This is a genomic window from Nocardia sp. NPDC052254 (assembly GCF_040679495.1).
In the GTDB taxonomy this organism is placed as follows: Bacteria; Actinomycetota; Actinomycetes; order Mycobacteriales; family Mycobacteriaceae; genus Nocardia.
Window position 1 is genome coordinate 708,096 of sequence record NZ_JBFAUW010000002.1, and the last position, 115,343, is coordinate 823,438.

Annotated in this window: 96 protein-coding genes, 1 tRNA gene and 1 pseudogene (1 of these 98 only partly in view); 53 read left to right on the forward strand and 45 right to left on the reverse strand. The window is 67.2% G+C overall.

The window, feature by feature from the left end; all coding sequences use genetic code 11:
- Positions 1 to 234 precede the first annotated feature (234 nt).
- Both AB0L57_RS08175 and AB0L57_RS08180 read left to right on the forward strand, forming a co-directional pair.
- On the forward strand, positions 235 to 1,596 hold the full coding sequence (locus AB0L57_RS08175; RefSeq protein ID WP_364958855.1) for a 3-oxoacyl-ACP reductase: 1,362 nt from the start codon (positions 235 to 237) through the stop codon (positions 1,594 to 1,596).
- A gap of 1 nt (position 1,597) precedes the next feature.
- The gene (locus AB0L57_RS08180; RefSeq protein ID WP_364958857.1) at positions 1,598 to 2,470 is read left to right on the forward strand and encodes a MaoC/PaaZ C-terminal domain-containing protein; all 873 of its coding nucleotides are present in this window, start codon (positions 1,598 to 1,600) and stop codon (positions 2,468 to 2,470) included.
- Between the two features lie 151 nt (positions 2,471 to 2,621).
- On the opposite strand, the gene AB0L57_RS08185 is transcribed toward AB0L57_RS08180, so the two are convergent.
- The 3 genes from AB0L57_RS08185 to AB0L57_RS08195 all read right to left on the reverse strand — a co-directional run bounded on the left by AB0L57_RS08185 (position 2,622) and on the right by AB0L57_RS08195 (position 6,493).
- Positions 2,622 to 4,439 carry a DUF5685 family protein gene (locus AB0L57_RS08185; RefSeq protein WP_364958859.1) on the reverse strand — a complete coding sequence of 606 codons (1,818 nt, stop codon included), beginning with the start codon at positions 4,437 to 4,439 and terminating at the stop codon, positions 2,622 to 2,624.
- A gap of 191 nt (positions 4,440 to 4,630) precedes the next feature.
- Positions 4,631 to 5,230, reverse strand: a complete 600-nt coding sequence (locus tag AB0L57_RS08190) for a TetR/AcrR family transcriptional regulator (RefSeq protein ID WP_364958861.1) — start codon at positions 5,228 to 5,230, stop codon at positions 4,631 to 4,633.
- Positions 5,231 to 5,320: 90 nt separating this feature from the next.
- Complete coding sequence (locus AB0L57_RS08195; protein ID WP_364958863.1) at positions 5,321 to 6,493, reverse strand: glycoside hydrolase family 3 N-terminal domain-containing protein; 1,173 nt, start codon at positions 6,491 to 6,493, stop codon at positions 5,321 to 5,323.
- Between the two features lie 459 nt (positions 6,494 to 6,952).
- On the opposite strand from AB0L57_RS08195, the gene AB0L57_RS08200 reads away from it, so the two are divergent.
- Both AB0L57_RS08200 and AB0L57_RS08205 read left to right on the forward strand, forming a co-directional pair.
- Positions 6,953 to 8,218, forward strand: coding sequence for a hypothetical protein (locus AB0L57_RS08200; RefSeq protein WP_364958865.1), 1,266 nt, complete (start codon positions 6,953 to 6,955; stop codon positions 8,216 to 8,218).
- A 76-nt stretch (positions 8,219 to 8,294) separates the two neighbouring features.
- Complete coding sequence (locus AB0L57_RS08205; RefSeq protein WP_364958867.1) at positions 8,295 to 9,629, forward strand: lipase family protein; 1,335 nt, start codon at positions 8,295 to 8,297, stop codon at positions 9,627 to 9,629.
- A gap of 196 nt (positions 9,630 to 9,825) precedes the next feature.
- Here AB0L57_RS08205 and gnd read toward each other — a convergent pair whose 3' ends face one another.
- From gnd to AB0L57_RS08225, 4 genes are all read right to left on the reverse strand, one after another.
- A complete protein-coding gene (gnd, locus tag AB0L57_RS08210; protein ID WP_364958869.1) occupies positions 9,826 to 10,854 on the reverse strand; it encodes a phosphogluconate dehydrogenase (NAD(+)-dependent, decarboxylating) in 1,029 nt (342 codons plus the stop codon).
- A 266-nt stretch (positions 10,855 to 11,120) separates the two neighbouring features.
- Positions 11,121 to 12,203 carry a DUF4185 domain-containing protein gene (locus AB0L57_RS08215; protein WP_364958871.1) on the reverse strand — a complete coding sequence of 361 codons (1,083 nt, stop codon included), beginning with the start codon at positions 12,201 to 12,203 and terminating at the stop codon, positions 11,121 to 11,123.
- A gap of 294 nt (positions 12,204 to 12,497) precedes the next feature.
- Complete coding sequence (locus AB0L57_RS08220) at positions 12,498 to 13,724, reverse strand: SGNH/GDSL hydrolase family protein (RefSeq protein ID WP_364958873.1); 1,227 nt, start codon at positions 13,722 to 13,724, stop codon at positions 12,498 to 12,500.
- A gap of 65 nt (positions 13,725 to 13,789) precedes the next feature.
- Positions 13,790 to 14,983, reverse strand: a complete 1,194-nt coding sequence (locus AB0L57_RS08225) for an MFS transporter (protein ID WP_364958875.1) — start codon at positions 14,981 to 14,983, stop codon at positions 13,790 to 13,792.
- Between the two features lie 182 nt (positions 14,984 to 15,165).
- Here AB0L57_RS08225 and AB0L57_RS08230 point away from each other — a divergent pair, with 182 nt between their 5' ends.
- A complete protein-coding gene (locus AB0L57_RS08230; protein ID WP_364958877.1) occupies positions 15,166 to 16,101 on the forward strand; it encodes a LysR family transcriptional regulator in 936 nt (311 codons plus the stop codon).
- A 151-nt stretch (positions 16,102 to 16,252) separates the two neighbouring features.
- On the opposite strand, the gene AB0L57_RS08235 is transcribed toward AB0L57_RS08230, so the two are convergent.
- Entirely contained in the window at positions 16,253 to 18,088 is a 1,836-nt protein-coding gene (locus AB0L57_RS08235) for an acyl-CoA dehydrogenase (protein WP_364958879.1), read from the reverse strand.
- A gap of 429 nt (positions 18,089 to 18,517) precedes the next feature.
- Here AB0L57_RS08235 and AB0L57_RS08240 point away from each other — a divergent pair, with 429 nt between their 5' ends.
- The 5 genes from AB0L57_RS08240 to AB0L57_RS08260 all read left to right on the forward strand — a co-directional run bounded on the left by AB0L57_RS08240 (position 18,518) and on the right by AB0L57_RS08260 (position 23,388).
- On the forward strand, positions 18,518 to 20,056 hold the full coding sequence (locus AB0L57_RS08240; protein WP_364958881.1) for an arylsulfatase: 1,539 nt from the start codon (positions 18,518 to 18,520) through the stop codon (positions 20,054 to 20,056).
- 3 nt (positions 20,057 to 20,059) lie between these two features.
- Positions 20,060 to 20,998 (forward strand): HAD family hydrolase, encoded by a 939-nt coding sequence (locus AB0L57_RS08245; RefSeq protein ID WP_364958883.1) that lies wholly within the window; start codon positions 20,060 to 20,062, stop codon positions 20,996 to 20,998.
- Between the two features lie 34 nt (positions 20,999 to 21,032).
- On the forward strand, positions 21,033 to 21,962 hold the full coding sequence (locus AB0L57_RS08250) for a formylglycine-generating enzyme family protein (protein WP_364958885.1): 930 nt from the start codon (positions 21,033 to 21,035) through the stop codon (positions 21,960 to 21,962).
- Between the two features lie 67 nt (positions 21,963 to 22,029).
- Positions 22,030 to 22,635, forward strand: coding sequence for an alpha/beta family hydrolase (locus AB0L57_RS08255; RefSeq protein WP_364958887.1), 606 nt, complete (start codon positions 22,030 to 22,032; stop codon positions 22,633 to 22,635).
- Between the two features lie 144 nt (positions 22,636 to 22,779).
- Positions 22,780 to 23,388, forward strand: a complete 609-nt coding sequence (locus AB0L57_RS08260; protein WP_364958888.1) for a hypothetical protein — start codon at positions 22,780 to 22,782, stop codon at positions 23,386 to 23,388.
- A 9-nt stretch (positions 23,389 to 23,397) separates the two neighbouring features.
- On the opposite strand, the gene AB0L57_RS08265 is transcribed toward AB0L57_RS08260, so the two are convergent.
- The 4 genes from AB0L57_RS08265 to AB0L57_RS08280 all read right to left on the reverse strand — a co-directional run bounded on the left by AB0L57_RS08265 (position 23,398) and on the right by AB0L57_RS08280 (position 27,028).
- Positions 23,398 to 24,093 carry a methyltransferase domain-containing protein gene (locus AB0L57_RS08265; protein ID WP_364958890.1) on the reverse strand — a complete coding sequence of 232 codons (696 nt, stop codon included), beginning with the start codon at positions 24,091 to 24,093 and terminating at the stop codon, positions 23,398 to 23,400.
- A gap of 108 nt (positions 24,094 to 24,201) precedes the next feature.
- Complete coding sequence (locus tag AB0L57_RS08270) at positions 24,202 to 25,308, reverse strand: DUF4185 domain-containing protein (protein ID WP_364958892.1); 1,107 nt, start codon at positions 25,306 to 25,308, stop codon at positions 24,202 to 24,204.
- A gap of 155 nt (positions 25,309 to 25,463) precedes the next feature.
- Entirely contained in the window at positions 25,464 to 26,207 is a 744-nt protein-coding gene (locus AB0L57_RS08275) for a crotonase/enoyl-CoA hydratase family protein (RefSeq protein WP_364958894.1), read from the reverse strand.
- 35 nt (positions 26,208 to 26,242) lie between these two features.
- Positions 26,243 to 27,028: an alpha/beta hydrolase gene (locus tag AB0L57_RS08280; RefSeq protein ID WP_364958896.1), complete on the reverse strand. Its 786-nt coding sequence runs from the start codon at positions 27,026 to 27,028 to the stop codon at positions 26,243 to 26,245.
- Between the two features lie 237 nt (positions 27,029 to 27,265).
- On the opposite strand from AB0L57_RS08280, the gene AB0L57_RS08285 reads away from it, so the two are divergent.
- The 6 genes from AB0L57_RS08285 to AB0L57_RS08310 all read left to right on the forward strand — a co-directional run bounded on the left by AB0L57_RS08285 (position 27,266) and on the right by AB0L57_RS08310 (position 30,956).
- Positions 27,266 to 27,601, forward strand: a complete 336-nt coding sequence (locus AB0L57_RS08285) for a hypothetical protein (protein WP_364958898.1) — start codon at positions 27,266 to 27,268, stop codon at positions 27,599 to 27,601.
- A 39-nt stretch (positions 27,602 to 27,640) separates the two neighbouring features.
- On the forward strand, positions 27,641 to 28,420 hold the full coding sequence (locus AB0L57_RS08290) for an enoyl-CoA hydratase-related protein (protein WP_364958900.1): 780 nt from the start codon (positions 27,641 to 27,643) through the stop codon (positions 28,418 to 28,420).
- Positions 28,421 to 28,542: 122 nt separating this feature from the next.
- A complete protein-coding gene (locus AB0L57_RS08295; protein ID WP_364958902.1) occupies positions 28,543 to 29,493 on the forward strand; it encodes an AraC family transcriptional regulator in 951 nt (316 codons plus the stop codon).
- Between the two features lie 162 nt (positions 29,494 to 29,655).
- A complete protein-coding gene (locus tag AB0L57_RS08300; RefSeq protein ID WP_364958904.1) occupies positions 29,656 to 29,889 on the forward strand; it encodes a hypothetical protein in 234 nt (77 codons plus the stop codon).
- Between the two features lie 74 nt (positions 29,890 to 29,963).
- A complete protein-coding gene (locus AB0L57_RS08305) occupies positions 29,964 to 30,404 on the forward strand; it encodes a YdeI/OmpD-associated family protein (RefSeq protein ID WP_364958906.1) in 441 nt (146 codons plus the stop codon).
- A 66-nt stretch (positions 30,405 to 30,470) separates the two neighbouring features.
- On the forward strand, positions 30,471 to 30,956 hold the full coding sequence (locus tag AB0L57_RS08310; RefSeq protein ID WP_364958907.1) for an MmpS family transport accessory protein: 486 nt from the start codon (positions 30,471 to 30,473) through the stop codon (positions 30,954 to 30,956).
- A 10-nt stretch (positions 30,957 to 30,966) separates the two neighbouring features.
- Here the strand turns inward: AB0L57_RS08310 and AB0L57_RS08315 are convergent, their stop codons facing one another.
- Entirely contained in the window at positions 30,967 to 32,244 is a 1,278-nt protein-coding gene (locus AB0L57_RS08315; protein ID WP_364958909.1) for a cytochrome P450, read from the reverse strand.
- Positions 32,245 to 32,343: 99 nt separating this feature from the next.
- A complete protein-coding gene (locus tag AB0L57_RS08320) occupies positions 32,344 to 33,516 on the reverse strand; it encodes an aminoglycoside phosphotransferase family protein (protein ID WP_364958910.1) in 1,173 nt (390 codons plus the stop codon).
- Positions 33,517 to 33,961: 445 nt separating this feature from the next.
- Between AB0L57_RS08320 and AB0L57_RS08325 the strand changes: the two genes are divergently transcribed.
- Entirely contained in the window at positions 33,962 to 34,510 is a 549-nt protein-coding gene (locus AB0L57_RS08325) for a hypothetical protein (RefSeq protein WP_364958912.1), read from the forward strand.
- Between the two features lie 335 nt (positions 34,511 to 34,845).
- Here the strand turns inward: AB0L57_RS08325 and AB0L57_RS08330 are convergent.
- Both AB0L57_RS08330 and AB0L57_RS08335 read right to left on the reverse strand, forming a co-directional pair.
- Positions 34,846 to 34,916 (reverse strand) — tRNA-Gly (locus AB0L57_RS08330).
- Positions 34,917 to 35,077: 161 nt separating this feature from the next.
- Entirely contained in the window at positions 35,078 to 35,971 is an 894-nt protein-coding gene (locus AB0L57_RS08335; RefSeq protein WP_364958914.1) for a 2-dehydropantoate 2-reductase N-terminal domain-containing protein, read from the reverse strand.
- A 122-nt stretch (positions 35,972 to 36,093) separates the two neighbouring features.
- On the opposite strand from AB0L57_RS08335, the gene AB0L57_RS08340 reads away from it, so the two are divergent.
- The gene (locus AB0L57_RS08340; RefSeq protein ID WP_364958916.1) at positions 36,094 to 36,672 is read left to right on the forward strand and encodes a TetR family transcriptional regulator; all 579 of its coding nucleotides are present in this window, start codon (positions 36,094 to 36,096) and stop codon (positions 36,670 to 36,672) included.
- 539 nt (positions 36,673 to 37,211) lie between these two features.
- Positions 37,212 to 37,904: a phosphoribosylanthranilate isomerase gene (locus AB0L57_RS08345; protein ID WP_364958918.1), complete on the forward strand. Its 693-nt coding sequence runs from the start codon at positions 37,212 to 37,214 to the stop codon at positions 37,902 to 37,904.
- On the opposite strand, the gene AB0L57_RS08350 is transcribed toward AB0L57_RS08345, so the two are convergent.
- The 5 genes from AB0L57_RS08350 to AB0L57_RS08370 all read right to left on the reverse strand — a co-directional run bounded on the left by AB0L57_RS08350 (position 37,849) and on the right by AB0L57_RS08370 (position 43,078).
- Positions 37,849 to 38,703 (reverse strand): DMT family transporter, encoded by an 855-nt coding sequence (locus tag AB0L57_RS08350; RefSeq protein WP_364958920.1) that lies wholly within the window; start codon positions 38,701 to 38,703, stop codon positions 37,849 to 37,851. The genes AB0L57_RS08345 and AB0L57_RS08350 overlap by 56 nt on opposite strands.
- A 4-nt stretch (positions 38,704 to 38,707) precedes the next feature.
- Positions 38,708 to 40,021 (reverse strand): prenyltransferase/squalene oxidase repeat-containing protein, encoded by a 1,314-nt coding sequence (locus AB0L57_RS08355; protein ID WP_364958921.1) that lies wholly within the window; start codon positions 40,019 to 40,021, stop codon positions 38,708 to 38,710.
- 523 nt (positions 40,022 to 40,544) lie between these two features.
- Complete coding sequence (locus tag AB0L57_RS08360; RefSeq protein ID WP_364958923.1) at positions 40,545 to 41,279, reverse strand: anti-sigma factor; 735 nt, start codon at positions 41,277 to 41,279, stop codon at positions 40,545 to 40,547.
- Positions 41,272 to 41,919, reverse strand: coding sequence for an ECF RNA polymerase sigma factor SigK (gene sigK, locus AB0L57_RS08365; protein WP_364958925.1), 648 nt, complete (start codon positions 41,917 to 41,919; stop codon positions 41,272 to 41,274). The genes AB0L57_RS08360 and sigK overlap by 8 nt, the downstream gene beginning before the upstream one ends.
- 94 nt (positions 41,920 to 42,013) lie before the next feature.
- Complete coding sequence (locus AB0L57_RS08370; RefSeq protein WP_364958927.1) at positions 42,014 to 43,078, reverse strand: alpha/beta hydrolase family protein; 1,065 nt, start codon at positions 43,076 to 43,078, stop codon at positions 42,014 to 42,016.
- A 140-nt stretch (positions 43,079 to 43,218) separates the two neighbouring features.
- Here AB0L57_RS08370 and dcd point away from each other — a divergent pair, with 140 nt between their 5' ends.
- Entirely contained in the window at positions 43,219 to 43,815 is a 597-nt protein-coding gene (gene dcd / locus AB0L57_RS08375; protein ID WP_364958929.1) for a dCTP deaminase, read from the forward strand.
- A gap of 52 nt (positions 43,816 to 43,867) precedes the next feature.
- Here dcd and AB0L57_RS08380 read toward each other — a convergent pair whose 3' ends face one another.
- Positions 43,868 to 45,511: a hypothetical protein gene (locus AB0L57_RS08380; protein ID WP_364958931.1), complete on the reverse strand. Its 1,644-nt coding sequence runs from the start codon at positions 45,509 to 45,511 to the stop codon at positions 43,868 to 43,870.
- A gap of 162 nt (positions 45,512 to 45,673) precedes the next feature.
- Here AB0L57_RS08380 and AB0L57_RS08385 point away from each other — a divergent pair, with 162 nt between their 5' ends.
- Entirely contained in the window at positions 45,674 to 46,648 is a 975-nt protein-coding gene (locus AB0L57_RS08385) for a hypothetical protein (protein WP_364958933.1), read from the forward strand.
- Positions 46,649 to 46,652: 4 nt separating this feature from the next.
- On the opposite strand, the gene AB0L57_RS08390 is transcribed toward AB0L57_RS08385, so the two are convergent.
- Entirely contained in the window at positions 46,653 to 47,186 is a 534-nt protein-coding gene (locus AB0L57_RS08390; RefSeq protein ID WP_364958935.1) for a YdcF family protein, read from the reverse strand.
- Positions 47,187 to 47,310: 124 nt separating this feature from the next.
- Here AB0L57_RS08390 and AB0L57_RS08395 point away from each other — a divergent pair, with 124 nt between their 5' ends.
- Positions 47,311 to 48,633 (forward strand): UDP-glucose/GDP-mannose dehydrogenase family protein, encoded by a 1,323-nt coding sequence (locus tag AB0L57_RS08395; protein WP_364958937.1) that lies wholly within the window; start codon positions 47,311 to 47,313, stop codon positions 48,631 to 48,633.
- 117 nt (positions 48,634 to 48,750) lie between these two features.
- Positions 48,751 to 50,115: an Hsp70 family protein gene (locus AB0L57_RS08400; protein WP_364958939.1), complete on the forward strand. Its 1,365-nt coding sequence runs from the start codon at positions 48,751 to 48,753 to the stop codon at positions 50,113 to 50,115.
- A gap of 96 nt (positions 50,116 to 50,211) precedes the next feature.
- Here the strand turns inward: AB0L57_RS08400 and AB0L57_RS08405 are convergent, their stop codons facing one another.
- The 5 genes and pseudogenes from AB0L57_RS08405 to AB0L57_RS08425 all read right to left on the reverse strand — a co-directional run bounded on the left by AB0L57_RS08405 (position 50,212) and on the right by AB0L57_RS08425 (position 56,730).
- Positions 50,212 to 50,640 (reverse strand): hypothetical protein, encoded by a 429-nt coding sequence (locus tag AB0L57_RS08405; RefSeq protein ID WP_364958941.1) that lies wholly within the window; start codon positions 50,638 to 50,640, stop codon positions 50,212 to 50,214.
- A 101-nt stretch (positions 50,641 to 50,741) separates the two neighbouring features.
- A complete protein-coding gene (locus tag AB0L57_RS08410) occupies positions 50,742 to 51,770 on the reverse strand; it encodes a fused (3R)-hydroxyacyl-ACP dehydratase subunits HadA/HadB (RefSeq protein ID WP_364958943.1) in 1,029 nt (342 codons plus the stop codon).
- Between the two features lie 603 nt (positions 51,771 to 52,373).
- Positions 52,374 to 53,591: pseudogene (locus tag AB0L57_RS08415) on the reverse strand (YibE/F family protein); the annotation flags it as partial.
- A gap of 459 nt (positions 53,592 to 54,050) precedes the next feature.
- Positions 54,051 to 55,301: a pyridoxal phosphate-dependent aminotransferase gene (locus AB0L57_RS08420; RefSeq protein WP_364958945.1), complete on the reverse strand. Its 1,251-nt coding sequence runs from the start codon at positions 55,299 to 55,301 to the stop codon at positions 54,051 to 54,053.
- Positions 55,302 to 55,395: 94 nt separating this feature from the next.
- Positions 55,396 to 56,730 (reverse strand): XRE family transcriptional regulator, encoded by a 1,335-nt coding sequence (locus AB0L57_RS08425; RefSeq protein WP_364958947.1) that lies wholly within the window; start codon positions 56,728 to 56,730, stop codon positions 55,396 to 55,398.
- A 346-nt stretch (positions 56,731 to 57,076) separates the two neighbouring features.
- Between AB0L57_RS08425 and AB0L57_RS08430 the strand changes: the two genes are divergently transcribed.
- Positions 57,077 to 57,487 carry a hypothetical protein gene (locus AB0L57_RS08430; protein ID WP_364958949.1) on the forward strand — a complete coding sequence of 137 codons (411 nt, stop codon included), beginning with the start codon at positions 57,077 to 57,079 and terminating at the stop codon, positions 57,485 to 57,487.
- A gap of 131 nt (positions 57,488 to 57,618) precedes the next feature.
- A complete protein-coding gene (locus AB0L57_RS08435) occupies positions 57,619 to 58,290 on the forward strand; it encodes a hypothetical protein (protein WP_364958951.1) in 672 nt (223 codons plus the stop codon).
- 468 nt (positions 58,291 to 58,758) lie between these two features.
- Here AB0L57_RS08435 and AB0L57_RS08440 read toward each other — a convergent pair whose 3' ends face one another.
- Positions 58,759 to 61,965 (reverse strand): (Fe-S)-binding protein, encoded by a 3,207-nt coding sequence (locus tag AB0L57_RS08440; protein ID WP_364958952.1) that lies wholly within the window; start codon positions 61,963 to 61,965, stop codon positions 58,759 to 58,761.
- A 500-nt stretch (positions 61,966 to 62,465) separates the two neighbouring features.
- Here AB0L57_RS08440 and AB0L57_RS08445 point away from each other — a divergent pair, with 500 nt between their 5' ends.
- Positions 62,466 to 63,302, forward strand: coding sequence for a hypothetical protein (locus AB0L57_RS08445; RefSeq protein ID WP_364958954.1), 837 nt, complete (start codon positions 62,466 to 62,468; stop codon positions 63,300 to 63,302).
- A gap of 57 nt (positions 63,303 to 63,359) precedes the next feature.
- Here AB0L57_RS08445 and AB0L57_RS08450 read toward each other — a convergent pair whose 3' ends face one another.
- The 6 genes from AB0L57_RS08450 to AB0L57_RS08475 form a co-directional block, all read right to left on the reverse strand.
- Positions 63,360 to 64,196 (reverse strand): NRDE family protein, encoded by an 837-nt coding sequence (locus tag AB0L57_RS08450; protein WP_364958956.1) that lies wholly within the window; start codon positions 64,194 to 64,196, stop codon positions 63,360 to 63,362.
- Positions 64,197 to 64,357: 161 nt separating this feature from the next.
- A complete protein-coding gene (locus AB0L57_RS08455; protein ID WP_364958958.1) occupies positions 64,358 to 65,704 on the reverse strand; it encodes a S1 family peptidase in 1,347 nt (448 codons plus the stop codon).
- A gap of 135 nt (positions 65,705 to 65,839) precedes the next feature.
- Positions 65,840 to 67,231 (reverse strand): S1 family peptidase, encoded by a 1,392-nt coding sequence (locus AB0L57_RS08460; RefSeq protein WP_364958960.1) that lies wholly within the window; start codon positions 67,229 to 67,231, stop codon positions 65,840 to 65,842.
- A gap of 169 nt (positions 67,232 to 67,400) precedes the next feature.
- The gene (locus tag AB0L57_RS08465; protein ID WP_364958962.1) at positions 67,401 to 68,573 is read right to left on the reverse strand and encodes a hypothetical protein; all 1,173 of its coding nucleotides are present in this window, start codon (positions 68,571 to 68,573) and stop codon (positions 67,401 to 67,403) included.
- A 34-nt stretch (positions 68,574 to 68,607) separates the two neighbouring features.
- The gene (locus tag AB0L57_RS08470) at positions 68,608 to 71,100 is read right to left on the reverse strand and encodes a LuxR C-terminal-related transcriptional regulator (protein ID WP_364958963.1); all 2,493 of its coding nucleotides are present in this window, start codon (positions 71,098 to 71,100) and stop codon (positions 68,608 to 68,610) included.
- Positions 71,101 to 71,106: 6 nt separating this feature from the next.
- Complete coding sequence (locus tag AB0L57_RS08475) at positions 71,107 to 72,825, reverse strand: Hsp70 family protein (protein ID WP_364958965.1); 1,719 nt, start codon at positions 72,823 to 72,825, stop codon at positions 71,107 to 71,109.
- Between the two features lie 263 nt (positions 72,826 to 73,088).
- Between AB0L57_RS08475 and AB0L57_RS08480 the strand changes: the two genes are divergently transcribed.
- The 5 genes from AB0L57_RS08480 (at position 73,089) to AB0L57_RS08500 (ending at position 80,281) form a co-directional block, all read left to right on the forward strand.
- On the forward strand, positions 73,089 to 74,903 hold the full coding sequence (locus AB0L57_RS08480; protein WP_364958967.1) for an IniB N-terminal domain-containing protein: 1,815 nt from the start codon (positions 73,089 to 73,091) through the stop codon (positions 74,901 to 74,903).
- A 33-nt stretch (positions 74,904 to 74,936) separates the two neighbouring features.
- Complete coding sequence (locus tag AB0L57_RS08485; RefSeq protein ID WP_364958969.1) at positions 74,937 to 76,763, forward strand: dynamin family protein; 1,827 nt, start codon at positions 74,937 to 74,939, stop codon at positions 76,761 to 76,763.
- Positions 76,764 to 76,819: 56 nt separating this feature from the next.
- On the forward strand, positions 76,820 to 78,385 hold the full coding sequence (locus AB0L57_RS08490) for a dynamin family protein (RefSeq protein ID WP_364958971.1): 1,566 nt from the start codon (positions 76,820 to 76,822) through the stop codon (positions 78,383 to 78,385).
- Positions 78,386 to 78,488: 103 nt separating this feature from the next.
- A complete protein-coding gene (locus tag AB0L57_RS08495) occupies positions 78,489 to 79,379 on the forward strand; it encodes a haloalkane dehalogenase (protein ID WP_364958973.1) in 891 nt (296 codons plus the stop codon).
- 44 nt (positions 79,380 to 79,423) lie between these two features.
- Positions 79,424 to 80,281, forward strand: coding sequence for an RNA polymerase sigma factor (locus AB0L57_RS08500; RefSeq protein WP_364958975.1), 858 nt, complete (start codon positions 79,424 to 79,426; stop codon positions 80,279 to 80,281).
- A 4-nt stretch (positions 80,282 to 80,285) separates the two neighbouring features.
- Here AB0L57_RS08500 and AB0L57_RS08505 read toward each other — a convergent pair whose 3' ends face one another.
- The gene (locus AB0L57_RS08505) at positions 80,286 to 81,446 is read right to left on the reverse strand and encodes a zinc-binding dehydrogenase (RefSeq protein ID WP_364958977.1); all 1,161 of its coding nucleotides are present in this window, start codon (positions 81,444 to 81,446) and stop codon (positions 80,286 to 80,288) included.
- A gap of 250 nt (positions 81,447 to 81,696) precedes the next feature.
- Between AB0L57_RS08505 and AB0L57_RS08510 the strand changes: the two genes are divergently transcribed.
- The 8 genes from AB0L57_RS08510 (at position 81,697) to AB0L57_RS08545 (ending at position 89,692) form a co-directional block, all read left to right on the forward strand.
- Positions 81,697 to 82,776 (forward strand): DUF1707 domain-containing protein, encoded by a 1,080-nt coding sequence (locus AB0L57_RS08510; RefSeq protein WP_364958979.1) that lies wholly within the window; start codon positions 81,697 to 81,699, stop codon positions 82,774 to 82,776.
- A gap of 9 nt (positions 82,777 to 82,785) precedes the next feature.
- Positions 82,786 to 83,610 (forward strand): DUF1707 domain-containing protein, encoded by an 825-nt coding sequence (locus tag AB0L57_RS08515; protein WP_364958981.1) that lies wholly within the window; start codon positions 82,786 to 82,788, stop codon positions 83,608 to 83,610.
- A 98-nt stretch (positions 83,611 to 83,708) separates the two neighbouring features.
- Entirely contained in the window at positions 83,709 to 84,359 is a 651-nt protein-coding gene (locus AB0L57_RS08520) for an endonuclease (protein ID WP_364958982.1), read from the forward strand.
- A gap of 311 nt (positions 84,360 to 84,670) precedes the next feature.
- Positions 84,671 to 86,518: a molecular chaperone DnaK gene (gene dnaK / locus AB0L57_RS08525; protein ID WP_364958984.1), complete on the forward strand. Its 1,848-nt coding sequence runs from the start codon at positions 84,671 to 84,673 to the stop codon at positions 86,516 to 86,518.
- Positions 86,515 to 87,129 carry a nucleotide exchange factor GrpE gene (gene grpE / locus AB0L57_RS08530; RefSeq protein WP_364958986.1) on the forward strand — a complete coding sequence of 205 codons (615 nt, stop codon included), beginning with the start codon at positions 86,515 to 86,517 and terminating at the stop codon, positions 87,127 to 87,129. Before dnaK ends, grpE begins: the two co-directional genes overlap by 4 nt.
- Positions 87,130 to 87,180: 51 nt before the next feature.
- Entirely contained in the window at positions 87,181 to 88,353 is a 1,173-nt protein-coding gene (gene dnaJ, locus AB0L57_RS08535; RefSeq protein ID WP_364958988.1) for a molecular chaperone DnaJ, read from the forward strand.
- Positions 88,353 to 88,742, forward strand: coding sequence for a helix-turn-helix transcriptional regulator (locus AB0L57_RS08540; RefSeq protein WP_364958990.1), 390 nt, complete (start codon positions 88,353 to 88,355; stop codon positions 88,740 to 88,742). Before dnaJ ends, AB0L57_RS08540 begins: the two co-directional genes overlap by 1 nt.
- Positions 88,743 to 88,912: 170 nt before the next feature.
- Positions 88,913 to 89,692 carry an MspA family porin gene (locus AB0L57_RS08545; RefSeq protein ID WP_364958992.1) on the forward strand — a complete coding sequence of 260 codons (780 nt, stop codon included), beginning with the start codon at positions 88,913 to 88,915 and terminating at the stop codon, positions 89,690 to 89,692.
- Between the two features lie 354 nt (positions 89,693 to 90,046).
- On the opposite strand, the gene AB0L57_RS08550 is transcribed toward AB0L57_RS08545, so the two are convergent.
- Both AB0L57_RS08550 and AB0L57_RS08555 read right to left on the reverse strand, forming a co-directional pair.
- On the reverse strand, positions 90,047 to 90,832 hold the full coding sequence (locus tag AB0L57_RS08550) for an FAD-binding oxidoreductase (RefSeq protein ID WP_364958993.1): 786 nt from the start codon (positions 90,830 to 90,832) through the stop codon (positions 90,047 to 90,049).
- 136 nt (positions 90,833 to 90,968) lie between these two features.
- Positions 90,969 to 92,126, reverse strand: coding sequence for an FAD-binding oxidoreductase (locus AB0L57_RS08555; protein WP_364958995.1), 1,158 nt, complete (start codon positions 92,124 to 92,126; stop codon positions 90,969 to 90,971).
- Between the two features lie 374 nt (positions 92,127 to 92,500).
- Here AB0L57_RS08555 and clpB point away from each other — a divergent pair, with 374 nt between their 5' ends.
- From clpB to AB0L57_RS08590, 7 genes are all read left to right on the forward strand, one after another.
- Positions 92,501 to 95,065, forward strand: a complete 2,565-nt coding sequence (gene clpB / locus AB0L57_RS08560) for an ATP-dependent chaperone ClpB (RefSeq protein ID WP_364958997.1) — start codon at positions 92,501 to 92,503, stop codon at positions 95,063 to 95,065.
- A 106-nt stretch (positions 95,066 to 95,171) separates the two neighbouring features.
- Positions 95,172 to 96,071 carry a DUF5666 domain-containing protein gene (locus AB0L57_RS08565; protein WP_364958999.1) on the forward strand — a complete coding sequence of 300 codons (900 nt, stop codon included), beginning with the start codon at positions 95,172 to 95,174 and terminating at the stop codon, positions 96,069 to 96,071.
- An 81-nt stretch (positions 96,072 to 96,152) separates the two neighbouring features.
- Positions 96,153 to 97,544 (forward strand): hypothetical protein, encoded by a 1,392-nt coding sequence (locus tag AB0L57_RS08570; RefSeq protein WP_364959001.1) that lies wholly within the window; start codon positions 96,153 to 96,155, stop codon positions 97,542 to 97,544.
- 67 nt (positions 97,545 to 97,611) lie between these two features.
- Entirely contained in the window at positions 97,612 to 98,418 is an 807-nt protein-coding gene (locus AB0L57_RS08575; RefSeq protein WP_364959003.1) for an SDR family NAD(P)-dependent oxidoreductase, read from the forward strand.
- 6 nt (positions 98,419 to 98,424) lie between these two features.
- On the forward strand, positions 98,425 to 98,970 hold the full coding sequence (gene pyrE, locus AB0L57_RS08580) for an orotate phosphoribosyltransferase (protein ID WP_364959005.1): 546 nt from the start codon (positions 98,425 to 98,427) through the stop codon (positions 98,968 to 98,970).
- Positions 98,971 to 99,037: 67 nt separating this feature from the next.
- On the forward strand, positions 99,038 to 100,096 hold the full coding sequence (locus tag AB0L57_RS08585) for a beta-ketoacyl-ACP synthase III (RefSeq protein WP_364959007.1): 1,059 nt from the start codon (positions 99,038 to 99,040) through the stop codon (positions 100,094 to 100,096).
- 24 nt (positions 100,097 to 100,120) lie between these two features.
- Positions 100,121 to 100,807: a lysoplasmalogenase gene (locus tag AB0L57_RS08590; protein ID WP_364959009.1), complete on the forward strand. Its 687-nt coding sequence runs from the start codon at positions 100,121 to 100,123 to the stop codon at positions 100,805 to 100,807.
- 28 nt (positions 100,808 to 100,835) lie between these two features.
- Here the strand turns inward: AB0L57_RS08590 and AB0L57_RS08595 are convergent, their stop codons facing one another.
- The 3 genes from AB0L57_RS08595 to AB0L57_RS08605 form a co-directional block, all read right to left on the reverse strand.
- Entirely contained in the window at positions 100,836 to 101,282 is a 447-nt protein-coding gene (locus AB0L57_RS08595; RefSeq protein WP_364959010.1) for a hypothetical protein, read from the reverse strand.
- 99 nt (positions 101,283 to 101,381) lie between these two features.
- Positions 101,382 to 102,044 carry a response regulator transcription factor gene (locus AB0L57_RS08600; protein WP_364959012.1) on the reverse strand — a complete coding sequence of 221 codons (663 nt, stop codon included), beginning with the start codon at positions 102,042 to 102,044 and terminating at the stop codon, positions 101,382 to 101,384.
- Positions 102,041 to 103,447: a sensor domain-containing protein gene (locus AB0L57_RS08605; RefSeq protein ID WP_364959014.1), complete on the reverse strand. Its 1,407-nt coding sequence runs from the start codon at positions 103,445 to 103,447 to the stop codon at positions 102,041 to 102,043. The genes AB0L57_RS08600 and AB0L57_RS08605 overlap by 4 nt, the downstream gene beginning before the upstream one ends.
- Positions 103,448 to 103,584: 137 nt before the next feature.
- Here AB0L57_RS08605 and AB0L57_RS08610 point away from each other — a divergent pair, with 137 nt between their 5' ends.
- The 3 genes from AB0L57_RS08610 (at position 103,585) to AB0L57_RS08620 (ending at position 105,907) form a co-directional block, all read left to right on the forward strand.
- Positions 103,585 to 103,899: a DUF4190 domain-containing protein gene (locus AB0L57_RS08610; protein ID WP_364959016.1), complete on the forward strand. Its 315-nt coding sequence runs from the start codon at positions 103,585 to 103,587 to the stop codon at positions 103,897 to 103,899.
- A 47-nt stretch (positions 103,900 to 103,946) separates the two neighbouring features.
- Positions 103,947 to 104,609, forward strand: coding sequence for a TrmH family RNA methyltransferase (locus AB0L57_RS08615; protein ID WP_364959341.1), 663 nt, complete (start codon positions 103,947 to 103,949; stop codon positions 104,607 to 104,609).
- 101 nt (positions 104,610 to 104,710) lie between these two features.
- A complete protein-coding gene (locus AB0L57_RS08620; RefSeq protein WP_364959017.1) occupies positions 104,711 to 105,907 on the forward strand; it encodes a glycoside hydrolase family 76 protein in 1,197 nt (398 codons plus the stop codon).
- Between the two features lie 13 nt (positions 105,908 to 105,920).
- On the opposite strand, the gene AB0L57_RS08625 is transcribed toward AB0L57_RS08620, so the two are convergent.
- Both AB0L57_RS08625 and AB0L57_RS08630 read right to left on the reverse strand, forming a co-directional pair.
- Entirely contained in the window at positions 105,921 to 106,673 is a 753-nt protein-coding gene (locus tag AB0L57_RS08625; protein ID WP_364959019.1) for a DedA family protein, read from the reverse strand.
- 41 nt (positions 106,674 to 106,714) lie between these two features.
- Complete coding sequence (locus AB0L57_RS08630) at positions 106,715 to 107,428, reverse strand: VTT domain-containing protein (protein WP_364959343.1); 714 nt, start codon at positions 107,426 to 107,428, stop codon at positions 106,715 to 106,717.
- 247 nt (positions 107,429 to 107,675) lie between these two features.
- Here AB0L57_RS08630 and fbaA point away from each other — a divergent pair, with 247 nt between their 5' ends.
- From fbaA to AB0L57_RS08645, 3 genes are all read left to right on the forward strand, one after another.
- On the forward strand, positions 107,676 to 108,707 hold the full coding sequence (gene fbaA / locus AB0L57_RS08635) for a class II fructose-bisphosphate aldolase (RefSeq protein ID WP_364959021.1): 1,032 nt from the start codon (positions 107,676 to 107,678) through the stop codon (positions 108,705 to 108,707).
- Between the two features lie 356 nt (positions 108,708 to 109,063).
- Positions 109,064 to 110,224, forward strand: a complete 1,161-nt coding sequence (locus AB0L57_RS08640; protein ID WP_364959023.1) for a BTAD domain-containing putative transcriptional regulator — start codon at positions 109,064 to 109,066, stop codon at positions 110,222 to 110,224.
- Between the two features lie 125 nt (positions 110,225 to 110,349).
- The gene (locus tag AB0L57_RS08645) at positions 110,350 to 111,840 is read left to right on the forward strand and encodes a DUF4185 domain-containing protein (RefSeq protein WP_364959025.1); all 1,491 of its coding nucleotides are present in this window, start codon (positions 110,350 to 110,352) and stop codon (positions 111,838 to 111,840) included.
- A 15-nt stretch (positions 111,841 to 111,855) separates the two neighbouring features.
- On the opposite strand, the gene AB0L57_RS08650 is transcribed toward AB0L57_RS08645, so the two are convergent.
- Positions 111,856 to 112,887, reverse strand: a complete 1,032-nt coding sequence (locus tag AB0L57_RS08650; protein ID WP_364959027.1) for a fused (3R)-hydroxyacyl-ACP dehydratase subunits HadA/HadB — start codon at positions 112,885 to 112,887, stop codon at positions 111,856 to 111,858.
- A gap of 187 nt (positions 112,888 to 113,074) precedes the next feature.
- Entirely contained in the window at positions 113,075 to 115,012 is a 1,938-nt protein-coding gene (locus AB0L57_RS08655; RefSeq protein ID WP_364959029.1) for a hypothetical protein, read from the reverse strand.
- Between the two features lie 238 nt (positions 115,013 to 115,250).
- Between AB0L57_RS08655 and AB0L57_RS08660 the strand changes: the two genes are divergently transcribed.
- A protein-coding gene (locus tag AB0L57_RS08660) for a DUF3151 domain-containing protein (RefSeq protein WP_364959031.1) crosses the window boundary here: on the forward strand, positions 115,251 to 115,343 show its beginning. It continues 366 nt past the right edge of the window; 93 of the gene's 459 nt are visible here — the first part of the coding sequence; the start codon lies at positions 115,251 to 115,253; its stop codon lies beyond the right edge, outside the window.

A 115,343-nucleotide genomic window follows, 5' to 3' on the forward strand; every position in this document is an offset into this window, starting at 1 on the left:
TACGGAGCCGGCGTGGTGGGTGGGCGCGGTTTCGTCGGACGCCGGGGTGGGCCGTTATCGGTACCCCCGGCCGACTGCACTGCTGGTTCCGTCGGTTTACATTAAACTTACTCTGGAGTAAGTTAATTGTCGACACCGTACCCCGAGATGTGCGCTACACCGCGCGGGGTCGCAGGAAAATCGGCACCGATCCGCACGAGACGATCCATACGACACAAGGAGAAGGTAGGAACAGTGGCAGCCAGCAAGAGCAAGGGCGCTCCCAACCTTTACGGTTCGTTCGTCAATTCCGCCCCCGGCGCCTTCCTGGCCGGCAAGTTGGGTCTGCCGCAGCCGGAGAAGCTGCGGCGCTACACGCCCGGTGAGCCGGCGCTGTCCGGCCCGGTTCTGCTGGGCGGCAAGGGGCGCGTCGCCGACGCCGCGCGTACCCAGCTGTCGGATTACACCTTCGTCGACGCACCCGCCCAGGGCGTGAAGCTCGGCGCGCTGGTCTTCGACGCCACCGGAATCGGCTCGGTCGAGGAACTGTCGCAGCTGTTCGAGTTCTTCCAGCCGGCCATGCGCTCGATCGCCGCATCGGGCCGCGTCCTGGTCGTCGGCACCACGCCGGAACTGGCCGGCAGTGTCGACGGGCAGATCGCCCAGCGCGCGCTCGAGGGCTTCACCCGCAGCGTCGGCAAAGAGCTGCTGCGCGGCGCCACCAGCAATCTGGTCTACCTGCACCCCGAGGCCGCCGCGACCGCCACCGGCCTGGAGTCGACACTGCGCTTCATCCTGTCGGCCAAGTCGGCCTTCGTCGACGGCCAGGTCTTCCGGGTCGGCAAGCAGGACAACGCCGCCACCGGCATCGACTGGGCCAAGCCGCTGGCCGGCAAGGTCGCCGTGGTCACCGGTGCCGCGCGCGGTATCGGCGCCACCATCGCCGAGGTCTTCGCCCGCGACGGCGCCACCGTGATCGTCGCCGATATCCCGGCCGCCGGTGAGGCGCTGTCGCAGACCGCCAACAAGGTCGGCGGCACCGCGCTCGCGGTCGACGTCACCGCCGCCGACGCCGCGGACAAGATCGCCGAATTCGCCACCGAGCGTTTCGGCGGCATCGACATCATCGTCCACAACGCCGGTATCACCCGCGACAAGTTGCTCGCGAACATGGACGCCGGTCGCTGGGACTCCGTGCTGAACGTGAATCTCGCCGCGCCGCACCGCATCACCGAGGGCCTGGTGGCCAAGGGTGCGCTGAAGGAGGGCGGCCGCGTGGTCGACGTGTCCTCGATCGCCGGTATCGCCGGCAACCGCGGTCAGACCAACTACGGCGCGTCCAAGGCCGGTGTCATCGGCATGGTGGACGCCGAGGCGCCGAAGCTGGCCGAGAAGGGCATCACCATCAACGCCGTCGCGCCCGGTTTCATCGAAACCGCGATGACCGCCGCGATTCCGGTCGGCACCCGGGAGGCGGGCCGGCTGCTGAGCTCGCTGCTGCAGGGCGGCCAGACCGTCGATGTCGCCGAGACCATCGCCTACTTCGCCAGCCCGGCCTCGAATGCGGTGAGCGGCAATGTCGTTCGCGTCTGCGGCCAGGCCATGATCGGAGCCTGACATGGCCGACACCCAGACCATCTCGCTGAACGAGCCACCCAAGACCGGCAGTCTCTATCTGAAGGCCGCCCTGGGAGCCGTTCCACTGCCGCTGGTTTCGGCGCGCAGATCCGAGATCCCGGATCGCGCCGTGGAATGGAACGATGTCCGTGTCGATCCCGACCACCTGGCCGCCTACTGTCACGCCACCGGCCTGCGGTTCGGTGACTCGTTGCCGCTGACCTATCCGTTCGTGCTCACCTTTCCCGTGGTGATGCAGCTGGTCGTGGCACGCGACTTCCCGTTCGTCGCGGTCGGCGCGGTGCATGCGGAGAACCTGATCGAGCGCACCCGCGAGATCTCGGTCAGCGAACCGCTCGACATCCACGCCCATGTGGAGAATCTGCGCGAACATCCGAAGGGGCTGCTGGTCGACGCGATCAGCGAGATCCGGGTGGGCCGGGAACTGGTGTGGCGGCAGGTCACCACCTTCCTGCATCAGCAGCGCACCTCGCTGTCGGGTGGGCCCAAGCCGGAACCGAAGCCGGACGAGGTGCCCCCGCCGCCGCTGCGCACGCTGAAGGTGGATCAGGCCATGATCCACCGCTACGCCGCCGCCTCGGGCGACCGCAATCCGATCCACATGTCCGCGTTGAGCGCCAAGGCCTTCGGCTTCCCGCGTGCCATCGCGCACGGGATGTGGTCGGCCGCGGCGATTCTCGGAGTCATCGAGGGCAGGGTGCCCGCGCAGGCGGCCTACGCGGTGAAATTCGGCAAGCCGATACTGCTGCCGTCCACGGTCAACGTCTACGCCGATCAGACCGCGGAAGGCTGGGACCTCTCGTTGAAGAACCCGAAGAAGGGCTACCCTCATCTGACCGCGACGCTGCGCTGAGCAGCCGCGGCCGACGGACGGCCGCACATCTTTTCGGTGGCCGCATATCGGATCGCATGGGGGATTCGATACGCGGCGAAACCGAAAGGGTGTGCGGCCGTTCGGATTACGAACGGACCCGCAGCACAGGTGTGATGCGGGCGATCAGCAACTAGCAGTCGCAACCACAGCAATCGCAGTCGCACCCGTCGCAGCAATCACCGCAGCAGTTGCAGCAGCTGCAGCAATCCCCGCAGTCGCCACAATCGCAGCAGTCACCGCAATCGCAGTCGCTGCGCTGTGCCCACGAGTCGCGAGGCTCACCGCTGCACGGGCGGCGGTGCGCGGCGCAACAGGCGTAACCCGTGCAGTAGACACCGCAGATGATCCCCATGCCCTTCCAGAACCCCGGTGGTTCCGGCGGTGGCTCGTGCGGTGGGCCGGGGGTGGGCGGATGTGGATCGGTGACCGGCCGATCACCGAACGGCGGTGGAATATCGTAGGGCTGGCGCCCAGGGGCGCCGTACGGATCCTGCTGCGGACCATAGGGATTCGGCTGCCCCGGGCCCGGTGGATACTGCCCCGGCGGCGGTCCGGACGGATACGGTCCCGGCTGTCCGGGGCCCGGTGGATACTGGCCGGGTGGCGGTCCGGACGGGTACGGCCCGGGCTGATGGGGCTGTCCCGGAGCGGGATAGGGACTACCTCGGTACGGATCGGGCTGATGAGGATACTGTGAGTGCGGCGGTGTAGCTGTGGTCCGAGGTGCGGCGGAGTGCTGCCGCGCGATACCGAGTGCGGTATCCGGTCCGGTCGGGTGCACCTGTGGTATTCGGGTGACTTCGGTGAAATCTGCGGCCGGGGAGCGTGATTCGAGCCGAACACGCCGGTCCGCCGAGCCGGACGAGGTGCCGGTCGCATCCGCCGAGATGCCTGCCGTGTGGTCCGAGCCGCCGGTTGGGTGGGAGTTGCTCGTCGGTTCGGTGGAGCCGCCTCCCGCGTGGGCCGTACTCGTCGAGTGGATCGAGTCGGCCGAGCCGCTTGCCGGGTTCAGCGTGATGTGACCGGGCGCGCTCGGGAAGCCCAGCAGCTGCGCGGCGAGAGCGCCGTCGGTGCTGACGGAAAGTGTTCGGTTGCCGGCTTTTCCGCAGCCACAGCGGTGCGAGGTATCGGCACACAGCGCACCCGTCGTCCGTCCGAGGGTGCGCACGACGCCGTGCAGGGGGTCGAGCAGCAGCCATCGAATCGTGGGGACGCGGGCCAGGCCGATGCGTTGCAGGTTCCGGCGAATGATGGTGTGCGACTCGCGAAGTAGCGCGTGTGCGGCCCGGGCGCTCACCCCGGTGGCCGGCAGTGGATTGAACCGGCCACGGCGGCGGTCGTCGTCGATGTCCTCGATCGCGTCCGCGAGATGGGCGATCCGGCCGAAGTGCCGTCCGGCCTCCCGCAATGCGGATTCGTTCTCCGGCCGGCCGGCCAGCACGGCGCTGTGCGCGAACAACTCTCCCGCGCACAGCTGGGTGGGTTCGGTCAGCTCGGCGAGTGCGGCTCGTCCGGCGGGCGTATCAGCGCCGGTCAGTCCTCGACGTTCCACCGCCCGTTCGATTTCCGCCTGCCGGCCGACCGCGGCGATGAGCGGCTCGATGTCCAGCTCGATCCGCGCGGCGCTCGCCCGTGCCGAGGCGAACCAACGATCCGAGGTCGCGCGCATCGGCCGCCGGGTCAACGGCCCGGCATCGCCGTCCTCGACTCGATCACGAATCTTGGCCGCCCCCAGCAGCAGTGACGCGGTACTCGCCAGCCGCACCCCCGGAGAATCCGTCGCCGCCACCGTCGCGCGCTGCATCCCGCGCAGCGGGCACGGCCCCGCTCCGGATCGCTCGGGGACCGCGATGCTCTGTGCCTCGGTGAGCACATTCAGCACGATCGCATCGGTATTGGTGGCCGCGCGCGCCACCTGGCCGTGACCGTCGCGCAATCCCAGGCACAACCCACACATGTGAGTTCGCCAATCTGCCGCATTCAGCCCGTATTTCGCCGCGCTGTGACCGCACGGCGTGAGAAGTCCGAACAATTCCGCCCCGTAGAACCCCGGCCGCATCGGCTATCCGGCCGTCTGTGCAATCCGCACTCTGGCAGGTGGCGACAGCGCCCGCAAATCGGACACCCCTGGTCGTGGGGTTATTCGGGCTTCTTCTTACCGGCCAGGCCGCGCCAGGCCAGATCGTCGAGCAGGTTCACCGCATCGGCGACGTCGACCTCACCGCTGGCGATCCGGTCGGCGATGGCTTCGCCCGCGCCGATCACCGCGACCGCGACGATATCGAAATTCGTTCCGGGCTCGGCATATTTGGCGCTGGACTCGAGCAGTTTCGCGGTCAGCTCGATGATGCGTTCCCGGCTGTTGGCGATCTCGGAGGCGAACGGCTGCTGCCCGAGAGCCTGCCGATACAGCACCGACCACGACAGCCGGTTGTTGTCGACATAGGACAGGAAGGCCTCGAGCCCCGCGCGCATCTGTTCGTGCGGGGTCAGTTTGGGGTTGCCTGCCACCGCGACGGCCTCGATGAAGCGCACACTCTCGCGCTGGATGCAGGCTCGGAACAGTTCGTCCTTGGAGCCGTAGTACAGATACAGCATCGGCTTGGAGATCTTCGCCTCGGCCGCGATGGCGTCCATCGACGTGTCGTGATATCCCTTTCGGGAGAAGACCTCGACGGCGGCGTCCAGCATCTGCTGCTCACGAACCGCCCGAGGAAGCCGCTTCGTTCCGCCTGCCATGTACTCTCCTCGCCGATATCGAAACCCCTATCTTACTCCAAGGTAAGTTTCGAGGAACGGCGAATTGCCGCCGATTTGCTCCAACCGCGGTCAGCAGGGCAGCTGGATGCCCTTGAACTTGGCCACCCGCAGGACGGAGTCGTCGACCTGCTGCATGGTGAGCTTGCCGTCGCGTACCTCCTGCTCGAGCCGGTCCAGGACCGAACTCAGCGCGTCGGTGCTGATCCACAGCGCGTCGTCGGCGCCGGCCTCGAGAGCGGTCGCGACCGCTTCCTCGATCCCCATCCGGGCCGTGATGGCCGCCATCCCGCTCAGATCGTCGGTGAAGATGGGGCCGTTGTAGGGGGCCGCGCCATAGCCGGTGCCCTGCCGCAACAGTGTCATGGCCTGCGGGCTGATACTCGCCGGGACGTTGGGATCGGTCAGCCCCGGTACATCGAGATGGCCGACCATCACGGCCGCGCCCGAGTCGATCAGGTTTCGGAACGGTACGAGATCCACCTGCTGCATCTGATCCAGCGGCGGGGTACGCACGGCCCCGGTGTGCGAATCGCCCGAACCGTGGCCGTGGCCGGGGAAGTGCTTCATCACCGCGCCGAGCCCCGCATCGTGCATCGCCCGGATGTAGGCATCGGCGAACTCCGTGACGACCTGCGGATCCTCGGAGTATGACCGGTCACCGATGACGGCGTCGTCGGGTTCGTCGCTGACATCCACATCGGGCGCGAAATCGACGGTGATGCCGAGGTTCTTCATCGCCTGGCCACGGGTGAGGCTCTGCTGGTAGTACTCGTCGGCGGACATGGTCTGCGCGGCCTCGCGGGCCGACGGGGCGGGGCCGAGTTGGTTCTTCAGCCGCGAGACCCGGCCGCCCTCCTCGTCGATGGTCACCATCAGCGGGGTGTGGGCGGACGCCTTGATCTGATCCACCTGTCCACCGGCGAGCATGGACTGATCGGTCCAGCTGCCGATGAAGATGCCGCCGACCTGCTCGTCGCGCACGGCCTGCGTCGCATCGGCGGTGTTCTTCACGCCCACCGTGAGCAGCTGGGCCAGCTTCTGCCGGGTGCTGAATTGCGCGAGATAGCCTGCGGCGCAGTTCTGCTGGTTGCCCGCGGTGGTCGTCGCAGCGGTCCGCGGAGTGGGGCTCGCGGTGCCGGGAGCGGCGGCGGTTGTGGTGTCGGAGGTGGAGCCGCCACCGCCGGAGCACCCAGCGAGGGTGACTGCGGCTACTGCGAGAACGATCCCGGCAACGTTGCGCATGGACCGACCGTAGCCGGTTGTGGCGTCGGAACCTATCCGCGGCCGGTGACCTCAATCCTGGCTCCGGCACGCCGCGCGGTTCCCCGCGGTGTGAAAGCGGCGCGATGCCGCGGGGACGAGTTCTCGGGCCCCGGCCGGACTCATAGTCGCGTTATCGGATTGTGATATCTGTCATCGCGAATGCCTGGGTTTCGATCGCCATCCGGATATGAATCGAAGCTGCAAATAGGCAATAACCAGATAATTCCGTACGGCAGGAGAAACTTGGAATCCTGCCGTTGCTCGGAGTGGCGTGGATTACCTGCTGTAACAGCCATTGGTAATCTCTCGGTAATCTAACGATCGGTAGCTTTTGCACGTCGCCTCGTGCGGCCACCACGCATGGCTGTTGATTCAGCACCGATCGCGGAGAATATCTGCCGATCCAACATCGAACCATTGGCGAAAGGCTGAAACAGCATGCGTATCAGCGCAATCGCGCGCGGCGCGGGACTGGTTCTCGCGGCGGTCCTCGGATTGGGCGCACTCACTGCCACTCCGGCGGTCGCGGCCCCCGAACTCGACCGATATCTCGACCTGCCTCTGGTCAATCGCAATGCGGCGCAGTCGCCCGGTGGCGTGAACCCCGCACTGCCCTACGACCACGCCGAACTGGGCCGGCTACTCGACCAGGCACGGACCGAGGGCGTCGCGCCCACTCGTTATGCCGCGCTGCTGTATCAATATTGGCTGGTCGACGCTACCGAGAAGGCGGGAATCGAGCTGCGAACCTGGGATCCGCGGACCGGAGTCCAGGCCAATCGCGAGAATCTGATCAAGTCGTACCGGTATTACGAAAACCTGCAGCTCGACCACCGGGAATTGCAGTGGGCCGGGATGGGTGGCCAGGTCGGAGCCGACTTCGGTGGCGGCCTGATCGACGCCGAACTGATGGGAACCCTCTACGACCTGCCCGGCATCGCCGATGCCGCGCACGCGGTGCTCGGCGCGGTCCAGCAGGCGGCCGGTCCGCAGGCCGTCGCCATGCTTCCGGAGGGGCTGCGGGCGCTCGCGGAGGCCGCGCCGAGCATCACGCCCGAAGATCTGCACTGGATTCTGGGGATGATCCTGGTGATGCAGAAGAACATCTTCTCCGACCTGATGCCGATGCACGATGCCTACGTCACCGGAGGGCTGGCGGCGCTCTCGGAATTCGAGCGCGCGGGACTGTTCGGCACGGACATCATGGGTGCGTGGCGGAATGTGGCGTCCGGGGATCAGGATCGCATCGCCGCCGGCAATGCGGTACTGCTGCGGCGTGAACAGCAGTGGGCGATCGGCGCGCAATGGGACGAGGTGCGCAACTACAAGGGGCCGGTCGGTGAGGCGATCACCTACCTCAGTGGTGCGGCGGGTTCGCCGTCGGTGGCCGGTGTGGTGCCGCCGCGCGAATTCCGGCCCGTGCGAGTGCCTTTCACCGGCGCCGATGGTCGCGCGATGATATTGACCCTGCCGCTGCCCAGCTGGAACTGGTCGGCGCTCGACCCCCGCTGGGACTACATCACCTCGCAGCTGCTGCCCAAATACAAGTGGCAGGTCGAAAATAATTGGCCCGCACTGGAAGCCACGCTGCGCACTCCGTACGAAGTGCAGCTGGAATCGCATCGGCCACTGCTGAACATTCCCCAGCTGCTGGGCTCGGCCGTACAGGAACTCACGATCACCCCGGCCGGTCAGGAGGGCTGATGAGTACGAATGCGAACCCACTCGTCGGGCCGATCGAGCGCGGATGTCCCGCAATGACACAGGAGGGCTGATCTTCATGCGGAAGTGGCGAACTCTCACGGCGGTCACGGCCGCACTGGCCCTGTGTTGTGCGGCGGTGGGAACCGCTGCGGCGGAACCGGTTCCGCCGCAGACCCCGCCCCTGGGACAGGTCTTCAACGGTTTCGTGGTCGGCTCGCTGCAGGGCGCGTCGCCGGCGAGCCCGCAGGAGGCGTTCGAGGCGTTGCGAGCCGACGATCCGTTCTATCGGGAACCACCGCTGACCGGTTCGGAGAAGCCGGGAACGGTGCTGAAGGCGAAGAAGGTGGACGTCATGTTCACCGGAGTGAAGCCGGCGAATCTCGACGCCTGGAAACTCATGTACGTCACCACGGAACGGGACGGCACGACCCCCGCGATCAGCACCGGAATCCTGATGATTCCGCGAGATGGCAAGCCCGCGAACGAGAAACACGTCATCTCCTACCAAGAGGCCAACGACAGTGTCGGCTGGAGTTGCCATCCCAGCACCCAGTGGACCGGTGGTGATCCGCTCGACGGCGCATCCTGGTCGGCACTCGGGCCGCTGGCGTTGATGTTCGGCAAGGGCTACGCGGTGATGATCTCCGATGTGGGCAATGACGCCGATCGCGCACCGCACGGTGTCTTCGCCGGCAAGTATGCGGCCCACACCCAGCTGGACGGTACCCGCGCGGCGCTGAACTTCCCGGCCGCCGGACTGGATCCCGAGGCGCAGGTCGCGCTGTTCGGAATCGCGGGTGGCGGTGTGGGTGCCGGATTCTCGGCCGAACTGCAACCCACCTACGCGCCCGAGCTGAATGTGAAATCGACTGTGCTGGAAGGCATGGTGGTGGATCCGCGCAACTTCATGCGGGTCGCCGACGGTTCGGTGGGCTCGGGCTTCGCCTTCGCCACTCTGCTCGGCCTGGAGCCGAAATATCCTGAGATGCAGTTGGATTCGAAGTTGAATCCGGCCGGGCAGGCGGTGGCGAAGGTGTTCCGGGGCCAGTGCCAGGACGCCTATTTCAGCATGCCGTTCGTACCGCTGCGGGCGATGTTCAACTCGGGGATCAGCCCCGCCGACGAACCCGCGTTCCAGCATGTGTTCGACGACAACCAGCTCGGCAGGTCCGGCGCCCCGGCGTCGAAGGTGCTCATCACCTCGTGCGCCAAGGACGATTCGCCGATGTCGCTGGTCCCGGCGGCGGATTCCCGGCGGCTCGCCGACACGTACCGGGCGCAGGGCACCGATGTCACCTATCAGCCCACGGACTGCTCGCTGGTCAAGATGCTCACCGACATGTACGGCTGGGGCACCGATCTGTTCGGTATGCAGACCATCGACTGGATGGACAGTCGGTTCGATCGCTAGCGATCGAACCGGAAACGAATCGGGAGGAGGCGCAATGGCTTTCCTGTGGGGCGTGGGTTATCTGCTCACCTTCGGACCTACCGCGATACTGGACATGGTCGGCCGGGCCGTGCAGAGCCTGAGCTGACCGGCGCGGAGCCGAGTGGAAGGGCCCCACCGCGAATCGCGGTGGGGCCCTTCCACTCGGAGCGGCCGGCTACTTGCCCGGTAGTTCGTTGTGCCCGCCGAACGCCTTGCGCATCGCCGAGAGGACCTTGTCCGCGTAGAGTGCTTCGCCGCGCGAGGAGAACCGTTCGTACAGCGCGGTCGACAACACCGGCGCGGGCACGCCCTCGTCGATCGCGGCATGGATGGTCCAGCGGCCCTCGCCCGAATCCGACACCCGTCCACCGAAAGTGGTCAGATCGGGGTCGGCGTGCAGCGCGGAAGCGGTCAGATCGAGCAGCCAGGACGCGACCACCGAGCCGCGGCGCCAGACCTCGGTCACCTCGGGCACATCGATGTCGTACCGATAGTGCTCCGGATTGTCCAGCGGTGACACCTCGGCCGAGTGCGCGTCGTCGGACTCCTTGCCGACATTGGCGTTGTGCAGGATGTTCAGGCCTTCCGCGTAGGCGGCCATCGCACCGTATTCGATGCCGTTGTGCACCATCTTCACGAAGTGCCCGGCGCCCGCGGGACCGCAGTGCAGGTAGCCCTGCTCGGCGGGGGAGGGCTCGCCGGTACGGCCCGGGGTGCGCTCGGCGGCGTCCACCCCCGGCGCGATCGACTTCAGCAACGGCTCGATGTGGGCAACCGTCTCGGCCTCGCCGCCGATCATCAGGCAGTAGCCGCGCTCCAGCCCCCATACGCCGCCGGAGGTACCGATGTCGAGGTAGTGCAGCCCCTTGGGCGCCAGCTCCTTCGCCCGCCGAATGTCCTCGTGGTAGCGGCTGTTACCACCGTCGATGATGATGTCACCAGGTTCGAGCAGCTCGGCGACCCGGTCGATGACCGCGCCGGTGGCGCCGGCCGGAATCATCACCCAGACCACGCGCGGCTTCTCCAGCAGCGCCACGAACGCGGGGTAGTCGGTCGCACCCTGGAACCCGTCACCGAGCTCCTGGGTGAACTCCTCGATCTGGTCCTCGTGCCGCGAGTATCCGACCGCGGTGTGCCCGTCCGCGACGATGCGACGGACGATGTTGGCACCCATTCGGCCGAGCCCGATCATTCCCAGCTGCATGCTCTCTCCTCGAGTCATCCGGGCGTCGGCAGGGCCGAGCTCCGGGTTGCTGTCGCTGCGAGCGCGGCGGTGTAGCTCCGGCGGACCGGTTCACACCGCGACCGTCTTCGATTGTCCCCGGTGGCCCGGGCCAGAATTTCTCAGGTCCAGAAAGAATGGGTGTAACACCCGGAGTCCGATGCCGATAATCAGATCGGCTCCGTGCAGTTGCCAGACCCCCGACCCGGCAACCGCACGGAGCCTTTCGTCGCTCCGGCGCGGCCGTGCTACAGCGGCGTACGCATGAGCACAACGTTGTACTGGTTGTGCATGGTGAGCAGGAAGTACAGATCGCTACCGGTCTGGTACGGATAGATCATCGGCGCGTACATGGTCGGCAGATCCCGCACGTCGATCAGCACCCGCGGTGCGCTCCACGGGCCCTCGGGGCTCGGCGAGGTACGCATGACCACGGAGTCGAACGGATCGGTGGTCAGCATGACGTACTGGCCCAGATGGTCGTTCCACTGCACCGACAGCTCACCCACGCCACCGACGATGGGCTTGGCGGCGTTGGCGTCCTTGGGCTTCCACGCCCCGCCGTCCCAGTACTCGTAGGCGTCGATGTTGGCGATATCGCCTTCTTTGACCCGCGAGACGAATCCGGGATTGTTGCGTCCGGCCGGGGTGCCGTACTTGTAGACGTAGCCGCCGGACTTCAGGAAGGCGTTCTGCTGGAAGTTCTGGAAGCCGCCTTCGGCCCCGCGGCGGGTGGTGGGCAGCTGGGCCCAGGTCTGGCCGTCGTCACCGGAGACCGCCATGGTCGAGAAGTTGGTGTCCCAGTGGCCGTCCGGCCCCCAGTCCCGCACCGACATCATCGACATGTACTGCACGCCGTTGACCGAGATGCCCGCGGTCGGGATGAAGCTGATCTCGATCCCCGGGATCTTCGGGCTGGGCAGCGGATTGTCCACGAAGCTCGTGTAATTGACGCCGGCGGCCGGATTCGCGTCGGCGGGACTGCGGAAAAGGACGTTCGAACGCCAGGCCCAGACGCTGCCCGCCAGCACGTTCGGTACGCCCAGACCGGCCGTATCGCCATAGGCGGTGATCATCTGACCGTGGCCGTCGTCCCACATGATGCCGAGGTCGGTGCCGAGCACATTGTTGTTCTGGGTGCGGTTGGGCGAGGCCATACCGGTGGCCTGGAAGACCGCCTGGGTCGGCCCGGGCAGCTGCGGCAATCCGTTGATGCCGTTGAGGCCGGGGATCGGATTGATGTTGTTCGGGTCGGCTCCGGCGGGGGATGCTGTCAACCCCAGCAGCGCGACCGCCGCGCAAGCTCCAGCCACTGCGGACAGTCGTCTCATATCGGGATCCCTTTCCTCCAGGTGCGCCGTGGGTATTCTGCCTGCCCGCGGGCTGTGATGTGCGATCTGCCGACGACACACGTCGCGTCGGCCGGCACCTCACTGTCTCGGTCGTTCGGTTGTGTATGGCGCACCGACCCCCGGGTACTCCAGCCCGGCCATTATTACCCGGAGTGGTCACCGATGCTCGGCGCCGGTCGCTCTACGCGGGTAACGGACGTGGGCCCTGCCGCACGGCGACAGGGCCCACGATGTCCGGCTGCCCGGCCGGCTCAGCGGGTTTTCAGAGGGGTTTCAGAGGGTTCGCAGGTCGACGGCCGCCGCCATGGCCCGGTATCCGGCGGCATTGGGGTGTTTGTGATCCCCGGAGTCGAAGGCCGGGTTCAGGCGTTCGGAGTCGGCCGGGTCGGCCACGGCACCGTGGAAATCGACTACGGCGTCGTATTCGCCACCGTCACGGATCCAGTCGTTCAGGGCACGGATCTTGGCCGCGGACTTGTCGTTGTAGTACTCGGCTCCCTTCATCGGCAGCAAGGTCGCCCCGATGACCGTCAGCCCGGCTCGGTGGGCGTGGGCGATGAGCTCGCGGTGGCCGTCGATCAGCTGTTGCACCGTCACGTCCGGATTGGGCTTGTAGGTCGGCAGGTCGATTTCGGAGAAGCCGATGTCGTTGAGCCCGCCGAGGACGACGACCGTACGCACACCGCCTATGGCCAGAACGTCCCGGTCGAAGCGATGCAGCGCGCTCTCACCGAACCAGCGGGAGTCGCTGAGAATCATGTTGCCGCCGATACCGGCGTTCAACACCGTGCGTGGGGTGCCGGCGGCGGCGAGTCGTTCGGCCAGTACGTCGGGGTAGCGGTTGTCGGCGTCGTTGTCCGAGCCGAAGCCGTCGGTGATGGAATCGCCGAAGGCAACGATCGACCCGGCGGCGCCGGTGCCGCCGGTCATCTCCACATCGGACAGGAAGTACCACGAGTGGGTCGCGTCGGTGAAGGCGGTGTCCTCGGTGTCGCGGGCATGGTTACCGGCGGCGCGATAGGTGCTGGCGTATCCCTGCGCGTGAAAAGTCGCGGGCCCGGACTTCTCGGCCAGGTACAGGGTCACCGTCGCGTGGTCGGCCGGGGCCAGCCGTAATTCGGCCGGATCGCTGGTGATATCGGCGCCCGGCGCGATGGTCACCGAGTCGTTGCCACCGAAGTGCAAGGGGCGCAGGCTGTTCTGCTGGACCCCGGCCCCGTCCGCGGTGCGGCCGATGGTGGCCGCGGCGATGCGGAGCCCGTCCTTGCCGTAACGATTGGACAGGGTTATCCGTGCGGAGGTTCCGCCACCGCGGACCCGGACCACCTGGCGCACAGTCTGATCGGCGAAGCCGTCGAGTGACCAGTTCGGCTCGAAGCCGGTGCTGGGCTGTTGCATCGGGACCGCCCAGGAGGTCTTCCAGCCCCCCGTCTCGTCGGGAGCCGCCGCGGTGTTCGTGCAGGCGGCCGCTCCGGCGGCGGCGGTGATCGCTACGGTCATGATGGCTATCTTCTTCCAGGTGAACATCGTTCTCTTCGATTCTCGACAGTTGTTGCGGGACAGCTTTATACGCGTCGCTCGAGGGCGCGGGACAGCAGTGCGACGGCCAATGCCGCGACCGCTAGGAGGGCGCCGATCCAGGCCGGCGCGGTGAGACCCAGTCCGTGGTCGATGGCAGTACCGCCGAGCCAGGAAGCAAAGGCGATGCCGATATTGAATGCGGAGATATTCGCCGCCGACCCCATTGTCGATTCGCCGCCTGTGGTTTCGAGCACTCGCATCTGCACTGCCGGAACGATGGCGAAGCCGGTGGCGCCGAGCGCGAGGATCGTGATCGCCGCACCGACCGCATGCGGCGCGGTGAAGACGAATATCGACAGGACCGCGGCGAGTGCCGCCAGCGCGCCGATCACAGTGGGCATCAGTGCGCGGTCGGCGAGCCGGCCCCCGGTGATGTTGCCGCCGAACAACCCGAGTCCGAACACGACGAGCAGCCACGGCACCGCTGCTTCCGGGAGATCGGTGACTTCGGTGAGGATCGGCTCCAGGAAGGTGAACACCGCGAATACCGCGCCGAATCCGAGGGCGGTGGTCAGCAGCGCCAGCCATACCTGCAGTCGCGCGAAGACCGCCAATTGCCCGGCCAGTCCGGTGGATTCGGTGCGCGGCTGATGCGGTACCAGGGTGGTGAGGGCGATCAGGGCGGCCACACCCACCGCGGTGACGGCCCAGAAGGTGGATCGCCAGCCGAACGCTTGGCCGAGGGCCGTTCCGAGCGGCACCCCCGCCACGTTCGCCAGCGTCAGGCCGGTGAACATCATAGCGATCGCGCTGCCCTTGCGCTCCGGCGCGACGAGCCCCGCCGCCACGATCGAGCCGATACCGAAGAATGCGCCGTGGGTGAGAGCGGCGATGATCCGGCCGGTGAGCAACATGCCGTAGCTCGGTGCCAGTGCCGACAGCAGATTGCCCGCGATGAAGATGCCCATCAGCAGCGCCAGCATGGACTTGCGGGGAATGCGGTTGCCCATCGCGGTCATCAGCGGCGCGCCGATCGCTACGCCCGCGGCATAACCCGAGATCAGCAGGCCCGCCGTTGGGACCGAGATGTTCAGATCCGCGCCGATCACTCCCAGCAGGCCCACGATGACGAATTCGGTCAGGCCGATGCCGAACGCGCCGAGTGCCAGGGCGGCGAGCGCGAAGCCCGGGCGATGTGCGGACTGTGCCGGGGCGTCCGCCGTCAGTGTTGTTGTCATATGCGGTCGAACCTTCTTAATGGGAAATTTGTTCCGTTAACGACTGGCGGGATGGTGACCGAGTGCGAGATTCCATGGGTGGGGGGTGTATCCCGGCCGACTTAGACTGGTCGCGTTTCAGATTGCTGGTGAAATGCCGCTGCATCAATGGCCGCCTGCGACACGGTCGATAAGCGAGAGTTATGGAACGGCAGGAGATCGACATCTTCCTCGCCCTGTGCGAGGAGTTGCACTTCGGTAGGACCGCCGAACGTCTCTATCTGTCGCAGGCCCGGGTGAGCCAGACGATCAAACGGTTGGAGAGCCGGTTCGGCGCACCGCTTTTCGAGCGGACCAGTCGGCAGGTTCGGCTCGCGCCGGTGGGCCGGTCGTTGCGCGACGATCTGGTTCCGGTTCGCGCGCAACTGGACAGCGCGATCGAGCGTGCTTACGCCGCTGCCAGGAGCGTCGAAGGAGTCCTGCGCGTCGGATATCTGGGCGGTCTGGCGGCGAGTGTCCTGGTCGATTCCGTCGTCGTGTTCCGCGCCCGCCATCCCGAGTGCGAGGTGCATGCCCGCGAGGTCCACCTCGGCGATGTATTCGGGCCATTGCGGCGCGACGAACTCGATGTGATCATCAGCCACTCGCCGGTCGGTGAGCGAGACCTGATAGCCGGGCCGGTGCTGGTCACCGAGCCCACCGGCCTGCTGGTACCGCGCGGCAACCGCATCGCGCGCAGCAGTTCGATCGACATCGATGTGCCGGATACCGAGGCGATATCGATCGGCGGTCCGTCCAGCGGGTATTGGCGGCGCTACCTGGATGAGACCTGGCGGATCACCTCGTCCACCGTGGACACGGCACAGACCTGGGAGGACGTGCTGACGACGGTGAGCTTCGGAGCGGGCGTCCACCCGGCCGGTGCGCACGCCGAGCTGCATTATCCGCGGCGCGGGACGGTGTATGTGCCCTTCGAAAACGGACACGGTCATGTCTGGCGGCCGGTGTGGGCGCCCGGCGCGGACAACGAGCGTTTGCGAGCCTTCGTGCAGACCATGCTCGATGTGGTCGCCGATCGAGGTCGGCGGTACTACTACGCCGATCGGCCGGACGAACGGGTCGCTCAGCGGCGACCATGAGCGGCTGATCCCGGGAACCGGCGGCCCCCGTGTGTCGTCCGGGCGCTGAACTCGACGGCGGACACCAACGCGAAGGCCCGCCTACCGAATCGCCGGTAGGCGGGCCTTCGCGTTGGTGCTCAGTTTCTCTCGGTGCTCAGCGGATCTCGAATCAGAAAGCCGCTTCGTCGAGCTCCATGATGTCGTTGTCCAGGTTGGACAGCACCGTGCGGACCGAGGTCAGCTCAGGCAGCACGTTGCGGGCGAAGAACTGCGCGACACCGATCTTGCCCTGGTAGAAGGACTCGTCGGCGCCGGTCGCGCCATTGTCGAGCGCCTTGATGGCGATCTCGGCCTGACGCAGCAGCGACCAGCCGATCAGCAGATCGCCGACGGCCAGCAGGAACCGCACCGAACCCAGGCCGACCTTGTACAGCTCCTTGGTGTCCTCCTGCGCGCCCATCAGGTGGCCGGTCAGGGTGGCGGCCATGGCCTGCACATCCTCGAGGGCGGTGGCCAGCAGCTTGCGCTCGGCCTTCAGGCGGCCGTTACCGGCCTCCGAGTCGATGAACTTCTGCACCTGGCCGGCGACGTGCGCCAGTGCCACACCGCGGTCGCGGGCGATCTTGCGGAAGAAGAAGTCCTGCGCCTGGATGGCGGTGGTGCCCTCGTAGAGCGAGTCGATCTTCGCGTCGCGGATGTACTGCTCGATCGGGTAGTCCTGCAGGAAGCCGGAGCCACCGAAGGTCTGCAGCGAATCGGTCAGGTACTGGTAGGCCCGCTCCGAACCCACACCCTTGACGATCGGCAGCAGCAGATCGTTGACCCGGAACGCCAGGTCCTTGTCCGCACCCGAGACGAGCTGTGCGATGTCCTCGTTCTGGTGGGCGGCGGTGTAGAGGTAGATGGCGCGCAGGCCCTCGGCGTACGCCTTCTGGGTCATCAGCGAACGGCGCACATCGGGGTGGTGGGTGATGGTGACGCGCGGTGCGGTCTTGTCGGTCATCTGGGTCAGATCCGCACCCTGGACCCGCTGCTTGGCGTAGTCCAGCGCGTTCAGGTAACCGGTCGACAGGGTCGCGATGGCCTTGGTGCCCACCATCATGCGGGCGTTCTCGATCACGTCGAACATCTGCGCGATGCCGTTGTGCACCTCGCCGACCAGCCAGCCCTTGGCCGGAACGCCGTGGCCGCCGAAGGTGACCTCACAGGTGGCCGAGACCTTCAGGCCCATCTTGTGCTCGACGTTGGTGACGAAGACGCCATTACGGTCGCCCAGGGTCTGGGTCTCGAAGTCGAAGTGGAACTTCGGCACGAAGAACAGCGACAGGCCCTTGGTGCCCGGGCCGGCGCCCTCGGGACGAGCCAGCACCAGGTGGAAGATGTTCTCGAACATGTCGTCCGAGTCACCGGAAGTGATGAAACGCTTGACGCCCTCGATGTGCCAGGTGCCGTCCTCCTGCTGCACGGCCTTCGTGCGGCCGGCGCCGACATCGGAACCGGCATCCGGCTCGGTCAGCACCATGGTGGCGCCCCAGTTGCGCTCGACGGCGATCTCGGCCCACTTCTTCTGCTCGTCGGTGGCGTTGTTCCAGAAGATCTGGCCGAACGGACCACCGGCGGCGTACATCGCGACGGCCGGGTTGGCGCCCAGGATCATCTCGTTGAGGGCCCAGACCACCGAACGCGGCGCGGGCAGACCGCCCAGCTCCTCGTTCAGGCCGACCTTGTTCCAGCCGGCCTCTTCGTAGGCCTTGAAGGACTTCTTGAACGACTCCGGGATCGAGACACTGTGAGTGTTGGGATCGAAGACCGGCGGGTTGCGGTCCGCATCGGCGAAGGACTCGGCAACCGGTCCCTCGGCCAGGCGGCGTACCTCGTCGATGATGTTCTTCACGGTGTCGGTGTCCAGGTCACCGTAGGCGCCGGAATCCAGTACCGAACCGAGGCCGAGCACCTCGAAGAGGTTGAACTCGAGGTCGCGGACGTTGCTCTTGTAATGGCCCATCTCTGTTACTCACTCTCCGTTGAGTCGGTGCGGTCGGTGTAGGTGCCGTTCCCGCCCATGTGTCTCCACACCGGGTAGTCGATCGGAATATCCGCCCTCTACTCGCGGGTAACTTACAGCGTATATTACCCATGGGTAATGCGCATGGAAAGCGCTGACCGGGCGATGTGATGAGCGGAACAGAATTTTCTGCCTCCGCTTCGCTCCGGCGGGTGCTCGGCCCCCTGTACCTCGGTTTTTCACTTCCCCGGTCGCCGCGCTCCCTCCCTCCGGTGCTGCAGACACGAGGCGGGCCGAGAACCGCTCGGGTGAACTGTTCACAGGCAGCGCTTCTCGCAGCTCGAGTCACCCGTTGTGGGTGATGTTCACCGGTCGTCTCGACGGCAGGGTCTCCGGCAGGTTGTGCACCTGCTGCCGAAGGAGGCCACTGTGCCGGATTCGAAGCCGAACATCCTCGTGATCTGGGGCGATGACATCGGGATCACCAATCTCAGCTGCTACAGCGACGGCCTGATGGGCTATCGCACCCCGAATATCGATCGGCTCGCGGAGGAGGGCATGCGGTTCACCGACTCCTACGGTGAGCAGAGTTGCACGGCCGGGCGCGCGTCGTTCATCACCGGGCAGAGTGTGTATCGGACCGGGATGAGCAAGGTGGGTGTGCCGGGCGCGGGCATCGGCGTCGATCCGCAGGACCCGACCATCGCCGAACTACTGAAACCGCTCGGTTACGCGACCGGGCAGTTCGGCAAGAACCACCTGGGCGACCTCAACAAGTTCCTGCCGACCGTGCGCGGATTCGACGAATTCTTCGGCAACCTCTACCACTTGAACGCGGAGGAGGAGCCCGAACTCCCGGACTACCCGCACAAGGACACCTACCCACGCCTGTACGACCTGCAACGCCCGCGCGGGGTGATCCATTCGTGGGCGACCGACGAGGACGACCCCACCGAGGACCCGCGGTTCGGGCGCATCGGTAAACAGCGCGTCGAGGACACCGGGCCGCTCACCAAGAAGCGGATGGAAACGATCGACGAAGAAGTGGCCGAGGCCTGCGTCGACTATCTGTCCCGGCAGCAGAAGGCCGGTACGCCGTTCTTCGTCTGGCTGAACTTCACCCACATGCATCTGCGTACCCATACGAAGCCGGAAAGTGTTGGGCAGGCGGGAGTGTGGCAGTCGCCCTACCACGACACGATGATCGATCACGATCGCAATGTGGGCCGGGTGCTGGACGCTCTCGACGAACTCGGCCTGGCCGAGAACACGATCGTCATCTACAGCACCGACAACGGCCCGCACGCCAACACCTGGCCCGACGGTGCGACCACGCCGTTCCGCAGTGAGAAGGACACCAACTGGGAAGGCGCGTTCCGCGTGCCCGAGGTGATCCGCTGGCCGGGCCGAATCCCGGCGGGGTCGGTCTCCAACGACATTGTGCAGCACCATGATTGGCTCCCCACCTTCCTCGCCGCGGCGGGGGAGCCCGATATCGTCGACAAGCTGAAGAAGGGTTATCCGGCCGGAGACAAGACTTTCCGCGTCCACATCGACGGCTACAATCTGCTGCCCTATCTGACCGGCGAGGCCGAGCACAGCCCCCGGCGCGGAATGGTGTACTTCTCCGACGATTGCGATGTGCTCGGGATCCGGTTCGAGAACTGGAAGATCGTCTTCATGGAGCAGCGCAAGACGGGAACGCTCGGAATCTGGGCGGAACCGTTCACCGCACTGCGGGTGCCGAAGCTGTTCAATCTGCGCACCGATCCGTTCGAGCGAGCCGATGTCACGTCGAACACCTACTGGGACTGGTTCCTGGACCACGACTACATCGCCTTCTACGGCACCGCGATCTGTACCGCGTTCCTGGAGACGTTCAAGGAATTCCCGCCGCGACAGGAACCGGCCAGCTTCACCATCGATCACGCGGTCACCAAACTGCACGAATTCCTGGCCCGGGACTGACCTGTGCCCGCGCTGGAGACCTGGAACGACGGTGAAACCACGGCGGCGATAGTCGATTTCGTCGACCGTGTCACCGATCGGAACGGTCCGGATTTCGTGGAACCGGCGGCTCGCGTCGCGGTATTCGACAACGACGGCACCCTGTGGTGTGAGAAGCCGATGCCGATCCAGCTGGATTTCACGATCCGCCGGATGGGCGAATTGGCCGGACAGGAACCGGAATTGCGCAGCGAGCAGCCGTGGAAGGCGGCCTACGAGCAGGATCTGCAATGGCTCGGTGCGGCGATGGTCAAGCACTATCACGGCGATGACGGCGATCTGAAGTTGTTGATGGGTGCGGTGACTCGCGCTTTCGGTGAGATCACCGTGGACGACTACGACGCCCGGGTGGCGGAGTTCTTCGGCACGGCCGGTCATCCGACGCTGTCGCGCCCGTACCGCCGGTGTGGATTCGTGCCGATGGTGGATCTGCTGCGGTATCTGGAGGCGAATGAATTCACCACCTACATCGCCTCCGGGGGCGACCGGGATTTCATGCGCCCGGTCGCCGGTGAGCTCTACGGGGTGCCGCCGGAGCGGGTGATCGGCAGTGCGCTGGGCATCACCTACCGGGAACGGGAGGGCCGCACCGATCTGCTGTACAAGTCCGCGATGGACTTCTTCGACGACGGTCCCGAGAAGCCGATCCGGATCTGGAGCCGGATCGGCCGCCGCCCGATCCTCTCGGTCGGCAATTCCAACGGTGATCTGCCGATGATGTCCTATTCCGAACTCGACGGCGCGCCTGCGTTGCGGCTGTTGATCCTGCACGACGACGCCGACCGCGAATTCGACTATGTCGCCGGTGCCGAGGACGCCCTCGATTACGCGCGTCGCGCCGGATGGACGGTGGTCAGCATGAAGAATGACTGGCGCGAGATCTTCACCCCCGAACCGAGCTGATTTCCGGAACTCGGAGCCAGGAGACGCACGCGCAATGGATATTTCGCTCGCCACCGCATTGCGGCAGATTCCCGCGCAGACCTTCACCATGGGATCCGATCGGCACTATCCGGAGGAGCGACCCGCCCACGAGGTGACCGTCGATGCGTTCGCCATCGAGTCCCGGCAGGTCACCAATGCCGAATACGAGCGGTTCGTCGCCGATACCGGATATGTCACCGTCGCCGAGCGACCGCTGGATCCCGCGGACTTTCCCGGCGCACCCGCACAGAATCTGCAACCCGGTTCGATGGTGTTCGCCCGGACGTCGGGGCCGGTGGATCTGCGGCACCTGAATCTGTGGTGGCGGTGGACGCCGGGGGCATCGTGGCGGCATCCGGAAGGCCCGGGTTCCGCGGTCGCCGAACGTGCCGACCACCCCGTCGTGCACATCGCCCACGAGGATGCCGCCGCCTACGCCCACTGGAGGGGCCGTCGCCTGCCGACCGAGGCGCAGTGGGAAGCCGCCGCGCGCGGTGGACTCGACGGGGCCGAGTACACCTGGGGCGAGGACAACGATGCCGGCCCACGAGCCAACTATTGGCACGGGGATTTCCCCTGGCGCCCGGATACCGGATACGGGCACACCACCGCGGTCGGTTCCCATCCGCCCAATGCCTACGGGCTTTTCGATATGGCGGGCAATGTCTGGGAGTGGACCGACGACTGGTACACCGCGCGGCATTCCGGCGCCGGCGGGTGCTGTGCACCGCGCAATCCACGCGGTGGCCGGGTGGAGCAGAGCTACGACCCACGTCAACCACAGTTCCGGGTTCCGCGCAAGGTGATCAAGGGCGGCTCGTTCCTGTGCGCCGACAGCTACTGCCGCCGCTATCGCCCCGCCGCCCGGCGTCCGCAGATGATCGACACCGGTATGAGCCATATCGGATTCCGCTGTGTGGGCGACAGTGTGACCGGCGACTGACCTGGGCCACGGGCGATCGGCGTCGCCTCGCGGCAGTGCGGGCCGGGCCGGGGATTACCGTGGGGGTGTGCGCATCGAGACGAATGCGGGGGCCGCCGAGGTCGAGGTCGATTCCGGCGCGGGTGAACGATTCCTGCTGGTACTGACCCACGGGTCCGGTGGTGGGGTGGAGACGAAGGATCTACTCGCGGTACGCGACCGCGCCGTCGAGCTGGGTGGGGTGGTCGCCCGCGTGGTGCAGCCGTACCGCGTGGCGGGGCGGCGGGCGCCCGGATCCGTGCCGGTTCAGGACGCGGCCTGGGCGGTGATCGTGACGGCCTTGCGCAAGCAGGTGCCGGGAGTGCCGGTGATTCAGGGCGGCCGCAGCAACGGGGCCCGTGTCGCCTGCCGCACCGCCGTCGTTCTCGGCGTGAAAGGCGTGCTGGCGCTGTCATTTCCGTTGCATCCGCCGGGGAAGCCGGAGAAGACGCGCCGGGAAGAACTGCTGGCGGCCTCGGAGCATCTCGATGTGGTGGTGATCAACGGCGAGCGCGATCCGTTCGGCATTCCCGACCCGGCAGCTGCCGCCGAGGTGAAAGTGATTCCCGGCCAGCCGCATTCGTTCCGCTCCGGAATGGATCTCATCGCCGACACCGCCGAGCCGTGGTTGCGGCGCTGGGCCGGACTCGGCTGAGCCGTCCCCCGCGGCGATCCGGGTGGCGAAATCCTGCCGGTGACAACAAATCTGGGAAGTCCCCTCCGGGAAAACCCTGATGTGCCGGTGTGAAACTGCCGATAACATGGGCGGAGGTCGGGATTTCGAGAGGAGAACATCCCCATGATCCGAGGTCTTCGACCGCATTCCGCCCCCGGTCGCGTGCTGGCGGGTGTCGCGGTCACCCTCGCCACCGTCGGCGGATTCGGGTTCGCGGCGGCGGGCACCGCGAACGCGTCCTGCGATGCGCCGTCCTGCGCCGCAAATGGATTCGCTGCCCTGGAAACCGACGTGACCGGCCCCGCAGACCACAGTGCCGGTGATCCCAGCAGCGGTGATCGATCCGGTGCCGATCACAGCACACCCGGTGCCGATCACAGCACACCCGGTCCCGATCACAGCACGCCCGCGCCCGGTCGCAGCGACAACGTGATCGACGACAGCCGTGACGCTTTCGGCTACGACCGGTTCGGGCGGGATCGTTCGGGTTACGACCGCCAGGGTTTCGACACCTTCGGTCGTGACCGGTTCGGCCGCGATCGGTTCGGGCGGGACAGTTCGGGTTACGACAGCGACGGTTACGACTCCTTCGGTCGTGACGCATCCGGCCGCGACCGCCAGGGCTACGACCGGTTCGGCCGGGATCGGTTCGGCCGTGATCGGTTCGGTGACGGCGGGGATGGGCATCGCCCCGCACCGGCGCCGTTCCCCACCGGCAGCGCCGGGCTGTAACCGCCCGCGCTACTGCTCGGCGGCCGCCTGCTCGTCGAGGTCGGGAATGGTGCGGGTGGCGACGACGAGAGCGTCGATGGCATCGCCGCTCTCGGTCGGTCGCAGCACCCGATGGGCCGTATCGACCCGGATGTGTTCCGTCGCAGCCAGATCGGCGATCACGTCGTCCGGAGTGAAGAGGATGTCCGGGTCCTGCGGGCCGCCCTGGCCTTCGGTGATGTTGGTGGTGTCGTGCCCCAGGACGAGCAGGATGCCACCCGGGCTCAGCCGCTCGGCCGCCGACAGCAGCAGGGTGCGCCGCTGTGCGGGGGGCAGATGGATGTAGACGGCCAGAATCAATTCGAACGGGCCGTCGATATCCGCGCCCGGCAGATCGGTGACATCGGCGCACTGCCAGGTGATCCTCGCACGCACCGAGCGGGACAGCCGCGAGGCGACGGTGCGGCCCTTGTCGATACCGACCTGTGAGAAGTCGACCGCCCGTACATCCCAGCCGTGCGTCGCCAGCCAGAGGGCATGGCGCCCCTCACCGGCGGCCAGATCGAGGGCGCGCGGCAGCGCGGGAGGTTCTTCGCCGGGTGCGTCCGGCACCAGCCTGATGCGCCGTTCCAGACCGAAAACATGTTCCACGACGGTCGCATTCGGCGGTGCGCCCCACACCAGCTCGCTCTGCGCGTAGCGCGTGTCCCATTCGGCGGCGTCCATGCGTCGAGTCTATGGGGTCGCAGTGGGCGGCCGAGCCGATCCCGGCACGCGCTCCCGTCGAACGAATGCCCGGCCGAGAACCTCGGCCGGGCATCGTGCGCGCGCGGACTACAGCGTCGTGTGCATGAGGATCACGTTGTACTGACTGTGCACGGTGGTGAGGAAATACAGTTCGCGCCCGGTCTGATACGGGAAGATCGACGGCGCGTAGGCGGTCGGCAATTCCCGGGTGTCGATCAGTACCTCCGGCGGACTCCACGGTCCCTCCGGTGCCGAGGACCGGCGCATCACCACCGAATTCCACGGATCGGTGGTCAGCATGACGTACTGCCCGAGATAGTCGTTCCACATCACCGACATCTCGGCCACTCCGCCGGTGATCGGCCGGGCGGCGTTCACGTCACCTCGTCGCCATCCGCCGCCGTCCCAGTACTCGTACTCACCGAGATTCTGGATCGCGTTCTCCCGCACCCGCGCGACGTAGGCGTCATGGTTGCGGCCCGACGGTGTGCCGTATTCGTAGACCCAGCCGCCACTCTTCACGAACGAGTTCATCTGGAAGTTCGCATCGCCACCGACATTGGGACGTCGGGTGAAATCGAGATCGGCCCAGGTCTCACCGTTGTCGGCGGAGGCGGCCAGACCGGAATAGTTGGTGGTCCACTGGCCGACGTCGTCCCAGCTCTTGACCGACATCAGACTCATGTATTGCACACCGTCCGCGGAGATGCCGGCGGTCGGGATGCGGCTGATCTCGATGAACGGAATCTTCGGGCTGGGAACGAGATCCCGGGCCTGGCCGAACACGTCACGGACGGCACTGTCGAAGAAGATCCCGCCGGACGGATCGTGGGTGTGACTGCGCACCAGAATATTGCTGCGCCAGGCCCAGAAACTGCCGGCGAGCAGATTCGGCAGACCGACTCCGGCGGTATCGCCGAAGGCGGTGAGCATTTCGCCCCGACCGTTGTCCCACATGATTCCCAGGTCCGTCCCGAGCACGTTGTAGTTCTCGGTGGCATTCGGGCTCGCCATCCCGGTCACCTGGAAGATCGCCCGGGACCGGCCGACCAGATTCGGCAGGCCGTTCGTGCCGTTGAGTACCGGAATCGGATTGATGGCGTTGGGGTTGGCCGCCGCCGGTGTGTTCACGGTGAGTAGCAAAGCCGAAACACCCGCTATCGCAGACAGCAGGACGGATGCGGTCTTGGACAAATTTGTGCCCTTCCCGTTCGCGCCGATACCGCCCCCGGGATTCATCGGCTTCGCTGGCAAAGTGTGGAAATGTTAACAGCGAATCGGCTGCACAGGGGGTTTCCCGGAGACTGTTTCGGGGAATTACTTCGCTGGTCGTGTGTTTTTTGGTGGATCTACCGACGACCGAGCGCCTGGCGGACCAGCAGCGGGAGTTGGGTGGCGCGTTCGATTCCGAGAGTGCGGCGGGTTCCGGCCGTCCAACTGCGGTCGAACAATCGTTTCGCGGCCGCGACTGCCGATGCGGGGCGGGCTGCGATGCGGTCGGCCACCTTCTCGGCCTCGGCGCGCGGATCCTCGCTCACCTGCGTGATCAGCCCGATGCGCTCGGCATGGGCGGCGTCGACCGGATCGGCGGTCATGGTGAGCAGCAATGCCTTGTCCACACCGACCAGGCGCGACAATGTGACCGCACCCGACATATCCGGAACGAGGCCGTGTGCCACCTCCATGACGGCGAAATCGGAATCCGGTGCGGCGAAACGGAAATCGGCGGCCAGGGCCAATTGCAATCCGCCGCCGAAACAATGTCCGTGCACGGCGGCGATCACCGGCTGCGGCAGTCGTCGCCACGCCCAGCACGCCTCCTGGAAGGTATTGGTACCCAGCCACGGAATCGGCAGGAAATTGCGGACGATACTCAGCGGATCGCCGGTCGCCTTCGCGATATCCAGACCGCTGGAGAAACTCGGGCCGTTGCCGGCGAGGATCACCGCGCGAATGTCGTCGCGCCGGCCGACGACCCGGGCCACCCGGACCAGATCGTTCAGCATCTCGATGGTGAGCCCGTTGTGTTTATCGGGCCGATCCAGTTCGACGTAGGCGCGATCACCGTCGAAGGTCAGGGAAACGTTGCTCATCGCTCACTCCGTCCTGATCGGATCGCCGCCGCGGGTTACCGGTCGGTAGCGACTTGTTCGAGCAATATCTTCGCGCAACCGGCCGGATCGTCGTAGAAGGGGGTGTGACCGCTGCCGGGCAGCGTGATGTGGCGGGCATCGGGCAGCCATTGCCGGGCCCGTCGGCTCTGGGTGCGGTAGGTCAGTAGCACGTCGTGGTCGCCCCAGGCGATCGTGACCGGGATGCGCGCGAGCCGGCCGCCGTCGCGCAACCGGGCCGAATCGAAGGAGGCCAGCGCGGGGCGGAACCCCGCCGAGTTCAGCACGCCGTCGGCCGTCGCCAGCGCGGTAGCGGTGTCCAGGGCCCACGGGCGGCCGAAGACGATGCTCAGAAAGGCCGTGCGGCCGGCGCGACTGCCGAGGATTCGCGGCAGCAGCGATTCGAGGCCGCGCCCGATCGTGGCCGACCGGCCCAGTGCCTGCTGGCACCAGATGCGCCCGGCGTCCGACCAGAATCCGATGGGCGAATAGGCGGTGACCGATCGAGCGATGCCGCGCGCCGCCAGATTCAGCGCGATCAGCCCGCCCATCGAATTACCCGCCAGATGCGGGTGCTCGATGCCCTGGTCGATGAGGAAGGCGTGCACGGCGTCGGTGAGAGTGTCGACGGTGGTGTCCGGCAGGGGTGCGGTCTCGCCGAAACCCGGCAGGTCCACCGCGATGACGTCGAAGCCGGTGGCCAGGCTCTCGATGACCGGCTCCCATACCTGCCAGCGGCTGCCGACGCCGTGGATCAGGACCAGCGGTTCACCGGTGCCGGCCCGGTGGTGATTCAACATCATTTCGCAACTCCCGCACCGAGACTCGGAGGCCGACCAGGACGACGCCGGACCGGAACACCCTAACAATCATTGGCGTCCAGCCAACAGCTTCGGTATCGGGCGTCCCGGCGAATTGTGACGGGTCCGGTTTTGCCGACTCGGACTGTTGTCCGGCGGCTCGATGGGGCAGTATCACCCTGCGCGGTCCGCACGTGTTGCGCGCCGTGATTGCTGATACGCCTGAGAATTGAGGAACAGTTGAGGATTTCGCTGATCGCCGCCGCCTGCATCGCGCTGCCACTGTTGGGTGCGTGCGGCTCCCAGGATTCGCAGCCGACCGTCACCGAGGCCGACCTGGCGAAGTCTCTACAGGCCAGCGGGCTCCCGGACAATCCGCAACTCGCCAACTGCGCCGCGAAAGTCTATATGGACGAGGGGATTTCGCAGGACGGCCTGCGGAAGATGACCAAGCCGGGCAGCGCCGCGCCGTCCGCCGACGGCACCATGGGTGGGCTGAGCAAGGAAGACACCGACAAGGTGCGCTCGGCCAGCGAGAAGATCGCCACCCAGTGCATGCCGAAGCCCGCACAGTAATTCGCTGAACGCGGGCGTCGCCGGATCTACGGTGGTCATATGGCTACCACGGAGTACCGGCACCTGCTCGTGAACCGCACCGGTGACACCCTGCGTATCACCATGAACCGGCCGGACCGGCGCAATGCCCTCTCGGCCGACCATCTCGCGGAGTTGCTGGCCGCCTTTCGCGCGGCCGGTGACACCGACGCCACCGGAATCGTGCTCGCCGCCAACGGGCCGGTGTTCTCCGCCGGTCACGATTTCGCCGATGTCGCCGCCCGCGATCTGCCGGGCGTGCGTGACCTGCTGCGGTTGTGCACCCAGGTCATGCAGGCCGTCGAGGAGGCCCCGCAGGTCGTCGTCGCGCGCGTGCACGGCCTGGCGACGGCGGCCGGCTGTCAGCTGGTGGCCTCATGTGATCTCGCGGTGGCCGCCGCCTCCGCCGGCTTCGCCCTGCCCGGCGGCAAAGGCGGCTGGTTCTGTCACACCCCCGCGGTCCCGGTGGCCCGCTCGATCGGCCGCAAACGCCTGATGGAGATGGCTCTCACCGGCGATCCCATCGACGCGGCCACCGCAGCCGACTGGGGATTGATCAACCGGGCCGTGCCCGATGCCGACCTCGATGCGGCGGTCACCGATCTCCTCGCCCGCGCCACCCGCGGCAGCCGGGCCGGTAAGGCGCTCGGCAAGCGCACGCTCTACGCCCAGCTCGACCGTCCCGAGGCCGACGCGTACACCATCGCGATCGAGGTCATGGCCGCGGCATCTCAGTTCGCCGGAGCCCGCGAGGGGATGGATGCCTTCCTGAACAAGCGCAGCCCGGTCTGGCCGGATTAGCCACGGTCGCGAAAACCGTTGCCGCCGTGGTCTCGTGGCCGGTGACAGCTCGCCGTGCGTCGGCACCTCGGGATTGGTAGCTTCGAAACCATTTCTCGGGCTGTGCGTGAAGGGGATCCTCGGTGGACCAGGTGTATCTGTGGGAGGAGGATTCGCCGGCCCCCGCCGAGACCAATACGGATCGGATGGAGCACTGGCACGAGTACATCCACACCAGGCAGGGGACGGTCGGGCTGGCCTTCGACGACACCGCCGGCGATTTCTGGTGGTCGACGACCGCACAGCAGGTCGGCCGGATGCAGATCGTGCGGTTCGGGTCCGATCCGGTGCACTACCACCGAACCAGGCGCGATGTGCGCGGCGACGACGACGACAGCTTCCGGCTGCTGCTTCCGTTGAGCGGGGAATTCAAGTTCAGACAGGGTGATACCGCGGAAATCGTCGGTCCGGGAAAGCTGGCGTTCTTCCATTGGGGTTCGCCGATGGTCATGCGACAGGACGAACCGTTGGACGCGCTGATCCTGACGGTGCCGGAGCAGTCGGTACACGTGAGCCGTGCCCGTGACGCGCCGCTGGCCCTGGACGGGAGCCGGCCCCTGATGCGCTCTCTGGTGAGTCAGCTCGATCTGCTGCACGCCGGCTGCGGGGAATGGACCGCGGTGGATTTCAGCGTCGCGTTCTCCAGTGCGCTCCTGCTGCTCGACGGGGTGCTCAATCGGACGCGCGCGGTAGCGTCCGGCAGACACGCGGTGCTGGCCGCGCGCGCTCGCGAACTCATGGAGATCCACGCGGGCGACAGCAAGCTGACTCCGGATGCCGTCGCCAGGATGTGCGGGTGCTCGTTGCGGACCCTGCACACCGCGCTGACCGATTCCGCCGGGATGGCGCCGGCGGCATTGCTGCGCTCGATCCGCCTCGACCGTGCCCGCCGGCGGCTGTCCTCGCCGCTGTCGGTCGACCTGGACGCGATTGCCCGGGAGACCGGCTTCGGCACCACGCGCCGGTTCCGCGAGGCATTCCGGCGCCGATACGAACAGACCCCGGAGCAGATGCGCGCGGAGCTGTACGGGTAGCCCGAAGGAACTGCGAAGATCGCGCCGGAGCCGAAGTGGCAGCGGTGCAACACTGTTCGGATTCCATCATGCCCCGCACGGGCGTGCCGAAATGCGCCCGAAAATTGCCAGAAATCGGTTGTTGTGGCGGCTAACGTTTTTCGGGTGCCACCTGGAGGGGAGGTGGCAACTGCCACCCAGGGCGATTCGCCGCAGCCGAACGAGCCGGATGTGCTGCTCCGAATCCACCTGGACCTGCTGCACGAACGGGAGTTGACGTTCGTGGCGTGTGCATCCGCGGCACATCGGTTCGCCGATTATTGGACCGCCTACCACGGACCCGGCACCGTCACATTCGCGGCGCCGGGTCGCCGATACCCGAGATTGCCCTGTGAACGACTGTGGACACTTCCGTAGTCCCCGTCCTGCCTCGATCCGGACCGCCGCTGCGCGATCATGAGCTGAGCATTCGTCGGGAAGGGAGCCGTGAGATGAAGTTCCGCACCGAAGTCGAGCCACCCGAACCGATGCGCGGGCTCGCGGTGCCACCCGAGGTGGTCGAGGCCCTCGGCGGTGGCAAGCGGCCCCGCATCCGGGTCACGCTCAACGGCCACACCTGGAGTACTCGCATCGCAATCATGCGCGGCCGCAATCTGATCGGACTGAGCAACGCCAACCGCACCGCCGCGGGCGTTTCCGTGGGCGAGCGGGTCGAGGTGCGGATGGAACTCGACACCGAGCCGCTGACGGTCACCGAACCCGAGGACTTCACCGCCGCCCTGGCCGCCGATCCCGTGGCCCGCGCGGCCTACGAGCGGTCGACGGTCAGTCAGCGACGGCAGTTCGTCCGGATGATCGAGGCAGCCAAGCAGGAACGGACTCGGATGCGTCGGATCGAGAAGGTACTGACCGAACTTCGAGAGAAGGGATGAGCACCGCACATCGTCGCCGGGGCGCATCGATGTGTCCCGGCGCCTGATCTGGGGCAGGATCGAATCATGGGGTATCCGCAGCAATATCCACCGGAATACGGCGTCCATCCGGGCTATCCGCAGCCGTATATGTATCCGCCGCCACGAAAGCCGGTGTGGCCGTGGGTGGTCGGCAGTATCGCGATCGTGGTGGGGATCGCCGCGGCCATCGGCATCGTTGTCGTCGTCGCGCACAAGGACGACAAGCCCGCGGTCGCCGCCCCCATCACGCTCGTCTACGAGGTCACCGGTGATGTGCCGACACCACCGGACATCAACTATGTCCCGGCACAGGGGGACGGGGTGCATATGACGCCGGAATCCCTGCCCTGGCGGATGGAGGTCACGATGACGAAGTCGAAGACGGCCGACAGAGGTTTCGTCAGCGCCTACACCGGCCCCAGAGAGATCACCGGCGGAGTCACCTGCCGCATCTTCCGCGACGGCAAGGTGGTGGTGCAGGACACGGTCACCGGTTCCGGCACCGCGAGCTGCGTGACCTTCTTCAGGTAGTGCGGCGCGCTCAGGACAGCAGCGCGGCCGTATCGCCGATGTTCAGCGGCGCGGTGGGGGGAAAGGTCACCGGCAGTCCCGTCAGGGCTCGATGGAACGGCCCGGGACGCCAGCTCGGCCCGCCGGTCGGTGTCACGAGGCGGAGTTCGGGCAGTGCGTCCAGGAGCTGGTCGATCGATTCCTGAGCGATCAGATATGCCAGCGACTGGGCCGGGCAGGCGTGCGGGCCGATGCCCCACGCCAGATGCGATCGATTTCCGGTCATGTCCTCGCTGCGAATGGCGGGGTCGTTGTTGCAGGCGGCCATACTGATGACCACCGGCTGATTGGCGGGCAGCCAGACATCCTCGATCAGGATCGGCTGACGCGGGTAGGTGATCAGCAGGTTGGCCAGCGGGGGATCGTTGAACAGCACCTCGTCCACCGCGTCGCGCGAGGACAGATTGCCGCCGAGCACACTGCCGCCGAAGCGCTTGTCGCTCAGCACGAGCAGCAGCGTGTTGGCGATCAGGTTCAGCTCGAATTCGATTCCCGTGCCGTAGATCTGGGAAATGTGGTGCGAGACCTCGGTATCGTCGAGGGCCGCTCCGTGTCGCTGCAGAACCGAGGTGATGTCATTGCCGGGCTCGGCGCGTTTGAGCGCCACCAGATTCATCAGTGCCTCGCCGAGAATCCGGCTGCCCTTCTCGGCGTCGACGCCCTCCAGCAGCGCGGCCGTGCCGGCCGCGACCTGCTGTCCGATCTCCGGCGGGCACCCGAGCATGAAGTTCACCAGATCGAACACCAGCGGGTAGATGTACTGAGTGATCAGTTCCGCGTGGCCGTCCCGGCAGAAACTGTTGATCAGGGGGAGCGCGGTCCGTTCCACGGCCTCGCGCAGCGAGTAGAGATCCACGGCGTCCACACCCGAGGTGATGGCCTGCCGGTATCGGGCGAAATCGGTCCCGGAACTTCGGCTGGCCATCGGCCGCCATTCCAGCAGGGGAAGGATCGGGCAGTCGGCCGGCACCGTCTGCTGCCAGGCGCGCGGGTCCGCGGGAAAGTGTTCGGGATCGTTGAGGATCCGGACGGCGGTGCGATAGCCGATCACCAGCGTGGCGGGTACCGCCGGCGCCAGCTCCACCGGCGCCAGCGAGCCGTACCTGCTGCGCATGTCGCGGTAGACCCGATGCGGGTCATCGGAGAATTCCGGGGAATACAGAGCTACTCGCGGACCGTCGTAGCTGGTCGGCGAGCCGTGGGAAACGGGGCACATCGAAGGATGGGTCGAGAACTGCGACGTACTCATCGACTACTCCAGTTGTCGTATGGCGCGCTGGATGTTCTGTTGTTGAAAAAGAGGCAGCCGAACGGATTTCGATCGGCCGTGATTCTGCGGCGGGTTCGCTCACACCCCGAGGGCGGTCAGCGAATCGAGGTCGTCGATCGCCGTGGTGATGCGTCGCATCAGTGTCAGACAGGTCTCGTTCGACTGCATCTTCGGCTGATAACTCGCGCGCCCGATCGTGAAAGCCCAAGCGGCATAGGCGAATAGCGACTGTTGCCGATACAGCAGCCACGCGTCGTCGAACGCCGGCGGCTTACCGCCGGCCCGGCCCAGCTCGTCCAGATATGCCGCGAGCAGGTCCTTGTCCCAGAGCCGGCGATCCTCCGGCTCGCAGCCGGAATTGACGGTGTAGGCGAAATCGTGCGCCCATCCGCCTCGCATGACGACCTGCCAATCGACGAAACCCATTCGGCCGCTGTCGGTTCGGTATGTCTGCCCGATGTGCGGGTCGCCGTGCAGCAGCGTCGGCGGAACGTCCTCGGTCGCGATGGTGACCGCGCGCTCCACTCCCGCCCACAGCCGTTCGCTGCGGCCGTGCAATGCGCCCGGCACGACCTCTGCGGCCCGGTCCAGGCCCACTTCACAACGCTTCTTCATATCGATGGCCGAGAGGTACACGTCCAGCATGTAGGCCGGGGTGTTGAGTGTCCCGATCGAGTCGGATTCCCAGAATGTGCCGTGCAGCCGGGCGAGATTGCGGACCAGATCCTCGGCCTGCGCACGCGTGATCGAAGCGCTCGGCTCGCTGAAGACGGCGCCGCGCGTCGTGGCGATATCCTCCATCAGTGCGATCGACCGCCACGACGCCGGATCCGATGCGCCCCAATATCCGATCGGCGCTTCGATATCGAGGGTGGGACGGAAGTCGCGAAAGAATCGGGTCTCCCCGTCGATCATCTTTCCGCCGCCCAGCAGAATTCGCTGGCTGAAAGTCGTCGTGGTCTTCGCGAACAGGGCCGTCGGCAAACCGGCTTCGGTACCCGCATCGTTGTATTCGACCCGGATCGCGACCCTGGTCGAGGTGCCACTGCTACCGTTCGATGTCTCGAAACCCGACACCTCGGCGCCGGGAACCTCGGCACACAGCACCGCGGTCAGCCACTCGGGAGTCAGGTGATCGCCGGAGACCGGCACATCGCCGAGCGATCGCGATTTGGGTCCCAGAATCTTCTCGCCGAGCATCCGAGTGCCGACGGTGGCGGATCGGCCCAGCAGCCAGAGCTTGTGATTCACGCACGTATCTCGATTCCGGTGTTCGACGATCGTCGGAGCAAACGGTCCGCACGCCGCGGCACCGGATGCACAGTACCGCACCGGATTCGAATGTGTTGCGCTCCAACAAAATACCCGGATCTTTCATTTCCTGAGCTAAATAGATACAGACAAGTCGGCTTGAACGGCAATATCTTTGATTCTGGCCGGTCCGGCGCTTCGGGCCGTTCGGATCACCGGTGTCATCGAATTCTGCTGTGCGGGAACATATTCGGATGTCACCATTTCTTTCGGATGCCATCTGCTGGGCAGGTCGGCGTTCCCGTGCGCTGAGATAAGGTGGGCCGGAAATCTCAAAAATGCAACGCTATGCAATGTGCCGTTATATAGTGGCACGATAGCTAGGGGGGCTGCGTGGTGCTGTCAGGCAGACCCCTGTACACAAGCGCACTCGAGTAGGAAACGAATGAACTCAGCGATATCCGGCCGCTCTTTCCGTCGTACGCTCGTCTCGGCGGTCGCCGCGTCAGCGCTCATCCTGGTGCCGGTCGGCGCCATGGCCGGGCCGGCGTTCGCCGATCCGGTGGCGCTCGAACCCGCTGATGGCGTCGCTGCCACCGGTCTGTTCGACAAGCCCGATTCGAGCGGGGCCGGCAAGTCCGATTCGCACAAACCCGAAAAATCCGATTCGCACAAATCCGATAAGCCCGAGTCGCGGCGGCCGGGTAAGCCCGATTCGCATCGGCCGGACAAGCCGAACCCGCCCAAGGCCAAGCCTCGGCCGGATCGCCCGCGTCCGCCGCGGCCCGACCACGATCATCACCGGCACGACGAATACAACCAGTACAACCAGTACAACGAGTACAACCGGTACAACGACTACGACGACGACTACGACGACTATCCGAACTATCCCGGGCCGGGCCCGGTGGCCCCGCCGCTCCCGGGCACCGGCAGCGCGATGCCGCAACTGCCACAGTTGCCGCAACTGCCCGGACTGCCCCCCATCGGCTGATCGACGGCCCGGGCGGTGCGTCGGCAGGGCGGCATCTGCGTGGGCTGTCGCTCCCGGTGACACAACTGTCACCGATCACCGAAACCGAAGCCTCGCTGGCGATTACAGCCAGCGGGGCTTCTTCGTGCCCGATCGACGTGATGCGCGGGACCCGTCGATTCGACGGACCTGCTCGCCATGTTCGACGTGGCTGCCCGAAGGGGTGCGAGATGGAGATGTCCAGCGTGCCGAAAAGCGGGTCGTGGGGCGAAGCAAGCCGCACCCCCTGCCTCGGCGAGGTGCTCGGCAGAACCAGCCGAGTTTGCGAAAACCCCTGACAGGGGAAATTTTTGGAGAGCCGGTGACGGGAATCGAACCCGCACTCTCAGCTTGGGAAGCTGATGTTCTACCACTAAACTACACCGGCATAACGTCCTATCGGACCCGCTGAGAAGATATCAGACCGCTCGGCCGATGCTCAACTTACCAGGTGGCGGGGTGGATATCGGCCGCTGCTCGGTGCTGCGGACGCAATTCCCCGATTGCTTGCGTGCGGCGGGCGCGGTGGGGGCTCCCGGTTTCGGTCGGCTACCGCGCGGTGCGCTCCGGGCGGATGGCTGTCAAGGCTGGAAGTGGTTGTTGTGCAACGGCATTCATCTCGTCGATCAACGCGTTCGGTTCGTCTTTCGGTGCGACCGCGCAGGTGGCCACGAATGCTTCGACCCGGCTCGCCGACCACAGCAGGGCGGCCACGAACGGGATGGGGAGATGGGCGAAAAGGGCGATCGGACGAGGGGTGATGGCATCGCCGAGGTCGCGGACGAGGCGAAGGCCCTCGCGCATGGCCCGCGCCAGCCTTCGTGCGTCGGCGTAATCGACTCCTCGGCCTCGTTGCGCGGCCATGGCACCGGTCAGCAGCACCGGGAGAATGAACGCCGCGTGGGTTCGCAGCCAGCTCTGCATGTCGGGATGTGCGGCGGACGGGATCGCGGCGGCGGAGAAGACCTTCGCCCAGCCGGGGTCGGAGACCGTCGTGGTGCCACGGCTCAGAATGTTCGACGCCAGCCGTCCGTCCTCGATCCCGGCCACGATCGATGGGAAGCCGAAGCGGGCCCGTTCGGCGCCGACTGCCGAACGGAGGTGGTCGAGCGGCTCGAATGTGTTGAACATGAACATGATTCGACGGGCAGCGCAGGCGGACAGGCTCGGCAGGAGTTGTTCCACGTCGGAGGTGAGTACCGTGACGAGCACGAGGTCCCATTCCGTGCTGATGTCCAGCTGATCCGCGACCTGTACCCCGGCCCGTTCTCCGGTCGTTCTCACGATCGCCCGGTCCCGATGGAGCTGCTGTCGCCGCGTGCCGCGGGCGACCACGGTGACGTCGTGGCCGGCCTGTGCGAGTTGGAAGGCGAAGGTGCTGCCGATGCCGCCTGGGCCGATCACGGCGATCCGCAGCGGGGAGATGTCGACGGGGTCGGACACGATTGCTCCTGACTGGTGGAAGGGCGAGGTTGGCGACCGTTCGGTGCCCGGAAATCAGTCAACGCTCGTAGACTGAAAATAGCCGCGCGACGTGATTCAGTCAACTGTCGTAGACTGAAATGATGGGCAGTCTTCCAACCGGCCGTGCCGATCAGCGCCGCCGTACACAGGAACGCATCCTCGCGGCGGCCCAGAAGCTCTTCACGGAGCTCGGTTACGACAGGGCCACGATTCGTGGCATCGCGGTCGAGGCCGAGACGGATCCTGGTCTGGTCATGCGCTACTTCGGTTCCAAGGGTGAATTGTTCGCGGCGGTAGCGGGATTCGAGCCCGCCGCGGTCGTGACGGGCAGTCCGCACGAGGCCACCGAGCAGTTGTTGTCGGCACTGCAAGCCAAGGTCGCCGAACCGCCCGCCGAGGCGCTGGCGGCCATCCGGTCGATGTTCACCCACCCGGCCGCCGCAAACGACATTCGCGCGGGGATGGTCGCCGCCCAGCGTCAGGTTGCGGAGCATCTCCCCGACGATGAGGCCGACCTGCGGGCGGGGCTGTTGGGGGCTGTCCTGATCGGCACCGTCATCGGCCGTCACCTGCTGCAGTTGGACGGGCTGTCCGACGCCGACCCGGAACGGGTTGCCGCTCTGTTGCGCAGCGCATTTCATGACATCGCGCACGGACCGGCCGTGCCCGCCGCACAATGAGACGGTCACACCGATCGGCGCTCGCCCGCCGATGCATGGGCGAAGCTCCCGGCCTGGATCACGACACACCCGTTCCGGGCTCGCCCACCGCGCGTGCGCCCCTTCCGGCACCCCCGCGGGCTCCGTATCGAAATCGGTGACCGCGCGTTCGTCAACCAGGGCTGCACACTTTTCGGATCAGGGCGGTACCGGGCTGAGGGATGGTGTACACATCGGACCGAAGACAAACCCCATCTCGTCGGATCATCCCCTCGATCGCACGGACCGGAGCGAGTTCAGCACGCGCGGGCGTCCGCACGATCGAGTCCGGCGAACGGCTCGGTGTGTCCGTCACCGTGCTCCCCGGTGTCACGATCGGTCACGGCGCCGTCGTCGGTGCCGGATCCGTGGTGGCAGTGGCGGTAAAAGGATGTTCCGCCGAAAACACTGGCGATCGAACCGGTCGCCGCCGAACGGAAGCCATGGAACGCCTGAGCCCAGGGACGCGAAGAAGGCGGGACCCTTCCGGGCGGCCGCCGGCCCCGCAGTATCGTGTGCCGATGATCAACGTCCGAGCGAAGATCTGTGGCATCCGCAGCGAGTCCGATGTCCGGGCCGTCGTCGCGGCCGATGCCGATGCGGCGGGGTTCATTTCGGGCACGACCCATTTCAGCGAGGACGAAGTCGACGTCGAGCGTGCCCGGCGGTTGTCGGGGCTGATGCCCTCGTCGATCGAGCGAGTCCTGGTCACCCACCTCACCGATTCGGGGGCCGTGCTGCGGCTGGCCGACCGAATCGATGTGGACTGCATCCAGTTGCACGGGCTGGTGTCGCTGCAGACCGTGCGCGAGGTGCGGCGTAGCGCGGCGGGACGCCGGGTGATCCGCGCGGTCCATGTCACCGGACCGGAGGCGGTCGGCGACGCCGAGCGGGCGGCGCCGAATTGCGATGGGATAGTGCTGGATTCCAGGTCGGCGAACCGCCTCGGTGGCACCGGGCGCACCCACGACTGGTCGATCAGCGCCAGCATCGTGGACCGGTTCGCCGGATCGACGTTCCCCGTGATGCTCGCCGGGGGGCTCAACCCGCGCAACCTCACCGCGGCGATCGACGCGGTGCGGCCGGCCTGGGTCGATGTCAATTCCGGTGTCGACGATTCGTGTGGCGACAAGGACCCGTCGAACTGCGTCGACTTCGTCAGGGCGGCACACGGTGCCGGGTCGCCGATCGCTGTTCCAGCCCGACTGCGATGAGAATGAGGCCCCCGGCCACGGCGGTCGCGGAGGTGGGCAACTGGTGGGTGCAGGCCGCCCCCACCAGTGTGGCCACCACCGCCTCGTTGAGCCCGATCACGCTGGCCGTCGCCGCGTCCAGCCATCGCAGCGCCTGCCAGTAGAGGGCGAAACCGGGCCCGAGCAGAGCCGCGCCCACAGCGGCAAGAGTGGCCGCGACCGATACCGACGGTGGATCGAGCAGCAGCAGTGGACTACTGGCGACTCCGCCGAGCAACAGTTGCAGCGCCGCGGACGCGGTCGTGTGGGACGGCTCCGGCTGCCGTGCGATCACACTGACCAGCATCGCCACACAGGCCGCGCTGCCGAGTGCCAGTCCGCATCCGACGACCACCGACCCGGCGATCGGGCCGGACCGGTAGCCCGTGACCAGCCAGATGGCCGCCGCGATCAGCAGCAGTTCCAGCAGTACCGGCGGGGTCGGCGCCCGCCGCCCGCGCAGCAGCGCCGCCGCGATGATCAATACCGGCGCCGTCAGGTGCAGGGCGACCACCACCGGCAGCGGGCCGACCCGCAACGCCGCGACGAACAGCGCCAGATTCGCGGCCTCGAGTATGCCCAGCCGGAGATACAAACCGGGGCGGGCGGTGAATGTCGCCCACGGATGCTGCCCGCGCAGCCGGGCACACACGAGCAGCGGCACGGCCCCGCCGAGAGCGACGAGGCCGGCGGTAGCCGGAGCCGCCAGTGCCGCCAGCAATGCGCTGGAGGTACCCCACAGGCAGGTCACGACGATCATGAGAGCGACCGGACCGGTCATGGGGCTACGCCAGAAGATAGGTGACCACCGGCATCACGAGCGCGGTGAACGCAGCGAACACCGCACTCGCCACCCGCTTCTTCGGTAATCGCGGAAAGCGGGTGGCCAGACCGCAATACGTGCTGAACGCCACGAGCGCCGTGCCCCAGACCACCAGTGCCCGGCTGCCGATCGTGCCGTAGACGGTCGCGAAGCTCACCGCCAACGCGAACACCGTGACACCGGCCGCCGTGCCGATCAGCGACAGTGCCTCTCCGGCAGTGGAGTTCATCAGCATGCGATGGCCGCGCACCGTGGCGATGGCTTGTGGATCGGTGCGGTGGGTGCCGTCGGCGCGGCAGATCTCGTCGTACACCTTCGCCGGGTTCACCCGCTCGTTGATCGCCGGCCGTACCTGCAGCAGAGCCTCCAGCGCCTGGGTGGTGGCGTAGGAGGTGACCGGTCCCTCGTCGGAGATGCGGAAGCCGCCCCGGTAGATGGCCAGCGCCTCCATCTCCTGCATATCGAGCAGTGCGACGATCGCCGCCCGTACCGCGGGATCGAAAATTGCTCGGCTGTCGGCGGATATCACCGCACCGACCGCCAGATGCAGGGTGAGATGGCGCCAGGTGTCGATGAGATCGTCACGCCGGAAGATCTCGGTCTCGATCTCGTATTCACCTCGGCGCAGTCCGGTCAGCAGTCGTTTGACCGCCAGTGCGCAGGCGCGCTCGGCGCGCTTGTCACCGATCCGGACGATCTCGATGCGAGCGAGCACGGTGGCGATGTGGGCCGCCGCGTACATCGGCAGCGAGCGCGGCTCCTGATACATCGCCGCCACCAGATAGCCGATTCCCCGCGAGATCGCCTGGTGCCGTTCGCCATCCAGCGCATCGTCACCGAGCAGCGCCTCGACGGCAGCGGCGGTCGCGGTGATCGAGACCGGGCCGAGAAAGCCCGACATGCGCCATCCGCCGGTCTCGGAATCCTGTTGGTCCAGTAGGGATCGCACGGCTCCGGCCAGGTGTGGATCGGTTTCCGCGACACCCAGGCAGCGCAGCGCACGGATCCGCCAGGCGACATCGATCGGGGTGCGGAAGTACCACTCGTCGCCGTTCGGCCGTTGCACGACGGTTGCCTGCACGAGCAGCGCGACCTTCGCGGCCCGCGGGATCTCGCAGCCGGCGCGGTGCAGAACGCAGACCACCTCCGCGGTGTTCTGCGGATTGGGCGGTACGTCGGGTATCCAGCCCCACCCCGCACCACCGTTGGGATGCGGTATCTGGCTGCCGCGTAACCATTCCACGGCCGTACGAATGCGCTCGTCGATGTTCGACATGGTCCTCGGCCCCCTCGGAACGGTATGCCCCGCGAACGTCCGGCGGGTGCTGGTAACCGCCAAGTTACCCGGGTGCTATGACAATCCGGCCGTCGTTTGGGTACCGAATCGACTGGTAGCGAACAGATTTCGGCCATGTCTCGAGATGGTTTCCGTCCGCGGGGCGGTGCCGCCGCGATATCGGCGGACAGCCAGCGGTTTTCGGCGGTGCGGCCCGCCCGCCGCGCACGTCGCGGCCGGGATTTATCGTGCGGTGGTCACCCTGTGACCAGAACTCGTCCGGTCCGAGTTCGAATTGCAACACGGCCTCCGGCCCGCATTCGGGCACATTCGCCGGGCTGACGCGGTCCACCAGGCTCGGGGCGATCGCGGCGATCCTCATCATCTGCGACGGAACGACTTTCGTCGCCCCGCGGACCGGGATGCTCGACATCCTCCAGGCGATGATCGTGATCGCGGTGTTCGGCTGGCTCACGATCAGCTCCGGCTGCCCGGCCGGCGGTCACAGCGCCCCGGTGGGCCGTCAGCTCATCGGTATGGTGCCGATCGGCGTGGTCGTCGGCGCGGGTGAGCCACCCGCGGGTTCCACGGTGACGGCCAATGTGTCACCACCCTGATAGGTGGTCACCAGCGGTGCGGTGGTGCTCGGCATCCGGTCCAGGACGCCCGCCGAACGCGGTGCGCCGCTGGGCGGGACCACCCACAGCTGATAGACGCGACCGTCGGGCGCCGGCGGCGTGCCGTCGAAAGCGACCGTGGCGGCGCCCATTCCGGGAGATGTCCGCACCGTGAGGTTGCCACCGGTCTCCAGCGATGTGGTCGTGGCGTGTGCGTCGGGTTGCCGCAGAATCTGTTCCGCACTCGGTGGCCCGGAGGTGTCGGTGGCGTGCTGATGCGCCAGGACCCCACCGCCGATGCCCGCGGCCGCCACCACGACGGCCACCGCGGCCAGCCACCGCAGCCCCGGCCGCCGTGCTGTTCGAGTGATCGGCACGGCCGCGGTGGGCTCGGCCGGGCGAGCGCGATCGAGCTCGGCCAGAATCCGGGTCTCCAGGTCCGGCGGCGGATCGGTCGCATCGAGGACCGACAAGGCTCCCATCGTGTCGCGGACCTCGCGTACCACGGTCGAGAAGGCCTGTGCGAGTTCGGTTCCGGCATCGGCGAGCCGGTGTTCGATATCGCCGCGCTCGGAGTCGTCGACCGCGTCGAGGGCGTAGGGGCAGGCCAGCTCGAGGAGATCGTCGGAGGTGTCAGGCATGTGAGACCACCCCCGACAGACAGTTCTGCAGCCGCTTCAGGGCATCGCGGATGCGGCTCTTGACCGTGGACAGCGGAGCATCGAGCTGGTCGGCGACCTCTCGATAGGTGCTTCCGCCGTAGTAGGCCAGGGCGATCGCCTCGCGCTGGGTGTCGGTGAGGGTGTCCAGGCAGTGCGCCACCGCCTGTTCCTCGAGCCGCTGGCCCACGGTCTCGGCGACGGCGTCGTGGTCGCGGCCCAGATGGGCGTGGCCGTAGACCCGATCGCGGACCGTCGAGGACTCCTCGGTGCGCACGCGGTCGACCGCGCGCCGGTGGGTGAGCATCATGAGCCAGCCGATCGGTGTCGACAGCGCCGGGTCGTAACGCTGTCCGGCCGTCCAGACCTGCAGGTACACCTCCTGGGTGACCTCCTCGGCCGCGCTGTGGCTGCGCAGTATCCGCAGCGCCAGTCCGAAGACCCGCGCGCTGGTGGCCCGGTAGAACCGGGTGAACGCGTCCCGGTTGCCGGTGGCCACCGCCGCGAGCAACGTCGCGAGTTCGCGCTGGGTGTCGGCACGCTCGCCGCCGCCCACCGGACACGAGGGCGGGGCCGCGTCGCCGGCCAGGCGGATGGAGTGGAACTCCGGATCACCGGTCATGGTCGCGTCCTGCTCGCATGAGAAGGGGTTCGACGTGCTCGGCGTGCCGGACGGGTGCGGCTCGGGAGAAATCTGCGGCGACCCCGCCGGTCGATCAGATGCCCAACCCGCGCGCGAGCACGGGCCAGGACTTCTTGAAGGCGTCCTGCCAGTAGCCCCAGGAGTGGGTGCCGTTGGCGGTGAAGTCGAACGTGGCAGGAATGCCCAACTGGCCCAGGCGGTTCTGGAAATTGTGGGTGCAGGCGTTGGCGCCGGCCTCGATCAGGCCACCGATCAGCATCTGGTCGGCGACGGCCTCTTCTCCCGAGGAGTAACCGTAGGTCAGGTATTTGCTGTCGGGAGTGTCGTAGGGACCGGGCATCCCGTTGCCCGAGGAGACGAACATGTTCACCCCGCGGAGGCGATCCGCGTGCAGGTAGGGGTCGTTGTCCGCCCACAGCGGGCTGGTGACCGGTCCCCACATGTTGTCCGGGTCGGCGTGGCCCCAGATCTTGATCATCTCCGAGACCACCTTCTGGCCCAGTGGGTCGCTGGTCTGGGCGCAACCGCTGTAGGAGGCGACGCTGCGATACAGGTCCGGTTTCGCGATCGCCAGTTCCAGCACCGAGTTTCCGGCCATCGACAGGCCCGCGACGGCATTGGCTCCGGACGTGCCGAGTGCGGCGTCGATCAGCGGCGGAAGTTCCTCGGTGAGAAAGGTTTTCCACTTGTTGCGGCCGAGTACCGGGTCATCTGCGATCCAGTCGGTGTACATACTCCACGCACCACCGATCGGCTGGACGGCATTGACGTTCTTGTCGTCCAGGAACTGCAGCACATCGGTGCGGGTGCCCCAGGTGGCCTGATCCTCACCGCCACCGGAGCCATTGAGCAGATACAGCACCGGGCGGGGGGCGGAGGTGTCGGCGGGACGCTGGACATCGACGGTGATGTCCTTGTTCATCGCCGCCGAATGCACGGCGAGTGACAGGTGGCGCCGATCATGGACCTCGACGCCGGTGATCGTCGAGCCGTCGGCCGCGACCGTCGAGTCCGCCAACCGGCCCGAGGAGGTGATCGGATCGTCCGGTACGGCCGATGCGGTGCCGATCCCCGCGGTCATCGCGCACGCGGCGACGGTCGTGGCCAATGCGATACGCAGGACAGATCTGGTGCTCAATTCGTGAATCTCCAGTAGAGGTGAATCGCCCGACCGTCGAACATATCCGGAATCCACTCCGAGTCCAAGCCCTCATCGCGCCGGCCTGCGGTTCTCGGGCCGGTGCGGTCCGCGCGCGGGCGGTAACTAGGCTGGCCGCCGTGCTGCTTTCCGATCGCGACATACGTGCCGAGCTCGCCACCGGGCGACTCGGGCTGGAACCGTTCGACGAGAAATTGGTTCAGCCGTCGAGTATCGATGTGCGGCTGGATCGAATGTTCCGGGTGTTCAACAACACTCGATATACCCATATCGATCCCGCGCAGCGTCAGGACGAGCTCACCAGCCTGGTCGAACCGGGCGAGGGGGAGCCGTTCGTCCTGCATCCGGGCGAGTTCGTACTCGGCTCGACGCTCGAGGTGTGCTCGCTGCCCGATGATCTGGCCGGGCGGCTGGAGGGTAAATCGAGTCTGGGCCGGCTCGGTCTGCTCACTCATTCCACCGCGGGTTTCATCGATCCGGGTTTCAGCGGTCACATCACACTGGAATTGTCGAATGTGGCGAATCTGCCGATCACGTTGTGGCCGGGGATGAAGATCGGCCAGCTGTGCCTGTTCCGCCTCAGCAGCCCCTCGGAACATCCGTACGGCAGCGCCGCGGCCGGCTCCAAATATCAGGGTCAGCGTGGCCCCACCCCCTCGCGCGCCTATCTGAACTTCCCGCTGCCCGACAACACGGTTCCGCCGTCGCCGTCCTGACGCCCGAATGCCACGCCCGGAATCCGGACGTGGCATTCGTGGTGGCGCGTGTTCATCGCGGCGGTAGTACGTGATCTCCCGACTTGTCGGTGGACAGTGCCAGTGAACTGATGTACTGGATTTCGCCCTCGGGTCCGGGGACCGCGGAGGCGATCATGTCGGGGCGTTCGAAATCTATTCCGGTGACGTGACAGGTGAGCGTTTCACCGGACGGATTACCGTGCTCGTCGAACATGTCCATTTCGATTCCGTCGTGGTCGCGGCGCAGGTAGTACCTGCCCTTGGTGAGCACCGCGGTCAGCGGGGTGGCGGCCATTGCGATCACGACGGCGATGATCGGCGAATACGGCTTCAGGGTCGCACCGAAGACCCCGAAGAAAGCCATGATCGACAGCACCGCCGACAAACCGAATCCGACGAGTCCGACCGGATTGAAGTTGTAGAGCATGCCGCGCCGGAATTCGGGCTGCTTCGGTGACAGCTTCAGCACATACTTGTTGATCGTGATATCCGTTGCGACGGTGACGATCCAGGCGATACCGCAGTTGGCGTAGAACCCGAGGATGTCGTTGAGGAAGTCGAACATGTTGGCTTCCATCAACACCAGCGCGATCGCCAGATTCACGCCCAGGAACACCAGCCGGCCCGGATAGGTCTTGGTGACGCGGGTGAACGAGTTTGTCCACGCCAGCGATCCCGAATAGGCGTTGGTCACATTGATTTTGATCTGCGAGATGACCACCAGGACCACGGCCAGGGTCATGGCCAGCCAGGACGGCACCATATCCCGGTAGATCTCCAGGAACTGATGTACCGGCTGATTGGCGATGTTCTGCGCGCCCGGCAGATTCGCGATCAGATAGACGGCCAGGAAGAGTCCGACGACCTGTTTGATGGCACCGAACAGCACCCAGCCCGGACCGGCCAGCAGCATCCAGCCCCACCATTTGCGGGCATTGTCGGGAGTCTTCGGCGGCATGAAACGCAGATAGTCGATCTGCTCGGCGATCTGCGCGATCAGTGACAGGCACACGCCCGCGGCCAGCAGGGCACCGGACAGGCTGACCCCGTTACCGTCCTTACCGCCGTAGGCGAAGAACGAGTCGATCGAATCGGGATGCCGGATCAGCAGGAAGACGAACGGCAGCACCATCAGCACCAGCCACAGCGGTGTCGTCCAGACCTGCAGTTTCGCGAGTGTGTTCATCCCGTAGATCACCAGCGGGAAGATCAGCAGCGTGGAGACCAGATAGCCGAGCCACAGCGGTATGTGCAGCCCCAGATTCAGCCCCTGCGCCATGATCGAACCCTCGGTGGCGAAGAAGATGAAGGTGAACGAGGCGAACACCAGATTGGTGATCACCGACCCGTAGTATCCGAATCCGCTGCCGCGGGTGATCAGATCCAGATCGATGTTGTAGCGCGCGGCATAGTAGGCCAGCGGAAATCCGGTGATCATGATGATCACCGCGAAGATGCCGATGCCGAGCAGTGCGTTTCCGGTGCCGTTGGCGATGCCGACATTCGCACCGATCGAGAAGTCCGCCAGATAGGCGATACCGCCCAGTGCCGATACGCCGACCACGGCCGGACTCCATTTGCGGTAGCTGCGCGGTGCGAAGCGCAGCGTGTAGTCCTCCAGGGTTTCCTTCGTCGCGGCGACAGCGGTCGCCGGACGGGATTGCACATCCACCACGATCTACTCCTCATCGTTCCCGCGCACAGCGCGGCCCCTCGAGGGTGCGGGCGGGATGTGGTGTCCGTTTTTCCGTCCGGTTACCGGCATGTAACACCCCCCGACGTGCGTCTTTGTCACTTCCCTTTACCGTGGTGCATGACCTCCGACCATCCTGCGAAGGTGACTTCATCCGGTCCGAGCGCCGCGCTGCGGCCCTCGGCGGCCGATCACATCCGGGCCTGGGCCGGGCTGTTACTGGCCGCACTGCCCTCGGCCGCGGTGCTGACCGTCCTGCTCTACGGGCTCGGCTTGGCGATGGATTTCTCGATTCCGGGCATTCTGGCGATCGTCTGGCTGGTGATCTGTGTGGCCGCGGCGACCGGCTGCTTCCTGGGCGCCGGGCAGCGCCGGTTGGCCGGCGCACTCGGGATCCGGCCGCCCGACCACGACGAGCAGCCCGTGCTGTGGGCCGCATGGCAGCGGGTGGCGGGCCGGGCGGGGGTGCCGGCCGGCGCGTATTCGCTGTGGGTGCGCACCGATGGCCGGGAACTGGCGCTGCCACATCGCATGATCGCGGTGAGCGATGTCACCGAACTGCCGCCCGCTGAGGTCGAGGCCGTGCTGGCGCAGGCGCTGGGTGGTCACTTCCACAGTCGGACCGCATTGTGCCAGTTGGTATTCCGGCTCTACAACCTGCCTCTGGTGGGTCTCGAGCGGATCCTTCTCTCCGGCCCGGCTACGGCCGGGGCCTGGCTGACGAGGCAGTTGTCACCGGGGGCGGCGCGTCCGGTCGGGATGGGCTGGAACGCGATCAGCCGGATCCTCGTCGCCTGCCCGGTGATCGCGGCGTCGACGGTCATCGTCGGACTGCCGGCCGCGGTGGCGCTGCGGGTGGCGCCCGAGGTGGCCGCGTGTGCACTGGTCCCGATCGCCCGCCGGATCGAGTTCGGTGCGGATCGGGTCGCGGTGGATCTGGGGTACGGTCCCGATCTCGGTGCGGCCCTGTGGAATCGGGCACTGCGGGTACAGGAGTCGGCGGCGCTGTACGCGCTGTCGGTCTCGGCGTGGTCGCCGCATCCGGCGCCCGACGAGCGAGTGCGTCACATCCGCGATCGCCTCGACGAGCTGGCCCGTGCCGGGTATCCGCCGCGGTAGCCGATCAGCAATCCTCGAAGGCGGCTTTCAGATATCCGGTCGACTGGTAGAGATACTGGTAGGCCCATCGACCCACCCCGATGTGGGGTGCGGCGTCCACCATGAGAAGCTCACCGTCCCAGCACTTTCCGAGCACATAACGGGCGCGGGAGATGTGCGGGGTGAAGGTGACCACGATGACCCGCCGCCAGCCCTGGGCGGCCGCGCGGGCCGCCAGTTCCCGGCCCTCACCCCGGGTGGTGCGTGGATCGGGATCGAAGCAACTGACACGAAAACTGTAGCCGCCGTGGCAGATTCGATTGATCAGTGGTGAGTGGTCGTAAGGATCGGAGAAGACGACCTGCGGTGCGTAGCCGTCGTGTGCCAGCCGCAGCGCCACCTCCTCGCGGCCGTCGTGGGCACCGCCCAGCACCACGATGGCATCGGCCGGACCCGGAGGGTCGGTTCGCGGCCGGACGTACACCGGCCACAGCGCCGCCACCACGACGGCCGCCAGTACCGTGACACCGGCCGCCGCGCGTATCCACCGTTTCCGCACCCAGCGATCGTATGTGCTGGGCAAATATGCCGGTAACCGCCGGTTTCCCCCTGTACATCCGCTGTTGCCTGCGGCCTTCCCTCGTGGATGCGGGGTGGCCATACCCGGCACGTATCAATCGACTATGCGTCTGACGGTATTCGGGACGGGATATCTGGGAGCCACCCATGCTGCCTGTATGGCCGAACTCGGTCATGAGGTACTCGGGGTCGATATCGACCCCGGCAAGGTGGCCAAGTTGTCCGACGGGGTCGTGCCCTTCTACGAACCCGGCCTCGAGGAGGTGCTGCGGCGCAATCTCGATGCGGGCCGGCTGCGATTCACCACCTCGTACGAGGAGGCTGCCGCGCACGCCGACGCCCACTTCCTCGGGGTCGGCACGCCGCAGAAGAAGGGTGAGTACGGCGCGGACCTGAAATATGTGCACGCGGTGGCGGATTCGCTCGCGCCGCTGCTGGAACGCCCGGCCGTGCTGATCGGCAAATCCACCGTACCGGTCGGCACCGCCGCCGAACTGGGACGACGTATGCGGTCGCGGTCGCGCACCGAGGTCGAGGTGGCGTGGAATCCGGAATTCCTCCGGGAGGGTTTCGCGGTCCGCGACACCCTGCGCCCGGATCGGCTCGTACTCGGAGTCGACGCACAGCGGGATCGGGCCGAATGGGTGCGCGATCAGGTCCGTGCGATCTACGCCGATCTGATCGCCGCGCAGGTCCCGTTCCTGCTCACCGATCTGGCCACCGCGGAACTGGTGAAGGTGTCGGCCAATGCTTTTCTGGCCACCAAGATCTCGTTCATCAACGCGGTCTCCGAGGTCTGCGAGGCCACCGGCGCGGATGTGACGGTTCTGGCCGACGCCCTGGGCCACGACGCCCGCATCGGTCGCCGGTTCCTCAATGCCGGCCTCGGCTTCGGCGGCGGCTGCCTGCCCAAGGACATCCGCGCCTTCATGGCCCGCGCCGGTGAACTCGGCGCCGATCACGCGGTGGCGTTCCTGCGTGAGGTCGACAACATCAACATGCGCCGGCGCGCCAAGGTGGTCGATATGGCCGCCAAGGCCTGTGGCGGCTCGCTGCTCGGTGCCAATGTCGCGGTGCTCGGCGCGGCCTTCAAGCCCGAGTCCGACGATGTGCGCGATTCCCCGGCGCTGAATGTGGCCGGGATGATTCAGCTGCACGGTGCGGTGGTGACGGTGTACGACCCCAAGGCGCTCGAGAATTCGCGGCGCGTGTTCCCGACGCTGAACTACGCGACCTCGGTCGCGGAGGCCTGTGATCGTGCCGATGTCGTGCTGGTACTCACCGAATGGGCCGAGTTCACGGCGCTGTCACCGCACGATCTCGACGGCGTGGTCCGGGCCCGCTCGATCATCGATGGCCGCAACTGCCTCGAGCGTGGCCGTTGGGCCGGTGCGGGATGGGTGTACGCGGGACTCGGCACGCCGTAGGCTGGCGGAAACCGGGTACAGTGGGACCCTCGTCGTTGCGCATCGGGCCCGTTCGGGAGCGTAATCGCGCGGCCACGGGCGGACCGGCCGTGAGGCGTGAATCGAGATGGGCGGCAGATGAGTTCGGTACTGGGAGTTTCGGTGGGGGCCGGCGCCATTCGCGTCGCGCTGCCGCATCCCGGTAATTCCACCGAACGGCTCGTCGCCACCGGATTCGATGTACAGACCCTGACCGTCGGCGAACAGCAGTCGATGGATGATGTGGCCGCCGAGACCGTCGGCGCCGTTCTCGGATCGGCACCCGATATCGCCGCCACCGCCATCGCCTATCGCAGTGAACAGCATGCGCGCATGTTGCGGTCGGCCCTCGCCCGCCGTCAGCTCACCAATTACGAGATGGTGCCCGAGGTCGCCGCCGCGCGGGAATTCCTGCGCGCCACCGGAGAGCTGCAGGGGTACCACACCGTCGCGCTGTACGACCTGGGCGCTTCCGGCCTCACGGTCAGTGTGGTGGATGTCGCCACCGGCCAGGTCGGTCACAGTGAGCGCACCAGTGACATCAGCGGTGACTATCTGGATTCGCTGATCCGGGAACAGCAGATCGCATCCGGCCGGATCGAACATCCGCCCACCGCACAGGGATTGGCGACCCTGGACGGGATGTGCCGGCAGGCCAAGGAGCAGCTGTCGAGTACCACCGCGGTGGCGGTGCCGTCCGAACACGGCCTCGTGTTGTTGTCGCAGGAGAACTTCGAAGCGCTGATCATGCTGGCCGTCGAATCCTCGGCCCGGATGACCCGCGATGTCATCATGCGTTCCGAACAAGCCGTACAGGCGGTGTTCGTGATCGGCGGCTGTGCGCGGATTCCACTCATCGCACGGATTCTCGAACGCTGGATGGGAATGCCGGTCCTGGTGCCCGCCGATCCGGACACGGTGATCGTGCGCGGTGCCGCCCTGCTCGCTCGCCCCGCCCGGGTGGCGGCCACGCCCGCGGCGGCCGCACCGGCGCCGGTGGCGGGCGGGTCCGCGGACGATACGGTGCAGCTCGAGCCGGTATGGCTCGCGGGCGGCCCGCCCGGGCGCGGCCGGAAGATGTTGCGCGGTAAGACGGGCCGGACACGGGCCGGGCGGCGCCGCGAACTGGGTATCGCCGGTGCGGCGACGGGCGCGCTGGTCGTGGTCGCCGCCTTGGGCGTCGGGCTCGGATGGGGTCAGTCGGCACTGCGCGGTGACTCCCAGAGCAATACCTCGGCCTCGACCTCGGCACCGGCTCCGGCGATTCGCACTCCGGACGTGACCACGGGGCCGCCCACTCCCGAGGCCACCAACGCGTCGGTCGTCGCACCCACTCCGGACTGGCAGGGCCCGGTCAACACCGGCCCGCCACCGCCCCCGACACCTCCGATGATCATGGTCCCCGGGCTGCCGCCGATCATGGTGCCGACCATTCCGCCACTGTTCCCGCCGCCCCGGCAATAACCGCGCGGCCGCGGTGTCACGACACGGAACTCCATGTCACCGTGTGGCTTTCGCAAGCACACGGCCAGGAGTTCCGCGCCGCGATCCGGACGGTCGTCAGGCGGCGACGCCTGGCTGCTGCGGAAGCCGGGCGACCAGGGCGTCGAGCTCCTCGCGCCAGCGGCGGTGCACATTGAGCCGCTCCGGTGCACCGGTGTGCGGCAGCCGATAGAAGACCTTCGACCAGATCGTATTGATCTGCATCTCCGTGAACTGCGCCGTGCTGAAGTGCTCGGCGCAAACCAGATTCGCGGGCCTGCCGCTCCACTTGTTGGCCTCGACGATGACCACCGAGGTATTGGTCAGCACCACGAAGTAGTACTTGCGCACGAACAGCATCGCGAGCCGCACGTAGGGCAGATCGTCGACCCACGGGCTGGGGCCGGTGATCGCCTGGAAGGCGACTTGCATCTGCTCACCCTGCGGTGCGAATTCGGCCAGCTTCGCGGCCAATTGTTTCTGGATCGTCGATTTACGGAATGCCATGAGGCCCACCCCCGAGTAGAACTGAATCCGCCGACTTCTTGACGGCGGAACGCACCGACCCTAGCGGCATTCGACCGCGTTCGCCACCCTCGTTTCGCGGATCACCCGAGCCGGATTTCCGCCGTCGCCAAGCCGAAGATCTTGCGCCCCGCGGATTTTGCGATGATGATCACGACGGCCGTCCCGGTCTCCGGGTCGACGGACTTGATCCGGCCGCTGAATTCCACTTCCCCGGCGGTATCGGATTCGACGATCGTGTAATTCGACAGCCGCACCCCGTATCGGAGCAGCGCGCCCGGATCTCCCGCCCAGGCGGTGACGAATCCGGCTCCGAGACCCATGGTCAGCATGCCGTGGGCGATGACATCGGGAAGTCCGGCGAGTGCGGCGACCCCGTTGTGCCAGTGGATCGGGTTCACATCGCCGGCCACCCCGGCATAGTTCACGAGATCGCCGCGTGTGATCCGCGCGGTACGAGCCGGGAGTTCCATTCCGGCTGCGATGTCCGCGAATCGGATCGTCGTGCGCGGCACCCGGTTTCGCGACTCACCCGACAGATGCGGGCTGCTGTCGACGAGCGGCGCCGTGGGGAACAGACCGGCGGCCGAGCCCGGGGACGGCGAGTCGACTCCGTTCATGATCACGCCGTCGATCGCGCCACCGATGCCGCCGTCGGCCTCCTCGGCGGTGACTCCGATGATGGTGGTGTGCATGATCTGCACGACGTCACCGGTGAGATCGACGAAGGTGTTGGTGACGGTCAGCTGATCCTTGCCCGCGATGCGACGGGCCGCGGAGATCTCGACGTCGCTGATCAGCCGATCGCCGGTGCAGACGGGTTTGTACAGCTCGAAAACCTGATCGGTCTGCACGAACACGTCGTAGCCCACCACGACGGTTTCGAACAGTTTGCGATTGGCCAGCATCGCGGCGGTGGAAAGAAAGGTGGTGGGGGTGACCAGTCCGGTATATCCGAGTTCGCGGGCGGCGTCCTCACTCCAGTGCACCGGGTGGAAATCCTGTACCGCACGCGCGTATTCGCGGATCTTCTCCCGGCCGACCTCGTAGTGGTCGTCCGCGCGATAGCGGTGTCCCACCAATTCGGTGACGTCACTCAGTGTTTCCGACATACCGCTCCTTCGATCGGATTCGACCGGTCCGTTGATCGTCCGGCGCTCATGCTGCAGCAGAACTCGTCACATCGCAATGCATACTGCACCGCACCTCGGCGGCGCTGTTGGGCGCACCCGGGATGGGTGCCCTCACTCCCGGTGATCGGTTGTCGGCCAGGAGGGCCGGCCGCGCTTCGGATCGTCGGGCCGGGGCGGGCGGTCCGGCTGTGGCGAGTGGGTGGTCGGCCAGTTCGGGCCCGCTTCTCGGCGGTCGGGGAATTCGCCGGAGCGCGGGGGGCGTGGTGGGAGTCTGCGGTGGGCGCCCGTGCTGTCCCCAGTAGATGGATCCACCATGCGCTGGGCCCCGGTGTTTTCCGGCCGGCGGACGGGGATCCGCGGCTGCTCGCCGGTGGCGCGGGGGGCTCTGCGGTGGCTGCCGGTGGTCTGGGCATCACGATCCTGCACCCGACGGCGCCCATCCGGGGAGCCGGGAGCGGGGGCACGGCGACGCGCACCGCCCGGCTCCGCGCCGCCGGCGGCTCGCCGTCCGGCGGGCGCCGCGGCGTGAGTGCGGCGGGGTGCGGGTTCGTCCTCGTCGTCGAGTGCGGCGCGCTGCCCGAACGGCCGGGCGAGCAGGACGGCGATCGCGGTGGTCAGCGGCACCGACAGGGCCAGGCAGATACCGCCGACCGCGGAACGGGTGATCTCGATGGCCACCGCGTCACCGGTGAGGACGTCCCGGATGGAACGCCCGGCGACGGAGAACATCAGCAGCAGCGGCAGTGCCCCGCCCGCGTAGGCCAGGACGAGCGTGTAGACGGTGCTCGCGATGTGATCGCGCCCAACGCGCATGGCGGCGCCGAAAACCTCGCGCCGCGTGGCCTCCTGGTCGATGGCCGCCAGCTCGAACGCCGCGGAGGCCTGCGTGATGGTGACGTCGTTGAGTACACCCAGGGAGCCGATGATGAAGCCCGCCAACAGGAGTCCGGTAATGCTGACGTGGTCGATATAGGTGGCGACATTGGTGTTCTGTTCCTCGGACAGCCCCGTCAGATGGGTGACCTCCAACGCCACCCAGGACAGCACCGCCGCGAGCACCATCGCACTGAGCGTGCCCAGCAACGCCGAACTGGTCCGCAGGTTGACCCCGTGCGCCAGATAGAGCACCGCGTAGAGAATCAGCGCCCCCGCGACGAGCGCGACCGGCAGAGCCGGTTTCCCGTCGAGCAGGGCGGGCAGCATGAACACCACGAGGATGCCGAACGCGAAGACCAGGCCGATCACCGCGCGCAGTCCCCGCCACCGTGCCACCGCCACGATGACCACGACGAAGACCAGCGCGATCAGCAGCAGTGGCAACCCGCGCGAGTAGTCGTCGAACGAGTACACGGTGTTCCCGTTGGGATCGTCCTGCCGCACCAGCCGGATGTGGTCTCCCGCGTGCAGATCCGGTTGCCCCGGCCCCGGTGCGATCTCGAGCAGCGTATGACTGCCGTTGGCGGGCCCCGACTCGATCGACACCAGACTGCGCTGACAGATGTAGGCGTTCGTCGGCGGAGGCTGCGGCGTATCGGCGAACACCCGCCCGATCGACGAGCTACCGCACGGCCCCAGATCCTGCATGGTGACGGTGCCTGCCTCGGTCTGCACCGCCCCGCCGCCCCCGTTCTGCATCGGCAACGGAATATCCACATGCTGATGACTGGGCCACAACCAGATCATGGCGACAACCACGACCACCCCGATAGCGGTCAACGTCCCCACCACCACCCGAGCAGCGGTATCCCCGATGGCGATGGGCCCGGAATGATCGTGATGATGGTGGTGATGGTCGCTCACCCGGCGAGCTTAACGGACTTGATTTTCAACAGTGCTGTTCCGCTTCCCCGGGATTTTTGGCCAGACGCCCCCACCATCCACAGGTGATCTCAACCGCACCACTGATCTCGCAAGAACATGGGTAACTCACCGGGCACGGGCAAAAGGAACCAGCCAACCCAACCCCCGGCCGCCAACGAAAAAAACCCCGCACCTCAACCAGGCCAAAAGTCCCGGGGAGGCGGGGGAGCGGGCGGCGGAGAGCAGGGGGATGTCTCCGCCGCCCGAAAGGGATTCGGCGGCCCAGGGGGGTAGGCGGCCGAATCCAGGGCAGAGGCGCCCAGGGGGGTAGGCGGCTCTGCCGGGGCACCGTAAGTGCCGAGGACTACTGTACACAAATCACCGAAGTTTGCACTAGCGAATCTTAAAAAGTCGCTATTTTCCGAACTTGCGGTCTGTTTCACCGGGTACTGGCAGGAGTTATTGCCGATAACTGGCGAGGAAGTTCCCGAATCGCTCGATCGCAACGGACAGGTCCCTGGCCCACGGCAGGGTCACGATGCGCAAGTGATCGTGCTGTGGCCAGTTGAATCCGGTGCCCTGCACCATCAGGATCTTTTCCTGCAGCAGCAGGTCGAGCACGAGCTTGGCGTCGTCGTGGATCTCGTAGACCTCGGGATCCAGGCGCGGGAACGCGTACAACGCGCCCTTGGGTTTCACGCAGGAGACGCCGGGGATCATGTTCAGCTTCTCCCAGGCCACATCGCGCTGTTCGAGCAGCCGCCCGCCGGGCAGGATCAGATCCTCGATGCTCTGATATCCACCGAGTGCCACCTGAATGGCGTGCTGCGCCGGCACATTCGGGCACAGCCTGGTGGAGGCCAGCAGGTCGATCCCCTCGAGGAAGCCGGCCGCGTGCTCCTTGGGCCCGGTGATCACCAGCCACCCGGACCGGTAGCCGGCGACCCGGTAGGCCTTGGACAGACCGTTGAACGTCAAGCACAGCAGGTCGGGCGCCAATGTCGCGAGCGAGATGTGCTTGGTGTCGTCGTAGAGGATCTTGTCGTAGATCTCGTCGGCGAGCAGCAGCAGATGATGTTTGCGGGCCAGATCCACCAGCTGCTGCAGCACCTCCGCGGAGTACACCGCTCCGGTGGGGTTGTTCGGGTTGATCACCAGCAGGGCCTTGGTCTTGTCGGTGATCTTGGATTCGATATCGGCCACATCGGGCTGCCAGCCGTTGGACTCGTCACACAGGTAGTGCACCGCGGTGCCGCCTGCGAGGCTGGTCATCGCGGTCCACAGCGGATAGTCCGGTGCCGGGATCAGCACCTCGTCACCGCTGTTGAGCAGGGCCTGCATGGTCATGGTGATCAGCTCGGACACGCCGTTGCCCAGGTAGACGTCGTCGACGTCGAACTCCGGGAAGCCGGGGACCAGTTCGTAGCGGGTGAAGATGGCCCGCCGCGCGGACAGGATGCCCTTGGATTCGGAATAACCCTGCGCGTACGGCAACGCCGCGATCATGTCGCGCATGATCACATCGGGCGCGTCGAAGCCGAACGGCGCCGGGTTGCCGATGTTGAGCTTGAGGATCCGGTGCCCCTCGGCCTCCAGCCGTGCCGCATGTGCGTGTACCGGCCCACGAATCTCGTAGAGAACGTTCTGAAGCTTGAGGGACTGCTCCAGAATTCGTGGGGGCTGCTGCGGTGACTGGCTGGTAGGACTCACCTGATCAATGGTGCCACCGCGTCGCAAATACTTATTCGAGGCCCGGCGGTGGCGGTCGGTGCCACCGCCGGGCCCGGCGGTCGGGCGGCCCCGCTCAGGCGGGCGGATTCACCGGCAGCATGCCGGTCGCGGCGTTGGTGCCGCAGAACTCCTCGATCCGCTCGTCGAGCCGCTGCGCCTCCACCGCGTCCCGGAATTCCGGGCCCGCGATGCGGCGGCGCAATCCGGTGAGCCGCTCCTCCAGCTGTGCGATGCGCCGATCCTCGGACAGCTCCAGCACCGGGCGTAACGCGTCGCCGGCTCCGTCGAGGCTGCCATTGATCAGCTGGGCCGCCGCATTGTCGACCCGGGCCAGCGCCTCGGCGCCGTAGGAGCGCTGCTCGCGTGGTCCGCCGCTGTACAGATCGATGGTGTGCTGAGTTTCGGTGAGCGCGGGTCCGGCCTGACCGAGATGGATGTAGGTCGCACCGGCGTAGTAGTGACTCTTGGCCTCGGGAAAGCCGAAGACACCGGCGGTTTCGTCGTGCAGGTCGCAGGTACCGGTGCCCGCCCGAGCGGCGTCGGCGGCGACGATGCAGCGTTGGGCATCGGTGGCACTGCCGAGTTTGGACCAGATCCGGGCCTCGATATTGTGCAGGCGCACTTTGGCTGTCACCGAATCCGCGTACTGCTGCCCGTTCTGTGCCAGCATCACCGCGCGCCGCGGCCGTTCGGACCAGTACTCGATCAATGCCTGCATTCCGCGCGTCCAAGCGCGTAAACCGTTGTGGCCACACAATTCCGCGTAGGCCCACGCCGCGCGAGCCTGCTCGCCCGCGGCGTCGAGATGTCCGAGATCGGTACTGGCATTGGCCAGCAGGCCCGACAGGGTTCCGGCCAGCAGATACAAATGGCTTGTGTCCGCGGGTTTCTGGTGGCCTTCGAGCAAGCGATACACCCGCCGGCGCACCCTCAGCATCTCCACCATCATCGGAACCGGCGGCACGTGGACGTACTCTCGCGCGATACGGGTGGCATCGGCATCGAGCTGTTCCAGCGCGGAGGTGCCGACATTACTGGCCTCGGCGCGACCGGCGTGCTCGCTGGCTTCGTGGGCAGCCGCCATGATCAGATCCCTCTCCGAAATCTCGGCCAACGCATCACCCCTCATCGCACCTGCGTCTACGAGTGCCAAAAGTTCCGCGTCGCTCGAATACTTGCTGTGCGCCGAATGGTGTTGGCGCACCTCGAATTTCGGCTCGGAGCGATCGACGGACTCGTCGATCATCGCCGCGAACCGTGCCCGCACGACTTCGTCGGACCTGGCCAATGATGTGTCCAGCGCGGCCTGGTTGACCGGCCGCGGATGCACTCTGGCACCCCCGGCTTCCCATTTCGAGACCAGCCGTTCGTGCACGCCCAGATGGGCCGCGAACTCCCGGATGCTCATCCGTTTGGCATCGCGGAGGGCACGGGCTTCCTTACCTGACCACTGCCGGACCACGATGTCATCCCTTCCGCGCGAACTGATCTCCAGAGTACGAGCGGACGGTGATCGCAGCCACATCCGAAATCGAGCTGGTATCGGGGAACATCCAGGTCCAGCCGGTTTGGGCAGTGAAAGGGCAGTGCTGGGCGCGTGTGGGGGCGTTTCGGGGCCGACGTAGTGGCGGGACGCTTGTTGGACCGCGAACGTTCAGAAGTCCCGAACGTCCGGTCGAACCCCGAACTCCCGAACACCGGAATGTCGAGAAACCGTGAATGTCGAGAAGCTCCGGACCGCTGACGATTGGGTGATGTTCTACCGGCATCAGGCCGGTCTGACATGTATCCAGCGCGGTGGTTTCGTCACCCTGCCGATCAACGGCAGCGTCGGTATCGTCCACCTACCGGCCGACCGCGCCGAGCGGGTGTGCGCCTCCCTGGCCGAGCACGGCGGTTGTGGTCCCGTGCTTGCCAGACGTATTCGCTGGAGCTTCCTGGTGTTCCCGGACGGGCGGCCCGGTGGGCAGGTTTCGGAGATTCTGGATCGTCTCGGTATCGAGATCCCCTCGTCGGGCGGCGAGATCATGATGCCGACCAGTCTGGGCCGATGGACGCGCGAGGGTTGCCGCTGGATCGTGGCGCCGATGCCGGACCGAGAACTTCCACCTCTATCCAAGGTCGTCACGACGGCGCTGGCGGTGGGAAGGGGCGGTGAGGACTGAACCCGCAGACCGGTCCTCACTGCCACCGGACCGGGTCCGCCTCGCTGCCTGTCGGAGGCGGACCCGGATTCGGAACGATATATCTTCAGATTTCGGCCCAAATGTGACATAGCACTGTTTACGATTGCCGGATGAAGCTCCAGCGTCTTACCGCGGTATCCGCACTGGTCGTCGGCGCGCTGTCCGCCGGTACCGCCGTAGTTCATGCCGAGCCGGCACCCGCGCCCGGTCCGGCGGCGATCAAGTACTCCGTCAAACTCGTCGACAAGACCGTGGTGACCACCCTGCAGGGCGGGACCTTCCGGCTCGCCGACGACCACAAGTCCTATGCGGTCACCGATGCCGACGGTGCCACCGTGGTCTCGCTGCCGACCGAGATCCGGATCGCCGATACCGCGATTCCGGTGAAATCGGTGGTCGGCGACAACGGCACCGTTCTCGAACTGACCCCCGAGCGCACCGTCGCCGCCGTCGACCATCCGGTCGCCGTGCGCCCGGTCGCCTCGGCGATGGAAAACCACCGCGCGATGGACGATTTCGACACCAACTTCGGCATCGCCACCGCGGTGGGCACCTTCCTCGGTACCGCTGTCGGTGCGATCGTCGGCGGCGTCACCGGTTGCATCATGGGCCTGCCGCTGCTGGGCGTGGGGTGTCTGCCGGCCGCGGTCGCGGGCGCCGGAATCGGTGGTGTGCTCGGCACGATCGCGATCGGCGGGCCCGCCCTGCTGATCACCGGATTCGATGTGATCAACACCTTGTCCGCCGCGCCGGGCACCACGAGATGGTTCAAGGACAAGTAACTGTCGCGGCAGCGGATCGCAGTCACGTTGTGATGTGACCGAATCCGCGATCGCCGTGTGGGCTCGGGGCGGTGCGGGCGATCGATCCGTTTCGATGCCACGATGGCCGGCTGTTTCCGGAAGGGACGGCCGGCGTTCGGGTTCCAGGTGATCCGTCGCGCGATCGATCGCGAGACGCTGCCGGTACCGGCCGGGGGTCATCCCCGTGCACGGGGTGAAATGGCGGTGCATCGCTTGTCCTGCCACGACACCGAAAACGTATTCTCCGCGTGGCTCGATCGCATAACCGGCCGTACGGCCCGCCATGAGCAGGATGCGGCCGTGGTCCGGTGGCCGCCGCGCTGTTCGGTCAGCGAGAAACCGGGTCTCGCGCCGTTGTCCGGCCGGTGCGTCGTGACAAGAAGCGCCGGAACGAGATCGGGGGCGTCGCCGGATCGGCAACGCCCCCGATGTCGTATCGGGTGTCGATCAGTTCTTGCGACCCGGCGCCTTCGCTCCGGCCTTGAAGCCGAGACCACCCGGTTTGGCGGCCGGGGGAGCGACGGTGCCGTTGGCCTCGGTGGCAGTGTCACCACTCGGGGCCGGTTCCGCGACAGCCGGCGCCTCGCCGTTTCCGCTGTCGGAATCCGTTGCGGGAGCACTGGATTCGGCAGCAGCGGACTCGGCGGCCGGTTCGGGGGCCGCAGGCTTGGCCGCGCCCGGCGCCTTCGGGCCGGGGCGCTTGAAGCCGGACTTCATCGCCAGACCCTTGGGCGCCACCGTCGGCTTGGTCTCGGTGGGGCCGGACGCCGCGGGCGTCTCGGCGGCCGCCGACTCGGCCGAAGGTGCCTCGGCCGCAGCGGTTTCCGCCGCCGGGCTCTCGGCGGCGTCGGCGGCGGGCTGGGCGCCCGGGGCCTTCGCCTTGCCCTTCATGGCCAGACCCTTACCGCCGGGTGCCTTGGCGGCGCCCTTCATCGCCAGACCACCCGGCTTGGCGGTCGGTGCGGCGGCTTCCGCGGTCTCCGCCGCGGGAGCCTCGGCAGGGGTTTCGGCCGGCTTCGGCGCGGCCTTGGCGCCGGGTGCTTTCGCCGCACCCTTCATCGCGAGGCCCTTACCGCCCGGAGCCTTCGCCGGTCCCTTCATGGCCAGGCCGCCGGGCTTGGCGGTCGGAGTCGCCGGCGCCTCCGAAGACTCGGTGGCCGGAGCTTCCTCGGCGGCCTTGGCGCCGGGTGCTTTCGCGGCGCCCTTCATGGCCAGGCCCTTGCCGCCGGGCGCCTTGGCAGCGCCCTTCATGCCCAGACCGCCACCGCCGGGCGCCTTTCCGCCGCCCTTCATGGCCAGGCCCTTACCGGCGGGAGCGGCCGGAGCCGCGGCCTCGGCGGTGTCGGCCGCCTCGGCCGGAGCCTCGGCGGCGGGTTCCTCGACGACCGGTTCCGGCTCGGCCTTCGGCTGCTGGATCACCTTCAGGTTCTCCGACAGCGTGGCGGGTTCGACCCGATCGATGGACTGCAGCATCAGCTGTGCCACATCGACGACCTCGACGCCCTGGCCGACCTCGCCCGAGTCCTTGCGCGCGGTCACGCCGTCGGTGAGCATCACGCGGCAGAACGGGCAGCCGGTCGCGATCAGCGACGGTGAGTTGCCGCCGTCCAGCGCGGCGAGCGCCTCGTCGGTGCGGTCCAGGTTGATCCGCTTACCGAGCTGCTCCTCCATCCACATGCGGGCACCACCGGCACCACAGCACATGGATCGTTCGCCGTGCCGCGGCATTTCGGTGACCGCCGCGCCGGAGGCAGCCATCAGCTCACGCGGCGCGTTGTAGATCTTGTTGTGCCGGCCCAGGTAGCAGGGGTCGTGGTAGGTGACCTTCTCCGACACCGGCTTGACCCGGATCAGCTGCTTGCCGCGCACGAGGCGGTTCAGCAACTGGGTGTGGTGCACGACCTCGTAGTTGCCGCCCACCTGCGGGTACTCGTTGTTGAGCGCGTTGAAGCAGTGCGCACAGGTGACGACGATCTTCTTCTTGGACTGCTCGACACCCTCGAACACCGAATTCAGCGTCTCGATGTTCTGCATCGCCAGCTGCTGGAACAGGAATTCGTTACCCGCACGGCGAGCCGAGTCACCGGTACAGGTTTCCTCCGCGCCCAGCACCATGAACTTCACGCCCGCGGTGGCCAGCAGTTCGGCGACCGCCTTGGTGGTCTTCTTCGCGCGGTCCTCGTAGGCGCCGGCACAGCCGACCCAGAACAGGTACTCGTAGCCCTCGAACGTTTCGGCATCCTGGCCGAACACCGGAATGTCGAAGTCCAGCTCGGACATCCAGTTCAGGCGGTCCTTGGCGTTCTGCCCCCAGGGGTTGCCCTTGTTCTCGAGGTTCTTGAACAGACCGGCGAGCTCGGACGGGAACTCCGATTCGATCAGCACCTGGTAGCGGCGCATGTCGATGATGTGGTCGACGTGCTCGATATCCACCGGGCACTGCTCGACGCAGGCGCCACAGGTGGTGCAGCTCCACAGCACCTCGGGATCGATGATGCCGCTGACATCCTCGCCACCGACCAGCGGGCGCTCGGCCTCGGCCTTGGCGGCATCGGAGATCTGCGCCAGCGCGGCCTCGTTCGGCTCACCCTCGGCATCGACCAGGCCGATCTCGTCGCCGCCCATGTCCTTACGGCCGCCGGCCAGCAGATACGGTGCCTTGGCCGCACCATGATCGCGCAGCGACATGATCAGCAGCTTCGGCGACAGCGGCTTGGCGGTGTTCCACGCCGGGCACTGGCTCTGGCAGCGACCGCATTCGGTGCAGGTGGTGAAGTCCAGCCAGCCCTTCCAGGAGAAATCCTCGATCCGGCCGGCACCCAGGGTGTCGGTATCGGGATCGACGTTCTCCATGTCCAGGGCGCGTCCCTTGGACATCATCGGCTTGGCCGCACCCAGGGCGACGCCACCGTCGTCCTCGCGCTTGAAATAGATATTGAAGAATGCGGCGAACCGGTGCCACGCCACACCCCAGGTGATGTTGCGGCCGACGTAGTACAGGAAGGCCATACCCGACATCAATTTGACGAAGGCGAAGATCGACACCATCGTCACGTTGGCGGGAAGCAGTTCGGAGATCGGCCCGGTGAAGAAATCGGTCCAGTGGTGCTCACCCTCGAGAGCGAGCACACCGGCCTTCACCATGATCATGCCGATGCCCTCGAGGAGCACGATGGTCTCGATCACGTAGGCGGGCGCGAACTTCGAGCCGCTGAAGCGGGACAGGCGCTGGGGAACCCGCGGGTGGTTGAGCTGGCGGATGATGATCAGCGCCACGATGCCGACCACGGTCGCGATGCCCAGTACCTCATCGCCCAGGTGGAACCACCAGGTATTGCCGATGATCGGCCAGGCGAAGGTCGGTTTGAAGGTCTGGCCGTAGGCCTCGAACCAGAATTGAGCACCGGCGAGGAAGCCGACCATCACCAGCCAGTGGGCCCAGCCCACGGTCCGGAATTTGTTCATGCGCGTGTGCGCGATGAACTCGACCAGCATCTGTTTGAAACGCGGGAAGAACGGGCGCCAGCGATCCGGAGCGGATTGACCGACCCGGATCGCGCTGATGATCTTCCACGCGCCGCTGATGAACGCGGCCCAAGCCACCAGGCTGAGCAGCGCTCCAATCGTGCCCAGCGTCACTGTCAGGGCATTCATGTCGCGACCTTCCTTCGGTTCCACGAGCATTGCGGCGACCGGGCTGAGGTCGCCGTTGATTGCACGTATCGTAACGGCCAGTAAGTTACTCGTCGGTAACTTATCTGTCCACCGTATGATCGCGTCCGGCTCAGCGCAGGTGGTGTGGCCCATTCGCGGTTACGGTGTGATCGGACTCACGCATTGTGCTGCGATTTCGGCGTGTGCACGGTCGGCTCATACCGTAAATCCCGGCAAATCAGGTAATCGAGCCAGGACAGGCTTAGTTGGCCCGAGGTCGGATCCGTAGGGAATTTCGCGCTAATTGTTAGGGCGCATAACAAATCTCGCTTTCTGTCGGGGAATTCGACTAAGCTCACGGCGTCCTGCTTGCTGTGTGCACCTTCACACTGCTCGGGGAGGTCCTTCAGGTTTGAAATCGCAGATTCCGGCCGGAGGGATGCGTGGGCTCTCGCGGAGAAGGTTCGTGTGGCAAACCCTGATGACGGATTGGAAACCGAATGAAATTCCGCAGAGGTACTGCGGTTGCCGCGATGGTCATCGGTGCGATGACCGCGGCGTTGGGAACCGCCTACGCCGACCCCGCACCGGCCCCCGCGCCGGAGGCGGCGAAGCCTGGTATCGACTATTCGACCAAATTGGCCGACAAGACGGTTGTCACCAAGCTCAAGAACGGAACGTTCGAACTCGTCGAGAAGCAAGGCGCCATCCCCGACCAGAAGCAGCAGGTCGTCGACATCAAGGATCAGGCCGGCAATGTCGCCCTGGAGATGCCGATCGACTTCCGCATCGCGGGTGTGCCGATTCCGGTCAAGCCGGTGCTCAAGGAGGCCGGCACGATCCTGGAGCTGACGCCGGACAAGCCGGCCGACATCGACCTGACCAAGCCGGTCGCCGCGGCCCCGGTGGCCGCTGTCCAGGAGACCAAGCCCGGACAGGAGACGGCCATCAAGGCCGATAAGCCGGTGCTCAAGGATGTCGCCTCGCCGATCGAGGATCAGCGGGCGATGAGCGACTTCGCCACCAAATTCGGTCTGGCGACCGCCATCGGCGGGTTCGTCGGCACCGCGATCGGCGCGGCCATCGGCTGTGTCGTCACGTTGCCGGTGGGTTGTATTCCCGGTCTGGTGACCGGCGCCGGTGTCGGCGGCATCGTGGGTACCGTTGCAGCGGGTGGCCCGACGCTGGTCGCGGCAGGTGTCGATCTGCTCGGCACCATGCAGGCGGCCGACGGCACCACCCAGTGGTCGGATTCGGCCATGGCGGCGGCCAGCGGCCAGCAGCAGGCGGGCCAGCAGGCCGCTGCGAAGCAGGAGCCGGCCAACCAGCCGAAGTAATCGACGGCATCGTCCGCGACGGCCCGCCTTCCGATTCGGAAGGCGGGCCGTCGGCGTTCACGACCGGATCGTGGTGAGCTGTCCGTGGAAGCGCACCTCGCCGAGTGGTTCACCCATTTCGGCGAAGGAACGCTCGGCACAGGTGAACTCGCCGTCCTCCCGAACCAGCAGTACCGTGCTGCACCGGGTTCCGTGCCAGGTATTGGCGACGAACCGCGCCGATACCGAGCGCTCGCGGTCCAATGGCAGGCCGGTGTGCGGCAGCTCGGCGTCCGGGGCGATGGCCGAGTCGGCGAGGACGGCGAAATAGTCGTCCGGCTCCGCGGAACCGAGGACGGCGCCGAGATCCCGCAGACCGTCGCGGACCTTGGGCCAGGCACCGGCGCCGGTATCGGTGCGGACGCCGGTTCGGCCGGGCTCGGCGGAACCGAGCAGGGCCGCATTGGACAGCCCGTGCAGACCCGGAGGTAGCTCCAGCGGTGTGCTCGCGCTGCGATTGCTGTGCCACCACAGCGTCTCCAGATCCGAGACCAGCAGGTTGTAACCGTTGTAGTCATCGGTGTCGGCAGCGGTGGCCCGGACGAATTTCTCCGGTGCCGCGGAGCCGGTCAGAAAATCCATCAGCAGCGCACCGCGCGAGCGCGCGTCGGTGCGTCCCTCGGCCGGGCCGCGCACATTGGTGACGGTCGCGAAGCGGCCGGCCCCGGGAATCACACCCAGCCAGGTGCCGGGGACTCCGCTGGGGGCACCGACATCACGTCCCGCGAGCAGGCCGGGTCGTTCGTCCCACCACCGCATCGATTCGGTTGGGCGGGTATAGAACTCGTCCCGATTGGCCGCGACGATCAACCGATAATCCGGATGTGCGCGCCACCCGAGCAGAACCAGACACATATCTCCAGCATGCACCAGTCGGCGCCGACGCAATACTCCCCGGTTACTGCCGCCGAGCTGCCTCGCGGGCGTCCGGAAACGGGGGCGGAACGCCACGAGGGCCCGGCAGATGCTGCCGGGCCCTCGTGGGTAGAGCTGTGTGTCCGAGCTTCGGGAGAAGCTCAGTTGGTGCGCACCCGCAGACCGGGGTTGTCGGAGAGGACCTGATTCACCGGCTGGGCGAACAGCTGGGGTGCGTCGCCGGTCAGCGCGCCGATCAGGTTCGGGATCTCGCAGATCGGATAGTCGGCCACCGAGGAGGCGCTGGAGATGCCCAGGGCCATGGTCCCGGTGACCATGGTGCCACCCGAATCACCCGGCAGCGCACAGATGTTCGCCGAGAACGACTGGGTCAGCTCCCGGTCACCGACCTGCACCGTCTGGTCCACGGCGTTCACCACACCGCAGCTGAATCCGGTGCGCTCACCCGACTTGCAGACCGGGGCGCCCACGACCGGATCGGCCACACCGGTGATTGCGATCGGCGCCGCGCCCGGAACCCGGACCAGGTTGTTGGAGAACCGGTCCCGGGCGCCCGGCTCGATCGAGACGATCGAGTAGTCCTGGTTGCCCAGCACCGACTTCTGGAAGGTGCCCAGCTGGGCGCCGACGTGGTTGCCCGGCAGCAGCTCGAACATGCCCGGCGCATTCGCGGTGCCCGCGGCCGGGATGTTCGGATCGCAGTGTCCGGCGGTGATGTTCACCGGATCGCCGTTGCGGTCCAGACCGTTGAAACCGGTCGAGCAGACCAGCTGCATCTTGCCCGCCACCGAGGTGTACCCGTCGCCGCCCGCACGCGGGCCGTTGGGCGCCTCACCGGCGATCGGCTGTGCCTGCGGATCCGATTCCGGCGGGCCGACCGGCGCCGTCGGCATCACGATCACGTGTGCCGGGTCGACGAAGCCCGGCATCGGCACGCCGGCCTTGTCCACCCGCACCGCGATGCTGTTGTTGACGGTGTCGACCACCACTCCGCGCACCGCCTGGGTGACGGCAGCCGGCTGTCCGGACAGCCACTGCTGGAAGGCGTTCTTCTCGCTGCGGAGCACGGTCTGGCTCTTCGCGACGTCCTTCACGCCGAATCCGGCGTCGGTGGCCGACTTCTTCGCCTCGTCCAGTCCCTGCCCCGGGGACAACGCGACCAGGGGCCGGCCGGCGTCATCGAGCCACGCGCCCGCGAACACCTGAGGGAACTGCCGCTGTGCGGTGGTGGCGAAGGCTCCCAGCTGCTGGGCCACGTCCGCGCGGTGCAGATATTCCTCCGGCGAGATCTTCAGATCGCGCTGTACGGCCGAGATGAGCGCGGCGGGCAGGTTCGGCGCCGGGGCGGGAGCCGGGTCGGCGACCGAGGTGGCCGCGAGCGGACCGAGTACCAGAACCGCCGCCGAGGCGGCGACAGCCGCGCTGCGGAGGCGGGTGCGCGGGGCACGTCCCGCGGCGGACGAAAGTCGGATGCGTGGCAGGAGCATGAGGCGACTATATGGGGTTTGTGCGGCTATGCCTACTTGTCGCGGACATCGGCCAATCTCAGCTCCGGCCCACCGGATGTGGGCCGGAGCCGAGATGTCACCCGAAGTTCACCGACGAGGCGGTAACAGGTCGAATCAGCCCTGGTTGGGGCGTGTCCGGACGGCGATTCCGGAACCCAGGCCGCCATCGGAACCGGAGTCGATATCGCTCAGGATCCGACGGATCGGGATACCCAGCGATGCCGTCCCGCCGTACGCCGCCAGATCCATGTTCGCGGCCTTGCAATCGGGTGCTTCGGCGGCATTGGAACCACTGGTGATACCGAGGGCGAGGGTGCCCGAGACGATCGCACCGCCACTGTCACCGCCGAGGGTGCAGGCCGTGCTGGCGAAACCCCGGACGGTCTTGGACTCGCCCTCCGTGGTGAACAATTGCGTCTCGACCCGATCGGCGACCACGAAGCCACAGGTGAACGTCGAGGACTGTCCCGATTTGCAGACCGGAGCCCCGGTGATCGGCTCGGCGGTTCCGGTGAGGGTCAGGGTGGTTCCGTTGGCGCCGCGCACCGAGGGCTGGTCCATCCCCGCGCCGACTGCCTTGTCGTTGAGCTTGATCACCGAATAGTCCAATCCGGTGGCACCGCCCAGCTGTGCCTTCACGAAGGTGCCGAACTGCTGGCTGGCCTTCAGGTTCCGGACGTTCGGCAGGTAGACCCCGGCGCTGCCGTCACCCTTGCCCAGATTCGGATCGCAGTGTCCGGCACTGATGTTCAGCGCGTTTCCGGCGGCGTCGACGCTGTTGAAACCGAACGAGCACACATCGACGGTCTTCAGGGCGGAGTCGTCGAGCGAGGTGGGTGCGCTGATGTAGGTGTCACCCGCCATCGGCCGGCGTTCGACCGGACCACCGCCGTCGGGCGACAGTACGACCTTGATGTTGGCGATCAGGGTCGGCAGATTCAGCAGATGCCCGGCCGGCGTATTGGCCACGCTCAGCACCAGCTGGCTGTTCAGGAAATCGATGGCCACCGAGTTGATCCCGGCCGAAAGCTCGCGCGGCAGACCGCCGATCCAGGTGACCAGTTGATCGAGCGAACCCTCGAGATTGTCGGCCGAGATCGGGGCGAGGCGGGTCTGATATCCGGCGGAGTTGGCGATCTGCGCGGCATCGAGTGAGGTGACCGCCATGATCGGTTTACCGTCGGCGCCCATCCAGGCGCCGGCGAAGGCCTCGGGATGTTCGGAGCGGAATCCACGGGCGTAGTCACGCAATTCCTGGGCGCGGGCGGCGCGGTCCAGATACTCCGCGGGCGACATCTTCAGGTCGCGGCCGATGGCCTGCACCAGTTCCGGTGGCAATTGGTCGGCCGGCAGCTGCGCGGTTGCCGGATCGGCGAGTGCCGGTGAGGTTGCGATCCAGGGGCCCAGAACGATGGTCGAAGCGAGCGCGCAAGCGGCTGCTTTCACCGACGCGCGTGCCACCTTGGCGCGTCCCACCTTGGCGCGACGCGCCGCCAACTTACGCATGGAGTCCCTTCGTCTGGCACATGTGTGCCCTCACCCGTGGGCGGTAAACCATTGGGTGGCAACAGCCCTCGACCATCAAGCAGACCGCTCGTCCGGCGAGGGGTACGCCTGTCGACCCGGTCAGCGCCCCACTTTAGGGCACAACGGCGTGAGTTTCGCTACGAAACAATCACGGAGCCGATACCCACGGCCACGGGAGAGTCGGAGTGTTGTCGTCCGGGTCGGGAGTGGTGGAGGAGCTACCCGTGCCGCCGGGGCGGTGCCGGTGTGTGGTGGTCGGCGACGGTGTGGTGGTCGTGGGCCCCTGGGTGACTCCGGTCGGTGTGGGACTCGGGGTCGCGCTCGGTGTGGTGGTCGTGGTCGGTGCCTCGGTGTATTCGTCGACTGTCGTCGGCTCCGGTGCGACCGTCACCGGCTCCGGTTCGGGCTCCGCGGGCGGCGGCGGGGGTGGGAGTGCCGGCAAGGTGGTGGTCGGCGGCTGAGTGCGTGCCTCGGCCCCGCCACTCGTCGGCGGGACCTGGCTGGTGGCATCGTCGCGCAGCACCATCGCCGCCGCGACTCCGCCGAGGAACAGTCCGACGAGGACCGCGGCCGCCGCGATCAGCCACGGGGTGCGGCGAGCTCGCGATGGATCCGCGGGGACAGGTTCGACCGGCGCCGCCATCGTGGCCGCGGCGGTCATCGCCTCGGGCTCCGATGCGCCGGGTGGCACCGGGATCGCCGCCGAATAGGCCTGCATGGTCGCGGCGGCGGCCGGGACCGCGGGTAGCACATCGGTGACCACCAGCGCGTTCTCGGCGCCGGCCGGATCGGGTGGCGTGGCGCCCGCGGGTGTCGACAGGACCGCGGCGAGGGCGGCTCGGGCGGCGTCGCGGGCGTGGCCGCGACCGTCCTCGGCGGCCGGCAGATCCCCCTCGTTCACCAGAACCACCGAACGCAGCCCCAGATAGTCCAGCGCCTCGCGCAGACCGCGGATGTATTCGGCCGGCCAGTCGGCGGGATGGGTGGCGTAGAACTCGGCCGGTCCGTTGAGATGGTCCGCGGCCAGGTTGATCAGGCAGAAGATGGCGGTCGCCAGCAGATCTTCGGCGCGGTACGCCTCGCCGGCGTCGACCGGGATCCCGGCCGGATCACCGATGGCCGAGACGAATCCGCGGATCGAATGGCTGTGCCCGGGGGGCGCCTGTCCGCCGAGGGCGGTGTCGCCGTCGTCGGACATGTGCAGCACCGACTCGCGAGTGATGTAGAAGGGCTCGGGCGTCTCCTCGGAATCGCCACCACCGGCGACGATCGCCGCGATACATTCGTCCTCGGCGATCCGCAGGCCCACCCCTGTGGCCATCCTCACTACCTCGCTTCGGTCTCTCGTGCGCGGGTCACTCGGCCGGCGAACCGTGTCCCATTGCGCGGAGCATCGACAATAACTCCGACCGTGAACCCGCCCCGATGCGACGCCGGATCCGCGCGACATGATGCTCCACGGTCTTGGCCGAGATGTACAGCCGGGACCCGATCTCGCGATAGGTCAGGCCGAGCAGGACCAACTCGGCGACCTCGCGCTCGCGGTCGCTGAGAACCGACGCGGCCGGTTCCGTACTCATTCCGCCGGAGACCCGCCGATCGGAGTGCGCGGGCGGGCGGGCGTCGGCGCGGATCGCGCGGGCGAGTTTCAGCAACGCGGTCGCGGTCGGGGGGTCCTCACAACCGAGGGCCGCTTCACTGGCGAGCCGGGCGGCATCCCAGACCAGTCCGATCGCGGCGAGCCGACGCGCCGCCGCGGTCACCTGTTCCGCGTCGATCTCACCGCGCAACACCATGACCCAGGTCCGGCCGGCGTCGGCGAGGATCGCGGCGTGTGGATCACCCTCCTGCGCAGCCGATTTCAGCCGGCCCGCCGGGGGCAGCAACTCGTCCGGCCGTTCGTGCGCGATGGCGGCCTGCAACTCGCACCAGTGGAAGATGTTCGCCCACGCGGGGGGATTTCCGGCGCGGTGCAACAGTTCCCGGGCCGCGTCGACCAGGCCGACGATGCGCTCCGGCTCGCCGAGACGGATCGCGGCGGCCCACAGTTCGCCGATCGGCAGCAGTGTCGGCAGGTCCACCTCGACCTCGTCGAACAGCGGTCGCGCGGCTTCCCAGGCCCGTGCCAGCAGGCCGGGGTCGCCGCCACGACGGACCAGGCCCACCGAAACACCGTGCGCCAGTAGCTGATCGCGCGGCGTCAGGGTGTGGGCCGCGAGGCCGGACAGGGTTTCGGTGGCCAGTTGCTCGTCACCGCCCAGCATCGCTGTCCACGCCGTGAGCACCCGGATGGCCGGGTCCCGCGGATTCGCGTCACGTAGCGCATCGGCGGCACGCCGGGGTTCACCCATGCTCAGGCACAGCAGCGTCGCCACCGTCACCGGCGCACACGGCAGTGTCGTCTCCACATCCGGGCCGGTGCGGGTGAGCTGGATGAGCGTGGCGGTCGCGGCGGTCGCGGCACTGCGGGAGCCGCCGATGATCGTCTGCTCCAGCGCGGTCGTGAAACGTTCGGTGCGGGAATTGATTTCGGTGGGCGGTGCCGGTGCGTCCGAGATCGCGGCCGCCCGTTCGATATCGCCGTGCAGGTAGTAGACGGCGGCAGCCGAACGGTCGGCGCCGGTCCGGGCCGGGCCCAGCCAGGAGTACAGCTGTGCGGCGCGATCGATGAATCCGCGGCGGGCGTGGATGTTCGCGCAGATCCGTACGGCCGCCGCCAGTTCCGCACCGTTCGCATCGGCGCGGGAGAGCACCGGCTCGGCCAGCCGCAGTGCGGCGGTGTCGTCGCCGGCCCGGACCGCCGCTGTCGCATGCGGTATCGCGACGGTCCGCGGATCGCACCCGGCGCCCACGGCCGCGTTGTAATAGCGGAATGCGTCATCACCCGCGCGTTCGGCCGCGGCGCGCAGGAATTCGGTGAGGCGATCGTCGCGCACACCGGAGTCCGCGAGTACCAGGGCGGTGTGATCGCGCAGCAGCCCGGATTCCAGCCGGACGGTGAGCAGTCGCCGCTGGATCGAGACGAAGCGCCGCTCGCCCACCAGGGTGCGCAGCGGTTCGACCGCCGGGGTGGGCAGGAGGTCGGCGTCGGTGACCAGGGCGCCGGCGCGGGCCCGATCGACGAGTCCGATCGCGGTGCGCTCGTCGACGGCGAGCACCTCGGCCACTTCGCCTGGATCGAGTCCGGCGCCGGTGGCGGCGACGGTCAGGACCTCCAGCAGCGTCGGCTCGGTGTCGTCGAGCAGTTGCCGCGCCCAATCGGCGACCGCCAGATCGACCGCTTCGATACCGCCGTCGAGGCGAGCGGCGCAGGCGGCCGTGAGCGCGGCCGTCACCCCGGCGGGTATCCCACCGGTGAGCAGATGGATGTGCTCGGTGATCGGACGCGGGACCGCCATCCCCAATTCCCGTGCGAACGGGTCGATCTCGGAGGGGCCGAGTGGACGCAGATCGAGTACCCGGCCGCGGCGGGACACCGCCTCGGTGAGGGCACGCAGCGCGAAGTCGTGCGGTTGCGGGCGAGTGGCGATGACCAGCATGCGCGGATCGGATTCCACCGCGCCGCACAGCTTTTCCAGCTCGAACTGGTCCAGGGTGTGCGCGTCGTCGACGACCACGGCGGATCGGGTACCCGGTGCGGCGGGCGTGGCCGTATCGTCCGAGCAGCCGATACCGCGGCGGCGCAGACTGTTACGGATCGCCGCGAGCAACGCCGACTTCCCCGTGCCACCGCGACCCCGGATCAGGTAGGCGAGCGTGTCCGGAGTATCGGAATCCAGCTCACGCAGGATTTCCCGGGCGCCGGGCCTGGCACCGAGTGCTATCGCGACATTTCCGACCACTGTCACCGATCCTCAATTGCCTTCGTGCGGCCGTATCTTGCCCGGCACCTGCAACACCGTCCCGACCGTGTTCCCCACCTGGTCCAGTCCGTTGTTCAGGGTGTTGCCGAGCCGGCTGCCGGGTGATGTACCGGACTGGGCGGGTGCCGTCGGGGATTGTGTGACCGGCGGCGGTGATTGTGCGGGTGGGGAATTCGGTGCGGGAGAGTTCGCCGCGGGCGCGGCCGGTGCCGGGGCATCCGGTTGATCAGGTGCCGGTGCGGCCACGCCGACGGGTGTGTTCGGTGCCGCGGTGCCCGGCCCCGGGGCATTCGACGCGGGTGCCGCGGAGGCCGGGGCGGCAACGGTGTTCGCGCCGGTGTCCGCGTGGACGGCTCCGGTGGTGTTCGCCGCGACGTTCTCCGCCACGGCCGGGCTCGCCGAATCCGCCGCAGCGGCACGGACCGTCGATGTGGTGGCCGCGGGCGATGTGGCCGAGGTCGGCGCGGGAGCACCGGTGGTGCCGAGGGCGAGAGTTCCGGTGGCGAGGACGCCCACCGCGAGCGCGGCACCGGCGAGGAACAGGACTCGGCGGCGGCCGCCGGAACTCGTCCGCATCGCGGATTCGGCGGGTGGTGGCTCGATGGTGCCGCGACCTCCGAGCGCCGCGAGGGCGACCGTATCGATCTTGTCGGAACTGATCGGTGGTGCGGGGGTTCCCGCTGCCGTCCTCGTCGGTCCGCCGGCGGCGGTGCGGGATTCGGTCAGCAGATCCGCGGCGAGCAGTACCGCGCCACGGGTACTCAGTGAAACCGGGTCGTCGATCGGTGCGAGCGGCGCGGTGAATTCGGCGGAGATCAGTTCGGTCAGCAGACCGATCGACGCACCGCCGCCGGTGAGCAGGATGCGCCCGATCTTGTCGCTGCCGACTCCCGCGCGCCGGGCCACCTCGTGCACCAGGCCCACGGAATCTGTCATCGGACCGCGTAGCAGTTCCTCCACCTCGTCGCGCACCAGGCGCACATCGCGGGCGATGCCGGCCAAGCGGACCTGGATCGTTGTCGCGGTATTGCGGGAAAGGTGGTGTTTGGCGGCGGCACAACGGTTCCGCAGAATCGATAATTCACGCTCCACGACCGGGTCGAAGGGATCGAAATCCCGTTCCCCCACAACATTTGCCAAGACGTAGCGCATGATCGACAAGTCGAATTCCGTGCCCGAGATCTCGGTGGAACGGACGCAGTCGACCAGCAGTCCCGGACCGGCCCCCGTACGCACCACCGAGACCGTCGTGCCGCTCGCGCCGAGGTCGTGCACGACCACCACGGTGTCGTCCGGTACGGCGGCGCCGGCCTGCAAACGACGCAGTGCGGCGAGCGGTTCGGGTACCAGCACGACGGATTCGGACCCGGCCCGCGCGAGGGCCTGCCGCTGGGATTCGACGGCACCCGCCGACCACCACGCGGGAACGGTGGCGACCGTGGACACCGGGGAGAAATCGGCTACCACCTGGTTGATCGTCTCCGCGACCAGATCCGCGGCGGCAACGGTCGATCCGTCGGGCAGCAGAATTCCGACGGGGTCGCCCACACGGGTGAGTAAATTCTCCGACAATTCCGGCACCGGTGGCAGGCGCTGCCGGCCGATGTGGACCGAGACGTCCTCCGGGTGGGCGCCCGCGCTCGCGGATCCGGTCGCCGCAATGGTGCGCGACGAGCCGACGGTGATGCCGAGCGTCTGCCCCTGAGTCATTCCAGAACCCCTGTCTTCGGAAATTCGCGGCCGGCACGACCTATTCCACTGTCGGTTGCCGCGGCGCGGTCGTTACCGCATATTCGGCATGTTCGGGGAAATTCCCCTAATGCCTCCCCAGGTGCCCCGATTCCCCGATCGGTCGCCTTTGTCGAAATGGGGGGATTCGCCCCGATTCCCGTAACGCCCGGGGTTCTTAGCGTGAATGGTAATTCGACTGCCGCGGATCACTCGAGATCCGCCGATCCAGGAGGCGATCCGCGATGACCCCCAACGCCATTCTCGAGTTCATTCTCGGACTGCTGCGTGACCACGAGGCTGCCGTCGGTTACTGCGCCAATCCCACCGAATCGTTGTGCGCGGCGGGGCTCACCGCGGTGACGCCCGAGGACATCGCCGCTGTCGCACCGATGGTCGCCGAATCCGCACTGGTCAGTGGTGGTTCGCAACTGGCCGCCATCGTGGCGGCGGGCGGTGGTGCGGCCGCGACCACGGAGGCGAATCTCGGCACCGGTGCCGCGCTCGGCGCGGGCACCGGGATCGAGGCCGGAACCGGAGTGGATCTGGGGGCCGGCCTGGGACTCGGCGCGAACGCCGGACTCGGCGGTGAGCTGGGCGGCGGCCTCGACGCCGCCGCCGCGGTGGGTGCGGGACTCGAAGCCGGCCTGACCGCCGGTTTCGGCGCACTCACCGGAGTCGCGGTCGGTCTCGGCGGTGCCCTCTCCGGGTCGGGACAGACCGGCGCCGACCTCGGACTCACCGCCGAAATCCAGGGCGCCGCCGAGACTGTCACCGCCGCCGGCGCGGATCTGGCCAACGGAATTGGAAGCGGAATCAGCGCGGCGACAACAGATTTGGCCGACGCATCGGCTGGTCTGGCCGCAGGCGTCTCGGGATTGAGCGCGGAACTGAACGGTGCGCTGGGTGGTGCGGCCGCGGCCGGAGCGAACCTCGGCGCGGAGTTGAGTGGTGCATCGGGTGGGGTGGCGCAGGCTGGTGCGGAATTGGGTGGCGCGCTCGGTGCTGCGGTGCAAGCCGGTGCGAACCTGGGCGGTGCATTGGGTGGGGCGGCCCTGGGTGGCGCGCTCGGTACGGCGGCTGCTGCCGGAGCCGGGGCGGACGCGGCGCTCGATGGTGCGGTAGCGGCGGGCGCAACGTTCAGCGGTGCGGTGACCGGAGCGGCCGATGCCGCAGCAGGTCTCGGTACGGACCTGTCGGGAGCCGCCGGTGCCGCAACCGGGCTGGAAACGGGACTCGGTGGTGCTCCGGGCAACCTCGGTTCGGGTCTGGGTGGTGCCGTGTCCGGTGCGGCCGATGCCGGGCTGGGTACCTCGCTGGACGCCGGGGCCCAGACCGGACTCGGGGCCGTTGCTCAGACGGGTGCCGAGCTCGGCTCCGCCCTGACCGGCGCCGCCGGTGCCGGGCTCGGCGGTGTGGGGGCGGGATTCGTAGGTGTGACGAATCCCGGTGCGGGGCTGCAGACTTCGCTGTCCGGTGTGGACAGTGCCGGTGCGCATGGTGGGGCGACGGGGCTCGAGACCGGGCTTTCCGCCGCAGCGCAGAGTGGGCTCGCAGGTGGATTGCAGGGCGGAACCGAACTCTCCGGCACCGCCGTCGCCGGTGTGCAGAGCACGGGTGACTTGGCGACTTCACTGTCCGGTACCGCGGATTCGGCGGTGCACACGGGGACCGATGCGTCCTCGGCACTGTCGATGCCGTCCGCCGGGTTGCATGGCGGCGTGGATGTTTCGGGCACGGCGGGCGGGGATCTCGGATCCGCCTCGAGTGCCACGCACGCGGTGCCCGACTCGGGGTCGCCGCTCAGCGGCGCCTGGTCGGGTGTGGATGTATCGCATGCCTTCGGATCAGGCGTCGGGGCCGATCTGTCCGGAGCCTTCGGCGGGACCGGCAGCGGTATCGACAGCGCACTGTCCGCCGGCGGCCACAGCGCTCTCGGCGGTGGGATCGACACTGCCGGACACACCGATGCGGGCCTGTTCGGCGACACCACCGGTCATGTCACCACGGTCACCGACGCCCATGCCGTCGGCGATGTCGCCGGTGGACTCCTGCACTGATCCGGTTTCGGAAAAGATTGGCTGGCAACGGATATGAATGGTCTCGCAGTGGGTGAAACGTCCGTCCCGGCGACGCCGCTGTCGCGGATCCTCGCCGAAACCATCGCCGCCGCGCGTGCCGCGGATCGTGACGATCTCGTCGGCCGGCTCGATGCGCTGGCCGATCGGGTCCGCGATCCACGCCGTCGGATCGTGGTGGCGGGCCTGGGGAATCAGGGCAAGAGCCGGTTCGTCAACGCCATGCTGAATCTCGATATCAGCCCGGTCGGTGACGACGCGACGACCGCGGTGCCGATGGTGCTCGGCCACGGTGCGCGGCCGCGCGCCGAACTCGTGATCGCCGTACCAGGCGATGACCGTGATCTGCGGCGAATTTCGGTGCCGCTCAACGAGATCCACACCACAACGACGCGATCCGGCCGGGTGGTGCGGGTGGAGATCGAGTTGCCGAATCCGCTACTGGCCGACGGCATCGTCGTCATCGATACGCCGCCGGTCGGTGGGCACGCGACGGCGGCCTCCGCCGCGGTCCTGGCTCTCGCTCCGGCTGCCGACGCGGTGCTGGTCGTTTCCGACGCCTCCACCGAACTGACCGAACCCGAGGTGGAATTCCTGCGGCAGGTGCGCGAACTGTGCCCGGCCGTGGCACTGATCCTCAGCAAGATCGATCTGTACCCGCACTGGCGCCGGGTGCTGGATGCGGATCGATCACATCTGGAGCGCAATCACCTGCCGGTGCCGCTGATTCCGGTTTCGGCACTGCTGCGCGATCACGCCATGCGCCTGCAGGATCAGCAGCTGGGCCGGGAGTCCGGCTTCGGCCTCCTGTTCGACTTCCTGACCGAGCAGGTGGTGGCCCGGGACGAGGCCGCCGCCCGGCGCGCGGTGGCCCTCGACATCTGCGCCGCCGCACAACATCTGGCCCTGGCACTGAGCAGTGAACTGGTGACCCTGCGCGATCCCGAACGTGGCGCCGCGGCCATCCGCGCGCTGCGAATCGCCAAGGCGCAAGCCGAGGACCTGCATCGCCGTACCGCGGCGTGGCAGCAGACCCTCGGTGACGGTGTCACCGATCTGGCCGGCGACATCGATCACGATCTGCGAGATCGATTGCGCGTCATCGCCAGAACGGCCGAGGACTGGATCGACGAGAACGATCCGGCGCGTCGCTGGGACAGTCTGGAACAGTGGCTGACCCAGACCACCGACACCGCCATCGGCGACAATCTGCTCTGGACTCACCATCGCGCCGTTCATCTGGCCGAGCGGGTCGCCGAGCATTTTCTCGAATTCGGCGCGGTCGACCTGCCTTCGGTGCGATCCGCTGCGGCCGTGGACGATTCGCGAGTCGCCGCGGTGACCCTGGCCGATCTCGAGCCCGATCTCGGCGTCGGACACAAATTGCTGGTCGGACTGCGCGGTTCCTACGGCGGCATGGTGATGGTCGGTCTCGTCAGTACGGTCGCCGGGCTCGCCTTGATCAACCCGGTCTCGCTGGGGGCAGGAGTATTACTGGGCAGCAAGGCATTTCGTGACGATCAGCGCGAGCGCCTGACCCGCCGCCGGAGCGAGGCGAAAGTGGCGGTCCGTCGCCATCTCGACGATGTGAGTTTCGAAGCGAGTAAGCAGTCCCGTGACCGGCTGCACCGAATTCATCGCATCCTGCGCGATCACTTCACCGGTATCGCCGACCGCAGCCTGCGCTCGATCAACGATTCGCTGCAGGCGGCCCAGGACGCGGCCGGGGTGGAGACCGCGCAGCGCAACCGGCGCGACGCGGAGTTGGAACGGCAACTGCGGGTGGTCGCCGAATTGCGCCGCTACGGCGATGCGATGCTGTCCGAGGCGCCGGCGTCCTGATTCGCCCGATGTCGTCCCCGACCGGTTCTGCCCGCACGCTCGGGTACCGTGACCAGGTGAGTTACCAGATCGGCGGGCGTGCGCCGGGCATCGCCGACGAGGCGCGCGGGCTGGTCGCGGCGGCGCGCGCGGCCTTCGCACGTGGTTCGAATCCGGCCGTACTGCTGGGTGAGTGCGCGCATCGCCTCGAACAACCGTTGCGGGTGGCACTGGCCGGGCAGCTCAAGGCCGGTAAATCCACCCTGTTGAATGCCCTGGTCGGCCAGGACATCGCTCCGACGGATGCGACCGAGTGCACCCGGATGGTGACGTGGTACCGCCACGGTCCGGCGCCCCGGGTCACCGCGGCGGCGGGTGATGGCGCGCGGGCCGATGTCGCGGTGCGCCGCACTCCCGGTTCCGGTGGTCTGCCCGGTGCGCACGGCCTGAGTTTCGATCTGTCCGCACTGCGCTGGGATACCGCGGGTGCGCACGAACTCGGTCATCTGGAGGTGTGCTGGCCGGCCGCCACCCTGGAGCGAACCACCATCATCGACACCCCGGGCACTTCCTCGCTGTCGCACGAGGTCTCGATGCGCACGTCCCGCTTGCTCGCACCCGATTCGGATGCGGGGCCGCCGGTTCCCGAGGCCGACGCGGTGGTGTACCTGCTGCGCCGTCTCGACGCCGCCGATATCGGTTTTCTGGAGCAGCTCGCCGCCACCCATGCCGAATCCGCGGGGCGGCAGGCCGGGTCGGGACCGCTGGGCGTGATCGGTGTCGTGTCGCGGGCGGACGAGATCGGCGCCGGGCGGATCGACGCACTCCATTCCGCCCGCGACGTATCATCGCGTTTCGCCGCCGAATTGGAGCGAACCGGCCTGTGCCAGGCGGTGATTCCGGTGGCCGGGCTGCTGGCATTCGCGGCCGCGACACTGCGGCAGCGCGAATTCGACGCGTTCGAGAACCTGGCCGGTGTGCCGGTGGACGAGCTGAGCACGGCCCTGCTGTCGGCCGATCGCTTCGCGCATCCGGATCCGCGCCTGCCGGTCCCGGCCGACCTGCGTGCCCATCTCGCGGCTCGGTTCGGCCTGTTCGGCATTCGGATGGCGGTCATGCTGATCCGGCTCGGCGTGCGCGACTCGTCCACGCTGGCAGCGGAATTGACGCAGCGCAGCGGTGTGGACGAATTGCGTTCGGTGCTGGAGGTGCAGTTCGCTCAGCGCGCCGATCAGCTGAAGGCGCATTCGGCACTGACCGCGGTGGCCCGAATCGTGGCCGCGCATCCGGGAACCCGCGCCGACGAGTTGTTACCACCCATCCACAGGCTGTTGGCGGATGTGCACGGATTCGCGGAGCTTCGATTACTCGGCCGGTTGCGCACCGAGGAGCTACCGCTGTCCCCGGATGATCTGGCCGAACTGCACCGATTGATCGGAGGCACCGGGATCGCGGCCCATCTGCGACTCGGTCTACCGGCCGATGCGACGCCCGATGCCGTCCGTGCCCGGGCCGTCGCTGCTGTGCACAAGTGGCGGGCAAGGGCCCGCCACCCCCTGGCCGATCAGCTCACCGGCACTGCCTGCCTGACCGCCGCTCGCAGCGCGGAAGGTCTGGTCGCGTCCACCGCCGGAGATGCGTGAGGCACATCACATCGAGCGCCTGTCACAGCGGTCGGGAACGGGTGTCCAACCGGATGTAAGCACCGACGAAGACAGTCGGCACCCACGATCCGAGGACGACACCATGCCCACCATCACGACACTCGATTCCTTCATGACCTATCGCGATACCGGTGCGGGTTCGGTCCCGGTGGTCCTGCTCCACGGCAATCCGACCTCGTCCCATCTGTGGCGCAATGTGATTCCGCACATCGATCCGCTGACCCGGGTGCTGGCGCCCGATCTGATCGGGATGGGTGAGTCCGGGAAACCCGACAGCCCCTATCGGTTCGCCGACCATGCCCGCTATCTCGAAGCCTGGTTCGACGGGCTGGGACTGGACGAGGTGATCCTGGTCGGCCACGACTGGGGTGGGGCGCTCGCCATGGACTGGGCGGCCCGGCACGGCGATCGGGTGCGCGGGGTCGCGGTGCTGGAGACATTCCTGCGGCCGCTGCGCTGGTCGGAGATGCCGGAACAGGGACGGGAACTGTTCCGCCGCTTCCGCTCGCCGGAGGGCGAGCGGATGATCCTGCAGGACAACATGTTCATCGAGTTCAACCTTCCGTTCGGTGCGAAGAGCCTCACTCCGGCCGACCTCGACGTCTACCGGGCGCCCTACCCGACGCCGGAGTCCCGTCTGCCGATGCTGGTGTGGCCCCGGGAGATCCCCTTCGACGGCGAACCGGCCGACGTCGCGGCGGTGATGGCGGACTACGGCCACTGGATGGCGGCCAGTGCGGATGTCCCCAAGCTGGTCCTGGCTGTGGACAACGGTGTGGGGATGGGCGGGCAAGCCGCGATCGAGTGGGCGCGGCGCACCTTCGCCGCGGCCGAGGTCGCCGGCATCGGTCCCGCCGGACATCACGCACCGGAGGATCGGCCCGATGCGATCGGATCCGCGATCGCCGAGTGGGTGAACCGCCATGGCCTCGCTGCACCCCGTCCCCGGGAGGTTGTGCAGAACTCCCGATGACCTGTGTGGTTGCGCGATCCGGGTGATCGCCGGACGATCGGTCGATGACAGTCGATCCGCCGGATGAACGCTCTCGGGAAATCGCCCTGGTGGATCGCGCCGTGGCGGGGGACCGCGGCGCGATCACCGAGGTGGTGCGCATTCTGCAGGATCCGCTGTACCGCTTGGCCTTACGGATGGTCGGGCGGCCCGTCGACGCCGAGGACGCGGTGCAGGAGATCCTGCTGCGGGTGGTCGGCAATCTGGCGAGCTGGCGTGGCGAGGCGCGGCTCACCACTTGGGCGTATCGCGTCGGGGTGAACCATCTGCTGAATCTGCGGCGGCGCAGCGCACAGGAGACGGCGCAGCTGGATCTGGACCGTTTCGGCGCGAATCTGCTGGACGGCCTCGCGGCCGAGGACTATCGGGGCCCGGAGGCCACGCTGCTCACCCACGAGGTGCGGCTGAACTGCAGTCAGGCGATGCTGCAGTGTCTGGGACGAGACGAGCGCATCGCCTTCGTCCTCGCCGATGTCTTCGAACTGACCTCGGCGGAGGCGGCCTGGATCCTCGACATCGGCGCCGCGACGTATCGGAAGCGGCTGGAGCGAGCCAGAGCCCGGCTCGGCAACTTCCTGAACGCGACCTGCGGCGTGGTGAACCCCGCCGCCGGATGCCGTTGCGCCCGCCGGGTTCCGGCCGCGCTCGCCCTCGGACGGGTCGATGCGAAACGCCCCGCGCTGGCAGCGCATCCGATCGTGGCCGGTGGTCGCGACGCGGTGCGCGCCGAACAGCAGATGGTCCGGCTGCACGATGCCGCATCGGTGTTCCGGGCCCATCCGGACTACGCGCTGCCGCCGGCGCGACTCGCGGCCATCGCGAAACTGCTGAGCTCCGGGCGGTTTCCGCTGCTGGATCGGTGACGGGTCACACCTCGATCAGCGCACTGCCCGGGTCGATGAGGATCTTCGCGTGTTGCTCCGGACTGCCCAGGGCGGTGAAGGCATTGTCCACACCGCCCAGCCCCACGGTTCCGGTGATCAGCGGTGCGGGGTCGACCTTGCCGTCGGCGATCATGTGCAGGGTGTCGCGGAACTCGCCCGGGTCGTAGCCGAAGGCGAAGCGCAGTTCGATCTCCTTGTTGATCGCCATCGCGGGCCGGAACCGATCGACCTCCATGCACACCCCGACGACCACGATGCGGGTGGAAGGCGGTGCGGCGGTGAGGAGTTGGTCGATGATGCCGGGTACGCCGACGCATTCGAAAACGACCGGCCCGGTCGGCGCGGCATCGAGGGTGTGCGCGATGCGGAACAGATACCACCAGGGCAGTGCCGGAATGCCGCGCAATCGCGCCATCGCGTCGAAACCCAGGTTCAGGACATCGGTGACATCGGAGATCCGGCTCTTGGCCGGATCGGCCTGCCACGGTGATTCGAGTGCCGGATCGACCACGACGTTGGCGCCGCACAGGCGGGCCAGCTCGCGCCGCCGTGGTGAGAAATCACTGGCGACAATGTTTTTCACTCCGGACGCGCGCAGCATGCTGATCACCGCGAGGCCGATCGGACCGCAGCCGACGACGAAGGCCGTCTGCTTACGCCCCACCCGGCCCTTGCGCACCGCATGCCAGGCCACCGCCATCGGTTCGGTCAGCGCGGCATGTTCGGTGGACAGCCCGTTCGGTACCGGGAAGGTCATCGACTCCTGGACGATCACCTGCTCGGCGTAACCACCGGGTGCGGCCTGCGACAGGCCGGTCAACTCCGGCTCACGTCCGTTGCGGATGATCGGCAACGCCACCACCCGGGTGCCCGGCGCCCAGCGCTTGCGGCAGCGGGGGCCGTATTCGGCGATCTCCCCGCAGAATTCGTGCCCCAGCACCACGCGTTCGTTCGATCGCATGAAATTGTGGTAGCCGGTCGCGGCGGCCAGGTCGGCGAGATCGTCGCAGTGCAGACGCGCGTGCAGATCCGATCCGCAGATCCCGCAGCGCGTGACCGAGAGCAGCACCTGCCCCGGTCCGGGCTTCGGCGTCGGAACATCGGCGACTTCCAGCTTGCCCTCGGAGCACACCACGGCCTTCATATCCGAACGGTACCGCGCGGTCGGGCCCCGTAACCACGAGTTCGGCGGGGCGAATGTGTCCGTTTTCACGCCCGTCGCCGGGAGCCGGGCGCCCGTCCGGCGTCGATGCCCGAATGTCGTCGCGACACAGCGGAATCCGGGTTGCCGGACGGTGACGGGTGGGCGACCGATATGCGGCCGGTGGCCGTCGATATGTCGCCAACGGGTCGGAACCTGCCGACGCAGGTCACCGACGTTCTACCATTCAGAAGTGAATTCCAGTTCGTCCCGAATGTCGGAAGCATCGAAGGCCGCCGGGAGTATGCGGGCTCGCGACATGGATCGCGTACGGGCCCGGACGTTGCTGGATGCCGCGTACGAGGAGGGACAGCTCGGCGCCGACGAATATCACGATCGATCCGATCGGGCCGAGGCCGCGGCAACGATCGGTGTGCTGCGGGGGCTGGTGGGGGATCTGCAGACTCCGGACGGGAGCGCGGGATGGTCGGAGCCACCGCGGCCGAATCCGGCGAACCGGATCGGGCGCTACCCGGATCGCATCCGGGCCCGCGATGAGGATCGGGCGCTCACCTGCCGTGCGCTGGACACCGCTCTGGCCGACGGTCAGCTGTCGGCCGAGGAACACCGGACGCGCACCGAACTGACGGCCGCGGCCACGACACTGGGCGATCTGGCCGGACTGACCGAAGACCTCCAGAAACCGGCCGCCGCGCCCATCGATCCACGGTCGCGGACGCGGCCCGGGACACTGTGGCTCGCGGGTGCGGTGGTGGTGGTCACGGTGGCCGCCGCGGTGGCCGGTTTCCGGCTGACGCACCGACCCGCACCACCCGCTCCGGTGGCGGCCCCGGTCGGACAGGTCGTGCACCCGCTGGTGTTCGAGACGCCCGATCTGACCACCGCCGCTGGGTTCGAGAAGTTCCGCGGTGATTACCAGGCGAAGTTCGGCGACACCACGGTCGACAGATTGCTGTTGTATCCCGAGAACGCCTCGGTCGATCGCACCTCGGTGGCGCAGCCCAATCGGGTCGCCGGCTTCGACTACTGGGGTGGTTTCATGACTTCGAGCAAGCCGACCTCGCGCACCGCCGATGATCCGATATTCGATCTGGCCACGGTGAATTCGTCCGCCCTGGGCGAGTGGATCGGCCGCGCCGTCCCGATGCTGAAGGTCGACGGCGGCACGGTGAGCCACATCAGTATGGAATACGACAGCATCACCGAGGTGCCGACGATCGACATCTTCGTCCGTAACGAGTTCAACGAGAGCGGATTCCTCCAGATCACTCCTGCCGGAGATCCGATCCGCACAGTTCCCTTCGGCGATTAGGCGCGGCTGATGGCAATCGACGATTCGACCCCTGCTGCCGCGTTCCGCCGGACCGGGTCCGCCGACAGCGGTCTGCGTGTTCGCGATACGGACCGCGTCGACGCGTGCGCGCTCCTGGACGCCGCCCGCGACGACGGGCAACTGACCGAGGCCGAGCACGGCACCCGGACGGCGGCCGCGATGCGGGCACGCACCTTCGCCGATCTCGAAACCGTCATCGGGGATCTGCAGATACCGGCCAATCTGGTCGATTCTCCCGTGGTGCGCCCGGCCCGGCGACGCCGTGCGCGCCGATGGGTGCTCGCCGCCGTGCCGGTGGTGGTCGCGGGTCTGATCGGAATGCTGTGCGGATGGACGAGCAGTGCGGACGGTCCGGCCGCCGGGAAGAAGCTGCCGGATATGACGACCGCGGCGGGGATCGAATCCTTCCTCGGCGCCTATCGCGAACATTTCGGTGATCTGCTCGCCGACGAGATCACCCTGCATCCCGACAGCGCCTCGGTCCATCGGCCGGGCGACGGTGATCGGTCGAAGTCCGAAAGATTCTCCTACAGGGGAAAATTCGATCACTGGGTCACCACCACCCGGGAGCCGGAGCTCGAGCCGATCGACCTCGGCAAGATCGACATTCCCAAGCTGGCCGCTCTGGTGGCCGGTGCGCCGCGGACGGTCGGCGCGCCGCAGGCGCCGGTCACCCATCTCGCCATCGAACGCTCCACTCGCGGGTACGACAAGGTGGCGGCGGTGACCATCTATACGGCGGGCCCGCACGTCGGATATCTGACGGTCGGCCTCGACGGTGAGCCGCTCCACATCTCCATGGCCACGCGGTAGGCGGCCCGCGATCCTCTCGCCCGCCCGTGTTTTCCGTGGTTCCCGCGGGGTAGAACGGAACCGGAGCGATCGTCGGACCCACGAAGGCAGGTGGCGGGATGAGTGCGGGTGATACGAGAATCGCGCGGGAGCTGCTCGAGCGGGCCGGAACCACCTATGCCGCCGAGGCCGGTATCGCACTCGCGGACAAACCGGCTCCGCTGTTCCAATTGCTCATGCTGGCCCAATTGCTCAGCACCCGTATCTCCGCGCACATCGCGGTCGGTGCCGCCCGCGAGCTGATCTCGACCGGCTACCGCACCGCACAGCGCGTCGCCGATGCCGACTGGCAGGAACTGGTCGACGCGCTGGGGCGCGGCCACTACCGCCGCTACGACGAATCCACCGCGACGCGGCTGGGTGAGAACGCCGCGATGATCCTCGATCGATACCACGGTGACCTGCGCGGACTGGTCGGCGAATCGGGTCGCGATCCGATCCGGCTGGCCGAATCGCTGCAGCGGTTCCACGGCATCGGGCCGACGGGCGCCGACATCTTCCTGCGTGAAGTGCAGGATGTCTGGACCTGGTTGCGCCCGCATTTCGACGAACGGGCCCGCCGGGGCGCCGCAGTGCTCCACCTGTCCGGAGATCCGCGGCGGCTCGACCGCCTCAGCCGTTCGGGCCACGATGCCGAACTGGCCGCCGCGCTGGTGCGGGTGAGCCTGGACAAGGATCTGGCCGAGCGGGTGCTCGCGGCGGCCGGTTGATCCGAACGCTCGATTGTGCCGCGTAACCGCAGGTGGTCAGGGTTCCGTGGCGCTTTTCGATATCGCGAGCCGTCCGCACGCGGCCGATTCCGGAAATTTTCTGCCGGGCCGGGAATGAACCTCCCGCCCCGCTCGTTGAGCTGATCAACGCAAGGTTGAGCGAAACTGACTCAAGTCTCTGGTTGACTCCGAGTGGATCGGAGTGCAGGATTGAGCCGACCACGCTCAGTGTTGCTGAGAACCGTGCTCCGTGCGGTGCGAGGGCGAGGTCCTTGCACCAACCACAGTTACATCACCTAGGAGGAATCAACATGGCTCGTGCGGTCGGTATCGACCTCGGGACCACGAACTCGGTCATCGCTGTCCTGGAAGGCGGTGAGCCGGTCGTCGTCGCCAACTCGGAAGGTTCGCGCACCACCCCCTCGGTCGTCGCGTTCGCCAAGAACGGTGAAGTTCTCGTCGGGCAGCCGGCGAAGAACCAGGCGGTCACCAACGTCGATCGCACCATCCGGTCCGTCAAGCGCCACATGGGCGAGGACTGGCATGTGGAGATCGACGACAAGAAGTACACGGCGCAGGAGATCAGCGCGCGCACGCTCATGAAGCTCAAGCGCGACGCCGAGGCCTATCTGGGCGAGGAGATCACCGACGCGGTGATCACCGTGCCCGCCTACTTCGAGGACGCGCAGCGTCAGGCCACCAAGGAGGCCGGACAGGTCGCGGGCCTCAACGTCCTGCGCATCGTCAACGAGCCGACCGCGGCCGCGCTGGCCTACGGCCTGGACAAGGGCGACAAAGAGCAGACCATCCTGGTCTTCGACCTCGGTGGCGGCACCTTCGACGTCTCGCTGCTGGAAATCGGCGAGGGCGTCGTCGAGGTCCGTGCCACCTCCGGTGACAACCACCTCGGTGGCGACGACTGGGACAACCGGATCGTCACCTGGCTGGTCGACAAGTTCAAGGCCAGCTCGGGCATCGACCTGACCAAGGACAAGATGGCCCTGCAGCGTCTGCGCGAGGCTGCCGAGAAGGCGAAGATCGAACTGTCGTCGAGCCAGTCGACCTCGATCAACCTGCCCTACATCACCGTCGACGCGGACAAGAACCCGCTGTTCCTCGACGAGCAGCTGACCCGCTCGGAGTTCCAGAAGATCACCTCCGATCTGCTGGACCGCACCCGCGCGCCGTTCCAGTCGGTGATCAAGGACGCCGGTATCTCGGTCAAGGACATCGATCACGTTGTGCTCGTGGGTGGTTCGACCCGTATGCCCGCGGTCACCGAACTGGTCAAGGAACTGACCGGTGGCCAGGAGCCCAACAAGGGCGTGAATCCTGACGAAGTGGTCGCGGTCGGCGCCGCCCTGCAGGCCGGTGTGCTCAAGGGCGAGGTCAAGGACGTCCTGCTGCTCGATGTGACCCCGCTGTCGCTGGGTATCGAGACCAAGGGTGGCGTGATGACCAAGCTCATCGAGCGCAACACCACCATCCCCACCAAGCGGTCGGAGACCTTCACCACCGCCGACGACAATCAGCCGTCGGTGCAGATCCAGGTCTTCCAGGGTGAGCGCGAAATCGCTTCGCACAACAAGCTGCTCGGCTCCTTCGAGCTCACCGGTATCCCGCCGGCCCCGCGTGGCGTGCCGCAGATCGAGGTCACCTTCGACATCGACGCCAACGGCATCGTCCACGTCACCGCCAAGGACAAGGGCACCGGCAAGGAGAACACGATCAAGATCCAGGACGGCTCCGGTCTGTCCAAGGAGGAGATCGACCGGATGGTGAAGGATGCCGAGGCGCACGCCGCCGAGGACAAGACCCGTCGCGAGGAGGCGGAGACCCGCAACCAGGCCGAGTCGCTGGTTCACCAGACCGAGAAGTTCATCGCCGACAACACCGACAAGGTGCCCGCCGATATCAAGGAGAAGGTCGAAGCGGCCATCGCCGAGGCCAAGCAGGCGTTGCAGGGCAGCGATATCGCCGCGGTGAAGTCCGCGGTGGAGAAGCTGGCCACCGAGTCGCAGGCCCTGGGCCAGGCGATCTACGACGCCTCCGCAGCCGAGGGCGCGGCGGCCGGTAACGGTGCCGAGGGCGCTCCCGGCGCCGATGCCGATGACACCGTGGTCGACGCCGAGGTCGTGGAAGAGCCGGAGAAGAAGTGACCGAACAGAACCCGAAAGAGGAGCCGGTCACCATCGTCGACAACCGAAAGATCGACCAGGACGGGAACCCGCAGGGTGATGTGAAGGAGGCCGCGGCGGAGTCCGCCGCGGCCGCCGCCGAGGTCCCCGTCGGCGGTGCCGAGGCCGAATTGGCCGAGCGCACCGCGGATCTGCAGCGATTGACCGCCGAATACGCCAACTATCGCCGCCGCAGCGATCGCGACCGCAAGGTCGCCATCGATTCGGCGAAGGCCGCGGTGGTCACCGAATTGCTCGGTGTACTCGACGATCTGGACCGGGCCCGTGCCCACGGCGATCTCGAGTCCGGACCGCTGAAGTCGGTCGCGGACAAGCTCGCCGATGCGCTGACCAAACAGGGTCTCGAGGAATTCGGTGTCGAGGGTGAACCTTTCGACCCGACCCTGCACGAGGCCGTGCAGCACGAGGGCGAGGGCCACAACCCGGTGATCGGTGTGGTCATGCGCAAGGGCTACCGCCTCGGTGACCGCGTCCTGCGTCATGCGCTGGTCGGTGTCACCGATGGGGTGGCGGATCTGGCGTCGGCATCGGACACTACGAATACCGGCCGCGATGCCGACGGTGCCGAGTAATACACAGCCGCGGGCTGTGCCGCACGACGGCATGAAAGGAGGAGATGCCCGGTGAATCGGGAGTGGTTGGAAAAGGACTTCTACAAAGAGCTGGGTATTTCCTCCAGCGCGTCCTCCGATGAGATCAAGAAGGCCTACCGCAAGCTGGCCCGGGATCTGCATCCGGACAAGAATCCGGGAGATACCAAGGCCGAGGAGCGTTTCAAGGCGGTCAGCGAGGCGCACGCCGTGCTGTCCGATCCGGAGAAGCGCAAGGAGTACGACGAGGCTCGGCGGTTGTTCGCCAGCGGCGGTTTCGGCCGCGGCGGCTACGCCCCGGGCGGCGGGTACACCGGCGGTGGCGGATTCTCTCAGGAGTTCAACCTCGGTGACATCTTCGGAGGTGCACAGGCCGGAGCGGGTGACGGTGGTCTGGGAGACATCCTGGGCGGCTTGTTCAATCGGGGTGGTACCCGGACCACATCGCGACCGCGCCGCGGCAGCGATGTGGAGACCGAGACGACTCTCGGCTTCCGTGAGGCGGCCCAGGGCGTCACCGTGCCGCTGCGGATGACCAGTCCGTCACCGTGCACCACCTGTCACGGCAGTGGTGCCAAGCCGGGCACCAGCCCGCGAGTGTGCCCGCACTGCAACGGAAGTGGTGTGATCAGCCGTAACCAGGGCGCGTTCGGGTTCAGCGAACCCTGTGACGACTGCCGTGGAACCGGCTCGATCATCGACGATCCGTGCGCCGACTGCCATGGCACCGGTGTCCAGAATCGGACCCGCACCATCACCGTTCGTATCCCGCCCGGGGTGCGCGACGGTCAGCGGATCCGGTTGGCCGGACAGGGCGAAGCCGGCCTGCGGGGTGCACCGGCGGGCGATCTGTTCGTCAGCGTGCACGTCAGTCAGGACAAGGTCTTCGGCCGCAACGGCGATGATCTGACCCTGGTGCTGCCGGTCAGCTACAGCGAATTGGTGCTGGGTACAACGGTTTCGGTGCCTACACTGGAAGGTAGAGTCGGAGTGAAGGTGCCTCCGGGCACCGCCGACGGCCGGACGTTGCGGGTGCGTGGGCGCGGTGTGCCCAAGCGCGGTGGCGGTGCCGGTGACCTCCTGGTCACGGTGAAGGTCGCGGTACCGCAGAAGCTGGACGACGAAGCCGCCGAGGCGCTACGGCAGTACGCGGAGGCGGAGAAGGTCGGCGGGTTCGACCCGCGTGCCGGTTGGGCAGGTGCGTAATGAACGGTGATCCGAAGAGCCGGGCAACCGGCACCGAGTACTTCATGATCTCGGTGGCGGCTCAGCTGGCGGGGATGCACGCGCAGACGTTGCGGACCTACGACCGGCTGGGACTCGTGACGCCGCAACGTACCTCGGGCGGCGGCCGGCGCTATTCGTCCCGGGACGTCGAGCTGCTGCGTGAGGTGCAGCGGCTGTCCCAGGACGAGGGCGTCAACCTGGCCGGAATCAAACGGATCATCGAACTGACCAACCAGGTCGAGGCATTACAGCAGCGGGTGGGTGAATTGGCCGCCGAGGTCGAGACCCTGCGGGCGGGTCACCGTCCCGCTCCGCCGCAACGCAGTACCGCACTGGTGGTGTGGCAGCCGCGCAACAAACGGCGGTAGCGACCACACGAATACGCTCTGCGACAGCGCCCCCGGATTTCCGGGGGCGCTGTTCGTCGTGGTGGGGGCTCGGCAAGCCGGCGTCGGGGTCCGGTCGTCGTGCCGCTGTGCGAGCGGGTCGCCGCGATCCGCGGCGTCGGTCATCTACCGCCGTGGTCGGGAATCTGCGGGTGGTCGTGGTCCCGATATCGTTGCACCGCACCGCAGCGCAGTACCGCAGTGGCGGTGCGCCAGCCGCATGTGATGTATCTCTCTCCATGTCACACCCTGTGCCCGGTTCCCGTCGACAGAGCAGAACATTTCAGCCAGCGAGAAAGTATGTGATGAAGCGCTTCACCTTCGCATCGACGTGCCTGACGGCCGCGATGCTCGTCCTCGGCCCACCAGCAGTTGCGATGGCCGATCCGGTCGCGGATTCCGTACGCGACGTCGTCACCGAAGATGGCTGGCAGGTACGAATCGGCAAAGTCGAGGAAAATATCGATCGCGTTCCCAATTTGGCCGAATCGCCGTTCACCAGAGAGGGCTTCGTCCGGGTCAAGGCAGTTGCCGACATCACCGGTCAGGGGCGGATCCCGGTCGATGCCGCCACCATGGCAGTGGGTTATCAGATCGGGTGCCAAGTTGATGTGTCGAACGGTGTATCCGTCGGCCTGTCCGCTGCGATCGGACCGAACGTCGGTATTTCCGTGGGTGGGGTCAGCGTCGGGGCGAGCGCGCTGGCGATTCCGAATGTGTCGTTCACGCCCAAACCGGGTGTGATCACCACCGTGCCGCTGGCGACCAAACAGCTCAATGGCGAACATGCCTCGATCACCGTCGAGCAGGTACAGATCAAGGTCGATGCGTGCTTGGGGCCGGTGAGTCTGCGCTCCTACGCGTCGGTGTCGACCTCGACCGCCGATGCCGATCACTCGATGACCGTGTACGGCGACCCGATCTGGTTGTGAGATATGCGGACAACGATTTTCTCCGTCCTGGCGCTCGCGCTGAGCCTCCCCGCACTCCCGGTCGCCACAGCGGCGGCCGATCCGGCGCAACCCCCCGGAAATTGCTCCGGCACACAACCATCCGACCGATCGAACTGCCCGGCGCCTTCTGCCGGAGGTGGTAACAATTCATCGCCCATGCCGCTGCAGATGCTCGCGCCACCATCGCGTCAGTCGGGCGGTTCCGCCCCGCGGGACCGGGCCGGAGCCCTGACTCCACCCCCGCTCGAGCCGCCCGCGCCGCGTCATCGGCCGATCGTGTCGTAGTCGAGGAAGCTGTGGCCGGACGACATGCGATGTCGGCGGCCACGGCTCTCAGAAGCCGTCGAAACGGATTGCCTCCGCCGGGGTTCCGGTGTTCACCAGCCGGTCCAGCGTCGCCTGGGTCATCCCCGGTGAACCGCAGATCAGTACCTGGTGATGCAACAGCGGCCCCATGTCCCCGATCACATCGGCCAGGGTGCCCTCCATCATCTCCTCGGCCTGGAAACCGATGTCGACGCGGCAGCTCTCGTACCACTGGTCGGGCCAGTTCGGATCGAATGCGCTCTCCACGACGGGAATCACGGTGAGCCAGGGCATTTCACCGGCGAGCAGGTACAGCATGTCGGAGGCGTAGAGATCGCGCGGGGTGCGTCCGCCGACGAAGAGATGGGTGCGCGGTGGTTGCGGCCGGCGCGACAGCTCCAGCAGCAGCGAGCGCATCGGCGCCAGACCCGTTCCGCCGGCGATCATCACGAGGTCGGTGGTGTGCTCGTCCACGGTCAGGAAACCGGCGGGATTGCTGATCCGCCACTCGTCCCCGGGCCGGGTGTCGCCGACGATCGATCCGCTGCACCAGCCGCCGGGCACGGTCCGGACATGGAATTCGAGTTTGCCGTCCAGTGAGGGCGGCAGTGCGGGCGAGAGTCGGCGGCGCATGTTCGGATGCTGCGGAATCTGTACATCCACCGATTGCCCGGCCTCGAACGGGACGAACTCACCGATCAGGCGGACCACCGCGAGGTCGTGGCGCAGCCGGTGATGGCCGACCACCGTCGACGACCACTCGGTGGGCGCATCGAGCCGGATCTCCCCGGTCTGGTCCGGTCCCAACGTCACCATGCCTCCTCTGATTCGCACATCGGGCGCTCGGCCCGAAACCCCTTGCACCGGCGTGGGTTCCGCACCCGGCGCACCTCACCAAGGTACGCCGTGCCGATGTGGTTTGCCTACCGGTTGCCGCATCTCGCACCCGTTATACGGGGTCGGTCATGATCACATGCTCGGGCGTGCCGACCGCGAGCAGCGCCCGCTTGGTGTCGGCGATCATCCGGGCCGAGCCCGCGATCTGGATCTGCCGATCCGACCACGATCCGAAACTCGCCACCAGCGCGCCCAGATTGCCGATCAGCCGGCGGTGCATGCCGTACGGCGGATCGGCCGGTGGATGCGGATGCCAATACGGATTGGATTCGCTCTCGCAGACCGGCACCACCGTCAGCCAGGGATTGCTCAGCGACAGCTGCCACATGTTCTCGACATCGTAGAGATCGCACGGATAGCGGCCGCCGATGAAGAAGTGCACCCGCGGATTGACGCCGCGCCGGCCCATGTCGATCAGCTGGGCGCGCAGGGGCGCGATCCCGGTCCCGGCGCCGATCATCAGCACATCGCGGCCGGATTCGGTGTCGACGTGCAGACCGCCGAGCGGTGCGGCGATCTGCCAGGTGTCACCGGCCTGGGTCTCGGCCACGATGCCGGGACTGACCCAGCCGCCGCGCACCGCGCGGATGTGGAATTCGATCTCCCCGTAGGGATTCGTCGGAATGGCCGGGGACAGGTACCGCCACATCTTCGGCCGCTGCGGAACGCACACCGGCACGTACTGGCCGGCCTGATAGGGAATCGGTTCCTCGGACTGCAGGCGCACGATCGACAGATCGTCGAGCACCCGGCGGTGGCCGACCACCTTCGCCTCCCAATAGGGTTGCGAGGTATCGGAATTGGCGCCGATGGCCATCGATGCCGAGACCAGGATGGCGATATCGCGCCAGCCCGACTCCAGTTCGCGTGTCCACAGCGGCCCGTTGTAGCTGTGGAAGGCGGCGAGAAGTGCGCGGCCGGCGGCATCGTAATGATCGGTCTCGACCCCGTATTTGCGGTGGTCGAGGGCCAGCTGCTCCAGGAATCGCTGGGCCCGGTCCCAATTCTCCAGATGGTCGAGCACGAACTGGATGGCCGAGACCACCCGCTTCGGCTGCATGTCCATCGTGGGTGGGAACAGATCGCGCAGCCCGGGGGCCTCCGCGAAGAGATGACTGTAAAACGCGCTGATCAATCGCTCGGGCCCGGTGGGGGCCTCGGTGATCGACCGGAAGTTTGCGCGGACCAGCGCTGCCGAACGCGCATCCACGACGTCGAGCTCCCTTTCCTCGATGTGATCCGACAACGGTGCCGCCGGGGGTATGTCCGACGGGCGGTGCCGGGTGCTGCTCCACCGCGAGCCGCCGTCGATCTCCGAAGACAAGTATCCCCGAAAAAGTCGTGGTCGCATGGTTATGCGGCAACACTTTACCCAGCACCGTCTGCTGTGAAACGTGCAGACGTGAACCGTGGTTCCACGGGCGGCGCGTAGCGTTGGGCACATTTCGGCGCAGAATCCCGAAATATGTCAAACTTGAGCGGAACAGACTCAACTCCTACCGCGTTGAAATCAGCAGAAGAGTCCGGGCGGCGGCGCTCGGGCCTGACCGATGACAACGCGAGACGACACGTAGGAAGGTGAATGTGGACTCGTTCAACCCCACCACCAAGACACAGGCCGCGCTGACGGCCGCATTGCAGGCGGCCTCGGCCGCCGGGAATCCGGAGATTCGCCCGGCGCACGTGCTGGTGGCGCTGCTGGATCAGACCGACGGCATCGCGGCTCCGCTGCTGAAGGCGGTCGCGGTCGACCCGGCGACGGTGCGACGCGAGGCGCAGGACATCGTCGACCGGCTGCCGCGGGCAACCGGTGCGACCACGCAACCGCAGCTGGGCCGCGAGGCCCTGGCCGCGATCACCGCGGCACAACGGCTGGCGACCGAACTCGGTGACGAGTACGTCTCCACCGAGCATGTCGTGGTCGGCCTGGCCGAGGGGGATTCCGACATCTCCCAGCTGCTGCTGAAGTACGGCGCCACCGCCGACGCCCTGCGCGAGGCGTTCACCACCGTGCGCGGCAACACCCGTGTCACCTCGGCCGATCCCGAGGGCAGCTATCAGGCGCTGGAGAAGTACTCCACCGACCTCACCGCCGCCGCGCGCGAGGGCAAACTCGATCCGGTCATCGGCCGCGACACCGAGATCCGGCGTGTGGTGCAGGTGCTCAGCCGCCGCACCAAGAACAACCCGGTTCTCATCGGTGAGCCCGGTGTCGGCAAGACCGCCATCGTCGAGGGGCTGGCCCAGCGCATCATCGCCGGCGATGTTCCCGAATCGTTGCGCGGCAAGAAGCTGGTGTCCCTGGACCTGGGCGCCATGGTGGCCGGCGCCAAGTACCGCGGTGAATTCGAGGAACGGCTCAAGGCGGTACTGGAGGAGATCAAATCCAGTGCCGGGCAGATCATCACCTTCATCGACGAGATGCACACCATCGTCGGCGCCGGCGCGACCGGGGAATCGGCGATGGACGCGGGCAACATGATCAAGCCGATGCTGGCGCGCGGTGAACTGCGCCTGGTCGGTGCCACCACGCTCGACGAGTACCGCCGGCACATCGAGAAGGACGCCGCCCTGGAGCGCCGGTTCCAGCAGGTGCTGGTCGGTGAGCCGTCGGTCGAGGACACCATCGGCATCCTGCGCGGACTCAAGGAGCGCTACGAGGTCCACCACGGTGTGCGGATCACCGACTCCGCACTCGTCTCGGCGGCCACGCTGAGCGATCGCTACATCACCTCGCGCTTCCTGCCGGACAAGGCCATCGACCTGGTCGACGAATCGGCCTCCCGGCTGCGCATGGAGATCGATTCGCGGCCGGTCGAGATCGACGAGGTGGAGCGCGCGGTGCGCCGCCTCGAGATCGAGGAGGTCGCGCTCGCGAAGGAGACCGACGAGGCGTCCAAACAGCGGCTGGAGAAGTTGCGCCAGGAGCTGGCCGACGATCGCGAGAAGCTCAACCAGTTGATGGCCCGCTGGCAGAACGAGAAGCAGGCCATCGACTCGGTCCGGGTCGTCAAGGAGGAACTGGAGTCGCTGCGCGGCGAATCCGAGCGTGCCGAACGCGACGGTGATCTGGGCAAGGCCGCCGAACTGCGCTACGGCCGCATCCCGCAACTGGAGAAGCAGCTGGCCGAGGCCGAGAAGAACGCCGGCAAGACGGGCGGCGGCGTCGAGGACGAGGTCATGCTCAAGGAGGAGGTCGGCCCGGACGATATCGCCGAGGTGGTCTCGTCGTGGACCGGCATTCCGGTGGGCCGCATGCTCGAGGGGGAGACCCAGAAGCTGCTGCGGATGGAGGACGAACTCCGCCATCGGGTGGTCGGGCAGTCCGAGGCCGTCACCGCGGTGTCGGATGCGGTGCGCCGCGCCCGCGCCGGTGTCGCCGACCCGAACCGGCCCACCGGTTCGTTCATGTTCGTCGGGCCGACCGGTGTCGGTAAGACGGAGCTGGCGAAGGCCCTCGCGGACTTCCTGTTCGACGACGAACGCGCCATGATCCGCATCGATATGAGCGAGTACTCCGAGAAGCACGCGGTGGCTCGCCTGGTCGGCGCCCCGCCCGGATACGTCGGCTACGACCAGGGCGGTCAGCTCACCGAAGCGGTGCGGCGACGCCCGTACACGGTGGTGCTGTTCGACGAGATCGAGAAGGCGCACCCCGATGTGTTCGACATCCTGCTGCAGGTGTTGGACGAGGGACGGCTCACCGACGGTCAGGGCCGCACGGTGGACTTCCGCAACACCATTCTCATCCTCACCTCGAATCTGGGTGCCGGCGGCGACAAGGAAATGGTGATGAATGCCGTGCGGGTGGCGTTCAAACCGGAATTCCTCAACCGCCTCGACGATGTGGTGATGTTCTCCGCGCTCGACGAGGAACAGCTCGAGGACATCGTCGACATCCAGTTGGCGCAGCTGCAGAAGCGGCTGTCGCAGCGACGGCTGAAGCTGGACGTCAGCGATTCGGCCCGGTTCTGGCTGGCGGTGCGCGGATACGACCCGGTCTACGGTGCGCGGCCGCTGCGCCGGCTGATCCAGCAGGCCATCGGCGATTCGCTGGCCAAGGAGTTGCTGGCCGGTGAGGTCACCGACGGTGATCTCGTGAAGGTCAATGTCGCTCCCGACGGCGACGGGTTGATCGTCGGCCGATGATCGGGTGAGACGCGCGATGTGTGAGTGGTGTGTGACCGATGTGTGAGTGATGTGTGAGTAATCGATCCCCGCTCACACATCGCGCATCTGCCCCTACCCTGGTGGCATGACGAATCCGAGCGACCCGTGGGCGCAGCGACCGGATTCACCCGATACGCCGACCGAGAAGCTCGGCGCATCGGGCCGGGATCCGGGCGAAACGCCGACGCACACGACGGAATACTCGGAGGCCTACGGACGCCGGGACCCGTACGAGAGCACCACACCGTACGGTCACCCCGGCCCGTACGAGCACACCGCTTCTTACGAGCGCGGCTCCGACCCCGCGGCCGGGACCAGAGAATTTCCCGCCCATCCCGACTATCAGGGCCAGTTCTTCGAACAACCGCCGGGCCCCAACGGCACCCGTGAACTTCCGCCCTACGACAGTCGGTGGGGTGCCTACGAGTCCGAGTACGGCCCGTCCGGCGGATACCCGACCTACGGTCCCCCCGGGACCGGTCCGCAGCCACCGACCGGCCCCACCGGTCTGCCGGTCGAGCAGCCTCGCCGCCGGACCGGAATGTGGTTACTGCTGACCGCCGCGGTCTTCGTCCTGGTGGTGCTCGGCGGTATCGCAGCCGGTCTGTTCCTGGCCGGTAACGACAATTCCTCGTCCACCGAGGCGGCCACGGGCGGCTCGGTTCCCACTCGGATGCCGGCTGTACCTCCCAACCCCTCCGGTGCCCAGCCCACTCTCCCCGCACTGCCCGGCCTGGGCGGTATCGACGGCCTCGGGGCGACCATGGGCACGGTGAGCAGCAACGACGGCTCGACCATCGTGCTCCAGTCCCTGCTCGGCTCCACCGTGACCGTGCACACCGACGCCGATACCCAGGTCATCTCGTCGGGCGCGGGCGCGGTGGCGGATCTGCACCAGGGCGACATGGTCGTGGTTCAGGGTGACAAGGCCCAGGACGGTTCGATCACCGCGAAGATCATCATCAGCACCCAACTGCCGCGTTAGCCGCCTCCGCGAAGCGGCGACAGATGAACACAGCCGCTGCGGGGCGAGCATTTGTCTGCCCACCAACTAGACTCGGGAGCGATGACGGCAGCAATCTGGTTCGGCCTCGCGGCGATCGCACTCGTGGGTGCGATCGTACTGCTGTATTTCGATCGCGTGCAGCGGCAGCGGACCGGACACGTACGGCAGGTCTGGGCCAAATCCCAGGGATACACCTACGTTTCGGTCGAACCCTCGCTGGCGTCGACATGGCGGCGGGGCGCGATGGCCAAACTGGGGTATCTGTCCGCGATCGATGTGGTTTCCGGGAATCGTAAGGGCGAGAAGTTCGTACTGTTCGATCTCGAGGACGCCGCGACGCTGGTCGCCGTGCGTCGGCAGATCGGTTCGGACATCGATATCGACCTGCGTCTGAAGACCGCTGCCCCGCCCAAGGACGCCGATCTGGAACTGCTCGGCGCAATCGGTGACCGGGTGGTGTTCGCGACCAATCCGGATGTCGCCCGCCATGCCGTGGATCAGCGCATGGTCCACTTCATCGAAACGCTGCCGGACTCGGTGCAGCAACTGTGGAGTGAGGGCAACTGGACGCTGGGCATGTTGCCGGTCGGCACCGTGTCCAAGGACTGGGAAGCCGCGATCGATTCCGTGCTGCGGCTCTCGGGTCTGCTGCACGTCCTGCCGCCGGTGGCCGGTGGTGATCGGCGCATGGAGGCCGATCTGCACGATCCCGGCCGCCCGCGCCCGGATTTCGACGATCGCTACGACGAGCCGGTCGTCCCCGCCGCCGACCGGCGCTTCGACGACTACGACGAGCGCCCCGCCGACCGCTACGAGGACGACGAGTTCGACCAGCGTGGGCCCGGCCGCTTCGACGACGATCATCGCCAGGAGCGCGACGACCGCGGTCCCGAGCGTGCGGACCGCGGTCCCGAGCGTGCCGACTTCCGTCCGGAACGTGCGGAGTTCCGCCCCGAGCGTGAAGACCGCGGCGCGGGGCACGAGGCCTTCGGCCCCGGGCATCCTGACTACCCCCGGCTCGACGACGGCCCCCGCGGCGACACCCGCCAGGCGCCGATTCCCGAGCCCGGCCGCGGCCGGATCGACGACGCGGGCGACAGCTCGCCCGGCTCGCCGGTCGATCAGGGACGAGCCGACGGTCGTGATCTCGGTGAGCGCGCGGTGCACGACCCGGCCGATCGCGCGTCCGGTGTGATCGCCGCACCGCCCGCGGGTGAATCCGAACAGGCCGCGCCGCGCCGCCCCGCGCTGGCGGTGGTGCCCGATCCGCGTAATCGGGTCCGCCGCAACTGGCCGCCGGCCCCGGAATACACCGAGGATCCCGAGGACGAGGAATCCGGTTCGGTCGCAGCGGATCTCGAGGAGTCGCAGGCCGAGGACGAACAAACGAAACGTCCGGGTGGTCCGTTCCATCCGGGGTTCCGCCCGTATCAGGGCCCCGCACCGCGGTGACCGGTCCGGTGCACGAGCCGGTGTCCGGGCGCCGACATCATCCGCCCCGACATCAGGTGGTCACCCCATGACCGACAGTTCCGCGAAGCTCCCCGGCGCCACCCGCCCGGTGGCCCTGGTCACCGGCCCGACCTCGGGTCTCGGCGAGGGATACGCCACCCGCCTGGCCTCCCTCGGCTACGACCTGGTGCTGGTCGCCCGCGACGAACAGCGCCTCACCGCACTGGCCGACGAGATGCGGCGCCGGTTCGGCACCGCCAGCGAGATTCTGGCGGCCGACCTCGCGCAGGCCGAAGGGCGCGACCGGGTCGCGGCCCGCTTGGACGAGGGCGTCGAATTCCTGGTCAACAATGCGGGTTTCGGCCTCACCGGCGAATTCTGGACGGTGGAACAGGCGGCTTTGCAGGCCCAACTCGACGTCCTCGTGACGGCGGTGCTCCAATTGACCCGTGCCGCGTTACCGCCGATGATCGCCGCAGCCAAGGGTTCGGTGGTGAACGTGGCCAGCGTGGCCGGGCTGGTACCGGGCCGAGGCTCGACCTATTCGGCGGCCAAGGCCTACGTCATATCCTTGACCGAGGGTCTGGCAGGTGGCCTGGCCGGGACCGGAGTCCGGGTGCAGGCGCTGTGCCCGGGGTTCGTGCACACCGAATTTCACGAGCGCGCCGGAATCGAGATGGATTCGCTGCCGAAACCCATGTGGCTCGACGTCGATCAAGTGGTGTCCGGTTCGCTGCAGGATTTGGAGAAGGACCGGGTGATCAGTGTGCCCGGAATGCAGTACAAGGCGCTCACCGCAGCCGCCGGACTGATTCCGCGCAGCGTGGTGACCCGCCTCAACCGAGGCATATTCAACGCACGCGGAAGGACGTAGACCCACATGATCGAAACCACCACCGACCGGGACAGATTGGCAGACCTGGTCCGGGAACTGGCGGTCGTGCACGGCCGGGTGACGCTGTCGTCCGGTAACGAGGCCGACTACTACGTCGACCTGCGCCGGGCGACCCTGCATCATCAGGCGGCGCCGCTGATCGGTTCATTGTTGCGAGAGTTGGTGTCGGACTGGGAATTCGACGCCGTCGGTGGTCTCACCATGGGCGCCGATCCGGTGGCGCTGGCCATGTTGCACGCACCGGGCCGGCCGCTGGACGCGTTCGTCGTCCGCAAGGCCGCCAAGACCCACGGTATGCAGCGGCAGATCGAGGGGCCGGAGATTTCCGGTAAGCGCGTGCTCGTCGTCGAGGACACCACCACCACCGGTAATTCCCCGCTCACTGCTGTCCGAGCCCTGCGCGATGCCGGTGCCACCGTGGTCGGCGTGGCCACCGTCGTGGACCGCGAGACCGGCGCCGACCAGGTCATTGCCGCCGAAGGGCTGGAATACCGTTCGATCCTCGGGCTGAAGGATCTGGCTCTGGGCTGACTTTTGGGCCTGGGTTAGCCTGGACGCTGGTTCGGTGTCCGAGTGTGAAGGGTCGAGTGAGTCTCCAGTGGTGAGCATTGCAATCAATGAGGGTCGCAAGAACGTTGCGATGCTCGGCATCGGCGCATACCGGCCGAAACGTGTCGTCAGTAACGCGGAGGTCTGCGAGGTCCTCGATTCCACTCCGGAATGGATCTTCGAACGCACCGGCATCCGCAATCGGCGTTGGATCAGCGAGGACGAAACCCTGCGCACCATGTCGGCGGCCGCGGGTGAACGCGCGATCGCCAACAGCGGTATCGACCGTTCCAAGATCAACACCCTGATCCTGGCGACCTCCAGCTGGCTCAAACTGACACCGCACGGCGCTCCCTCGATCGCCTTCGATCTGGGCATGAACGGTATTCCGGCCTTCGACCTGACCTCCGGATGCGGTGGCTTCGGCTATGCCCTCGGCGTGGCAGCCGATCTGATCCGGTCCGGCTCCGCGGAATACGTGCTGGTGATCGGTGCGGAGACGATGACCGTCGGACTCGATCCCACCGATCGCGGCACGGCGATGATCTTCGGTGACGGCGCCGGCGCGGTCGTGGTCGGCCCCAGCGACCTCAACGGCATCTCCCCGACGGTGTGGGGCAGCGACGGCGAGAGCGCCGAGGCCATCGCCCAGGACGTCGATTTCTACGCGTACATGGACAAGGCCCAGGCCCTGCAGGGCGCCGATCCGGCGACCGAGCCCATCGGCCGGATGTCGCTGCGGATGGAGGGTCCGCGGGTGTTCCGTTGGGCCGCTGTCACTTTGCCGCGAGCACTGTCGACCGCGCTCGAGGTGTCCGGGGTCGCCAAGGAGGACATCGAGGTCTTCGTGCCGCACCAGGCCAATTCGCGCATCAACGAGTTGATGAAGAAGAACCTCGGCCTGGCCGACGACATCCCGATGGCCAACGACATCGAGAACACCGGGAACACATCGGCCGCTTCGATTCCGCTGGCCATGGAGGAAATGCTGGTGTCCGGCAAGGCCAAGGGCGGGCAGCTGGCTCTGCTCCTCGGTTTCGGCGCGGGGCTGAGCTATGCCGGGCAGGTCGTGACCCTTCCGCCCAAGCCGGACGAGCCCAGCTTCTGATCGCATCGGCGAGGAGGACAGCGCATGCCACGTCCGTTCCGGGCGGCCTTCGTCGCAGCCGCGGCGGTGACCGTCGCCGGTGCTGCCACCGGCCGTGACCGTTGGCAGTGGGTGGCGAAACCCCTGATGATGCCGCTGCTGGCCGCGGATGCGATCCACAGTGGCGACGGGTTGTCGCGGACCGAGCGGCGGGTGCTGCTGGGTTCGCTGGCCGCGGCCACCGTCGGCGATGTGCTGCTGATCGATCCCGACGACGACCGCCGCCTGATCGCCGGTGCCTCGGCGTTCGCGGTGATGCAGACCGGCTATTCGGTGCTGTGGTGGCGGCGGGGTGCGCGTCCGCGTCCGGATATCGCGGCGCCACGTGTCGCGGCATGGCTCGGTGCCGGTGCGCTGTTGTGCACCCGGGCGCCACAGCTCGCCGCACCTCTCACCGTCTACGGCGCGACCCTGGGTACCGCGGCCACACTCGCCTCCGATCCGGCGCTGGCACCCGGTGCGAAAACTGTTGCGGGAACGGTGATTCCGAATCGAGACCCGCGTAGCCGGCTCGCGCTGGGCGCATTGTTGTTCACCCTGTCCGACGGTCTGATCGTGCTCCGCCGGCTGTTCGCGCGGACCACTCGATCGCGCCGGAGCAGCGAGGCGGTCGTACTCGCGACCTATGCCGGTGCGCAGTACCTGCTGACCGCGCCCACCCGCTTCGACTGACACGTCTTTCCGGTGCTCACCACCGGTGTCAGAGGCAGAGCATGATGCGATCGCGGTCCACGGGATCCACCCGGATCGAAATGGTCTCGCCCACATGCATTCTCGGCTGGTCGATCGGTGCCACATCGAAAACCACCGTGCCCCGGTAGGTTTCCGACCCCGGCACGGTCAGTTCGAGATCCAGTTCGGTCATCTCGGTGTGATGATCGGTGTGGTGCAGTGGATGCACCCCCTCGATCGTCGCCCAGCCTTCCAGACCGTGCCGCAGCAACCGGCGATCCGAGCGCGAGGGCCGCTGCGCGACCATCATGCCGATCCCCACACAGGATCCGAAGGCCCCCACCAGCGCCATGACCTGGTATGGCTCGGTCCCCGGTGGCGTGTGCCGCTGAACCCACCCCAGCCACACCGCGAGCACGATCACGTATCCGACCGTGACCCCGAGTACGACCCGAAGTATGCGTGCGTGGTTCATGACCGCCTCCACCACCCGCGGATATCTCCAGGATAGGCGGCCCGGGGACCGAACATCCAGGATCGCGCGCAACGGACAGGGCGCGATTTCGCCGCGGCGTCAACCCCGCAGCCGCAGCACCGCCATGACCCGGCGATGGTGGGTGTCCGAGGGCGGCAGATCCAGTTTCAGGAAGATGTTGCCGATGTGTTTCTCCACCGCCCGCTCGGTGACGGTGAGGCTGGCGGCGATGGCGGCATTGGTCAGGCCCTGGGCGATCAGTTCCAGGACCTCGCGTTCGCGCGGAGTCAGACGGGCCAGCGAATCCTGTTGGCGTGCAGCGCCGATCAACTGGCTCACCACCTCCGGATCGAGCGCGGTGCCGCCGGTCGCGACGCGGTGCAGGGCATCGACGAATTCGCGCACATCGGCGACCCGATCCTTGAGTAGATAGCCGACCCCGCCCGCACCGCCCGCGAGAAGTTCGGTGGCATAGCGGGTTTCGACCCATTGAGAGAACACCAGCACACCGGTGTCGGGGTGTGAACGACGCAACGCGATGGCCGCCAGCAGACCTTCGTCGGTGAACGAGGGCGGCATCCGCACATCCACCACCGCGACGTCCGGCCGGGTCCGCGCCACGATCTCGCTCAGCCCGGTCGCATCGCCGACCATCGCCACGATCTCGTGCCCGCGTTCGGTCAGCAGTCCGGCGAGTCCGTCCCGCAGGATGGCGCTGTCCTCGGCGATCACGATGCGCAGGGCGCCGTTCGCGGCGGTCATCGCGGTCCCGCGGTCGGCAGCGTGACGGTGACGACGGTCGGACCGCCGATCGGGCTGTCGACGGTCAGTTCGCCGTCGACGCCGCGCGCACGGGCGGCCAGGCCCGACAGTCCTCCGCCCACCAGGCGTTCGGCCGGGGCGTCGGGCCGCGCCGGCCGGGATTCGATGGTCTCGCCCGGTTGCCGTACACCACCGTGGCCGTTGTCGCGCACGCTCACCATCATGGTCGACGAACCGGACGGGGCCACCGATACCCACGCCGCGTTCGCCCCGGAGTGCTTGACCACATTCGTGAGCAGCTCGGCCACGGAGAAGTAGGCGATCGCCTCGATCGCCGGACTGGGCCGTTGCGGCAGGTGCACCCGCAACTCCACCGGAATCGAGCAGCGCGCGGTGAGAGTTTCCAGGGCCGGTTCGAGCCCCAGTTCCAGTGCCGGTGGATGGATACCGCGCACGAGCTCCCGCAGTTCGGCGAGGGCGTCCTTGGCGCCCGCGCGGGCATCGGCGATGAGGGTGGCCGGATCGTCTCCGGCGGCGAGGCGTTCCTCCGCGCGGCCCAGTGACATCGCGATACTCACCAGCCTTGCCTGGGTGCCGTCGTGCAGATCACGTTCCAGCTGCCGCAGTGTGGCCGCCGAATCCTCGACCGCGACGCGCCGACCCTCCTGTAGTTCGACCATCCGGCGATCGGCGGCGGTCGGGGTCAGCAGGGCCAGCATCAGGGCGCGGTGAATCCAGCACACCCCCCGCACGATCCACGGCAGGACGAAGCAGCCGATGATCCCCACGGCCGCCATGCCGAGCACCCGGGGCCAGGTATCGATGAAGTAGTCGCCGAACTGGGCCAGCGAATGATGTTCGCGCCCTTGCGCATCCACATTGGTGGGATGGAACAGCAGCCAGGGGATCGGGGAGATGGCGGTGAAGACCGTCATCGCGACGACGATCAGCACCCAGTACCCCAGGAAGATCCCGAGCACACTCTCCACGATCAGAAAGGCCAGCGCGCGCCACGAACTCCGGTCGGTGAAGGCGCCGCGTAGCCAGGCGAAGAATCCGGGTTGCGGCCGGAATGGTGGTGGTTCGGGCAGATCGGTGCTCAGCAGCACCCCGCCCACCGCGCGGTAGATCCGTCCCCAGATCCGCCCGCCCAGGAGCACACCGGCCAGCAGCGGGATGCCGATGAGGGTGAGCGAGGTGAACAGGCCGGCCCCGTAGCCGGCGAACAGATAGGTGAACACGATCCCGCCGAGGACCGCGGCGACGATCAGGTAGGTGAGTTCTTTCCAGGTCCGGGCCTCGAACGGTGCGCGCAGGACGGCGCGCAGCACGCTACGCACCGTCGGCGGCCGGGCGTCGGGACGGTCGAGTACGAGCGTCGGTTCGGCGAAGGTCTCGGTCATGGATTCCATGCTGGTCGGACCGCATCCGCGCGGCGAGGGAGCAGACCGGCGAATCGACGGTGTGGACAGCACCACCCTCACCCTCGACGCTACCGTGAGCGTGCCCGGTGGGGCCGCACGCCGCTACGATGACCCGCGTGAATTACCCGCCTCCGCCGTCGTACGGCTACGCGCCGTATCCGGCGCCGGACCATCCGCAGGCCAACACGATTCTGATTCTGGGAATTCTCAGTCTGTTCTGCGGGGTGCTGGGCCCGTTCGCGTGGGTCATGGGCCGGCGGACGCTGCGCGAGATCGACGCGTCCTACGGGACCATCGGTGGCCGCTCGAATGTGCAGGTGGGGTACATCTTCGGCATCGTGTCCACGGTGCTGACCGCGGTGGGCCTGATCATGACGCTGGTGTGGATCGTCGCACTGGTCGTCTTCGCGATCGGCGCGTCGGCCTCGTGAGTGTCACGGACGGACCCGGTCCCATCGACGCGGACGGACCCGGTCCCATCGAAGCCGACGGTCCCGGTCCCACGGAGTGGGGCGAGCATCCGCACGGTGTCGGACCGTGGCGGGCGGAATTCGGTACCGAGCCACCGGACGATCCACGCCTCGACCCCGAACTGCTGGCGCAGGGTGATCGCCGCAATGTGGTCGACGCCTACCGCTATTGGACGCGGGAGGCGATCGTCGCCGACATCGATACTCGCCGCCATCCGCTGCACATCGCGATCGAGAACTTCGGGCACGACGCGAATATCGGAACGGTGGTGCGCACCGCCAACGCCTTCGCCGCCGCGGCGGTGCACATCGTCGGGCGGCGGCGATGGAACCGCCGGGGCGCCATGGTGACCGATCGCTATCAGCACATCGTGCACCACAACGATGTCGCCGAGTTGCTGGAGTTCGCCGACGGCGCCGGGCTCTCGGTGGTCGCGGTGGACAATGTGCCGGGCTCGGTTCCGCTGGAGACCGCACGCCTGCCGCGCAATTGCCTGCTGCTGTTCGGCCAGGAAGGCCCCGGGGTGACCGAGGCGGCGAAAAAGGGAGCCGCGATGACGGTGTCGATCGCCCAATTCGGTTCCACCCGCAGCATCAATGCGGGGGTCGCGGCCGGAATCGCGATGCACGCGTGGATAACTCGGCACGCCGATCTCGGCCGGGCCTGGTAGCCACCGCGAGTGTCGCAATCCGGTGTTTCGGATCGCGGACACGGTTCGATCGTGTAACAAATCGGGCGCGAAATCGGGGTCGGAACTGGCACCATGTATCCATGAACTCGCGGAGCGACGACGTGCAACCGCGTCCGGCTCTGCGGCGGGGGCGAGCACGAGTCGAATCCGCTGCCGAGCCGGGCGCCGAAATCTGGGCACAGCGAGCGGATGCTGCCGAATCCGCTGTCCTGTCCAGACATCTGCGGCCACTGTGGTTGCTGCCCGGCACCGACCTGGGTGTGGTCGGCTGGCCGGCGACCCGGACCGAGCGGCTCTTCTTCACCTGGAACTATTGGTGGCAGGCACATCTCATCGATTGCGCTGTCGATGCGGCCAATCGGGCGGCGACCCCGGCACGCACTGCCCGGATCGCCGCCGTCGCCCGCAGTCACCGGCTGCGCAACATCACCGGCTGGACCAACAACTACTACGACGATATGGCCTGGCTGGCAATAGCTTTGGAACGTGCCGAGCGCACCCAGGGTATCGCCGAGGTGCGCGGCGGACTCACCGCGCTCGAACAGCAGCTGATGGCGGGCCGGCAGCCGGAGATCGGCGCGGTGCCGTGGCGCAAGGGGGCCGACTACTACAACGCGCCCGCCAACGGACCCGCCGCCATCGCCTTGGCCCGGCTCGGCCACATCGACCGTGCCGTGGGTATCGCCGACTGGATCGATGCCACGCTGCGCGACCCCGACACGGGTCTGATCCGTGACGGCATCCATCTGCCCGGCGGCCGCATCGAGAATCCCACCTTCAGCTACTGCCAGGGTGTGGTGCTCGGACTGGAGACCGAACTGGCCGTGCACACCGGCGATGCGCGCCACGCGGACCGGGTGCAACAGCTGCTGCACGCGGTCGAGGAGCACATGACGGCGAAGAACGTCGTCACCGGCGGTAGCGGCGGGGACGGTGGACTGTTCAACGGAATTCTCGCGCGCTATCTGGCCCTGGTCGCGATCATGCTGCCCGGTGCGGACGCCGCGCGCCAGCAGGTGCGGCAGTCGGCGGCCGCCATCGTCAAGGCCTCCGCGGTCGCTGCCTGGGGACATCGGCTCGAGGTGGAGGGGGAGCCCCTGTTCGGTCCGGACTGGACCGTCGCCGCACGGCTGCCGAGTGGCACGGCCGGCGCCGGCCGCCCCACCGGAGGCGGTTCGGTCAGTCCCTCGCGGACACCCGAGCGGGATCTGTCGGTACAGCTGTCGGGCTGGATGCTGATGGAGGCCGCGCAGATGGTCACGGCCGCCGGGTTCTAGGCATCCGGGGTTCTCAGGACCGCGGGTTCGTCCAGACGATGCGGGTATGGCTCGCGCCGACGCGTCGTTCCGCTCGCAGGGTGCGCAGCGGCACGGTGTCGGCGTGCGCATCGCCCGGTACGCCGTCCAGGTCGGCGCACTCCAGTGCGAAGTCCTCGGTCGGCCGCGACATCTCCGTTCGGTACTGCCGCAATCCGAGGACGGTGCCGACGATCAGCACCACGATCAGTGATCCGCTGACCGTCGGCATCAGCCACGACACCTTGTTCAGATATCCGCCGGTGTAGTAGCCGAGCAGCAGCAGGATCGGCGCCCAGATCACCGCGCCGAGCGAACTGGCCACGGTGTAGCGGCGGTGATCCATTCCGGCGGCGCCCGCCACCATCGGGCACAGCGTGCGCACCCAGGGAATCCAGCGCGCGATCAGCACGGCCGCGAAGCCGTGCCGGTGTAATAGATCGGTGACTCGCGCCAGATTTTCGGCATTGATGTATTTGCCGTTCTTCCGGGCTATCAGACGGTGACCGGTTCGCGAGCCGATCACATAACCCACCTGATTACCGGCGATGGCCGCGACCATGGTGGCCACCACCAGACCCCACACCTGGGTGTGCCCGGTCTCGTGGGAGGCGAAGATGATGCCCGCGGTGAGCAGCATCGAGTCACCGGGCAGGAACAGCCCGATGATCACCGCGCACTCGAGGAAGACGAAGACCAGGACCACGGTCCACACGAGTGCCGGCCCGGCGGAATGCAGGGGATCCATTCCGCCCAGTGCGAGGGGTAGAGGCGTAGCAGGCAATGGTGTCAGTGCGTGGGTTCGTTCGTCGATACGGACATCTCGGGCTCCTCGGCGTCCAGTACCGGCTCGTGGTTACGCAACTTCTTCGCCACCGAGATGATGGCGGGCAGGATCGAGACGAGCACGATCAGCAGGAAGATGGCCTCGACGTGATCGCGAATGAACCCGACGTTGCCCAGGAAGTATCCGAGGATCGTGATACCGCCGGCCCACAGGACGCCACCGATGATGTCGAAGGTCAGGAACTTGCGGTAGTCCATCTTCGACACACCCGCGAGCACCGGCATGAAGGTGCGCACGATCGGCACGAATCGAGCCAGGATGATGGTCTTCGGGCCGTACTTCTCGAAGAACGCGTGCGTCTCGGTGACATAGCGCTGTTTGAAGAAGCGGCCGTCCTCCTTGTGGAACAGCGCGGGCCCGATGGCCCGGCCGATCCAGTAGGCGCACTGGTCACCGGCGATCGCGGTCAATGCCACCGCGGGGACCAGTACCCAGATGGAGACCGGCGGATGTTCGACCGCCGCGAGCAGACCGCCGGTGAACAGCAGTGAATCGCCCGGCAGGATCGGGAACAGCAGCCCGGTCTCGATGAAGACGATGACCAGAATGGCCGGCAGCACCGCGCTCTTCAGCGGTGACTCGGTCAGTAGATACATGGGGTCGAGCAGCTGCTTGACGGAGAATCCGTCGGCGAGCGTGTTCGTGATGGCCAGCATGGTCACCGGCCCCACAGTACCGGTCACCCCCCGTTCGCACCGAACCTCACGGGAACCTCTCAGGTCTTGGCGAATTTCGGTCAATTGGTTTTTCCGCGGACCCGAGCGGGTAACGCGGGCCCGTGCGTCACCGGGCAACTTCGCCGCAAGTGCCGCCGACCGGATCCCGCCTTTCGCGGCAATGGTCGATGAACTTAGGGTAGGGCCATCAGGATTGTTGTTCGCAGCACACTACGGAGGTCCCTCAGTGCCCATCGCGACTCCGGAGGTCTACGCCGAGATGCTCGGTCGGGCCAAAGAGAACTCCTTCGCCTTCCCCGCCATCAACTGCACCTCGTCGGAGACGATCAACGCCGCCATCCGCGGCTTCGCCGAGGCCGGCAGTGACGGCATCATCCAGTTCTCCACCGGTGGTGCCGAGTTCGCTTCCGGTCTGGGTGTGAAGGACATGGTCACCGGCGCGGTCGCGCTGGCGGAGTTCGCCCATGTGGTCGCGGCCCGCTACGACGTGACGATCGCACTGCACACCGACCACTGCCCGAAGGACAAGCTGGACGGTTTCGTCCGCCCGCTGCTGGCCATCTCGGCCGAGCGGGTCAAGGCCGGGCAGAATCCGCTGTTCCAGTCCCACATGTGGGACGGTTCGGCCGTGCCGATCGACGAGAACCTCGAGATTGCCAAGGAGCTGCTGAAGCAGTCCGCCGCGGCCAACATCATCCTCGAGGTCGAGATCGGTGTCGTCGGCGGTGAAGAGGACGGCGTCGAGGCCGAGATCAACGAGAAGCTCTACACCTCGTCCGAGGACTTCGCCAAGACCATCGATGCCCTGGGCGCCGGTGAGAACGGCAAGTACCTGCTGGCCGCCACCTTCGGCAATGTGCACGGTGTGTACAAGCCGGGCAATGTGGTGCTCAAGCCCGAGGTGCTGGCCGAGGGCCAGCGGGTGGCCGCGGCCAAGCTGGGCCTGGGCGACGGCGCCAAGCCGTTCGACTTCGTCTTCCACGGCGGTTCGGGCTCGCTGAAGTCCGAGATCGACGATTCGCTGAAGTACGGCGTGGTGAAGATGAACGTCGACACCGACACCCAGTACGCGTTCACCCGCCCGGTGGCCGGGCACATGTTCGCCAACTACGACGGTGTGCTGAAGATCGACGGCGAGGTCGGCAACAAGAAGGTGTACGACCCGCGCAGCTACCTGAAGAAGGCCGAGGCGTCGATGACCGAGCGGGTCGTCGAGGCCTGCAACGACCTGCGTTCGGCCGGCAAGTCGGTCGGCTAGTCCGCCCCCCCGAGATCGCCGGCCCGCCGCTCCGAGATTTCAGCGGGTCGTCGGGTGCGGGGAGAATTGCGCTCCGGACCGCAGTCGGATCGGGTCTCGAGCGTTCCCGGCGAGTTACCCGTGTTCTCGCGAAATCGGTTGTCGCGCGAGTACCGGGTCGCCGGTGGCATGAGGTTCCCGTCGCCCATTCGTCGTGGCAGGGGGTGTGGTGATTCGACGACCACCACACCCCCGGTCATATCGTCCGACGTCCACGCAGTTGTCCCGGGACGGGCCGCGCGCGATGATCGTTGCGTGAGCACATGGGCAATCCGCCGGGTTCGACAGCGACCCGGCCGGCACGAAATGCAGGACCTGTGAGCAATCCGACCGGCCCCCAAGCAATTACACCGTCTTCCACCGGCCTCGATGTCCGCGTACTCGGCCCGGTGCGATTACTGGTCGGTGGTGAATCCGTCGCGGTGGGCGGTCCGAAGCCCAGGACGCTGCTGGCCGCGCTCGCGGTGAACCGGCGCCGCGCGGTGTCCTCACAGGCACTGGCCGATATCGTCTGGAACGAGGATCCGCCGGACTCCTATCAGGCGAGTCTTCAGGTCTTCGTTTCCAATATTCGTAAGGCCCTGCGCAATTCGGGGGTGGACTCGGCCGCGGTGCTTCGTACCGAATCCTCGGGCTACCGGCTCGAAATCGCCGACGACGATTGCGATCTCGGCCGATTCGAGGCCACCCGCAAGATCGCTGCCGAGGCGGGTGCGGGCGGTGATCACGAGGGCGCTTCGCGATTGTTCGGTGCGGCACTCGCGCAATGGAGCGGCAACGCCCTCGACGATCTGTCGGGCACCCGTTTCGCCGACAGCTTCGCCACCGCCATGGACGAGGAGCGCCTGCTCGTCGCATCGGCCCGGATCGACGCCGAGATCGCCTGTGGCCGAGCCTCTTCGGTGGTCGGCGAGCTGGTGTCGATGACCACCGCGCACCCGATGCGGGAACCGCTGTGGGTGCAGCTGATCACGGCACTGTATCTGTCCGGACGCCAGGCCGACGCCCTGGAGGCGTGCCGCCGGGTGCGGGCGGTGCTCGCCGACGAACTCGGTATCGATCCGGGGCCGGCGCTGGTCGAACTGGAGAAGCGGGTCCTGCGGCAGGAACCTCTCAACACGATGGCCATCGCTCAGGTCGAGCGGATGGCGAAGGCCATGACCGAAACCGTCACCGAGGCCCCGCGCAGCGCCCGCGGCGGGAAGCTGCGGATGGCGGATGGGCGCGTGATTCCGATTGCCAAGGGCGGGTTGAAGATCGGCCGCATGACCGACAACGATCTGATCCTCGACGATCCCAAGGTCAGCCGTTATCACGCGCATGTGCTGCCCAGCCGGGCCGGCATGCTGATCAAGGATCTCGCCTCCGCGAACGGAATCCACGTCGACGACGAGGTCGTCGACGGCGGCACCATGTTGTTCGGCGGCGAGCTGATCCGGATCGGCTCGACGGTGCTGGCCTTCGAAGCCGACAGCTGATGACACCCGTCCCTGGGCGATGAACACCGATCACGGCTGACGGCCGGGTATGGTCGGCGCGGGTCAGGCTCGCGCGATGAGGGTCGCGGGCGAATCAATCCGATCGCCTTCGCAAGGGGTTGCTCATGGGTGTGCGCGTGCAGGCTTCGGTCGGTGTGGTGCTGCTCGGTGCCGGGCTGCTGGCCGGCATGCCGGGTTCGAGAGCCCTCGCCGACCCCGGAAGAGATTCGCCCGCAACGGTTCCCGGTGCGGGACCGTGCGCGGCCGATCCGGTGCCCGTGCACGAATCGGTGGTACCCAAGACGCTGGATGTGTCGATTCCGTATCCGGTCGTCACCGTCGATCGGCCACCGCCACCGGCGACTCCGGTGCGCACCAGCATGCGACTACCCGTCGATCCGTGCACCAGTCCCTGCCCCGACCTCACCGACGGCCCGCCTCCGGAACCCGGCCCGCTGAGCCGGATCGGACTGCCGGATGTGCTGCTGAAGCCGCAGCCGTTCTACTTCGCGCTGCCGCCGGGCCCCTCCCCGGAGCCCGGGCCCCCCGGGCCACAGCGGGTGGAGCCGCCGACCGAACCCGCGCCCAAGACGGCGGGCCGGCCCGCGCCGCGGGTGGGGGAGGTCACCGAGGCGGCGAAGGAGACCGGTGCGAATTCGGTCAACCGCACCGATAAGCGCTGGCAGGTCAACGGCACCGATCTCGGCATCATGTGGGAGAGCGCGCCGGGTGAGATCGCGACGGCGTTCGGGGACACCGTGGGGCACGGCTTCCATCCGCCGGGCGGGATGGGGGAGGACTGGCGCAGTAATCTGCTGGGCTTCAGCACGAATCGTGACCTGGACAAGGGCCTGATCATCGATCACATGGTCACCGACGCCCGCTGTCACGCAGCCGAGGTGCTGTCCAGTCGTAAGAAGGACAATATCGAGATGACCACGATCCCGACTTCGGGATTCACGCTGCCGCACCAGGGTTCGGCCGATGGGACACGGCAGTTCATGAGCTACATGTCGATTCGGACGTGGAACAGCATTCCGGGCACGTTCTACACCAACTACGGTGGCATCGCCTATTCCGACGATCACGGTCAGACCTGGACCAAGGATCCGCACGCCAAGTGGGACAACATCTTCGGGGTCTCGAACTTCCAGGTGTCGGCGATGGTGCCGCAGGGTGACCATGTCTACCTGTTCGGTACGCCCAATACCCGGCTCGGCTCGGTCGGAGTCGCGCGGGTGCCCGCGGATCAGGTGCTCAACACCTCCGCGTATCAGTACTGGCGCGATGGCGCGTGGACAGCGGTCGGCGGATCCGCTTCCGCCACACCGATAGTCGACGGACCCGCCGGTGAGTTGTCGGTCCATTACGACTCCGGCAGGGGGGTGTGGCAGATGAGTTATCTGGACACCGCCAAGGCGGCGATCGTACTGCGCGAATCGAATTCACCGCAGGGTGAATGGTCACCGAGTTCCACGCTCGTGAGCGTGACGCCGGAGTATCCCGAGCTCTACGGCGGCTTCATCCATCCGTGGTCGACGCCGTCGGACCTGTACTTCACCATCAGCACGTGGAGCGATTACAACGTGTACCTGATGCACGCCCGGATGAACTGATCGCGCGGAAGCCTCCTACGACAACCGGACTTCGGCCAGCGCGCGCCCGAACAGTTTCTTACCGTCGCAGGTGGCGTTGAGCAGCACCGTCGCGGCACGCAGCTCCGGGTCGAGCGCCTTGATCTTGGCGGTGAAGGCGATCTGCGCGGGCTGCAGCGGCGGTACCGGAACGAATCCGGAGAACCGGACGCTGTAGGACGCCACCGCCGCGGGATCGCCGAGCCACGAGGTCAGATACTGAGCGCCCAGCCCCATGGTCAGCAGGCCGTGCGCGACCACCGTGGGCAGGCCGGCCAGTTCGGCGGCGGCGTCGCTGAAGTGGATCGGGTTGGGATCGCTGGCGACACCGGCGTAGTTCGCCAGGTCGCCGCGCGTGAGTTGCATTGTCGCCAGGGGTAATTGGTCACCCACCGCGAGGTCCTCGAAATGCGGGAGCGTGTCGACGGTGATGTCGCGGCCGGTGGGGTCCACCGCGGCCTCTTCGGTGGTGATCGGAATCAGGATCTCCGGGTCCGATTCGATGACCTCGCGGCGGTGCATGACCACACCCTCGACCAGTCGCACGATATCGGCGTCGACCGCGCCGCCGAGCCGGGCCACCAGCGTTGCCGAGCCGACCTGCACGACCGTGCCCTCGGCGTCCAGGACGGTCGCCTTCACGGTGATGAAGTCGTTGCCGCGCAGATGCCGGATCGACTCGATCTCGGCCTCACTGCGCAGCACGTCCCCGGCCACGATCGGGCGAAAGATCTGAAAGGTCTGATCGGTCTGCAGAATCTGCGACAGATCGTATTCGCTGAGCACATTGTCGAGCAGGGCCTGCGTGGTGTTCATGCCGATCACCGAGGCGAAGGTGGGCGGCGCCACCAGCGAATCCCAGCCCAGTTTGCCGGCATCGGCCTCGTAGTGATGGGCCGGATGATGGTTCTGTACCGCGCGCGCGAATTCGCGGACCTTCTCCCGGCCGACTTCGTAGTGGTCCCGAATTCGGTAGTGCCGACCGGCCAATGCCGTGGATGCCGGCGCGTCGGGTGCCAGCTCCGGCATGTCCCTTGCTCCCCTGCTCGATTTTTACTGCGTAAATGCATGACGCACACGTGGGCGCCGCCGTGACAATCCGAGCCATGCTATCGACGCCTCGCACCCCTGACCAGGTATCTGTGACGTTGGTCGCGGCCGAGAAGCCAGGTGACACCGGGTGACGACAGTCGTCACCCGGTGGATTTCCTGTGGATTACTGAGTGGCGACCTCGGGATCGCACACCTTCCAGCCACCATCGGTTTGCTGCAGATCGAAGGTACGCGCGGTCGAGCGGCTCGGGTCGGCGTCAGTGTAGACGTTGACCTGGGCGACGGCCTTGTCGCCGGTGATCTGGACGGCCTCCACGCTCGCGACCTTCGGAATCTTCTTCTGATCGGCCGCGAGCTTGTGCACGCCGGCGTATTGGTCGGAGGCGATGTTCTGGTAGAACTCGTGCAACTTACCGCAGGTCGAGGACTGCAGATCGGTGAGTTTCCCCGACGCCAGCGCATCCGTGTACGTGGATACCGCGCCCTTGACCTTGGCCTCGGGTGAGTTATCCGATCCGCCGGTGGTGAATGCGATCACCGCCACGATCGCGATGATCACCACCACGACCGCGCCGGCGATGACGAGCACCCGGCGATTGTTCCTGCCCGGCACCGCACCGGCCGCAGCGGGGTCCGCGGCGGGGACCCGCTGCGGCTGGGCCACCGGGCGGGGCGGCATCGGCTGCGGTGCGCCCTGCTGCGGGGTGACCGGCTGGGCGGGGGTGGTCATCTTGATGTCGGCGGGTGAGGGAGCACCACCCGGACGCTGCGGTGCGGGGCCGTTGGGACCCTGCGGACCGGGTTGCCCGGGACCGCCGAGCGGTCCCTGCTGTCCGGGGCCACGGCCGGCTGGTCCGGGACCGCCGACGGGGCCACCGGGGCCCTTCGGGCCGGTTGCCGCGCCCAGACCGGCGGCGGCCGCGGCCGAACCGGCGGGGCGGCCCTGCGGTCCCTGTTGCCCGGGGCCGGCCGGGCCGTTCGGTCCGGGACGATTCGGCGGGCCCGCCTGGCCACCGGGGCCCTGTTGTGCCGGAGCCTTGCGCAACTTCTCGGTGGCCGCCTGGTCGGGCCGCTGAATCGGCAGCACGGTGGTGGCTTCGTCGGAAGGGTTCGAAATCGACGGAACCTGTTGTTGCGCAGGTGATTGCTTTCGATCGCCGCTGTCGCCGGAATCGGGTGCCGGCTTCGGGGCGGCGAGCTTCTGTGTCGACTCCTCGCCGGAGGAGGCGGAGACCTTGGGCAGGGCAACGGTTTCGGAGTCGCCCGCAGCTGTCGCGTCGGTGGCCGGGCTCGCATCCTTCGCGGAGGCGGCCGGGGCGTCCGGAGTCGCCGCGGCGGCGGCACCGGTACCGGCCGCCGCGGCAGCGCCTGCGACGTCGGTCTTTTCGCTCTTCGGTGCGTTCGAATCCGTCTTGTTCCCGGTTGCTGTCGTCGCGCCGGACCCCGCCGCCGTGTCCGACTCCACGGTCTTGCCGGAGTCTTTCGCTCCTCCGGCCGGCGCGGTCCTGCCCGGCTCGGAGGCCTTCTCGGATGCCGCGTTCTTGCCGGGTGCCGGATCGGCGCCGGGCTTCGTCGTGTCGGTCTCCGGAGACCCGACACCCGCGGAGCCTCCGGAATCGGCAGCGTCCCGGTCGGGCTTCGAGGTCTTGGGGATGGCGACCGTCTCGGCTTCGCCGGAAGCGGCGGAACTCGTTGCCGCCGAGGCCTTGCCGCTCGCGCCGGGCGCAGCGGCTCCGGGCTTCCGGCCCGCGGACTCCTCGGCACCACCGGCCGACTGGGGGGCGTCGGTCTTGTCCGTCTTCTCGGACCCGGCCTTTCCGGAGCCGGACGCACCCGCACCGGTGTCGGCCTGCTTCGGCGCATCTGTCGAGTCCGCGCCGGAGACGCGGATCACCTGGGTTTTCGCCGACGGTGTCGACGCTCCCGGTAGCTGATCGCGGGAGATCCGCTGAGTCTGCCCGGCGTCACCGCCGCCGTCCGCCGCACCGGTGCTGTCCGGTCCGTTCGTGCCGGGGGTGGAACCGCCCTGCTGGGCAGGTTTCGTCGGACGGTCGCCGTCGGCGCCCTGTCGCGGCTTCTGGTCGTCGTTCGGGTCGGACAACGCGGTACCCCTTGCTCAGTATCAGCTGTCGGTCGTCAACTGGTGGTCTCCGTCGGCAAGCCTAATGGGGGCGGGGCCGCCACGAAGCGCCGGACGCGGAACCGCGCGGCTTTTGTCTCGGTCGAGCCGTTTCCGATGCGGAGCCGATCGTGTCCGACGCCGGGACTGTCGAGCTTTCCCCCGGGAGGGGACGATGCGGCGCGCGAGGCGTCCGCGGCGGCGGTGCACAATGAAGCCCATGACCTCCTTCGGTGATCTGCTCGGACCGCAGCCGGTATTGCTTCCCGAAAACACGGAAGCCGAACAGGCCCTGCTGGACAATCAGGACCCG

Bases quoted from the DNA above. Each gene is read 5' to 3' on its own strand.
- AB0L57_RS08325 (WP_364958912.1), top strand. From the start codon at position 33,962: ATGAACTCAGCGATATCCGGCCGCTCTTTCCGTCGTACGCTCGTCTCG.
- pyrE (WP_364959005.1), top strand. From the start codon at position 98,425: ATGATCGAAACCACCACCGACCGGGACAGATTGGCAGACCTGGTCCGG.
- AB0L57_RS08200 (WP_364958865.1), top strand. From the start codon at position 6,953: ATGCGTATCAGCGCAATCGCGCGCGGCGCGGGACTGGTTCTCGCGGCG.
- AB0L57_RS08360 (WP_364958923.1), bottom strand. From the start codon at position 41,279: ATGCCTGACACCTCCGACGATCTCCTCGAGCTGGCCTGCCCCTACGCC.
- AB0L57_RS08395 (WP_364958937.1), top strand. From the start codon at position 47,311: ATGCGTCTGACGGTATTCGGGACGGGATATCTGGGAGCCACCCATGCT.
- AB0L57_RS08315 (WP_364958909.1), bottom strand. From the start codon at position 32,244: ATGAGTACGTCGCAGTTCTCGACCCATCCTTCGATGTGCCCCGTTTCC.
- AB0L57_RS08570 (WP_364959001.1), top strand. From the start codon at position 96,153: ATGACGGCAGCAATCTGGTTCGGCCTCGCGGCGATCGCACTCGTGGGT.
- AB0L57_RS08500 (WP_364958975.1), top strand. From the start codon at position 79,424: ATGACAGTCGATCCGCCGGATGAACGCTCTCGGGAAATCGCCCTGGTG.
- AB0L57_RS08280 (WP_364958896.1), bottom strand. From the start codon at position 27,028: ATGATGTTGAATCACCACCGGGCCGGCACCGGTGAACCGCTGGTCCTG.
- AB0L57_RS08600 (WP_364959012.1), bottom strand. From the start codon at position 102,044: ATGACCGCCGCGAACGGCGCCCTGCGCATCGTGATCGCCGAGGACAGC.
- AB0L57_RS08480 (WP_364958967.1), top strand. From the start codon at position 73,089: ATGACCCCCAACGCCATTCTCGAGTTCATTCTCGGACTGCTGCGTGAC.
- AB0L57_RS08595 (WP_364959010.1), bottom strand. From the start codon at position 101,282: ATGAACCACGCACGCATACTTCGGGTCGTACTCGGGGTCACGGTCGGA.
- AB0L57_RS08275 (WP_364958894.1), bottom strand. From the start codon at position 26,207: ATGAGCAACGTTTCCCTGACCTTCGACGGTGATCGCGCCTACGTCGAA.
- AB0L57_RS08540 (WP_364958990.1), top strand. From the start codon at position 88,353: ATGAACGGTGATCCGAAGAGCCGGGCAACCGGCACCGAGTACTTCATG.
- AB0L57_RS08250 (WP_364958885.1), top strand. From the start codon at position 21,033: ATGGATATTTCGCTCGCCACCGCATTGCGGCAGATTCCCGCGCAGACC.
- AB0L57_RS08620 (WP_364959017.1), top strand. From the start codon at position 104,711: ATGAACTCGCGGAGCGACGACGTGCAACCGCGTCCGGCTCTGCGGCGG.
- AB0L57_RS08430 (WP_364958949.1), top strand. From the start codon at position 57,077: ATGTTCTACCGGCATCAGGCCGGTCTGACATGTATCCAGCGCGGTGGT.
- AB0L57_RS08450 (WP_364958956.1), bottom strand. From the start codon at position 64,196: ATGTGTCTGGTTCTGCTCGGGTGGCGCGCACATCCGGATTATCGGTTG.
- AB0L57_RS08605 (WP_364959014.1), bottom strand. From the start codon at position 103,447: ATGACCGAGACCTTCGCCGAACCGACGCTCGTACTCGACCGTCCCGAC.
- AB0L57_RS08405 (WP_364958941.1), bottom strand. From the start codon at position 50,640: ATGGCATTCCGTAAATCGACGATCCAGAAACAATTGGCCGCGAAGCTG.
- AB0L57_RS08205 (WP_364958867.1), top strand. From the start codon at position 8,295: ATGCGGAAGTGGCGAACTCTCACGGCGGTCACGGCCGCACTGGCCCTG.
- AB0L57_RS08650 (WP_364959027.1), bottom strand. From the start codon at position 112,887: ATGCCGGAGCTGGCACCCGACGCGCCGGCATCCACGGCATTGGCCGGT.
- AB0L57_RS08645 (WP_364959025.1), top strand. From the start codon at position 110,350: ATGGGTGTGCGCGTGCAGGCTTCGGTCGGTGTGGTGCTGCTCGGTGCC.
- AB0L57_RS08265 (WP_364958890.1), bottom strand. From the start codon at position 24,093: ATGGACGCCGCCGAATGGGACACGCGCTACGCGCAGAGCGAGCTGGTG.
- AB0L57_RS08505 (WP_364958977.1), bottom strand. From the start codon at position 81,446: ATGAAGGCCGTGGTGTGCTCCGAGGGCAAGCTGGAAGTCGCCGATGTT.
- AB0L57_RS08485 (WP_364958969.1), top strand. From the start codon at position 74,937: ATGAATGGTCTCGCAGTGGGTGAAACGTCCGTCCCGGCGACGCCGCTG.
- AB0L57_RS08310 (WP_364958907.1), top strand. From the start codon at position 30,471: ATGGGGTATCCGCAGCAATATCCACCGGAATACGGCGTCCATCCGGGC.
- gnd (WP_364958869.1), bottom strand. From the start codon at position 10,854: ATGCAGCTGGGAATGATCGGGCTCGGCCGAATGGGTGCCAACATCGTC.
- AB0L57_RS08630 (WP_364959343.1), bottom strand. From the start codon at position 107,428: ATGCTGGCCATCACGAACACGCTCGCCGACGGATTCTCCGTCAAGCAG.
- AB0L57_RS08575 (WP_364959003.1), top strand. From the start codon at position 97,612: ATGACCGACAGTTCCGCGAAGCTCCCCGGCGCCACCCGCCCGGTGGCC.
- AB0L57_RS08220 (WP_364958873.1), bottom strand. From the start codon at position 13,724: ATGACCGTAGCGATCACCGCCGCCGCCGGAGCGGCCGCCTGCACGAAC.
- AB0L57_RS08235 (WP_364958879.1), bottom strand. From the start codon at position 18,088: ATGGGCCATTACAAGAGCAACGTCCGCGACCTCGAGTTCAACCTCTTC.
- AB0L57_RS08190 (WP_364958861.1), bottom strand. From the start codon at position 5,230: ATGGCAGGCGGAACGAAGCGGCTTCCTCGGGCGGTTCGTGAGCAGCAG.
- AB0L57_RS08515 (WP_364958981.1), top strand. From the start codon at position 82,786: ATGGCAATCGACGATTCGACCCCTGCTGCCGCGTTCCGCCGGACCGGG.
- AB0L57_RS08260 (WP_364958888.1), top strand. From the start codon at position 22,780: ATGATCCGAGGTCTTCGACCGCATTCCGCCCCCGGTCGCGTGCTGGCG.
- AB0L57_RS08355 (WP_364958921.1), bottom strand. From the start codon at position 40,021: ATGTCGAACATCGACGAGCGCATTCGTACGGCCGTGGAATGGTTACGC.
- AB0L57_RS08520 (WP_364958982.1), top strand. From the start codon at position 83,709: ATGAGTGCGGGTGATACGAGAATCGCGCGGGAGCTGCTCGAGCGGGCC.
- AB0L57_RS08460 (WP_364958960.1), bottom strand. From the start codon at position 67,231: ATGCGTAAGTTGGCGGCGCGTCGCGCCAAGGTGGGACGCGCCAAGGTG.
- AB0L57_RS08445 (WP_364958954.1), top strand. From the start codon at position 62,466: ATGAAATTCCGCAGAGGTACTGCGGTTGCCGCGATGGTCATCGGTGCG.
- AB0L57_RS08215 (WP_364958871.1), bottom strand. From the start codon at position 12,203: ATGAGACGACTGTCCGCAGTGGCTGGAGCTTGCGCGGCGGTCGCGCTG.
- AB0L57_RS08495 (WP_364958973.1), top strand. From the start codon at position 78,489: ATGCCCACCATCACGACACTCGATTCCTTCATGACCTATCGCGATACC.
- AB0L57_RS08590 (WP_364959009.1), top strand. From the start codon at position 100,121: ATGCCACGTCCGTTCCGGGCGGCCTTCGTCGCAGCCGCGGCGGTGACC.
- AB0L57_RS08345 (WP_364958918.1), top strand. From the start codon at position 37,212: ATGATCAACGTCCGAGCGAAGATCTGTGGCATCCGCAGCGAGTCCGAT.
- AB0L57_RS08410 (WP_364958943.1), bottom strand. From the start codon at position 51,770: ATGTCGGAAACACTGAGTGACGTCACCGAATTGGTGGGACACCGCTAT.
- sigK (WP_364958925.1), bottom strand. From the start codon at position 41,919: ATGACCGGTGATCCGGAGTTCCACTCCATCCGCCTGGCCGGCGACGCG.
- AB0L57_RS08350 (WP_364958920.1), bottom strand. From the start codon at position 38,703: ATGACCGGTCCGGTCGCTCTCATGATCGTCGTGACCTGCCTGTGGGGT.
- AB0L57_RS08435 (WP_364958951.1), top strand. From the start codon at position 57,619: ATGAAGCTCCAGCGTCTTACCGCGGTATCCGCACTGGTCGTCGGCGCG.
- dnaK (WP_364958984.1), top strand. From the start codon at position 84,671: ATGGCTCGTGCGGTCGGTATCGACCTCGGGACCACGAACTCGGTCATC.
- AB0L57_RS08195 (WP_364958863.1), bottom strand. From the start codon at position 6,493: ATGCGCAACGTTGCCGGGATCGTTCTCGCAGTAGCCGCAGTCACCCTC.
- AB0L57_RS08425 (WP_364958947.1), bottom strand. From the start codon at position 56,730: ATGAGCATCCGGGAGTTCGCGGCCCATCTGGGCGTGCACGAACGGCTG.
- AB0L57_RS08465 (WP_364958962.1), bottom strand. From the start codon at position 68,573: ATGGCCACAGGGGTGGGCCTGCGGATCGCCGAGGACGAATGTATCGCG.
- AB0L57_RS08565 (WP_364958999.1), top strand. From the start codon at position 95,172: ATGACGAATCCGAGCGACCCGTGGGCGCAGCGACCGGATTCACCCGAT.
- AB0L57_RS08290 (WP_364958900.1), top strand. From the start codon at position 27,641: ATGGCTACCACGGAGTACCGGCACCTGCTCGTGAACCGCACCGGTGAC.
- AB0L57_RS08455 (WP_364958958.1), bottom strand. From the start codon at position 65,704: ATGCTCCTGCCACGCATCCGACTTTCGTCCGCCGCGGGACGTGCCCCG.
- AB0L57_RS08305 (WP_364958906.1), top strand. From the start codon at position 29,964: ATGAAGTTCCGCACCGAAGTCGAGCCACCCGAACCGATGCGCGGGCTC.
- AB0L57_RS08225 (WP_364958875.1), bottom strand. From the start codon at position 14,983: ATGACAACAACACTGACGGCGGACGCCCCGGCACAGTCCGCACATCGC.
- AB0L57_RS08625 (WP_364959019.1), bottom strand. From the start codon at position 106,673: ATGGATCCCCTGCATTCCGCCGGGCCGGCACTCGTGTGGACCGTGGTC.
- AB0L57_RS08400 (WP_364958939.1), top strand. From the start codon at position 48,751: ATGAGTTCGGTACTGGGAGTTTCGGTGGGGGCCGGCGCCATTCGCGTC.
- AB0L57_RS08340 (WP_364958916.1), top strand. From the start codon at position 36,094: ATGGGCAGTCTTCCAACCGGCCGTGCCGATCAGCGCCGCCGTACACAG.
- AB0L57_RS08180 (WP_364958857.1), top strand. From the start codon at position 1,598: ATGGCCGACACCCAGACCATCTCGCTGAACGAGCCACCCAAGACCGGC.
- AB0L57_RS08230 (WP_364958877.1), top strand. From the start codon at position 15,166: ATGGAACGGCAGGAGATCGACATCTTCCTCGCCCTGTGCGAGGAGTTG.
- AB0L57_RS08440 (WP_364958952.1), bottom strand. From the start codon at position 61,965: ATGAATGCCCTGACAGTGACGCTGGGCACGATTGGAGCGCTGCTCAGC.
- AB0L57_RS08475 (WP_364958965.1), bottom strand. From the start codon at position 72,825: ATGACTCAGGGGCAGACGCTCGGCATCACCGTCGGCTCGTCGCGCACC.